This is a genomic window from Coprococcus sp. RTP21204st1_G4_RTP21204_210225 (assembly GCF_040915385.1).
GTDB classification, from domain to species: domain Bacteria; phylum Bacillota; class Clostridia; order Lachnospirales; family Lachnospiraceae; genus Allocoprococcus; species Allocoprococcus comes.
The window spans coordinates 57672-160952 of the sequence record NZ_JBCPDP010000007.1 but is presented as its reverse complement, the minus strand read 5'-3'; the positions used below and the strand labels follow the sequence as shown (position 1 = coordinate 160952).

Sequence of the window (103281 nt, the reverse complement as noted above, 5' to 3'; positions counted from 1 at the left end):
CTGTACTTTGCTTACACGGATTTATCGCCAGAGGTTCAGCAGGCTTATAAAGAGTTGATTCCCTACTGTGGCGGTGTAGAGGATTTATTGCAGAAATCAGAAGAATTTCTGTTTTATCCAGAGTGCCACAACATCATGGACGTTGCCCGTTACCGCTTGGAGCATAACATTGAATTTTCTGCTCTTTCCGAAAAAGGAAAGAAATACTTTAATCTGGAAGCCTACGCCCATGAGCTGGAAGAAAAAGGACGTTATGCTCTCTGCAACAATGGTATGTTCAAACTTTGACAGGTGGTATTGCTTATGGCAGAAATGAAAGTATTTGTTATCAATCTTGATGAACAGGAAAAAGATACAGGCTGTGCATGGTTTACACTTCCCTGCAACATAGAAGCATTAAAACAATCCATTGGCTTACCGCCGGACAGTGACCGTTATCTTATCAGTGATTATGATTTCCCTTTTGAAATCCTGCAAGATACAGACCTTGACCTGTTAAACAATATCTGCCTTGCGATTTCGGAGAGTGAAATCCCACCCGAAGATATACCTGCAATTCAAAGAGAATGGTTTTCAAACCTGCAAGAGCTGGAAGCCGGACTTTGCAATATTACATACCATCGGAACTGTTCGGCTATGGAAGAAACATCAGAACATTTCCTGTGTGTGCATGGCAGATTTTATGAATACAATGAGTGAAAGGAAGTGACTGCTTATGATTGATGATATGCAAGTCTATATAGCCAATCTTGGCAAGTACAATGAGGGAGAGCTGGTCGGGGACTGGTTCTCTTTTCCATTGGACGAAGAAGTGATTGCAGAACGTATCGGCTTAAATGCAGAATATGAAGAATACGCAATCCACGATACGGACAACTTCCCGATGGAGATTAGCGAATACACTTCCATCGAAGAACTGAACCGTATCTATGAGCAGTTGGAAGAATTACCGGATTACCTGCTGGATGACTTGGACAGTTTTATATCCTGCTATGGAAGTCTGGAAGAACTGGTGGAACATAAGGACGACATCATTCTGTATTCCGGCTGTGAAACGATGACCGATTTAGCCTACTATCTGATTGATGAAGAACAGATACTCGGAGAAATCCCGTCCTCTTTACAGAACTATATCGACTATGAAGCCTACGGGCGTGACCTCGATATAGAGGGGACATTTATTGCAACAAACGCTGGTATCTGTGAGGTACTGCGTTAAGGGCTGGCAGATCAGCACCGCCACTGGTGCTACTGTCAGCTTTTCTCTTGGGGCAGTCTGGGAAATCCGGCTGTCCCTGTTGTTATGAAAATGAAGAAAGGAGCATTTACAAGTGAAAAAAATCCGAAGTTATACAAGTATCTGGAACGTGGAAAAGGTACTGTACGCCATCAATGATGTCAACCTGCCATTCCCTGTGACCTTTACCCAGATTACATGGTTCGTGCTGACGGAATTTATCATCATTCTGTTTGCAGATGTACCGCCACTTTCTATGATTGAGGGTGCATTTTTAAAATATTTCGGGATTCCCGTTGCTCTTACATGGTTTATGTCACAGAAAACCTTTGACGGGAAAAAGCCATACAGTTACATCAAGACGATGGTGCTGTATGCCCTGCGTCCCAAAGTGACTTATGCCGGAAAAGCCGTGAACCTGCATAAGCAGAAATTTGAGGAAACTATCACGGCAGTAAGGAGTGTGACCTATGTTCCCGATTAAATATATCGACAATAACCTTGTCTGGAATAAGGACAATGAGGTGTTCGCCTACTATGAGCTGATACCGTACAATTATTCATTCTTATCCCCAGAACAGAAATACCTTGTGCATGACAGCTTCCGTCAGCTTATCGCACAGTCCCGTGAGGGAAAGATTCATGCGTTGCAGATTGCAACCGAAAGTTCAATCCGAAGCATACAGGAACAGTCAAAGAAGCTGGTAACTGGAAAGCTCCGTGAGGTAGCAATCCAAAAGATAGACGACCAGACCGAAGCCCTTGTATCCATGATAGGCGACAATCAAGTTGATTACCGTTTCTTTCTGGGATTCAAGCTCATGGTCACAGAGGACGAAGTCAATCTGAAGAACATCAAAAAATCGGTATTTCTGACATTCCGTGAGTTTTTGAATGAGGTAAGGCACACGCTGACGAATGACTTTGTTTCCATGAACAATGATGAAATCAACCGTTATGTGAAGATGGAGAAGTTATTGGAAAATAAAATCTCCCGTAGGTTCAAAATCCGCCGACTGGAAGCCAAAGACTTTGCGTATCTGATGGAACACCTCTACGGCAGGGACGGAATAGCCTATGAAGATTATGTGTATCCTCTGCCAAAAAGAAAATTAAAAAGAGAAACACTGATTAAGTATTATGACCTTATCCGTCCTACCCGTTGTGTGGTGGAAGAAAGCCAGCGATATTTGCGTCTGGAACATGAGGACAGCGAAAGCTATATATCCTACTTTACGGTCAATGCCATTGTCGGGGAGCTGGACTTCCCATCATCGGAAATCTTTTATTTCCAGCAACAGCAGTTCACATTCCCTGTGGATACGTCTATGAATGTTGAAATTGTCGGGAATAAGAAAGCCTTAACCACTGTCCGTAACAAGAAAAAGGAATTAAAGGACTTGGATAATCACGCCTATCAAGCCGGAAATGAAACAAGTTCAAATGTGGTGGAAGCCTTAGACAGTGTCGATGAACTGGAAACAGATTTAGACCAGAGCAAGGAAAGTATGTACAAGTTAAGTTACGTCATACGGGTGTCTGCACCCGATCTTGACGAACTGAAACGCCGTTGTGATGAAGTCAAGGACTTTTACGATGATTTGAACGTGAAGCTGGTACGTCCTGCCGGAGATATGATGGGACTGCATGGAGAGTTTCTTCCAGCCAGCAAGCGTTATATCAATGATTATATCCAGTATGTGAAATCCGATTTTTTAGCCGGACTTGGCTTCGGTGCTACCCAGATGTTGGGAGAAAACACAGGAATCTATATCGGCTATTCCGTGGATACGGGAAGAAATGTATATCTGCAACCGTCCCTTGCCAGTCAAGGGGTAAAAGGTACGGTCACAAATGCGTTGGCTTCTGCTTTTGTGGGTTCGCTTGGCGGTGGAAAGTCATTCTGTAATAACCTGCTGGTGTATTATTCCGTCCTGTTCGGTGGACAGGCAGTTATCCTAGACCCGAAAAGTGAGCGTGGAAACTGGAAAGAAACACTGCCGGAGATTGCAGAGGAAATCAATATTGTAAACATTACCAGTGATTCCAGCAATCAAGGGCTGTTAGACCCGTATGTGATTATGAAAGATGTCAAGGACGCTGAAAGTCTTGCCATCGACATTCTGACTTTCCTTACAGGAATTTCTTCAAGGGACGGCGAAAAGTTCCCTGTCCTTAGAAAAGCTGTCCGTACCGTATCCCAGAACCAGAACCACGGGCTGTTACAGGTCATTGAGGAACTACGAAAAGAGGATACCGCCGTATCCCGTAACATTGCAGACCATATCGAAAGTTTTACAGACTATGATTTTGCACAGCTTTTGTTCTCGAACGGTTCGGTGGAAAATGCAATCAGTCTGGATAACCAGCTCAATATCATACAGGTTGCAGATTTGGTTCTGCCGGATAAGGATACCACCTTTGAGGAATACACCACCATTGAACTGTTGTCAGTATCCATCTTAATTGTTATCAGTACCTTTGCCCTTGATTTCATTCACAGTGACCGAAGCATTTTTAAAATCGTGGACTTGGACGAAGCATGGGCGTTCTTAAATGTGGCACAGGGCGAAACTCTTTCAAACAAGCTGGTGCGTGCTGGTAGAGCCATGAACGCCGGAGTATATTTCGTGACACAATCCTCTGGGGACGTATCGAAAGAAAGTCTGAAAAATAACATCGGCTTAAAGTTTTCGTTCCGCTCCACAGATACCAATGAAATCAAGCAGACCTTAGAATTTTTCGGACTGGACAGTGAGGACGAAAACAACCAGAAACGGTTGAGGGATTTGGAGAACGGACAATGCTTAATGCAGGATTTATACGGGCGTGTCGGTGTGGTACAGATACACCCTGTCTTTGTAGAACTGCTCCATGCCTTTGATACCAGACCGCCGATAAAAAGTGAGGTGGATTTGGAATGATGAAATCTGTCACAAAAGAAAAGGTATTCCATGTACTGAAACTGGTTCTGCTTGCCGTGACCATCACGCTGGTACTGCTGTCCCTGCTTGGGACGGTGGCTCATGCGTCTGGACTGGTCGATGATACGGTCAATGCAGACAACCTGTATTCAAAGTATCCGCTTTCCAACTATCAGCTTGATTTCTATGTGGACAATAGCTGGTCATGGCTTCCGTGGAACTGGCTGGACGGCATTGGAAAATCGGTACAGTACGGACTTTACTGTATCACAAATTTTGTCTGGACAATCAGCCTGTATCTTAGCAATGCCACAGGATATGTGGTGCAACAGGCGTATAAGCTGGACTTCATCAATGACATGGCAGACAGTATCGGGAAAAGTATCCAGACACTTGCCGGAGTGACCGAAAACGGATTTTCCAGCAGTGGATTCTATGTGGGATTCCTGCTCATTATCATTCTGATTGTAGGTGTTTATACCGCCTATACAGGGCTTCTCAAAAGGGAAACCAGCAAGGCACTTCACGCTGTTATCAACTTTGTGGTGGTGTTCATTGTGTCTGCGTCCTTTATTGCTTATGCTCCCAATTATATCCAGAAAATCAATGATTTCAGTTCGGACATCAGCACCGCTTCTCTGGACTTGGGGACAAAAATCATGCTCCCCGATTCACAAAGCAAAGGCAAGGACAGCGTAGACCTTATCCGTGACAGCCTGTTTGTGATACAGGTAGAAAAACCGTGGCTGTTATTGCAGTTCGGGAACAGCGATACCGAAGAAATCGGGACTGACCGTGTGGAAGCTCTGGTATCTGCCAGCCCGTCAGACGAAGATGGGGAAACAAGGGAAAATGTTGTGAAAGCAGAGATTGAAGATAACGACAATGACAACCTTACCATTCCACAGGTCGTCAACCGTCTTGGCATGGTGTTCTTCCTGCTTATTTTCAATCTCGGTATCACAATCTTTATCTTCCTGCTTACCGGCATGATGTTATTTTCCCAGATACTTTTTATCATATATGCCATGTTTTTACCTGTCAGCTTTTTGCTGTCCATGATACCGACCTATGAGAACATGACGAAACAGGCAGTTGTCCGTGTGTTCAACGCCATTATGACAAGAGCCGGAATCACACTGATTGTGACCGTGGCATTTTCGATTTCCAGTATGTTCTACAACATTTCCACGGATTACCCGTTCTTCATGGTGGCGTTTTTGCAGATAATCTGTTTTGCCGGAATCTACATGAAACTCGGAGAACTAATGAGTATGTTCAGCCTGAATGCCAATGACAGCCAGCAGATAGGTCGCCGGATTTTCCGTAGACCGATGGTGTTCATGCGACATCGAGCAAGACGTATGGAACACAGGATTGCAAGGGCTGTCGGTGCTGGAAGTGTTGCAGGTGCGGTGGCAGGTGCAAGTGTTGCCAGAGCCGGAAAATCAGCAACGAACCAACCGCCAAAGAAACGGGAAAATACTTCTGCCAGCATGGGAAGCCGTGTTGGTTCTGCTGTGGGTGCTGTGATGGATACGAAAAATAAAATCCGTGACAGTGCTTCTTCTCTGAAAGAAAATGTGAAAGACCTGCCGACACAGGCTGGTTATACCGTCCATTCTGCCAAACAGAAGGCAAAGGATAATGTATCGGACTTTAAGCGTGGCGTTGTGGAAGAACGGGAAAACCGACAGGAACAGCGTACACAGAAACGCAACCTACACAGGGAAAATATCTCACAGAAAAAGCAGGAATTACAGAAAGCACAGGAAGCAAGACAGACAGTTCATGCGAATGGATCAGCGACAGCCGGAGCTACCAGAAGCCATGAACGCCCTGTTGCCACACCTGTTCCAAAACCAGCACAGACCGATATAGTTACGAAGCCGGATATGAAACGTCCTGCTACTTCTCCTGTGATAAAAAATGCAGAAATCAAGGCTGGAAAAGAAACCGTCCGAACCAATATCAGACAGGAACAGCAGGTTAAATCTGTTGCCAGAGCGAACCAGCCAAACGTGGCAGAATCCATCAGCAATCATAAGAAATCTACGGTACAGAAAACACAGGTCAACCAAAAACAAAATCGTAAGACTGTTACGAAGCAACCAGAGAAAGGACGGAAGAAATGAGATTAAAGCGTATCCTTATCATAGGTACGATATTTCCTGTCCTTTTCTCCATCGTCCTCTTTTTCGGGATACTGATTTCCGGCGAAGATGACGACAGTTCCAACAGTTATTCAACTGTCTACTCTGGCATGAACCTGTCAGCCGATGTCCTCAAACATCAGCCGATGGTAGAAAAATATGCCAGAGAAAACGGTATCACGGAGTATGTGAACGTCCTGCTTGCCATCATACAGGTGGAAAGTGGCGGTACGGCTACCGATGTCATGCAGTCCAGTGAAAGTCTGGGACTACCGCCAAACTCATTAAGTACAGAAGAATCCATTAAGCAGGGGTGTAAATATTTTGCGTCCCTGCTTTCTTCCTGTAAAGCAAAAGGCATGACGGACATTAACGTGGTCATTCAATCTTATAACTATGGTGGTGGCTATGCAGACTATGTGGCGAAGAACGGAAAAAAGCACAGCTTCAACCTTGCAGAGAATTTCGCAAAGAATAAATCCGGCGGTACAAAAGTGACCTATACGAACCCGATAGCGGTCAGTAAAAATGGTGGCTGGCGGTATAACTACGGAAATATGTTCTATGTGGAGCTGGTCAACCAATATCTGACCGTGAAGCAGTTCAGCAACGAAACGATACAGGCTGTTATGAATGAAGCGTTGAAGTATCAAGGCTGGAAGTATGTCTACGGTGGCAGTAACCCGAACACCTCTTTTGACTGTTCTGGTCTTACCCAGTGGTGCTACGGAAAAGCCGGAATCAGCCTGCCACGAACCGCACAGGCACAGTATGACGCAACCCAGCATATCCCATTGTCACAGGCACAGGCTGGCGATTTGGTCTTTTTCCATTCCACCTATAACACCAGCGACTATGTTACCCATGTAGGAATCTATGTGGGAAACAATCAGATGTATCATGCCGGAAATCCAATCGGCTATACTGATTTGACCTCTGCCTACTGGCAACAGCACATCATTTGTGCCGGAAGAATCAAACAATAGAAAGGACTTGAAATATGTTTAAGAAGAAAGAAAAAACAGAGAAAGCACCTAAGAATAAGAAAGTGCGTACCATGAAAGTCGGGACACATAAGAAATCTGTCCTGCTGTTGTGGGCGGTGCTTCTGGCAAGCACCAGTTTTGGTGTGTATAAGAACTTTACCGCCATTGACACCCACACGGTACATGAAAAAGAAATCATTCAGTTAAGATTGAACGATACCAACGGTATTGAAAATTTCGTCAAGAACTTTGCGAAAGCCTACTACTCATGGGATACCAGCAAGGAAGCCATTGAAGCAAGGACAACAGAAATCAGTAAATACATTACCAAAGAATTACAGGACTTGAACGCCGATACCATCAGAACAGATATACCAACCAGTGCTACCGTTACAAATGTGCTGGTCTGGAATGTAGAACAGCCTGGAACGAACGATTTTACCGTTGCCTACGAAGTAGATCAGCAGGTAAAAGAGGGAGAACAGACACAGACAGTCACAGAAAACTACACAGTGACCGTTCATGTGGATAAGGACGGTGCAATGGTCATTACCCAGAATCCTACCCTTGCTCCGGCAGTGCAGAAATCAAAGTATGAACCGAAAGCACAGGAAACAGATGTCAGTGTCAGCTCCGATACTGTCAAGGACGCTACCGCTTTCTTGGAAACATTCTTTAAGCTCTATCCGACAGCTACGGAAAAAGAACTTGCCTATTATGTCAAAGCCAGCGTGCTTGCTCCTGTATCCGGCGACTATGTATTTTCGGAACTGGTAAACCCTGTCTTTACCAAAGACGGCGATAACCTCAAGGTCAGTGTGTCTGTGAAGTATCTGGATAACAAGTCGAAAATGACACAAATCTCACAGTATGAGCTTTTACTTCATAAGGACGATAACTGGAAGATCGTAGAATAAATAATCAAGGCTTGCGTCATACTCTGTATAGTATGCTCCGCAAGCCTTATTTCCATTCCAGATTAGTATTTACAAAATTTGCAAAATAAGATGCGAATAGGAGTTAAAAGATATGATAGGGCTAAAAAAGAGAAATATTAAAAAAATGTTGAAACTTGGTGCTAAGGCTGGTGGAGTATCGTTTGTTGATGTTCAGGCTGATATAGAAGCTACTATTGATGAAGCAATGACCAGTACAGACCCACAAGTACAGGAAAATTTCAAAAAGTTGTTTGGAAATAAGCGTCCCACGTCAGAAGAATATATCTATAAAATTACGAAGAAAATAAAGCTTTAATTGGGTAAAGTGGAATGTGGGTATTTTACATACTGTTAAGGGTATTTGAACTTAAAGTGCTTGCGATTGTTTTGGAGAAATATTAAACTTCTATTAAAGTACATGGAGGAAAGCATATTGAAACTGCAACTATTGGAAAAAAAAGATTTGGTTGAACCTGAAATAGATATACGATATTCAAGTATGACACAACCTTTAAATCGGATTGTTCAATATATCCGTCAACAGGAATATCTTATACAAGGAATTTTTGAAAAAAAGCTGTATCAGATACCATTAAATGAAGTCTTGTATTTTGAAACCGTTGATAAAAAAACATTTATGTACACTCAACAAAAAATATTTGAATGCAAAAAGACACTTTCTGCTATTGAACAAGATTTAATAAGGTCAAATGTTGTAAGGATAAGCAAAACAGCCTTATTGAATATTTCTTGTCTGGTCTGTGTTAAACCTTACCCTAACCACAGATTATTGGCAGAACTTAACAATGAAGAAAATCTAATTGTTTCAAGAAAATATATTCCTATTCTAAGAGATAAGATAAGGAGTGGCTATTATGAATAAATTTTTAAGGACATATCTTCCTGCATTTTCTATGGCGTTTACATTTATTATTTTGTATGCAACGATAAGCAATATTATAGCAGGATATTCTAAAGACAGATTTTGTTTTTTTATTTTGCAGGTGTCTGTTTATCTTATGGTGTCAGTGATTGTCGATTGGCTTCTATCATTTATAGATTTTAGCAAATATATATATCACTTTATTGCTGAAATGATTATATTATATCCAATAACTATTGGTGTGGCTTTTATAGGCAAATGGTTTGCGTTTAGTGCAATTAACATTACATGGTATTCATGTGTCTATATTTTAATTATGATAGCTATTCATTGCTATTTTTATCATATTTCCAAAAGACAAGCTGATGAAATAAACAATTTTTTAAAATTAAGGAATAAGAGGTAATAGTAATGGGCGATATGACAAAATTTAATAGTGCTATTGAATATTATACATTTAATGTGTTGCTAATTTGTTTACTTATTTCCGAAATATTTATTTTCTTTTATACACGTTCAAAACAAAATAGAACTAAAAAAATTGACACTAGAGATTTAGGAACGAAATGGTTGTTATATTTAAACTTTGTATTTTGCTTGATAATTAGTTTTCTATGTGTCAGTCAAAAAGCTCCATTTTACATAAGAGAATTGACGTTGCCTGCTTACTTTGCAAAAATTGGTATGTTAATTATAGCAGTCGGGATTTGTATTCGTATAAAAGCTGTTTTAACTTTAAAAAAGGCATTTACATTAAATGTTCAGATTAGTAAAGAACAACAGCTAATAACAAATGGTATGTATAAATTTGTCCGCCACCCTGCCTACACTGGAAGTATTCTGTCATTATTAGGCGTGAGTATTGCGTTAAAGAATATCCCTGCTATAGTGATAGTTGCTATTTGTAGCTTTGTTTGTTATCAAATAAGAATAAATGTTGAAGAAGCAGTTTTACAAAAATATTTCAAAGAATATAAGTTATATAAAGAAAAAACATACAAACTTTTTCCGTATATATATTAAAATTGCTGATGCTTTGGAGATAACTTTAGTAATGGTATTGACTAGTTATTTTTTATGAAGAAATAAAATTTGTAAGATTAAGCGAATATGAGAGGAGCTTTTATGAGTAATCAATCGTGGGTGTTTTGCCCTATTTGTAACAATAAGACACGAACCAAAATACGGAACGATACAGAATTGATAAATTTTCCGTTATTCTGTCCGAAGTGCAAACAAGAAACTATAATCAATATGAAACGTGGAAATATAATTATCAGAGAGCCAGACGCTAAGACGCAGAGCCGATAATTTGTAAGTTATTGTAACTTATAGATTGTCGGCTCATTTTTTGAAACAAAAAAGTGGAGATTTTATTTTTTCTCCACTTCCTTTGACTTAATAATTCCATCAGCAACACTTTCAATAATAATTAAGTCTTTTTCGGACATAGTATCGAGTTGCTCTTCTAACTGCCGTCTTCTGGTGCTTTTTACCAGATCAGAGGCAGGTAAAAAAAATTCATCAGCAGATATATTAAGTAAATGAACAAGGTCATAAAGCACCTGTAAACTTGGGTGCTGTCCTTTGTTCTCGATGTTTGTTAAATAGCGTGGGTCAATTTCAATCATAGCTCCCACCTGCTCACGGGTCAGACCCTGCTTTATCCGAGCTTGTTTGATTGCCAGACCAAACGCTCTAAAATCGTACTTATCTTCTTTTTTACGCATATGTAATCACCTCACTACATTTTACAGTTCCTGTTTGCAAATCAACAGGTATTGAAAAACGTATATGTAGGTTTGTGAGTTCATATTTTGCGTTTTGAAACAAAATACTACTTGTGAGGTTAATAAAAAAACCGCTATAAGTAGTGTTCTTTTTTGAATGTCTCAATATTTATTCATTTCTTAGCGGTCAAAACCGCTTTTTTATTTCCAACAAAAGGTTTTGTTTTGCGGTTCTCGGAGGTAACTGCATTGCAACAAAACTGTAAATATCTATTTGTCTTACAGCTAAAAAAATTCCAGCTTATGCAGTAACGAATTACACCCTTGAATGTGGTTTTTTACATCACACAGTAGGAAATATTCAGAAAGCACAAAGTCAGTACATCTGTATTGCCTTAGTGCTTTTTTGTTATTTAAAAGAAGTTTGTAAATTCTTTGCTTTTCGTACAACAAATCGCACTCGCCAGACGAGTGTTAGTGCGAAAAGGGACAAGGAGTTCTTATCCCCTTTCAATTTAGCCAGAAAGGGGGTGAGAACATGAAACCCTCTTCTTTCCAGACAGCTATTCGACTTCAATTTGATTGTCTTGTAAAACGTGTTATTGACACGACAGTAAAAGATTATCAAAGAGAGCTGTCCAGACGTGCAACACACGAGATAGCTTTCTCTGAATTGCCGGAGCAGGAATTAAATCATGTAGGTATTACAGACGATTACGACAGTGATTATTCTTGTTTTGAGGTATTGGGGACAAAGGTAAAGGTTAATAATGAACAGTTAGCAGACGCATTGAAGATTTTACCAGAAAAGAAACTGGATATTTTACTGATGTTTTATTTTCTGGAAATGTCGGACGCTGAAATTGCTGATTTGTTACAGATTGATCGTAGCACTTCTTTCCGCAACCGTAGAAGTTCATTGGAAGAAATCAAAAAGTATTTACAGGAGGACGAATAATGAAATCCGCAGACAAATGCCCGTCTTTTACTGTTATATCTCTTTCGGCAGATGGTGACGTACAGGCAATAGAAAAAGTGCTGAAACATTATGATGCATACATTTCAAAAGCCAGCTTACGTCCATTATATGACGAATACGGGAATATTTACATAGCAGTAGACACAGAACTTAAAGGCAGAATCAGAACCGCTCTTATGGAAATGATTTTGAAATTTGAAGTTGAGGTAGTTTAAGGCACAAATCGCACCTTGAAAACTGAATATAACAGTCAGATACGTTTGATATACAACGAGCCAGTGGATTGAACCGCCATGACAGTGAAAGGGGTGATTTGATGAGCGATTATTTCAATGTCCCACGGATAGCTTGTGGAAAAGCTATTGCCATGACCTGTATATCTAAATAATGATACACCCGTAGAAGTACGGTTCGCCCATCAGAATGGGAATGGTTGAAACACCAGTGGAGCTTGCCAGAGCCATCTGATTGTTACCTTATTATATATAAACAATCTTTCATAACGTACAAGCATTTTTGCATAGTCTTAAATATACGCAAGTGAGGTGATTCAATGGCGAATGACACAAATATAGTTTGCAAAAATGTTTTTAAAAATTGTGATAAGACGGCATTAGCAACAGCATTTACTTTGAAATGGGTTGAACTTATCAACCAATATGAAAAAAGCAACAGAAAGGCAACACCTGCCAGATAATAGACAAACTATCCTGCTAGATGTTATAATGACATCATGTAGAGATAGTTTGTTTTGTCTTCTCTGGAAAAAGGAGAAAGACTTATGACAACATCAAAATTAAGAGTTGCTATTTATTGCCGATTATCAGAAGAAGATAGAAACAAACAATCAGAAACAGACGACAGTAACAGTATTCAGAATCAAAAATCAATGTTACTCCAATACTCATTAGAGCAAGGCTGGGAAGTCTACAATATATATAGTGATGATGATTACACCGGCTCTGATAGACGGCGTCCGGAATTTAATCGACTGTTAAATGACGCTGAAAATCATAAATTTGATATAGTCCTTTGTAAGACACAATCAAGATTTACCAGAGAGCTTGAATTGGTGGAAAAATATATCCACGGTCTTTTCCCTGTGTGGGGGATTCGGTTTATCAGTATTGTAGATAATGCGGACACTGCTAATAAGGGAAATAAAAAATCAAGACAGATTAACGGTCTGGTGAATGAATGGTATTTAGAGGATATGTCAGAGAATATAAAAAGTGTTCTGACTGACAGGAGAAAAAATGGATATCATATCGGGGCATTTGCTTTATATGGATACAAGAAAGACCCCGATCAAAAGGGACATTTGATTATTGATGAAGAAGCCGCCAAAGTCGTCAGAGAAGTTTTTACATTATTTTCACAGGGATATGGAAAGACAGCGATTGCACGTATATTGAATGACAGAGGAATTCCCAATCCAACAGAATATAAACGACTTCATGATTTACGATATAAGCAACCTAGGACTCAAAACAGTACCTTATGGAAGTATTTTGCTATATCAGATATGCTCATCAACGAAATATATATTGGTAATATGGTTCAAGGAAAATATGGAAGTGTTTCATACAAAACTAAACAAAATAAGCCAAGACCTAAAGACCAATGGTATAGAGTAGAGGGAACACATGAACCTATTATAGATAGAGAATTATGGGATAATGTGCAGGCATTGATAGCTCAAAAAGCCAAACCGTTTACAGTTGGACAAATAGGTTTATTCGCCAGAAAAGCTCGGTGCATGAATTGTGGTTATACGTTACGCACAAATAAGCAACGAGATGGACGACGTTATTTACAGTGTCCAACCAGACACGTTGCAAAAGATTCCTGTATTGGTTCATTTATTTCTGTTCCCAAATTGGAAAAAGCAGTAATTGATGAAATCAATAAATTATCTGCTGAGTACCTTAATAAAGACGAACTTATAGAAAATGTTCAGTTTAATAATAATTTACGGGAACAGCAAGAAGAAGTAAATATGGAAATAGTTGCCTATCAAAAAAAGATTTCTGAATATACAAAAGGAATCCGTGAGTTGTATTTAGACAAAGTAAAGGGAATATTATCTGAAACCGACTTCTTAGAATTATCCAAAGACTTCTCGACAGAAAAAGAAAGGCTTGAAAAACTGGTAATTGATTCGCAGAAAAAGCTTGATGTTATTGAAAGAAAAATTCAAGCTGGTGATAATCGACGCCAGTTAATTGAGCAATATACAAATCTTGAACATTTAGACAGGGAAATTGTTGATAAACTGATTGATTACATATTGGTTGGAAAAAAAGACCCTGTAACAAAAAATGTACCTATTGAAATACATTGGAATTTCTAAGGTTCTCACATCTGGCAACTAGTATGCCAGATGTTCGGGAACTATCTTTAAAACATTAAATGTTGTCTTTACACAATCGCACCATCCGCAGCCATATCTTCATGTAAATCTGTAATTGGGTCACCCTTGGACTGAAAATAAGTTGCTGTCCACGGTGTTCCACTGGCTGCCTGCGGCCAAAGTGCAAGTGTGTGGTCCACATAATATTTATCAAAACCAGAAGCCTTAATTTCCTCCGGAGATAAATCCTTGGTAAGCTGGTAAACAATGGCACATATCATTTCCATGTGGGCAAGTTCCTCTGTGCCAATATCGGTTAAAATTCCTGTCACTTCTTTGTACGGCATGGTGTACCTCTGTGATAAATAACGCATGGACGCAGCTAATTCTCCATCCGGTCCACCGAACTGCGTAATAATAATCTGTGCAATTTTCGGATTGGTCTGTGTGATTTTCACCGGATACTGCAGTCTTTTTTCATAATTCCACATACTAGCATCCTCCTTCCTGCCACGGCCATGGCTCATTGATCCAGTTCCATCTGTCTGAGCAGGAAGGAACAGCGGTATCTACTGTGAGCGGTCCATAATATTTTGCATATTCTTTCAACAACTGGTTCCTTTTTTTATTATATTCATAAAAAAAGTCCAGCGCTTCCTGATCACGAGGATGAGTGTCCAGATAAAGCTTCACATCATCTACCGCAAAGCTCGCATGACCAATCTGCATCAGGAGATCTTTTCTACAAGGTTTGGAATTTGGCATTTCATTCATGCGTTACATCCTCCTTTCCCCTTAAACGGAAGATCAAGCTCTTCGAATATGGTTCCTCTGTGGAATCCTTTTCCGGCTTCGTAAATGTGTCTCCAACTCTGCCATGGCACATAAGCCATTGCAATCGGCATTCCATCCAACGCATCGTCCCGATCGCTACATCCAGATCGTTCTCGGTAAACAGGTGCTGACATCGATAGATTTCTTCCATCATTGTTCGCCATACATGAATTACTATTACAGCTATTGTTATTATTGCCACATCCACAATTTGCACGTCTCATATATGGATTATTATTTCTGCAATTTTGCATTGTTTTGGCTCCCCTTTCTTATATCTGCAATATTATTGTATGGTAATTTTTTAAAAAGGGTTCTGACTTTTGCATCCGGTATAATCTGATGCCCATTTCCGTTTCAAACAGGTCGTAACATCAATAATGCCGCCAGACCATTTCTGATCTGACGGCATCTTTCTTTAGTATTTTATAATGTAACCGGATTGCTCCATTGCTATGCAATTCCCGCAATCCTCGAACACCTCATACTCCCATAAAACGGCGTGTTCACATCATTTTATGAATTTTTACCAAGTGTAACCTTGATATCTTTCTCTGTATATTCACCATTCTTATCCGGGATCTGTACGGTAAGCGTTACCTCTTCTCCGGCTTTATAATACTGAAGCTGTTCCTGAAGAGAGCTCATACCACTGATGGAACTTCCCTCAAAACCAGTAATGATCGATCCTTTTGTAAGACCGGCTTTCTCAGCTCCGCCACCACTCATAACTTCTTTGACATAAACACCGGTCGGCATATTGTACATCTGTGCACCTTCTTCAGATACATCGTATCCCTTGATTCCAAGATATCCTCTTTCTTCATCTGAAACCTTGCTTCTTGTCTCTTTATTCATCAGATTCTGGATAACATCACTTGCATCTGAGATCGGAATCGCAAATCCCATACCCTCTACTGCCGAGCTGTTGATCTTTGCAGAGTTGATACCGATTACCTCACCATTTGCATTCAGAAGAGCTCCACCACTGTTACCAGGGTTGATTGCTGCATCTGTCTGGATGTATTCTCCGTCAAATCCATCAATTGTTCGTCCGGTTGCACTGACGATACCAGTTGTAACAGACTGTCCATAGCCAAGTGCATTACCAATTGCAATTGCAGGTTCTCCGACTTTCAGTGAATCTGAATCTCCAAGTGTTGCAACCTTGATCGCATTCATTGTATCATCTGAAATCTTATCAAGCGGAACGGCTACGACTGCAAGATCCCTTGCGGAGTCTGTTCCTTTAATCTGCGCTTCCACGCTGTTACCATCATTAAATGTAACAGTAAGTGTATCGCTTCCTTCTACAACATGGTTATTGGTAACAACCAGGAGTTCTGAATCATTCTGGCTGATGATGATACCCGATCCGGCGCTTTCACTCTCCTGCTGGCTGATTCCTCCGAAGAAATTCTGTACTTCCTGTACGCTCATATTGGTAATAGAAACGATTGACGGAAGTGTATTCTCAACAATATCTGATACATCAGAAGTTACTGTACTGGTAGATGTCGTAAGCTTTGCGTTCGATACAGTCTTTGTTGTGCCTACGGTACTCTTTGTATTCTTTCCAAGCAGCTTACCAGTCAGATAACTGGTTCCCTGCATCGTCACACCGCCGACTGCCCCAAATAATACGGCGGCTCCTACAACAAGTGCTACTTTTTTCATGTAACCTTTTTTCGGTTTTGGAGCTTTCGGATTCTGCTGCGGTCCTGCTCCGAATCCCTGCTGATTGTCTGCTCCTCTATTTTCATCTGAATCTGGTCTGTAATAATTGTACTGATTGTCCATCATTCAAGACTCCTTTCTTTTCCTTTTCTATAGTTAAGAGTTTAGTCCATAATTGTGATGAAAGTGTGATAAAATATGAAAAAAAAGATGAACGGCACATTTTTATGTCGTTCATCTCGTTTATTCAACAGAAAATTCCGCTGGAACTTCCTGCATCACTTTATTCAACCGTTACAGATTTCGCCAGATTACGCGGCTTATCTACATCCAGTCCCTTTGCAACGGATACATAATATCCCATCAGCTGCAGCGGAATCACTGCAAGCGATGCCTCAAAATGCTCATCTGTCTTCGGAATGTAAACCACAAAATCAGCAGTATCCTCAATGCTGTAATTGCCATAAGTTGTAAGTCCCATCAGATATGCACCACGGCTCTTGCACTCTACCATGTTGCTGATCGTCTTTTCATATAATTCCGGCTGTGTCAGCACACCGATCACAAGCGTTCCATCCTCTATCAGAGAAATGGTTCCGTGCTTGAGTTCTCCCGCTGCATATGCCTCTGAATGAACATAACTGATCTCTTTCATCTTCAGGCTGCCTTCCATACAGATTGCATAATCAATTCCACGTCCGACAAAGAATGCGTCCTTTGCGTTTGCCTGCTTTGCTGCAAACCACTGGATTCTTTCTTTATCTTCAATAATCTTTTCGATCTTCTCCGGGATTGCCTGTAATTCGGCAATATAATTTTCATACTGCTCTTCAGTGATTGTATTTTTTACTTTGGCAAACTGAATTGCAAGGATGTAAGAAGCCATCAGCTGTGTACTGTACGCTTTCGTTGTTGCCACAGAGATCTCCGGTCCTGCAAGAGTATAGAATACCTTATCAGCTTCTCTTGCAATAGAAGATCCGACTACATTGACAATTCCAAGTGTACGGATTCCCTGCGCTTTTGTCTCACGGAGCGCTGCAAGACTGTCTGCAGTCTCTCCTGACTGGCTGATAATGATCACCAGACCATTTGGATCCAGAATTGGCTTACGGTAACGGAATTCAGAAGCCAGCTCCACACGAACAGGAATCTTCACCAGATCCTCGATCACATACTGTGCCACCATACCTACATGGTAAGCAGAACCACATGCTACAATGTAAATCTGGCTTGTTCTCCGGATATCCTCTTCCGCTAATCCGATATCAGTCAGATCAATCTTTCCGTCTTTTAATACAGAATTCAGAGTATCCTTAACCGCTCTTGGCTGCTCATGGATCTCTTTCATCATAAAATGCTCATAACCGGCTTTTTCAGCTGCTTCCGCATCCCAGTCAACAGTTTTCATTTTTTTCTGGATCTCTTCTCCGTCCAGATTGTAGAAGGTAATTTCCTCTTTGCTGACCTTTGCCATCTCCAGGTTGCCAATATAGTATACATTTCTTGTATATTTCAAAATAGCCGGCACATCTGATGCAATAAAACTCTCTCCATCTCCTACGCCAAGAATCATCGGACTGTCTTTTCTTGCCACATAAATTTCTTCCGGATAATCCTTGAACATCACAGCAAGCGCATAAGATCCACGAATGCGGACCAGGGAATGGTTGATCGCATCTACCGGTGTTCCTTCATACTTTTTATAATAATAATCGATCAGCTTAACAGCAACCTCTGTATCCGTCTCAGAGTAGAATGTATATCCTTTGCGGAGCAGCTTGTTCTTTAACTCCTGATAGTTTTCAATAATACCGTTGTGTACAGCAACTACATTGCCATCGTCACTCATATGCGGATGCGCATTGTTCTCTGACGGTTCCCCGTGTGTTGCCCATCTGGTGTGACCGATTCCACAGGTTCCCGGAACGGCTGCACCACCATTGGTCTTCTCAAACAGTACTTTCAAACGGCCTTTCGCCTTGATAACTTCTGTCTCTTCTGTTCCATTACGAACAGCAAGTCCTGCTGAATCATATCCACGATACTCCAGCTTTGACAGTCCATCCAGTAAGATCGGAGCCGCCTGCTGCGATCCAACATATCCTACGATTCCACACATTTATCTATATCCTCCAGTCTTTTTTACGAAAATAAATTTTACTCTTTTCGTTACATTGTAGCAAACATGGGACTTTTTGTAAAGAATAAGCGGGAATAACAATCGTCATCCCCGCCTTTCTCTTTAATCCAGATCAATAAAATCCATTTCGAAAGTATCACCTTTTTTACGCTTTTCTTTCTTGATATTATAATCATCGAACGAATCAAAGTCGTCATCATCAAAATAGTCATCAAACTCATCAACGTTGCGAGTATCATCACTTATTCCTTCGTCATCATAATCATCGTCGAAGTCATCATCATAATAATCATCATCGTCGAAATCATCATCGAAGTCGTCATAATCATCTTCGAAATCATCATCCTGTCTCTTTTTGAACTGTGATTTCTTTTCTGCCTTAACAGGCTGGATCGGTTTTACCGGATTACGTTGCGGCTCATCGTCCAGTTCATATTCATCATACAGATCATCCAACTCTCTGTTGCGGTTATGTAACTTCACAACGGAAACAAGAAGGAAGATTACCAGAAGAATAACGATAACTGCTGCCGCTGCTACAAACCAGATCAGATGATCGGAAATCTTTTCTAAAATTGCGTCAAACTTGCTTGCACTCTTCTTATCCGGTGTAGTCGCAGACTTCGGAGTCTCCATTCTCTGATAAGTATGCTCTACAGAGTCATATAAATAGAGGGATTCTTCACCGTCATTATTTACTGCATATAATACATAGAAACCATCGCGGTCCGGTTCATCCCAGATTTCAAAAGTCTTGCCGTTGATCTCCAGATTTCCTTTTGAATACTTTGATGGCATAGACACTTTACTGCCTGCATCAAAAATTACGATAGAATAAGTATCTGAAATCACAACCTGTTCTGCCGGTGAGAAGCTGCTGTCAGATAAATCATACATCCAGAAATCGCCTTTTCCATCACCGTCTACCAGGTAAGCCATCTGAAGTCCTGTCTTTTCCTGCACAGCACCTTTATACGTCGAATCATTATAAGTAATCTCTCCTGCTGTAAATCCAGCTGGAATCATGCTGTCTGAGAAATCACCGGATAAGGTATACTCCTGACCATCAATCGTAACACTTGTTCCACTCGCAACATCCTTGATCTTGCTCGGATCTCCTGCTCCGATCGTAACATCCGCATATCCTTCTTCACATGCCACACTTGATCCAGCGCTGTCTGTAACCGTCGCATCTCCCTGTTCAAGTCTTGTACTTCCTTCCTGGAGAGCCTGGAATTTCATTGTAAACTCAATCCGGTCACTACTTCCGTCACCTGAACCTTTAAATGTCAGATTACCATCCGTGTCTGCATTCACTCCGTCTCCCTCTTCAAATCGCATATAAGAAGGATCGTAAGTCATATGAATCGTCGCGTCTCCGATTACATCTCCACTGACAACTGCTGTACCTGTGATCGTAAATTCATCCCCGACACTTGTCTCAAGATCAGAAAAGAATATCACACCATTTGCAGCTAGCGCCATCACAGAAAAACATGGTACGATCAGACATACAGACAAAAGAATTGTCGCTATTTTTTTCGTAAACTTCATCTTCATGTACTTTCCTCTTTCTAACCATATTAATTGTAAGTATAAATACTCTTAGACTCTATCTTACACTTTTTATGGGGAAATGTCTACTTGTTTGTAGAAATTCTCATTGTATCAATTTACTGACAACTCCGTTCTGCTTTATTTATCCGAAGAAAAACCCCGGCATAAACCGGAGTTCTTCTCTAATTTACATTTTCTGTTGTTCCGCCTGCATTGCTTTCTGCGCCTCCACCGGGATCCGGGGTTGGTGTTGAATCCGGTGCCGGATCTGGTGTTGGTGTCGGATCTGGCGCTGGATCCGGTTCCGGCGTTGGAACTGGAGTCGGTTCCGGCGTTGGAGCTGGAGTCGGTTCCGGCGTTGGAGTTGGTTCTACATAAGTATTATCATCGTACCCTCCATTCCATGAATTGTCCCAGGAATTTCCTCCGTCATACCAGTAATCATTCGATCCGTCATTATAATTATACTGATAATTATCCTGCGTATACCCCTGCCATGCATCCGGCGTTTCAATACCACTTGTATCTACACCTGCATCTGGCTGATTCATTGGCTGGTCCTGATTATCGGTATTTTCCTCCTGCTGGTTTTCAGCCTCTTCAGCTCTTTTCTTTTTCAAAATGTTAATATCTACATCGTTAATCAGCATATCGTAGAATGTAGATTTCTTTTTCAGTTCCTTATCTAATTTTTCTCTTCCGCATTGTTCTGTAAGAGTCTCCACACCTGAAAATAAATTCACACCAAGACCAAGTTTCTCTCCTGTAATCTCTGCTCCCAATGCTGCAAGTGTCGTTGGAAACATATCCATTGTAGAAAATTCTCGATTATGTGTTTTTTCAAAAGAAGTATCAAGATTCTCTGGTAAATTTATAAATGCATTATATACACTTCTCTCATAATCGTCACTCACATCATTACAAAAATCAGAATCCATTGTTAAATGATCCCCGCTTATTATAATTGTTGTATTCTCATAAAATGGCTGCTCCTGAATCCACTTAACAAATGCATCAACCTGTCTACTTGAACATGCCATTACATTTGCATATTGATTATCTCCAAATTCATTTTGACACTGCTCACATACATATCCATCTTCAAAATGAGTATCTACTGTCAACATTGTAAAATTAAATGGCTCGTCCTTTGTTCCTATTTCGCTTAACTTTTCTTTTGCATTTTCAAATAACTTTTGATCTTCATACCCCCACCATACCCAATAACCTTCTGGGATTTTTCCTTCTTCTACAGCCGTAGTATAATCAAATATTTCTGTTTTACCATGACTCTCAAAGTATGTTCTCCTTCCTCCAAAAGTAGCATCTGATCCAATCATAAAATATTGATTATATCCTTCTTCTGATAAAATATCTTCTAAATTTTTTGCTCTTGAAGAAAAGGATGTCTGCTCCGCTAATGTATCATTAATATCCTCATTCACATTTCTAATATCTTCTGTATTTTTTATTGGAATTCCAGATGTCTGAGCGAAAATTCCTCCCATCGTCCATGTGCATCCATACGCAGGATATCCTCCTCCCAACTTATCGCTTTGAGAAAAATTAGTATTTTCTTCTGCAAGAGTCGTCAATTCCGGAATACAGTTGAAATCCATTCCACCGCCATCTTCTTTTGACGCATAAGTGGATTCCATTGACTCCAGATAAATATAAATCAGATTTCTTTTTTGTTCCGGAAATGTAATCTTCGTTGTACGTGGATCCACATAATTCTGTTCAATAAAATGCGATTCTTTCTTCTGACTTACCAGATATTCTTTTACATCCAATTCATCATATACTTCATAAGCCGCCCTTCCTGCACTTCCACATGCAATCACAGCTACAAGAAATAACGCAATCATACATTTTCTATGCTTATTCCTTAATCCTATAATCAGGAAAATAGATAAAAATAATACTAATACTGCCAACGGTACGCATGCATTGATCCCATCCAGTACTACATCTGAGTTTGTCCCATCAAGCGGTACTTTCAGATGAAAAATAATTTCATCGATAGACAACAGCCCCCACGTGTCTAATACCCAGTTTCCCAGATTATAGAGAATAAATCCAAGAACAGATATTATGATCATTAGAATACAATAAAATCCATAGCCGATTTTTTTAATTATCTTTGGTTTTTTCATTTTCCTTTCATTTCCTTTACTTAGTATTTACAAACATACATAATGTAGTAAAGCATAAATATAAAAAAATTGCAATATTCACAAGCAATACAAATTCTAAAAAATGTTTCATTCTGTCATTGCTTAATAACTTACACTTAGTTTTTAAAGCCAAAAATTTTTCTAACCAAAGTAATCTTTGATAAAACAAATGCACCCCCTAAATCTAAAAGCACTTTACCAGCAATAATCAAAATCAACTGAATATTTGCTGACATTCCATTCACAACATATTTTTCTGTTATCTGCCACCACGGAAGAAGATCAAGTTCTACAATATGCACACACAATATCAACAAACTATATCTTCCAAGATATGCCAAACTTCCACCAATATATTTCGTCCTACACTCAATAATTTTGGAGATTAAAATAACAATCACACATGCACATATACAGCCAAAAATATCTATTATCCCTCGTCCAATATCACAATGCACTAACCAGAACGATTGGAAATTTTTTATAAATGAAATCCAAGTAAGTAGTGCAAAAAGAACTGAAAAGATTTTCACTTCCTTTGGCAACTCACTAATTTTAGTCTTTGCGCCCCTCCAGAGATATCCCATATAAATGAACATTGTAGCACATGCTCCTGCCTGTATGCTAAAAGGAAACCAAAATATTCTTCTTGAAAAATATCCTACTGCAAACAAACCCACTATAAATAACAATCTAATATATTTATCAAACTTGAACGATATTCTCAAGAAAATACTTCCCCAGAAAGTTGCCCACAAAAACCATATTGCACCAATTCCCGGTATCCAGAATGGCTCTGTATATGTATCACCTGCTCCATATAAAGCTGCATAACACCAGTTTTGAAATTCATCAAAAGCATTATTCCACCATACGCCCTTTAACGTTCCAATAATGATTATGACTATGCTGCTTATTATATATGGAACAAGCAATGTTCTTGCCTTATTTTTTATAAAACCATTCAAATCGCGCTTCTTATTCGTAAAATATCCTGTAATAAAGAAAAAAATAGGAACATGAAATGTAAACACAATTCGATTAATACTGGCATTTCCTAAATGGCCTAATATAATACAGATCATTGCTATCCCTTTAGCTATATCTATATATTGCAGTCTGGTACTTTTTGTTTTCATAACATTTATCCCCACTCAATTTCCACATTTTCTCTGTCTTTTTCCGATATCCTTCACATCAAAATTCGCAAACGGAAGCATCAAAAACACATCATAATACGCTTCAAACATATGATGCTCCATTACTGAATGAATGCAGACAATTGCCATAGCCATTAACATATATGGAAGATTTAAGTTTTTGATCATTATAATTGAAATAATCAGCATAACCAGTATAAATACCACCAGTCCTAACCTCATCAAAATATTCACATAAGAACTATCAATAAAGAAATAGTCTGCTACCACTTCTGTTGATCCTCCATTTCCACGCATTGGAATGTCCTGTCCCCATATCTGAACATCATACCTGTCAAAAACTTCTTTTCCTAAAGAAAGTCTCGTTGAAAAAAGAGTATTTAATTTTGCCATCCATTCTATATCTGGTCGATAAAATCTTGATACTAAGATCATAAATCCAGCTAAACCATATGGTGCCACCAGACATAAAATTTTTAGTAATAGTGATGGTATATATCCCTTTCCTTTCTTTGCACCTAATTTGTTTCTAATTTTCAAATAAACAACACATATAATCAAAATCATCATTACAATTTCACTATTCCGTACATCACAATATTTTTCAAACAGAACCACACTGATTATCATCATTCCAATTTCTATCCATGTGCATCTTGCCTGTCGGAGTACAATCCATACTGTTATCATAAAAACAATACCCGCCGCAAAATCTGTAGGATAAATAAACCCAAATGACATCCGCACCTGATCTCCCCTATGGTAAACCAAATTCGTGATAACTCCTGTATATCCTACAATCATCGTACAGATTATCATCGGAATTTCTACAATCAAATATACCTTTAAAATTTTTCTATAATCAATATCATTTGCACCAGCAATCAATAATCTCGTTTCAAGCAATGCATCAGCTCCAGAATATCTCCTTGCAATTACAAATGATCCAATAATCAGAAATACAAATAATATTTTCTTCATATCCACTGGTCTCATCACCATATACCGGAACAATACTACCAGTCCAATCCCTATCTGAACACAGAAATAAAAAAAGGTGGCCACGGAATATGTGCCATCGTTGTCCAGCTGTAAGTCAAAACCAGCCATACGGCAAAAATTCCAAGAAAAAATATTTCTGATAAATTACATTTGAATTCATAAGATGAATTTATCCATTTTCCCTCTACCTTATTGTTAATTTACTTTATCCAATTCATTTTATTTCCTCTCTTTACAGACAGTTTAAATCAGGATATGCTTTGCAACATATCCTGATTTATCCAAACCTTTTATAATTCCTCAGCCACCATCTCCAGTGCCGCCTCAATTACCTTATCCATATCATAATACTTATAATTTCCAAGACGTCCACCAAAGATCACATTCTTTTCCTGCTCTGCAAGCTTTCTGTATTCTTCAAACAGCTTATTGTTCTGTTCGTTATTTACCGGATAATATGGTTCCATTCCTACTTTCCATTCGGAAGAATACTCTTTGGAGATAACAGTTTTTTCCTGCTTTCCAAATTCAAAATGCTTGTGTTCGATGATACGTGTATAAGGAACTTCTCTTTCGGTATAGTTTACGACTGCATTTCCCTGATAGTTGTCTGTTTCAAGCACTTCTGTTTCAAATCTTACCGAACGATATTCCAGTGCTCCGAGCTTGTATCCGAAGTATTCGTCGATCATTCCGGTAAACAGTGTCTTCTCTGCGATATCCGGATTTTCTTTGATGAACTCAAAGTAGTCGGTATCTGTCTTTACTTCGATTCCGTCCAGCATCTTTTCAATGATCTTTGTATATCCGCCGATCGGGATTCCCTGATATCTGTCATTGAAGTAGTTATTGTCAAATGTAAATCTTACCGGTAAACGTTTGATGATGAATGCCGGAAGGTCTTTGCAGGCACGTCCCCACTGTTTTTCGGTATAACCTTTTACCAATTTCTCAAATACATCTTTTCCTACAAGAGATAATCCCTGTTCTTCCAGGTTCTTCGGCTCTGTGATTCCAGTCTCTGCAACCTGTTTTGCGATCATATCTTTTGCTTCCTGTGGTGTCTTGATATTCCACATTTTGCTGAATGTATTCATGTTGAATGGCAGATTGTAAAGCTCATCCTTGTAAATTGCTACCGGTGAGTTAATGTAATTATTGAACTCTGCGAACTGATTGATGTAATCCCAAACCTGTTTGTTGGATGTGTGGAAAATATGTGCACCATATTTGTGAACATTGATTCCTTCAATATTTTCACAATAAATATTTCCACCGATATGCGGACGCTTGTCAATTACCAGACAGGTTTTTCCTTTTTTCTTTGCTTCGTGAGCAAATACTGCCCCATATAATCCTGATCCTACTACTAAATAATCATACTTCATAATACTAAATCCTCTCTTTTATTTCTTTGTAATTTTATCTTTTATCATCTTTCCCATTCCGACGACACTTCCCACTCCATAACTTAAATGAAGTAAAAAGAAGATTCCCGGAAGCAAAAGCTGACATATATGCTTCGCCTCATTTTTTACAGACAGAATTGCCATTCCGATTGCACCACACCAATAAGTGATCCACATGGCAATCGCCAGAAATGGCTTCTTTAGTGCTACCAAAATGGATGTCACAAGAATCGCAATCACAAAAGCAAACGGCACAAAATGATAAATGCTGAGACATCCAGGACATACGCCAAGAGTTCTTGCTACCCAGTCTCCATTGCCGTATTTCTGCTTCATCATTCCCGGAATCGAACTTCTCACATATTGCCAGGAATGAATCTGCGGATCGTAGCATAAGCGGTATCCTGCCTGCCGGATCCGGTAATGCATCTCATTATCTTCCGTTCTTCCCAGATTTTCATTGAAAAGTCCAACCTTTTCAAATACTTCTCTCCGATACGCTGCATGGAACATGGACTTTACATATTTCTTTTCATTCTCTCTCCGGAAACCTGCGATTCCACTTCCAAACATCGAACTTTCCGCGCTCAGTAGAAGTCTCTGCCAAGGTGTGTCCTTCTCCGGAAGATTCGGTCTTGGCCCCCCGGTGACATATTCTCCGCTTTCCATGCATTCCACATTCTTGGAAACAAAATCCTCTGGAATGCGTCCATGTGCGTCCAGACGGATAATAATATCTCCGGTTGAACTACGGATTGCCTGATTCCATCCGGATGCCTGATTGTTCCCCGGATTTTCCGTAACAAAGCAGTTATGATACTGCGGATTTTCTTCGGCAAAACGTTCCATAATCCGTCTGGTTCCATCTGTTGAACTGCTGTCCACCATCACAACTTCGATCTGCTCTGCCGGGTAATCCTGTTTTGTGATATCCTCCAGCAAGTGCGGAAGATACTCTTCTTCATTGCGCGCAATCGTGCAAACTGATACTAACATACATTTCTCCTATACTGTAGTTCTTATCGTAATACTGCAAATACTGTCATAAACATGGTCATAAAATCTCTCCACAGACTGTATTTGCGCAGATCTTCCAGATTATAACTCATCTTCTCCGGAAGCACTTCATGAATATAAGCATAATCCACATCTTCTACATGCTCCAGCATTTCACCCTCATCTTTGTAGCATACGCTGGCTCTGGAAGTGATTCCTGCCGGTAACAAAAGAGTCGCATACATTTCTTTAGTATAGCCTTTTACATACTTCACAACTTCCGGTCTGGTTCCAACAAAACTCATCTCTCCACGAAGAACATTGATAAGCTGCGGAAATTCATCAATCCTGCAGCCACGGATCACTTTTCCAACCCGTGTCAGTCTGGAATCCTGACTGATCGTAACCTGTGTTCCCATCTTGTCCGCATTCTGCACCATAGTACGGAACTTTAGAATGTGAAATTTCTTTCCATACTGTGTCACACGCACCTGCTTGTAAATCACCGGTCCCGGTGAATCCAGCTTGATTGCAATACTGATGACTAACATGATCGGTGATAAAATGACAAGTAAAATCATCGAAAGCAGAATGTCAAAATATCTCTTTAATCTTAATTCTTTTTCGTGTCTGATCAGAATATCATAGTATTGTTTTACTTCGTCTGTTCTCATAAACTTCGGAAGTTCGTCCCATTTTCTCATACAGCATTCCTATCCGATGCATTCCTTCAATACATCCGTCACGTATTTTACCTCTTCATCGGTAAGTTTCGTATGAAGCGGTAATGTAATTGCATTTTCAAATAAAGCATAAGCATTTGGATAATTTTTGATATCAAATCCCATATTTTTGTATGCAGATAACAACGGTAACGGTTTGTAATGCACATTCGTTGCTACGCCATGCTCTGCCATCTTCGTAATGATCTCATTACATTCTTCCCGTGTTTTTTCCTGAACACGGATCAGATACAAATGTCCGCTGGACTTATGATCTGTATCAAAATGATTCAGTACATTCACAGGAAGACTTTCCAGTGCTTTATCATACATTCCTATGATTTCCCGACGCCGTGCTAATAATGCATCATAGCGCTTTAACTGTACCAATCCAATAGAAGCCATGATATCGGTCATATTGCATTTGAAATAAGGTGCCACAACATCATACTCCCATGCGCCAAGCTGCGTCTTTGCTAGCGCATCTTTGGATTGACCATGCAGTGAAAAAAGCATATATTTTTTATAAATCTCATCATCATCCACACCTTCGATCGGACGCCATGTGACTGCTCCTCCTTCCGCTGTGGTAAGATTCTTTACTGCATGGAAGGAAAAACTTGTGAAATCTGCAGCCTGTCCACATTTCTTTCCTTTTCGCTCTGCGCCAAATGCATGTGCAGCATCTGCCACCACAATCACTCTGCCAAACTTCTCCTGAAGTTCATTTGCCGGATGGAAAAGTGATTTCTTTGCTTCTACAATTTCAAATATCTTATCATAGTCACACATAATTCCGGCAAGATCTACCGGGATAACCACTTTCGTCTTCTCTGTGATTGCATCTGCCAGCTTCTCATAATCCATCTCGTAAGAATCTTTTGCCACATCCACCAGAATCAGTTTTGCACCTACATGCTCTACTACACTGGCTGATGCAGTATAAGTATAGGCAGTTGTAATTACTTCATCTCCCGGTCCAATTCCCAGAAGACGCAGTGTCATCTCCAGGCAGGCTGTTGCTGAATTCAGACAGACCACCCTGTTTGTTTCCATATATTCTGACAGTTTCTTTTCAAAAAGCTTCGTCTTTGGTCCTGTTGTGATCCAGCCACTTCTTAACGTATCTACAACCTCTGCTATTTCCTCTTCCGTGATATCCGGAGGAGAGAAAGCGATATGCATGTTTTTCATAAAAAAACTTCTTTCTTCATAAATTTTAGATCTTTATTGATACTTTTCTAATTCTAAATACTCTTTCCAGAACTTATAAGATGTCAAATATTTTCTTCTGTTATAATAAGCTTTATCTACTTCTTTGTGAATTTTTTTATAACGCTTCACTGTTTCAAGATAGTATTTCATGACCTGTCTGAATTTCTTCTTATCCAGATATCTGATTTCTGCAGTATATGCATTTGGATTAATTGCAATGACACTATCTACAAGGCATTGTCTCTGTGGATTATAGAACCAGTCATGAGCAACCGCCGCCGGCCCTTTCCGTAACCATTTTTTTGGCCAGAAAAGCTGTCCATTAAAAGTCAGACGATAAAGAATGGTATCCTTCAGACTTCTGTGATCTGTTTGATAAATAGAATCAATATCCACCCCATATTCATCAAATTCTGCAAGATCTGCCATATTTGCATTTTTTGCGGACATTGTTTTTAATCGTTCCTGACATTTTTCCGTTTCAATAAAAGCAGGTCCTTTTAAATAATCTCTGATTGCATCAACAATGATTTCTGCAGCATCATAATTAAAGCGCAGTATTTCCGTTAAAAACATACCATTAAAACGTTTCCAGATACGTTCTCTTCTGTTTCTGGACGGATTACATGCCTCTTCAATCAAAAAGTTACGGAATACTTGATAATATTCCATGAAATAATTGAACTTTAAAGTAAAGCCCATATGCCATACGCAAATACCGTTCATGGTAATAAATTTAGCATTATTACGGAAACTGAATTCCGTATCATCAACACGGATAAACAATGGTAATGCAAATCCGTTTTTCTCGATCATTGTTACCGGTACACAACAATACCACCAGCCAGCATAGGAATCAGCCTTTTTCGTTTTTGCTTCCTCTTTTTGAAGCATTTCAGCCATCTCTACAATTTTTCCATGACCTTTTGAAGAATTCTGTCCTCCATCTGCTCCTAAAAATCCCACATCTTCATGGAAAACATCCATCTCTTCATAACAAAGCATGGCACCACTGATAATATAATCTTTATATTTTTCTTTTGCCAGTAACAATAATAAATATGTTCTTTTTATACTTTCTGATAAAACAACAACATCATCATCCATCAATAATACATGAGTCGCCTTTGGTTTCTGGCGAATAGATTCGATCATTCCTCGTGTAAATCCACCTGAACCGCCTACATTTTTATTTCTGTGATAATAAATATGCGGACCTTCAAATTCTTCCGCCGACAATACTCGACCCTCATCATTATCAACGATGTGAAGATAAACATTTTTTCCAATGATATCATCCTGAGTTAAAATTTCATCCTTGATCATTTTAACATTTTTACGAATAAAGTCTTCTTTTTTAAATGTTGTCGTTGCGATTGAAAGTCTCACTTCATTGAAATCACTTTCATTTACCTCAGCATAATAACCACCACCATATACACAGCACTCTGAATACATGCGGAGTTCAAATGCAATCAATGTGTCCTTATTTGATGGAATCTCAACAATAATTTCTGCTTTTTGATCGCAATGGTATTCTTTCTTTAACAAAACATTTCTTTTTGCTGAATTCTCAATTCTATGATATCCGGACAGAACCAGCTCAAAGTCACCTTTAATTTCAAGCTTCAACATCGTTTTGCCGATTTTTGTGTGTTTTTTCCATTTTTTCATAGAAAAGGCATTTAAATATGCCCCAAAATCACATGTACTATATTTTGAAAATACAAAACATTTTTCTTCAGCATCACGGATTCCTAATCCACCCTTATAAAAAAGATCGGCATTATCTGTATATTCTTCTTTATCTGGAAATAGAATACTTTGCAATTTTAACTCCATTGTTTACATCTCCTTATTTTGTACTTCTTTTAACTCTAAATAACTGCTCCAAAAATCCTTGCTTTCAAGTTTCGAATGATTTTTTCTATATTCTTCACAAACCTTGTCATAATGCAAATCTATTAATCGAAATACTTTCAACATTTTTATATATGCTTTTAGTAGTTCTATCCTGCTCCGCTTCACACAAATTGCATTTCCTGCTGCATCAGCATACACAACCTCATTGCAGCGGAACAAGTCATAAATATTCGGATTTGGTCTGGCTACTTTTGTCGCTCTGTTTTTATATGCAGGCAGAAAATGACCATTCATTGACAACATGATCAATATTCGCTTTAATTTACACGGTGGTTCAGCCTCCGGTCTACCACATGGATCCAGATCTTCCGGCTTGATTCCATTATGTCCTATAAATTCTTCTGCCGGCATAGACTGATAATTATATTTTTTTAATCCATCATGCACACCTAAGGTATCCGCATTATAAAACCACTTAAAACCTCTTAAAAAATCAACCGCACCTTTCAAATTCAGATCCACATATTTATATCTGTATTTTCCGATATTACTGCTGACCTGCACAAAAAGCATCTTTTTGAAATCCTTTGCAGCAAACTGCGGATTATGGATTGCATTCGTAATTGCCAGATTTCTGACATCATAATACTCCAGGAAACCAGGTAATTTATTTTCAAAAGCTTCATGCCAGATCGTTATTCCATTTAAGAAAATAAACTGCCCATTTGCCCTCAATCCATATTCTATATCATCTCTATGGATAAAAAACGGCAAAGGATAATGCATTTCCTTAATAAACGGAACCGGAATACACGAATACCACCAGCCTGTATACTCTGCTTTTTGAATCTGTTCATTTATCACGACATTTTTTAATTGTGTCATGTCAAAATTATGGTTATTCGCAACAATATCACCATCATTCCAGCAGGCACCACATTCATACTGCAGAGTTGGCAAATCTTCTCTTAATAATGAGCCTCCGATTACTGCCATTCTGTATTTCTCTTTAAGCAGGGTCAATAATGTATAAGTTCGTTCTATCGCTTCAGGAGAAATCACAGCATCGTCATCCATCAATAAAACATGTGTAATACTATCATCTCGCATATGTTCGAACATCGTTCTGGTAAATCCACCCACTCCACCAAGGTTTTTATTCTTAACAATGCGAATATGTTCATCCTCGATTTTTTCTCTTACTAATGTACCGCCATTATCGGATATGCATACCGACAAATGTCCATAAGATAAGGCATTCTCATTGTTAAGCAGATTTTCTTTTAATACTTTCATATTTCGCTCAACATACTTCTCACGTTTGAAAGTACAAATGCCTATTCCTATCTTAACTTCCTTCTTTTCCCTCTCTTCATCAGTCATATAACTTGCTGCATAGAGGGCTGTATCCTCCTCAGCGATTATGGATACACCTACTACTCCACTCTCCGGTAAAGCAAATATTGGAGTATTCACGGAATCTTCGCCTTTGCTTTCCATTGGAAATTGCATAATTATCTTCGAACATACTTTTTTATTCTTGCAGGATAAGGCATATATGACAACCTTTATTTTTCCTTTAAAATTAACAGACACACAAACCGATTGAATACCTGTATACTTTCTCCATTTTTCAGCAGAAAAAATATTCATATATGTCAAGAAATCTGCTTCACCACCTGCATTAAGCAATATTCCACTCTCTGACTTAATTCCGTTTTTTAATTTATAGTATAATTCTGGTTCCTCAACAGACTGTTGATTCCATACAATTTTTTGTAATATCATGCTTTTCACCACTTACTGATTCATATGCATATATTCAGTTGTTACTTCTTCTACCAGACCACTCATTCGAACATTTCCTTTGTCAATCCAAATAGCATGATCACATAACTGTCTGACAGAATTTATATCATGAGAAACATATAACAGAGTTGTTCCTCCACTCAACATCTGCCCCATTCTCTCATAACATTTCTGCTGGAACTGGTAATCACCAACGGATAATATTTCATCAACCACGAGAATATCCGGTCTCACCATGGTAGCTATTGCAAATCCAAGTCTTGCCTGCATACCAGAGGAAAAATTCTTAATCGGAACATCCAAGAAATCCTGCAATTCTGCGAATTCAATAATTTCATCAAAATGCTCTTCCATAAATTTTCTTGAATGTCCAAGTACAGTTCCATTCAAAAACACATTTTCTCTAGCCGTCATATTCATATCAAACCCGGCACCCAATTCAATCAACGGTGCAATGGTCCCTTTTGTAGTAACTGAACCTTTGTATGGTTTTAAAATTCCACAGCAGGCTTTTAAAAGCGTTGACTTTCCGGATCCGTTTGTTCCGATCAGTCCCCACGCCTCTCCTCTTTTTACTTTTAAATTGACATCTTTTAACGCAAGAAATTCCTGGAACATCAATTCGTGTTTGATCAGTTTGATCACATATTCTTTCAGGTTATCTACCTTTTCAGATGCCATGTTGAACCGAATCGTCAGGTTATCAACATCAACAATATATTCTTCGTTCATTCGCCCTTCTCCTAGATATATAAAATGAAGTTATCCTGTGTTTTCTTAAATACACCAAGTCCAATTGACAGCATGATAAAAGCCATTACCCAGCAACCAATAAAGATTCTTGGAGTTGTAAAATGTCTGTATAAAACAAGATCTCTGAAGAACTGGATATAATAAAACATTGGATTACAGTATTCTACCAGCTTTCTGAGCCAGTCCGGAAGCAGCTCGATCGGGTAAAACATTGGAGTTACATACATCCATGCTACTGTGATGGCATTGTAGATATACTGAATATCTCGAAAGAAAACATTCGCAGCAGAAAGGAAAAAGCCCAATCCGCATACAAAGATATACAGCGGAATCACTACCAATGGAAAAAGCAGGATATATGGTGAAAACGGTGCTCTGGTGATCAGCATGACCAGAATCAATGCTCCCATTGAAAAAATAAGGTCGATCAGGGAACTTGTTACTTTTGATAAGGTAAAAATATATTTAGGTACATATATTTTCTTGATCAAAGCTCCATTATCCAACACAGAATACATAGACATATGGGTTGCATTATTCATAAAATCAAATAATGCCTGACCTGTCAGCAGGTAAACCGGAAAGTTTTCGATTCCGCGCTGGAACATTTGGGAAAATACCAGTGTCATTACAAGCATGATCAGCAGCGGATTCAAAATACTCCACACATATCCCAGAAAACTTCTTCTGTATTTTAATTTCACGTCTCTGACTACCAGTTCTCTTAATAAATCTTTATATCTAAAAAATGTATTTATCCTATCTCTTGTTACGCTCATTATTCTTCTCCAATTTAATATGAATCTCTTCGGCCTTTAAATGCAAGTACAGCTAACGGGAATGCAGCATATCTTGTTTTCCGTAAAAACAACACTGCCGGATTCTTTACTCTGTCATACACTTCTCTGTTCTTATGATAAAAATATGCATCTAATTTCATTGCTTCTTTTCGCATACCATTCTTCAGAGGAAAGCTGATATAAATTTTCATCTGACTGGTAAGGATTGTTGCTGTCAATTCCCTGATATACTCCAGATTTGCCTTTGGAGCCGTCTTCTCGACTTTTTTGCAGTACTGATTGAGCCGCATAAGAACCCGCAGATGATTCTTCAGATTCTTCTGCATCTTTTCAATGGACATACTTTGTCCCGGAAGTCCCAGACGATATTGGTAAACAGGGTCTTCCATAAAATATACTGTCTTCACGTAAGGAATCGGAAATGCAATAAACTCTACATCTACATAAAAAGTGTGTTCATCAATCTGTTCATTTGCTTTCCTGAAAAGCTCCGTCTTCACAGTCGTGGCATGCATATCTATGATGGTCTTACCAACAATCTCCTCAAACTGGTAGAGCTTGTTATACTCGATTTTTTCAAACGGATATTCCTGCCTCTTTTCCGGCAGCCGTGTCGTATGGTTGATCCAGGTATAATTCGATGCAACGATATCAGCATCAATTTCTTTTAAAAGTTTCACCAGTCGGATGAAGCTTCTGGTGTCTACCCAGTCATCTCCATCAACAACTTTAAAATATTTTCCTCTTGCCTCACGAGCTCCCGTGTTGATGGTGGAACCATGTCCGCCGTTTTCTTTATTGATCAACCGGAACGTATTTTCATACTTTGAAACATATCTTTCCGCAATTGTTGCAGTATCATCGCTGGAACCATCATTCACGATCAAAACTTCAATATCATCCATGACTTCAGAATTCACAAAGGATTCCAGACAGTCTTCCAGATATGCCTGCACATTGTAACTTGGGACAGTTACTGTTAATATTTTCTCGTCCATTGTTCTCCTAACCTGATTTAATACTATTTTTCTCAAAAAAAGTTGGTTTTACAGATATTTAGTTCTATCTGAATCACCAACTTTTATTCTGATTACTAGAATATTATACTACACTTTTCTTTAGATGGAAAGATTATATCAAATACTCGCATCTTTGTCAAATCTGCCCACTTTATATACCACTGTGTTTTTCATCTACAATGGGTCCTTCATGACTGATCCTCCCTAAACTGACCAGTTTCTGAAAAGCCTCACTGTCTCTTTTTTTATCTTCCGGTCTGATATGATAAGTAGAAATCATATCTGCAACTTTTTCTTTAATATCCGGACTTTCTTCCATTGCTGCCTTTTCCAGCTCTCGCAGCTGGCTGAGGAAATGTACTTCATCGAACTCAAGAGGTTTGCCGATAAAAATCAGGTTGTTCGCTGTTTTCTGTAGTCCCTCTTCTTTTGTCAGCAATTCCTCATACAGCTTTTCCCCCGGTCTAAGACCGGTATACTTGATCTCCATATTCACACCAAGTGTATATCCGGAAAGTCGGATCAGATTCTTTGCCAGATCAGCAATCTTCACAGGCTCTCCCATATCCAGCACAAAGATTTCTCCGCCATGGGCATAAGCTCCCGCCTGAAGTACCAGTGAAACTGCTTCCGGTATCGTCATAAAATAACGGATAATATCCGGATGCGTAACTGTCACAGGACCTCCTGCCTCCATCTGTTTTTTAAACAGCGGAATAACGCTTCCATTACTTCCTAACACATTCCCGAATCGTACGATCACGTATTCTGTTCTGGAATATTTGCTGAAGGTCTGTACGATCATTTCACACATACGTTTCGATGCACCCATGATATTGGTAGGGTTTACTGCTTTATCCGTAGAGATCAGTACAAATTTCTTTACCCCGTACTTGTCCGCAGCTCTTGCTGTCTTATAAGTACCAAACACATTGTTTTTAATGGCTTCATTCGGGCTGTCTTCCATAAGTGGCACGTGTTTATGGGCTGCCGCATGAAAAACAACATCCGGTCGATAATGCTCCATGACGCTTTCAATTCGACTTGTATTTCGAACAGAACCTATCAGTACTTCCAACTTCAGATTTGGATACTTACGAACCAGCTCCTGCTGAATGTCATAGGCATTGTTCTCATAGATATCAAAAATGATAAGAAGCTTTGGATTGTGGGAAGCGATCTGACGGCATAATTCACTTCCGATGGAGCCGCCGCCTCCCGTAACCAATACTCTTTTATTTCTCACATACTGCCCAACGCTTTCCATATCAATTTCAATAGTATCTCTTCCGAGAAGATCTTCGATGGATACTTCCCGCAGGTTTGACACTCCTACATCGTCATTGATCAGCTGATACATTCCCGGTAATATCTTAAGTTTACAATCTGTAAGATTACAGATTCTTAAGATATCTCTGGTATTTTTTGTTCCTGCCGAAGGAATTGCAAGGATAATTTCTTCTGCATCATACTTCTTTGCTGCTTCCTGAATCTTATCTCTTCCTCCGACAATGCGGATTCCATGAATGTATTTTCCTTTTTTGGAAGGATTATCATCAATCACGCAGACAACCTTCTGATTCAGGTATTTACTGCTTTTTAATTCTTTGATGATCATATTTCCGGCTTCGCCGGCACCGATCACAATGGTGTTACGGCTATGCCTGGTTGATTTCTTCAATCCATTTTCCATGGTATGCAAAATGCGATAAGAAAATCGAGTGATGATCGTTGTGATACTTAACAAAATAAAATAGAAGAAATAATAACTTCTCGGAACCTGCAGATACAACAAACTGAAACCGAAAGCCTGAAAGACCGTTGACAGCATTGTTGCACCAAGAATGGCAAGCATCTCATTTATGCTGGCATAAGACCATACCCTGTTATACAGATTAAGTACTAAAAAAATGACTACTGTTGTGATAACATTGATGACCATATAGCTCTCGACACTGTACATATACTCTGCCGGTACCCAGATATTATCCAATTTAAAACGCAAAATAATTGCCAGATAAGAATCCAGGATCACACTTAAGATATCTACAATAAACAGTGCGATCATCCGACTTCTGGAATTTTGCAATCCCCATGTTTTTTTCATAAGCGACCTCCATTTGTACAACATAATACTGTCACAAAATATTACCGTTCTCTAACCAATCTCCGCTTAGTTATATAACTCATATACATATGCCTTTTCATCCTGATACAATTCCTTTGAATTTTTAAGTCCGGTTAATTTCTGTATCTTTTCTAAGCATTTTTCAGGATCCATGGTTACCTTTTCACCGAGATCATCATATTTTTTATCAAGTATTCGATCCAAATATACAACTAATTTGGAATTTTCTATTGAAACGTCCGGTACTTTTATATCCAGATCTTTGTAATACATTTGATATAAACGTTGGTAATTCTGTAATTCTAACCCTTCGTTAATCATTATATAAGACGTTGTATAAACATACAAGCATGTTGTATCTGCATATTCTTTACTGATTGCAATATTATTTTCTCCTTCCGGATATAAATAACAAGGATCATTTACATAATACGTCAAGCCTCCTATCAGCATCATTGAAATAACCATTGCAATCTGAATCTTTGCTTTATTTTTTATCCATAACTTATAGATAAAATAAAGCAGGTAGCAAAACAGCAGAGACAGAAAAGGAAACAAATTCATGATATACCTGTTCACCTGCCATGGCGAGATTTTTGCTGAAATAACAAATACAAAAGCACAAGTAAGTATTATATCACAGATCAAATATGTTTCTCTTTTTACTTTTACATAAACAGTTTTTGTGTGTTCTTTATTATTCACTGCAATTTCATAGTGATCTGCATGATATTGCAGCTTCATTTCCCACAAAACCTGTGTGATAAGATATGCAAGAATTCCAAGGCAGCAGACAATCAGGAGCAGCATGAAGACACCGCCGAACATCTCTTCACTGACTATAACCCAGAATTTTCTGATTCGTGACGTCCAATCTGAAAAATTATGCATATTCTGAAGTGTTTTCTGGCTATGGCTCACTCCTGTACCTGTCAGATTCTTAAGAATTGCAGGGTATAACGCAACAGCACAAACTCCGCCAACGCCTCCGCTCACTACATATTTTCCGGTCATTTTAAAGTCTTTTCGCATGATCATCCAGATCATCTGAAAGATCACCATAGGAAATGCAAAAATCACAAAATAGTAATGTGTAAATACACCGCCAAAAGTAGCAAGCAAAATACTGATCAAATTTTTCATTTTGATTTTTCTTGATGCCATCATTTCCAAATGTTCATATGCGAAAATGGTACACCACATGGTTAATAACATATACATTCGAATATATGTCACCATATTTACCGCTGCAATACTAAATCCAAAAAACAAAACCGGAAAGAAAGCAAAATATTTATCTTTTTTGATTAATTTTCCTATTTTATACAAAAATATAATTGTTACTGCATAATACAACAAGTTAGGAATGAGACCAAACCATTTACTGAATTGTCCCGGAAAGCATGAACTGATTGCATGCAAAACCATATAAAAAAGAGGTGGATGGGAATCATGGGTCTGATTATAGATAACAGATCCAAATTTGAAGGCTTCTCCCTCATTGACTGTCATATATTCCTTAAACATATCCGGACTGATTTCCGGATTATCTAATGCTCCATCTTCCCAGATCTGTGCGTGGTAATAACTGTTAGAAAGTCCATAGGACCATAACTCATCCACAAAATATCCTTTTTTCATATCACAATAAAAAATCATAAAAATGATCTGTATAAGCAGAACACATATGAATATAATATGACTGCTCTTATCTCTCAAAAACTTTTTCATATTCCTACCTTTCCATTGATGCCTGTATTTTTATTTTTTGACAAATGCTTCTTTGCCCATTTCCGGAGCAGTATCTCCCTTTGTAACAACTTTGATCTCGATTGCTTCTATTCTTTTTGAAAGTCCTTCTGTACCTGCAGGATTACCATTTTTTGTCCATCCGAGCCAGCCATAATCCTGTGCGTGGACACGGTAATACACATCACATGATTCAGAAAGCGTTCCGGTAAGATTAATCTTGATCGCTTCTACTCGTTTTCCTTTTCCGGTGGTTCCGGCAAGGGCTCCGTCTTTTACAGACTTTTGCCAGCCGATATCCTGTACATGGGCACTATATTCCACACTTCCCTCTGCTTTTTGACCTGACAGGGATATTTTGATTGCTTCTACTCGTTTACTTTCCCCGGTAGTTCCGGCAAGAGCCCCGTCTTTTACATTATTCTGCCAGCCAATATCCTGTACATGAGCAGAATAGACGATGGAGGTCCATTTTTTACTGAAGCACTGTTCCGTTGTTCCCGGAGCCTGTGCACCTTTTTTTACAATTTTAATCTGAATGGCTTCTACACGGTAACCATAGCCTTCGGTTCCGGCAGCCTCTCCATTCTTGGCCCATCCCATCCAGCCGAAATTCTGCGCATGGACACGGTAATAGATATCATATCTTTCTTCCATTTCTTCTGTCAGTCTGATTTTTACAGCTTCTAGCCTCTTCTGGCCATTTGCAGTGCCGCTTACTTCACCTTCCTCTTTCCAGCTGTCCCAACCAATATCCTGTATATGTGACATATATTGAATGGTTCCTGCGTAACCTTTATCAGGCAAATTAACTTTGATTCCACCTAAAGCCAAGGACTTTCCTGTTGTACCACTGGTTTCTCCATTTTCAACCGGACTCATCCATCCTTCACCATTGACATACGCAGCATAAGAAACGGTCGGATCCTTCTCCACAAATGCGTTTTCCGTACTTCCGGGAGCATCCATTCCTTTTTTGCCTGCAACGATCTGAATGGCTTCTGCCTGGCAGTCATAACCTTTAGTTCCTGACTCCTCATCATTCTTTGCCCAGCCAAGCCAGCCATAATTGCTTGTATAAACACGATAGTAAATATCGTAATTCTCTGCCTGCGTTCCTTTTAATCTGATTTTTATAGCTTCGGTTCTTTTTGGATCGTCATTTGCTGTCGATTCCTTTCCATCTGCAGCATATTCCTGCCATCCTGCATTTGGCACATAAGTTGAATATTCCACATTTAGGTCTGCAAGATTTGCATTAATCTTTATACTTTGGATTGCTTTCGACAAACCTACTGTACCACTTTGTTCTCCATTTTTCACCTGACCGGTCCAGCCAAGATCCTGCACAAAAGTACTGTAAGAAAGGAGGTCTTTATTCTCAACATCTACATCCTTTTCTTTTTTCAGCAATACGATCTGGATTGCCTGTAAATCCTTCGATTCTCCGGTTGTTCCTGCAATCTCATCTGTTGTGACATAATTCTGCCATCCATCATTTGCCACATGGGCACGATATAGAATCTGATATTCGTCTTTCTTTTCGCCTGTCAAACGAATCTGAACTGCCTGTATTGCTTTGCTCTGCCCGGTTGTTCCTGCCTGTTCACCGTCTGCAACATAATCCTGCCAGCCATCATCCGCCACATGGGCACGATATTCGATACCCAGACCATCAATTCCTGATATCTGCATTTTCATGGCCTGCATTGCGTATCCAAGGCCTACAGTACCTGCCTTTTCACCATTTCCGGTTTCATCTAACCATCCAAGATTTGTTACGTGTGCCGAAACAGATAAGGCATCCTTCACTTCATCCGGTACTGCTACCGGCTCTACCTCTTCCCCTGTATCCGGCTTGTTATTTTCAGGCGGCTTCACATTTGAAGAAGATCCATTTCCTTTCTGAATAAGTGAAATGTAATCTGTACTGGCATATCCATACATATCCTGAAAATTATAGTTACCGGTACTGCTGTCTACTCCGTTTCTTCCCTCTGTAAGGACACCATCGCTCTGAACCCGGTAAAATCCATTCGCTGCTTCACCATTATCCAAAAGTAAAAATGCATACTGTGACTGAGCAGCTGTCTTATACAGCACATCAGAAGAAGTATTGCTTTCTTTTCTGACATTCAGCGTGGTATGTTCACTGTTTATCAAATCCTTTATTCCAATGGAATATTTTCCATAATCCTTTGATCCATTTGTCCTGTCGAGGCTCCACATCAAATTGGCGATCTTCTCACCCCAAAACGGATCGGATGCATAGTGGACGTTAATTCCACTTCCTTTATTACCCAGATAGGCTCCTTTATAGGTTCCACATCCCGGTCTTAAATATTGCTTCGACATATAAGTTTCCGCAAAATCCTTGAGACAGGTAGAGACATCCTTGTAACTATTGGCACTCTCTCCAGGAGAGGTATCTACAGCATTTAAACCGAAAAGATTATTCTTTTCCTTTGCAATACTACTCTTTCCCCATCCGCTCTCAAGGGCTGCTGTTCCTGCCATCATCAGGGCATTTACACCGTATGTATCCTGATTTTTCACAAACTGTGCACCGCTATCCCACATTTTAGAGTCCGAATCAGTCTTTGCATTGATGATAGAATTCAATTCATCTGCACTATAATTGCTCTGACTGCGAAGCGGCAGATACTGAAAATAATTATAATATGGAGCAGACGGATTCACAGAATGTGAACGGTCACCGTTTTGATAATCTTCCAGCATATTTTCAAAATTATCGTAGGTGTAAAAATAATGTCCGTCATAACTATAATAATCAGTGCCCTCTGCAAGATACTCCGGTGCCGGTCCATTGTCCAGGCAGGCATTGTAATCATTATTCGTTACGTTTCCAACGATATTATGATAGAGTCTTCCGGATGAGACCTGATAACAACTAAGGGATTCAACCTGGGAAATATCTACGACCTGTACTTCATCCGGATCGATTTCTCCGATCACGCCTGAAAGCATAAACCGCACTTTTCCATCGCTGGTTCCAAGATAAGCAGCGTCCGCACCGTACGCACCGCAGGTATATCCCTGGGCGCCGGTTTCTGCTTCTGTGTATTCTGTAACCACAGCACCTTTTGTATTAAAATTGACGATTTGGGCAGAAGAAGATCTTGCCATTCGAATACTTTTGTCTTCTTCAACTAATCCTATTTCCGGTTCTATTTCATACACGTTTCCATATTCGTCTGTTTCTATCAGCTTTTCTTCGACTTTCTGAGGTTCTTCTTCGGCATATACACGAAGCGGCATTTCTGTCATTCCTGTTATCACAGCACCTGCCATAAAAAGTGCAGCCATTTGCTTTGCTTTCTTTCCCATAGTATTCTCCTTACTTATTCATCAGATCCCCCACTGTTTCAGTCTTAGTATAGCACCCACATTCTTAGAGTAGCAACATTTTTATAACTTTCAAGGCAGAGAAACGCTGAAGTTCATGGCAAATCACTTCAGCGTCTCTTCTATTCCTTATGCTTCTTTTTATCCTTCTGTCTTCGGCACAAGTTTAATCTCCAAGGATTCCAGTCTGTATCCCTTGCCTGTAGTCCCGGCTTCTTTTCCATCTTTTACCCAATCCAGCCAGCCAAGTTCTTCAACCTGTGCACGATAATAAATATCGTAATGATCCGCCATCTCACCGGTCAGTTTTATCTTAACCGCTTCCATTTGGAGTTTTTCTCCGACTGTACCGGATATCTCGCCATCTTTTTTCCAGTCCTGCCAGCCAATATTCTGAACATGGGCGCTATAGGTAACCTCTCCCGAATACAATGGCTTATATAAATCCAGTTTCAAAGCCTCCATGCGGAGTCCCTGACCAACGGTTCCGATCGTCTCTCCATTATAGACCTCATCCTGCCAGCCAATATTTTGAACATGGGCACTGTAAACAGCCTGGGTATCAAAGGTTTTTGAGGAAGTTCCTACCGGTGTCAGCCCTTCTCCGTCTTTACGAACCAGAGCAATCTTTATTGCTTCCATCCGATAACCATAGTTAACCGTTCCTGCAATTTCTCCATTCTTCGCCCAGTCAAGCCAGCCAAAGTTCTGGACATGGACGCGGTAATACACATCATATTCCTTTTCTATCTCACCGGTCAGCCAGATTTTTATTGCTTCAATCCTCTTATTCTGTCCGATTGTCCCTGCCATTTCTCCATTTGAAACTTCTAATTGCCATCCAATATCTTCCACATGGGTACTATAATGAATGTCTCCTGAAAATCCACGACCAGACAAACTTATTTGCAAAGCTTCCAGACGCTGGTTTTTCCCGATCGTTCCTGCTGTTTCCTGATTGCAGCAAGTCGGCTGCCAACCGACATTTTGCACATGGGCGGTATATTTAACTGACGGTTTATTCCACTCTTCGTTAAAATGATACGCATCTGCCGTTTCTCCAGGAGCAGCGCTTCCCTTTGGCAAAACAGCAATCTGTACTGCCTCTATCGCATAGCCATACTCTTCTGTTCCGGCTTTCTCTCCATTTTTCGCCCAGCCAAGCCAGCCAAAATTACTGCTATGTACCCGGTAATAAATATCGTAATTCTCTGCATCATCTCCGGTCAGATTAAGTTTAATAGCCTCCAGAGCTCTGCTCTGGCCTTCTGTGCCAAGCATTGCGCCGGTTTGAACTTCATCAGTCCATCCATACCCAGCCACAAGTCCGGTATAACTTACTCCTAGATTTTCGCTGTTTGTCTGGATTTTCAGTGCCTCCAGACGCAGGCTCTTTCCGATTGTTCCAAGGGTATGCCCGTTTTTCTTCCAGTCTGTCCAGCCATCATTTTGAATATTTGCACAATAGCTGATAAGGTCGGTATCACCTACTTCTACAACCGGTGTATTCACATCTGCATCACTTAACAGATTGCCATAGTAAAAGCTGACATCCACATCTGTACTGATTCCATCCACCTGTGCCTTGCTGGTGCACTGCCACATATCATAATTCCCGTTATAATCACATTGATAATTATACTGTGCCACCCAGCGATGCCAGTTGTTATAGACACTGCCTGTCAGATAATTGTTCCACCAATTCAGATTCGCATACACACCCACCTGATATCCTGCATTGCTGATCTTATTGCAAAAGGTTTCAGCAAACTTCTGGATCGTGGCATTTCCAAGGCTGACCTGGCTGTTATCCTCCAGATCATAATACACCGGATATGCCAGATTGTATCCCTTGATCAGTCGCAGTACGTGATCCGCTTCACTTTCGGCTTCCGTTGTATTCTCAGCGTAAGAATAGATATAAACTCCGAAAGGAATTCCTAATCTTGTACACTCAGATACGTTATACTGCCATTTTTTATCATCTTGATAAGAAACATCATTTCCATATCCAACACGGAGAATTGCAAAATCGATATCTGAGTTCTTTACTTTTTCCCAGTCAATATCCTGGTTGTGTTCACTCACGTCGATGACCTTTCCGATTGCCCCCTCAACCGGTTCTCCCTGTGAATTATAGCAAACGCCGTTGATTTTTTTATAGGCATTCGATGTATCACTGATGGCATATGCACTGGCTGACCTCTTTTGGATCGGCTGTCCGTTGGAATATCGGAAACTGTTCTCCACAAATCCGCTCTGATCCCTCAGTCCTGCACTCTCTGCTGTTTCGTCTGAAACAGTTTCTGCTTCATCTGATACATTCTCTGTTTCATTTGCTACATCTTCCGTTTCATTTAGCAGCTCTTCTGTTTCGTTTGATACATCTTCTATTTCATTTGACACATCTTCTGCCAGAACTGCCATTGGCTGACTTCCTATAAAAATTACTGCCATCAGCACTACAAATATTCTATTTATTTTCATTTACTTACTCCGTCATTCTAAACTGTCTGTTCCTAATTGTAAGTATCATAAGCCCTTTTGTAAAAAACCATAATGATCTTTGTTAAAAAAGAAGGCCAGAATTTATTAAACATATCGGTATCTTCTTTGATTCTTCTGTGATCGACGATAAATTCCTTGCTTGTTGCCCCATCATGAATTCGATAATAAATGATAGGTGTATCGCAATAAGCAAAATGTGAATTTTTAATCTCTGCACATTTCAAAAAAGTATCCCAGTCAATACAGAACTTCATCTTGGAAGTAAAGATTGGAAGTCCTACCACACTTTTATTATAGGTAACTCCCGGACAGCAGATGCTGTTTCCCAGAGATAGAATCCTTCTTCTCCACCATTTTGAGGCAGCAAGTTTTTTACATCTCATAGGCTGTCTCAAAAACTTCCGAAGCTTACTGTTTATATCTCGTTTTCCGGCTTTTCCGCCTTTCAGAGGCAGATAATCTGCGATAAAGATCGACATCTTTTCATCCGGAATATGTTTCAAAAGTTCTTCCACATAATGTTCATTATACACATCATCCTGATGCGCAACTGTCACATAATTCGTTTTTGTACATGCAACAGAAAAATTCCAGTCATCACAAATATCGCTCTTTCCTTCCCTTACATAATAGGGAATGTCATATTTTTTTGCCATATTCTCGATAAACTCACAAGGTGTCGACGTACAAACGATAATATTACTTTTTACCTTCTGGTTTACAAGCGATTTGATGCAGCTTTCCAGGTACGGCGATTCCTTGTATGCACACACTGCAAATGTGTGATCTGTATTTTGATATTCCATTCCATTTATCCCTTCTTAGCAAATGTCCAAAATTTATTCATCAAAAAATTAATCGGCGTTGTGATCATAATATTGATAATCGGTGCCACAGCCTGTGATATTCCCAGGATGTTTACCTGTAAATAAAGTAAAAGAGTACTGAGGATGAAGCTGAATCCATAAGAAATATAGGTTTTTACCAGGGATTCTTTTTTATTGCCACTCTCTTTTGCTTCTTCTTTAAATACGAATTTGCTGTTCCAATAATATGCATTCAGCGTTCCTGTCACAAATCCAAGTGCATTCGCGATGAGATAATGCACACCAAAAAATGTAAACAAATAATAAGTTGCCAGTGAAACAACCGTATTACTTACTCCTACCATGCCAAATTTAATAAACTGGACTCCGATTTTATCCCATAATTCTTTTAATTTCCGCATTCTACTTCTACCCTAAGAATTTTTCTACTCTGAAGCGTGGTCTTCCTTTTGCTTCCATATAAATCTTTCCAATATACTCTCCGACAACGCCCAGACCTAATAAGATGAGTCCTCCAAAAAGCCAGATGGAAATAACGATGGTTGCCCAGCCCGAAACTGTGTTTCCTCTGACTGCTCCGATAATAAACCAGATGATCATCAGCGCACTGGCGCATAAGGCTCCTACACCGAGAGTTGTGATCAGACGGATTGGTTTAATACTGAATGAAGTAATTCCATCAATAGCAAAGGCAAGCATTTTTTTCAGCGGATATTTGGATTCTCCGGCAAAACGTTCTTTTCTTGCATATTCTACGGTATCGCTTTTGTATCCGATCAGTGGAACGATTCCACGCAGAAACAGATTTACTTCTTTATATTCAGATAAGGCATCTAATACGGTTTTACTCATCAGTCGATAGTCTGCATGGTTAAATACGATGTCTACTCCCATCGCCTGCATGATCTTGTAAAATCCTTCTGCAGTCGTTTTTTTGAAGAACGTATCCGTTGCACGGGAATTTCTGACTCCATATACAACTTCACAACCTTCTTTGTATTTTTCAACAAATTTGTCTACTACATCGATGTCATCCTGTAGATCCGCATCCATGGTAATCGCCATATCACACAGATCTTTTACTGTCATAAGACCGGCCAGAACTGCGAACTGATGACCTCTGTTGTGTGCCAGCTTGACACCGCCAATTCTCGGATTCTCACTGTGATATTTTTCGATGAGTTCCCATGTTTTGTCTTTTGATCCGTCGTCTACAAAAATAATTCTGCTCTTTTCGGAAACAGCACCAGCTGTAATCATTGTTTCCAGCTTATTGCCCAGTTCTTTTTGCGTTTCCGGAAGAACCGCTTCTTCGTTGTAGCAAGGAACTACTATATATAATACATCACCCATTTATTCTTTTCCTCTTCCTTAATTCTCTGGATATAGCCCTTTTTCTATCAGAGCTTTTACTTCTCTTACGACAAGGTCTTTGTCTTCTTTATAGGTAACCCCAAACCACTTGTCATGGGATTTTAACACTTTTACCGAAACCTGATCTTTTTCCAGAAGATCTCCGATAATGGTCGGAAGCAGATATTCTCCTTTCAGATTGCCTGCTTCTTGTTTGTCAAGGAATTCAGCAAAACCACTCTCTAAAATACCAAAAAATTCTGGTGTAAGTCCCCACATATTCATAGAAACCGGAGTATCCGCATTAATGATTTCTTCCTTTCCATCAGCTAAAACTGCGGCACCTGTTTCTGTTTTCACGATATTGGAGGTTTCCACGATCTTGGTCAGCATCTGGTTCTCATCCACCTTGCAGACTCCTCGTGTCACACCGCCATTCTCACTCAATGTATTCTTAAGAACAAAGCCTACCATGCTGATCTGCATCTTGTCTGACTTTTCTTCTTCCTTCGTCAGTTCACGAAAAGCTTCTACATAAGCTTCTTTTCCATAATAATCATCCGCATTTATTACAAGGAATGGTTCTTTTACTACATCCTTACAGCATAAAATGGCCTGACCGGTTCCCCAAGGTTTCGTTCTTCCGGCAAACTTTTCTTTATATTCTGCCGGTATATCATCCACCTCCTGGAAAGCATACTCGACTTTGATTTTTTTCTCGATACGGTCTCCGATAATTCTACGGAAATCTTCCTCCAAGTCTTTTCTGATAACGAAAACAACTTTATCAAAACCTGCCTGTATTGCATCATAAATAGAATAGTCCATAATGATCTCGCCCTTTGGTCCTACCGGCTCTAACTGCTTAATGCCACCGCCAAATCTGCTTCCAATCCCAGCTGCCATAACAACTAATGTAGCTTTATTCATAATAATTCCTCCATTTGTATATAGCAAAATTTTAACATTTACCTCTGATTATAACACATACAAGGTTCAATTAAAACATTTTTCCTTTTTTTTAAGATTTTTCTCATAAAATGAAAATCCCCGGCACAACTCGTGCCGAGGATAAGTATTCCTGTTATTCAAATCGGAAGGTATCTTTCAAACCTTTCCATAATACATCTTTTTCACTTAAATTCAGTTTGGTTCCATCTGTCAATGCATAACCTTCGCCGCTTGCTGTACCATGATATTCTCCCGTCAGCTCCGGCCATTCGATGCCGATTTCCGGATCATTCCATGCAAGTCCGCCTTCATCTCCCGGATGATAAAAATCTGTACACTTGTAGCAGAATTCTGCCAGGTCAGATAACACCAGGAATCCGTGAGCGAATCCTTCCGGAATATAGAACTGTTTTTTATTTTCTTCTGTCAGTTCTACTCCAAACCATTTCCCATAGGTTTCGGATCCGCTTCTCAAGTCCACAGCGACATCAAAAACGCTTCCTTTTACAACACGGACCAGTTTTCCCTGAGGAAACTGTTTCTGAAAATGCAGACCTCTGAGTACTCCTTTGGTAGAAGAAGACTGATTATCCTGTACAAAGGTCATTGTAAGTCCTGCTTCTTCCATATCTTTCTGATTGTATGTCTCCATAAAATATCCGCGCGCATCACCGTGTACGGTTGGTTCGATCACGCAAAGTCCTTCGATTCCACCCGCATTTTTTTCTACTTTAATCTGTCCCATTTTTTCCGCTCCTTACCTAGAACTCAATTTCTTTCAAATATCTCTTCAAAGCATCCTGCCATGTCGGGAGAGGTACAAAACCATTTTCCACCAGCTTCTTCTTATCTAATCTGCTGTTGAACGGTCGTTTTGCCTTGGAAACTCCGTATTCTTCCGTTGTAACCGGAAGCACTTTCACAGCATCCTCGGCATATTCTGTTCTTCCCATCTCTACGGCCTGTCGGAATATTTCCTTAGTAAAATCATACCAGCTGATATAGCCGCCTTCGTTTGTCACATGATAATAACCATATTTGTCGGTTTCGATCATATCCACCAGCAAACGTGCCAGATCATAGGTATATGTCGGGGTACCGATCTGGTCATTTACAACCTTCAGCGTATCATGAGTCTTCGCTACATTCAGCATCGTTTTAATAAAGTTCTTTCCATTTACTCCAAATACCCATGCAATACGAACGATAAAGTAGCGTTCAAGATTGCTGCTGACCGCCTGCTCACCTTCCAGCTTTGTCTGTCCGTAAACATTCAGGGGCTTATAAGCAGTGCAATCCGGCTGCCATGGTTCTGTTCCCTGTCCGTCAAATACATAGTCTGTGGAAATGTAAACCATCTTGCAGTCAAGCTTTTTGCAAACCTTTGCAATATTTTCTGTCCCTCCGGCATTGATAGCACGAACCTTTCCCATCTTATCCTCATCTTCTGCAAGATCTACCGCAGTCCATGCAGCACAGTGGATCACAACATCCGGTCTGCATTCTGTGAGAACTTTTTCTACTGCTTCTTTATCTGTAATATCTAAAGGAACATATGGCATTGTGGTAACAGCACTTCCGTCCTGCACTCCCGCATATTCCGGTGCAAGATCAGAACCGATGCCCTCATAGCCTCTTTTTTTCAATTCATTCATGACATCATGGCCAAGCTGACCTGCCACACCTGTTACAAATACTTTCATTCGACTATCGCTCCTACTATTCTTATCTGTTGCCATACATTTTTTCATAGTAATTCTGATATTCGCCGGAAATGATTGTCTCCCACCATTCCTTGTTATCTAAGTACCACTGAATGGTCTTTTTGATTCCATCTTCAAATTTGGTTTCCGGAAGCCATCCAAGTTCATTGTGGATCTTAGTCGGATCGATGGCGTAACGCATATCATGTCCTTTACGGTCGGTTACATGTGTGATCAGACTTTCCGGTTTTCCAAGTTCTTTACAGATGATCTTTACGATATCGATATTCTTCATTTCATTATGTCCGCCGACATTGTACACTTCTCCGACACGTCCTTTATGAATAATAAGGTCGATGGCACGGCAATGATCCTCAACATATAACCAGTCACGTACATTTAAGCCTTCTCCATAAACCGGAAGCGGCTTATCAGCTAATGCATTGGCGATCATCAACGGAATCAGTTTTTCCGGGAAATGATATGGGCCATAGTTGTTGGAGCAACGGCTGATGGTTACAGGAAGTCCATAGGTTCTGTGATAAGCAAGAACCAGAAGGTCTGCTCCTGCCTTGGAACTGCTGTACGGAGAGCTTGTGTGGATCGGTGTTTCTTCTGTAAAGAAAAGGTCCGGTCTGTCCAGCGGAAGATCACCATATACTTCATCTGTACTTACCTGATGATATCTCTGGATTCCATATTTACGGCAGGCGTCCATCATAACAGCAGTTCCTTTGATATTAGTATCAAGGAATACTTCCGGGTTCTCAATAGAACGGTCTACATGGGATTCTGCTGCGAAGTTTACAACCATATCCGGATGTTCTTCTTCAAACAATTGATAGATTGCCTCTCTGTCGCAGATATCAATCTTACAGAAACGGAAGTTCGGATTATCCATGACCGGTGCCAAAGTAGATAAGTTTCCTGCATATGTCAGCTTATCTACGCATACAATTCGATAGTCAGGATATTTTTCCAGCATATGAAATACAAAGTTACTTCCTATAAATCCGGCTCCTCCGGTTACAATTATCGTCATTCTTATTTCCTCATCTTTCTTAATACAAATGTTCCTGATATTTTCCATCTAATACATCTTTCAGGTACTGTCCATACTGATTTTTCTTTAAAACTTCATAAACTTCAAGAACTTCTTCCTTTGAAATCCATCCGTTCAGATATGCGATTTCCTCGAGACACGCAATTTTTCTATGCTGATGCTGCTCTACTGTCTTTACAAAATTCGTTGCATCTACCAGTGATTCATGGGTTCCTGTGTCAAGCCAGGTAAATCCCTGTCCAAGAAGTTCCACATTCAAGCTGTTATCTTCCAGATAAATGCGGTTCAGATCTGTGATTTCCAGTTCTCCTCTTGCACTTGGTTTTAAGTTCTTTGCGTATTCAACAACACGGTTATCGTAAAAATAAAGACCTGTTACACAATAATTACTCTTTGGATGTTCCGGCTTCTCTTCAATAGAGACAGCTTTTCCATTCTTATCAAACTCTACAATTCCAAAACGTTCCGGATCATCTACATAATATCCGAAAACGGTTGCCCCTTTTCCTGTTTCTGCATTTTCTACTGCGGCTTTTAATCTCTTCTTCAAGCCATGTCCGGCAAAAATATTATCTCCTAAAACCATTGCCACCGGCTCATCACCAATAAAGTCTGCTCCTATGATAAATGCCTGTGCCAGTCCATCCGGACTTGGCTGTACAGCATACTGAAGATTTACGCCAAACTGGTGTCCATCTCCTAACAGATCCTGAAATCTCGGTGTATCTGCAGGTGTCGAAATAATCAGAATATCTCTGATCCCCGCATTCATAAGCACTGACATTGGATAATAAATCATTGGTTTGTCATAAATCGGAAGTAGCTGTTTCGATGTTACCATAGTTAATGGATAAAGTCTTGTTCCTGATCCACCTGCAAGAATGATTCCTTTCATCTAAAATTCTCCTCTCTGTACACGATCTTGTCTGTATGCAGCAATTTAGTTCTATTATTTACAATTACTATTATAAAAGATGACGTTACGTTACCTTCAAGTATTTTTTTATGATATCCTTAAAGACTCTAGATTAAAGCATATACTTTTTTGGAGATCCTGATTTCAGAAGTCTAGCCTCTTGACCGGATTTATCCTAATATTATTTATCCTGTTCTCAAGATAGAGGCAGACATTTTTGCACTGTTTATTTCCTGCAGACAAAAATGCCTGCTTCTTTTGTCACATCGTATCCTTTGCCAGCTTTTTGTTTTACATAATCTCTGAACTCCTGGTATCTGCTCAAGATGTATTGATTCTGATTGCCATGGCAGGAAAGGATATATGCGATCAACGGTTCTGCATCCTGAATTTCCAGCTTATCTTTATATTCCTGCCACGAAATTTCATGAAAATATGGTCTCAAGATTTCTTTTCCGTTTTCTTTCCCAAATTTCTCATACAGATTGTCAGCTGACAGTACAATCCGATTGTCAAATCCTTTTGCCAGCTCACTTACTTCTTTCATATGTTTTTTTCCATAGGTACTGCATATGAATCTTCCGAATTTCTTTAATACTCTTGCCACTTCCCTGCAGGTCTGACTCAGATCTTCACAATAAAACAGCATATGATTGGCAATCACCAGATCAAAGGTTTCTGCCATAAAGGGAATCTTTTCTGCATCTAGGATTTCAAATTCAAATCTCTTATCCTTTTGACCGATGTTTCTTCTGGCATCTCTTAACATACCCTCGGACAGGTCAGAAAGTGTTATGCTGATGCTGTCTGGTATTTTCTGTATATTCTCTTTCCAGAGCATTCCGTTTCCACAACCGATTTCTAAAACCTTCAGTCCATTTTTCAATTCAAGATTTCGATAGATCCAGGGGAACCATCCCTCTTTATTTACCGAATATAATCGGTGCAGGCGGATTCGGGAAGCAATATTGGTGGCATTTTGATACTGCTTCTTTACCGCATTTTCCATTCCTGTAAGATGAATCAGTTCCAGCATTTTGTTCCAGTTTACCGTATGATACTCTCTGATCTCACCGGAAGTATCTTCAATTGCCTTTTCAACCAGCTGCAATTGTTCGATCTTATCACGAACCAGTTTTAATTGTACTTCCAGCGAATCTGACAAAAAATGATAATCCATATCTCCGATAGTCATATTTTTGATATCATTCAACGAAAAACCCAAAAACTTCAGCAGAAGTATCTGCTGAAGTCTTGTGAAATCCTCATCTGTATAAAAACGAGCTCCTGATTCATTTACAAAAGACGGTTTTAATATATCATGGCTGTCATAATATCTGATGGTACGCACGGTGACATGTGCCATACGGGCAAATTCTCCCGATGAATAAAATCCCTCTTTTTTCATTTATCTCTTACTCTCCAATCCCACTTTCCACTAATTCTACCATAGCGTCAAGTGCCTTGCTCTCATCTTTCCCCTCGCACACGATCTCAATGGTATCACCGGACTTGATGCATGCCCCCAACACGCTTAGCACACTTTTCGCATTACCTTCCGATTCGCGATATCGGAAAGTGATCTTACTTTCATATTCCAGTGCCATCTTGCAGAAAAGTCCTGCCGGTCTCAAATGCAATCCCGTCGGATTTTTGATCGTTACCTTTTTACTGATCATTTTCTCCTCCACTGCTCTTTGTCAATGTGATCTGTACATTGATCGTATCTTCAAGTTCAATTCCGTCAGGAAGTGTAACCTGGATCGGAACATTATAGGTTCCCGCTGTCTTGCAATCGTTCAGATTGATTGACACACTTCCTTTTTCAAGAGTAAAATCATCCAGATCCTCTTTAGAACCACGCACAACAATTTCCAGATCGCCCTGTTCTGCATATGACACCTTGTAATCCTTTGGTGCATTCAGCAGCGCAATGGAATTGTATGGGAATTCAACTGTCTTAGTTCCGAATTTCTCTACCTGGATCTTTATAACGATCGGTACGCCTCCTGCGCTGTCCTGGTCTGTCTTTGCCCAGTACGGAAGATAATTGGCGATATCTACTGTCTTCTCTATTGTCTGGTCCAGACCATCTTCTGCCAGCTCTTCTGCCGGAATTTCAATAGAATCTACCGTTTCCAGCTGCTCCTCTGTGCCTACGATCTGAATGCTTTCCGGCTGGATACTGATTCCGCTGAAATGATATCCGCTCGCAGTACCGATCAGTGAAGTATCAAATTCTACCGGAATACTCTTTGTCTGAAGCATGGTGATTTTTACCTTCAGTCCTTCGTCTCCCAGGTTATTCTCAATCTGTGTCGAATCTACGATCTTTCCATTGTTATCATAAAGAATCAGCTCTGCTTCTTTTTCCTCATCTTTAGACTGTCCTGAAACATCGACAAGTGCTACCACCTTGTCGATTGAATCGATTACTGATTCTGGTCCGCTGATCTTAATCTTCTCCGGATTTGCTTTCAGCTCACCCACCTGATATCCGTCTCTCGGTGTTCCCGAACTGGTTGCAGTGATCGGGAAAGTCTCTGATTTTCCAAGTTCAATGCTTACTCGCAGATTGATCGGATTGGCAGTCGCCTCAAACCTTCCTGCATAAGAAGGGATCGATATATCGATCGGGATCAGGGATCTGGTTCTGACATCCAGATTCTTCATATCCGCTGTTGCTCTGATATCATCAGTTTTAATTTTATTTAAAATAGAACGTTTTGCCTTTACTGTTACGGATATCGTCCTGCTGTCATCCAGAATCTGATATGTATTGCCCGGATTTGTTACGATTTCCGGATGTGTCACTGTCACCTGGATTCCGGAAAATGTCCGTTCGTCCACCGGATCTTCAATATTCATAACAATTATCCATAAAAGGACAGAGAATACAAATGCCAACAACTTAAGACCCCAGTTTTTAGTCAACGCCCTTTTCATGCGATCTCCATCCTTTCCATATTTTTTTCAAACGTCCGATCTCCACACTCTTCTTACTGATAGATTCCAGACGTTTTTTCAGATATTCCGGTGTAACATTGTGCACAAGCTGTCCTCCCATCGCTACAGATACATACCCGGTCTCTTCTGATACGGTGACGATCAGAGCATCACTCACCTCACTCATTCCGACTGCTGCACGATGTCTGGTCCCCAGCTCCTTACTGATTCCCATATTGTCTGACAATGGAAGATAGCAGGTCGCTGATACGATCCTGTCTCCACGGACAATGATTGCACCATCATGAAGTGGTGTGTTGTGTTCAAAAATATTGATCAATACCTGCGGTGATACAATACAGTCCAGCGCAATTCCGGTGCTCTCGTATTCTGTCAGCATGATTGCCTGCTCTACGACGATAAGTGCTCCTGTCTTCACTGCTCCCATCGCAAAGGATGCTTCTACGATTCCATCGATCGTTTTCTGGCTGAAACGTACATTATCTTTTCCTCTTTTATCCAGTGCCACCATATTGGGAACAAATTGTTTTTCCCCCAGTTTTTCCAATGCTCTTCTGAGCTCAGGCTGGAAAATGATCACGACTGCGGTTGCCATGACCGGAAGTGAATTCTGTGCAATCCACAAAATCGTATACATTTTAAAAACTGCAGCCACCAGAATAAACAATGCAACAACCAGAATCCCCCTCAGCAGCATCCAGGCTTTTGTATTCTTTATCCAGAGAATAATCTGATAGAATAAAAATGTAATAATCAGTATCTCAACAGCATCTACTACCCGGATCTGCGGGAAGTACCACGATTCTGATACAAATTCTTTTAAAACCTGTGTTAATACTGTGTTCAACAGTGTACCCCCTTTTTCTATCCGTTATTTATACCCCTGTTTTTATAATATTTCCCTATTTGTTATCGCTATTCAGTTCATTTTCCACAATGCTCTGAATATCCAGTTCTTCCTTCAGGCTCTGTGCAAGAAGGATTTCATCTGTATTGCCCCCAACTCTTGTCGGTCGCTGAACTGCCGGACTCTTTGGCCGTTTTACCTTAGAAACCGTTTTTGTTTTGCGTACTGCCGGTTTTTCCGTCTGCCCACTCTTCGACCTCTGTCTTCTCTCCGGCTCTGTTCCCGCAATCTCACCTGTTTCTTTCCGCTCATTGATATGTTTGACCGTCTTCTCCGGAGCTGTCACCGAAATCTTAGGGATGGCTTTTACATAATAGTAATATTCATCATCCTCAAACTGAAGACGTTCTGTTCTGGAATAATCCACCGAGAACAGGAAAAATTCCATGATAAAACCAATCACGACTGCTGCAATATTTCCAATGATCAGCATATTATAAGAGGTATGTATATCGAATACAATATCTCCGATCACAATTACAACAATATTCACAACCGCACCGGATGCTGCTGCGATTTTCCACGCATGATCTACCGAAAGCCGGCGCACTGTATACACCACAAAAATAGAGATAATAAATGCGATCACAGTGATCCACAGAGTCTTATCCTGGAATACCGTCTTCACAAACAGCGAAATCTGCCTGGTAATTCCATCCGCACTGGTGATCGCTGTTGCCGAAGTTCTCACACATTCGATCATATAGTAAATGATCGTTCCAAATACAACCGGTACTGCTGAAATCGGTCCAAGTACAAGCGCACAGGCAACCGGCACCACATACGGAACATGAAGCATAAATGCTACCGGTGTGACCAGCAGAAGAAGTGCCTTTTTCGGAGTAAATCTGCAGTAAAAGATAAACATTACCACAAAGATCAGTGCCGCTGCCGCTGCCACTCCTATAGACAGTTTGAACAGATGCACAATTACAAGTCCTGCCGCCACATACGCCGTTACAACCGGTGGAAGAAAGGTGCAGATCACTGCCAGTGCCACCGCTACAACCGGTGTCGCCACCGCTTTCATCAGTCCAATATTCTGGTTGATCATAAGAAATGTAACCAGTGCCAGAACAAACTGCACAGCTTTATCAATATAGATTGATTTCATCGCGTATAATTCCTGTAATTTATCTCTCCATACTATCAGATCATTCATTATCGTTTCTCCCTTTCATACATTCTGTTCAGTCTTGTAAGATCGTGATTGAATTGTTTCACACGCTTTCTTGCTTTTTCATGTTTGGTTCCGTAAAAATGGGAAGCAACGATTCCATAAAAAATAACAAGTACCAGATATCCAATTATCACAGCTGCCGCAAGCATCACAAGAAACTGCATATTCAGATTTTTCATCAGTTCATCCAGAAAAGCAATAACTCCGATTCCCACTGCAACAGCATAGCCGACCGTGACCCATATGATCGTAGCAATGGTGTGAAAGCTCCGGTAATCTTTCTTATAATAAGAACTGATCTTAAAATCTTCCTCTCCCTGTTTGCTTTCGTACATCGCCATCCTTGTCATCAGCTTAACTTTGCTTTCATTTAACATTTTGTCACCTCATACGTTTTATTCGTATATGCATTACTTTCAGTATAACAAATATCAGATTCCTTGTCCAATACTTACCGTCAAAAAGTATACATTTTCGGCTCCTGCCTTTTTAAGCACTCTCGCCGCCTCGTCTAAGGTACTTCCTGTCGTATAAATGTCGTCGATCAAAACGATATTTTCTCCTTTTACATTTTTCTGCACTGCAAATGCTCCCCTGATATTTCGTTTTCTCCCTTTATCGCCCAGCTCTTTCTGAGGACTAGTCGCCTTAATTCTCTTAACAGCACCTGCATCCATAGCAATTCCGGTATTTTCTGATAATACCTTTGCTACAATTTCTGCCTGATTAAATCCCCGCTTTCTTTTTCGCCGGGAATGCAGCGGAACCGGCACGATCAAGGTGATCTTTCTTTCCCATAGATAAGGAAGAAAATGCTCTGCCATTTCTTTTCCGAACGTTTGTCCGTAAATCCTCCGGTTCTGATATTTCATTGCATAAACTGCATTTTCCACTGCATCTTTATGCACCCAGAGACTTCTGCCATCAACAAAAAGATGCTTCTGCCTGGTACAGTCATAGCAATATTCTTCAGCCGGATCTGTCAAAGGCTTTCCACAGCACATGCATCTTACTTCACCAATATAAGGAAGTTTTTCACGGCACGCCTTGCAGATTCCATTGTGTTCCGTAGAATGTTTCTTTCCTGCACTTACAATTTCTCCACAAAACGGACATTTTGAGGGATAAATTAGTTCCAGAATTGTTTCTTTGACCTTTTTTAAGTTTTCCATCCACTTTTCGGATTTGATTTTCTACATTTTCTGTGTAACTATCCGTAGAACTCCCGGATCCGTTCTGCCAGACTGGTATTCCGGTTGTGTTCATTGGTATTCCGGATCATCTCCTGGAAGGTCTGGTCATTTCCGACAATTGTCACACATTTTCTGGCTCTTGTGATTGCCGTGTAAAGAAGATTCCTGTGAAACAGCTGTCTCGGTCCGCTCAGAAGAGGGATGACAACCGCCGGATATTCGCTTCCCTGCGACTTGTGAATGGTGATCGCATAGGCAAGCTCCAGTTCTTCCAGCAATTCAAACGGATACTTTACTTTTCTCTTTTCATCGTATTCAACTTCCAGTGTTTCAGTATATGTATTGATCTCGGTGACAATTCCCATATCGCCATTAAAAATCCCCATCCCTTTATCCACCGTCAGTCCATACTTGGTTGTGATCTCCCATTCAAGCTGATAGTTATTCTTGATCTGCATCACCTTGTCGCCCACGCGGAATTTGTGATCGCCATATTCTTTTTCCGCTTTTCCCGGCTCCGGTGGATTCAAATACTCCTGCAAAATACTGTTCAGCCTTTCCACTCCCAGCAGTCCTTTCCGCATCGGTGTGAGTACCTGGATATCATATGGTTTTGCATTGACATATTTGGGAAGCTTCTTCTGGATCAGTGTCAGCAGAACACTGATGATCACATTCGGATCCTGTCTTTTCAAGAAGAAGAAATCCCGGCTTTTATTATCCAAAAGAACCGGTTCTCCCCGGTTGATCTTATGTGCATTTACCACAATATCACTCTCCTGTGCCTGTCGGAAAATCCGGGTCAGCATGACAACCGGAAAACATTCCGATGCGATGAGATCCTTCAAAATACTTCCCGGGCCTACTGATGGAAGCTGGTTACAGTCCCCTACCAGGATCAGCCTTGTCCCCGGTACAATTGCGGTAAGAAGTGCATTCATCAGAGGCAGGTCTACCATAGACATCTCATCGATGATGATCACGTCGGTTTCCAGTGGATTATCTGCATTTCTTGCAAATCCGTTCCGGTTCGGGTTCTCATCCTCCTCCGGATTACCGTTCACCTCCAGAAGCCGGTGGATCGTCTGCGCTTCCCATCCGGTTGCCTCTGTCATTCTTTTTGCGGCACGCCCGGTTGGTGCTGCCAGCATAATTTCCATATTCTCACTGTGAAAATATTCGATCATAGCATTGATCGTCGTCGTTTTTCCGGTTCCAGGACCTCCTGTGAGAATCATAATTCCATTCCGCACAGCCGCCATGACCGCATTTTCCTGCTTCTCGTCAAGCTGCATTTCGGCTTCTTTTTCAATCTGATGGATCTTTTTTTCGATCACTACATTGGCTTCTTCATATTCAAGATTCAGATCATGCAGCATTTTCGCGGTATTGAGTTCCAGATAATAGAAGTGGGACACGTATACCCGCAGACCTTCTTCAGATTCTTTGAGTACGATTTTCTTTTCCATCGACAGATCCATCAGGTATTTCTCAATATCCTTAATCTCCACTTCCAGAAGTGCAGATGCCCGACGAAGCAACACGTCCTTTGTCAGATAGACATGCCCTTCGGCAACACTCTGCTGTAAGGTATAAAAAATACCACTCCGGATACGGAAATCCGAGTCTGAATGAATGCCGATCTTCGTTGCGATTTCATCAGCGATCTTAAATCCGATCCCCTGAATCTGATCTGCAAGCTGGTATGGATTTCCTTCCAGTACCTGATAGGTCTTCGGACCGTAAAACTGATAAATCTTTGCTGCAAGTGTCGTCGAAATCCCAAATTTCTGAAGATAGATCATTGCCTTCCGCATATCTTTTTTCTCTTCTACCTGTACAGCGATCTCTCTTGCCATACGTTCGCTGATCCCACGCACCTCCGCAAGTCTTTCTGGTTCTTCTTCGATGATCCGGAAGGTGTCTTCCCTGAATTTTTTCACAATCCTGCCGGCAAGAGATGCACCAACCCCTTTGATCGCCCCTGATCCCAGATAGCGTTCAATCGAAAGCAGATCTTCCGGTGCTTTGATCTCATAATTCAGCACTCGGAGCTGTGTTCCATATACACTGTGAACCACATATTCTCCGTTCACCTCAACCAGCTCTCCCTCTGATAAATAGTTAAAGTTTCCGACACAGGTCAGATCGCCATCATCATTATTCAAATTAAATACGGTATATCCATTGTCTTCATTGCGAAATACAATGTGTTCTACGTAACCTTTTACTGTTTCCATACTTTTTTCCTTTTTAAAAAGGCTGTCTCTCTACAGAAACAGCCTTCTCATGTGCTTATCACTAGAAATCTTTTTTTCCGTTCATAAACTCCACATACTGACCGGTACCGATTGCAACAACCTTCATCGGGTCTTCCGCTGTCATCGTATTGATGCCTGTCCTTTCTTCGATCAGTTCTTCCAGCCCGCGAAGCAGCGCACCTCCACCTGTCAGTACAATTCCACGATCCAGAATATCCGCGGAAAGTTCCGGCGGTGTTCTCTCCAGAACCCCAATGACCGCTTCGACGATCTGACTTGTAGTCTCATGCAGTGCTTCTTCGGTCTCAGAAGCCGTTACCGTAACCGTCTTTGGCAATCCTGTTACCAGATTTCGTCCCCTTACTTCCATTGATTCATCTTCTACAAGAGGATATGTCGTTCCGATCTTGATCTTGATGTCTTCTGCTGTCCTGTCTCCGATCAGCAGATTGTGCTTTTTCCGGACATAACGGACGATTGCTTCATCAAAATCATCACCTGCAACTTTTAATGATGTATTCACAACAGTTCCTCCAAGGGAAATCACCGCAATGTCGGATGTACCACCACCGATATCCACGATCATGTTGCCGCATGGTTTTGAAATATCTATTCCGGCTCCGATTGCCGCCGCAACCGGTTCCTCAATCAAATGTACTTCCCGCGCACCGGCTGCAAAAGCAGCCTCTTCTACTGCCTTTTTTTCAACCTCTGTAACACCGCTTGGCACACAGATACTGATATTCGGCTTCTTAAATGTACGCTTTCCCAGTGCTTTCTGAACAAAATATTTGATCATTTTTTCTGTGACAATGTAATCGGAAATAACGCCCTGTCTGAGAGGTCTTACCGCAACAATGTTCCCCGGTGTCCTTCCAAGCATCAGCCTTGCTTCTTCACCGATTGCTTTTATCATATTGGTATCTCTGTCAAAGGCAACGACTGAAGGTTCTTTCAGTACAACTCCCTTTCCTTTCACATAAACGAGGATACTTGCTGTTCCTAAATCAATTCCTAAATCTATTGACATCACGATTCCCCTTTCACATACTCACCTTATTATAATCAAATCTTTAATAAATAGGAAGTCTTTTTTTTCAAGTTCAGGATTTTTTAAGATTTCTGTATCATTTTCTGTCCAGCATCATTTTGATGTATTTTCCTGTATATGAATTCGGGTTTTCTGCCACTTCTTCCGGTGTACCGCACGCAACAACTGTGCCCCCCTTGTCACCGCCTTCCGGTCCGATATCGATAATATAATCTGCTGTCTTGATCACATCCAGATTATGTTCGATCACGATAACCGTATTGCCATCTGCCGCGAGTCTGCGCAGGATTTCCGTCAACTTGTGCACATCTGCAAAATGAAGTCCGGTTGTCGGTTCATCCAGAATGTACACTGTCTTCCCAGTGCTTCTCCGGCTCAGTTCAGTTGCAAGCTTGATCCGCTGTGCTTCACCGCCGGAAAGGGTTGTAGACGGCTGGCCAAGACGAATATAAGAAAGTCCTACATCGTAAAGTGTCTCCATTTTTCTACGGATACTCGGTACATTTTCAAAGAAATGAAGCGCCTCTTCTACCGTCATATTCAGAACATCATAAATGCTTTTTCCTTTATATTTTACCTCCAGTGTCTCACGGTTGTAGCGCTTTCCGCCGCATACCTCACACGGCACATATACATCCGGAAGGAAATGCATCTCAATCTTGATGATTCCATCTCCGCTACACGCTTCACAGCGTCCGCCCTTGACGTTAAAGCTGAATCTTCCTTTTTTATAGCCTTTCGCCTTCGCATCCGCGGTTGCCGCAAACAGATCCCGAATCAGGTCGAATACTCCGGTATATGTCGCCGGATTGGATCTTGGCGTCCTTCCGATTGGAGACTGGTCAATGTCGATCACTTTGTCCAGCATTTCCAGTCCTTCAATCCGCTTATACTTTCCAGGAATCACACGGGCACGGTTTAGCTTTTTCGCCATACTCTTGTAAAGGATTTCATTCACCAATGAACTCTTACCGGAACCTGATACGCCGGTTACACAGGTCATCACGCCAAGTGGGAACTTCACGTCAATATTTTTCAGGTTATTCTCTGCTGCACCTACAACTTTGATCCAGCCGGTCGGAACTGCGCGGGTTTCCGGAACCGGGATCTTGATCTTTCCGCTTAAATATGCACCTGTGATCGACCGTTCTACTTTCATGATCTCCTGTGCCGTTCCCTGGGCAACCAGTTCTCCACCGTGTTCTCCGGCTCCCGGTCCGATATCGATTACCTGGTCTGCCGCAAACATGGTATCTTCATCATGCTCAACCACGATCAGTGTATTTCCAAGATCACGGAGATGCTTGAGTGTTGCGAGAAGTTTGTCATTATCTCTCTGGTGCAGACCGATACTTGGCTCATCCAGAATATAAGCCACACCCACAAGACCGGAACCGATCTGCGTCGCAAGCCGGATTCTCTGTGCTTCTCCACCGGAAAGAGTTCCTGTTGCACGGGCAAGTGTCAGATATTCCAGACCCACATCCAAAAGAAACTGCAGGCGCGCTTTGATCTCTTTTAATATCTGTCCGCCGATCATCTGCTGCGTCTTTGACAGTTCCAGACTGCTGATAAACCGCTGAAGCCGTTCAATCGACATTGCTGTTACTTCTGAAATATTTTTATCTCCGACCGTTACCGCAAGTGCGCCCTTTTTCAGTCGCTGTCCGCCACATTCTCGGCAAGGTGTGATCTGCATAAAACTCTCATATTCTGCTTTCATAGTCTCCGATCCCGTTTCACGGTATCTTCGCTCCACATTCCGGATCAGTCCGTCAAATGCAACGTCATAGATTCCTTCCCCGCGTTGTCCTTTATAATAGACCTTGACTTCTTTTCCATTAGTCCCACGAAGTAAAACATCCTGGATTTCTTTCGGATACTGTTCAAACGGCGTATCCAGGTCAAAATGATATTCCTTGCAGAGTGCTTCCAGAATCGCATGAGTAAAACTGCTCTTATCGGTACAAGACTGCCATCCTGTCACCACGATTGCTCCTTCATTGATGCTGAGTGATTTGTCCGGAATCATCAGGTCTTCATCAAACTCCATTTTATATCCGAGTCCGAAACATACCGGGCAGGCACCAAATGGATTGTTAAATGAAAAGCTTCTCGGCTCGATCTCATCAATACTGATTCCGCAGTCTGGGCAGGCAAAATTCTGGCTGAAATTCAGCGGTTCCCCTCCGATCACATCCACAACCAGAAGCCCCTCCGCAAGACTTAATACACTTTCTATGGAATCTGCAAGTCTTTTTTCAATCCCCGGTCTGACAACCAGACGGTCTACAACAATCTCAATATTATGTTTTATATTCTTGTCCAATGAGATTTCTTCGGAAAGCTCATACATATTTCCGTCAATCCTTACACGGACATAACCGCTTTTCTTTGCTCTGTCCAGAAGCTTGACATGGGTTCCTTTTCTCCCCCGCACAACCGGTGCCATCAGCTGGATCTTTGTTCCTTCCGGAAGTGCCATGATCTGATCGGTCATCTCATCTGCCGTCTGCTTCTTGATCTCTCTTCCACACTTCGGACAATGCGGAATCCCGATTCTTGCATACAGCAGTCGAAAATAATCGTAAATCTCCGTCACGGTTCCGACTGTGGATCTCGGATTGCGGTTCGTAGACTTCTGGTCGATGGAAATCGCCGGTGAAAGCCCTTCAATACTTTCTACATTCGGCTTCTCCATCTGCCCAAGGAACTGTCTTGCGTAAGAAGACAGAGATTCCATATATCGTCTTTGTCCCTCTGCATAAATTGTATCAAATGCAAGGGATGATTTGCCGGAACCACTGAGACCGGTCAGTACTACCAGTTTGTTCCTCGGAATATCTACATCAAGATTCTTCAGATTGTGCTCGTTCGCACCTCTGATCTTTATCAGTTCTTTCTTTTCTTCAGCCATCTGTTCTTCCTCTTCTATCTCTTCGCTTTACTCCGTCTCATTCAAATGCTTTTTCAGCTCGATCAGCTTATCACGCAGCTCTGCTGCCGCCTCGAAATTCAGCTCTGCTGCCGCTTTCTTCATCTGCTTTTCCAGCTTCTTGATCAGCTTCTCCAGCTCTGCCGCACTCATGGATTCCGGATCTTTTTCCAGCTTCATCTCTTCTGCTGCAACCTTCTTTGAAATACTGATCAGATCACGCACCGACTTCTTGATCGTCTGTGGCGTGATTCCATGTTCTTCATTGTATTTCATCTGAATCTCACGACGGCGCATCGTCTCATCAATCGCCATCCGCATCGAATCCGTCATGTTATCCGCATACATGATAACATGCCCTTCTGCATTTCTCGCCGCACGGCCAATGGTCTGGATCAATGAAGTTTCCGAACGCAGAAAACCTTCTTTGTCCGCATCCAGAATCGCTACCAGTGTGATCTCCGGAATATCCAGACCTTCTCGAAGCAGGTTAATTCCAACCAGTACATCAAATACATCCAAACGCATATCCCGGATGATCTCTGTCCTTTCCAGAGTATCAATATCCGAATGTAAATATTTCACACGAATGCCAAGCTCCCGCATATAATCGGTCAGATCTTCCGCCATACGCTTTGTCAGCGTTGTGATCAGTACCTTATTCTTCTTCGCTGTTTCTTTATTTACCTCACTGATCAGATCATCAATCTGTCCTTCGATCGGACGCACTTCTACTTCCGGATCCAGAAGACCTGTCGGTCGGATTACCTGCTCTGCCCGCAGCAGTTCATGAGACTCCTCGTACTCTCCCGGTGTCGCTGATACAAACAGTACCTGGTCAATCTTACTTTCAAATTCCCCAAAGCTGAGCGGTCTGTTATCCTTTGCCGATGGCAGACGGAATCCATAATCTACCAGTGTTGTCTTTCTCGACTGATCGCCGTGATACATGGCTCCAATCTGTGGAATCGTCTTATGCGACTCGTCGATCATGATCAGAAAATCATCCGGAAAATAGTCAATCAATGTACATGGCGGCTCTCCTGCTTTCTGCCCGGTCAGATGCCTCGAATAGTTTTCAATTCCGGAACAAAATCCTGTCTCTCGCATCATTTCTATATCAAAATTCGTTCTCTCAGAAATACGCTGTGCTTCCAGAAGCTTATCTTCCCCTTTAAAATAACGAATCTGCTGCTCCAGTTCTTCTTCAATCTCCCCGATGGCACGCTCCATATTCTCCTTGGACACTACATAATGAGATGCCGGGAAAATTGCCACATGCCCGATCACATTCAACACTTCACCGGTCAATGTATCAATCTCTGTTATTCTGTCTATCTCATCACCGAAAAATTCAACTCTGTATGCAATTTTTTCCGAATACGCCGGGAAAATCTCAACCACATCTCCTCGCACCCGGAACGTTCCACGCTTGAAATCCATATCATTGCGGTCATACTGGATCTCAACCAACTTCTTCAGAACTTCATCCCTGTCTTTGATCATGCCCGGTCTAAGTGAAATCACCATCTCCTTGTAATCAATCGGCGAACCCAGTCCGTAAATGCAGGACACACTTGCCACAATAATGACATCATTCCGCTCAGAAAGCGCTGCTGTCGCAGAGTGGCGGAGCTTGTCGATCTCATCGTTGATGGCAGAGTCCTTGGCAATGTAAGTGTCGGATGACGGAACATAAGCTTCCGGCTGGTAGTAGTCGTAGTAGGAGACAAAATATTCCACTGCGTTATTCGGAAAGAACTCTTTGAATTCCCCATACAGCTGCGCTGCCAGTGTTTTATTGTGTGCAATAATTAATGTCGGTTTGTTCATCTGTTGAATAACATTCGCCATGGTAAATGTCTTACCAGATCCAGTAACGCCAAGCAACGTCTGACACTGGTTTCCTTCTTTGAAACCTTCGACCAGCTCTTTAATTGCCTGCGGCTGGTCTCCGGTTGGTTTATATTCTGATACTAATTCAAAATGATCCATATGATTTCTCCTGATTGAATCTAATTTATTTTGGAATGTAGTAATATTATTTCTAGTATTGTTACTTGTCTAGTATATCATTCAATATAAAAAAAGTACAGAGCAAAACCGAATGTTTGTTCTGTACTTTTTTATTTTCTAAATTCCATTATTCTTCCAAATTTCTTCAATAATCCAACCAATATTACATGTGATCTGCCTATGAATTTAATCCGTTTCTTATTTAATTAATTTAAAATTATAATCCGGAATCAATAATACACATGTACTCAATACCCATATAAATCCTTTTTCAAAATTTCTGCTGACTTCATTTTGAACATTCAGTATCTCAAATAAATTTATCTGTTCAAATTGCTTTCTAAGCTCATTTTCATTTGCATCTTCCTTTTGAATTCTAGCTGCCTTGCGAATATTATGACATACAATCTCTTGTAAAACTTTTCTCATATACTCCCAATATGTCCGATTCTCACATGTATATCCGATTTTTGTAATCCAATCTTTTAATTGATATTTTAATGTCTTTTTCTTCTTCTCATCTCCTACAATACACAATATTTCTTCCAATTCTTTTTCTAACTCATTCGCAGAAAGCTTCAATATTGCATCACAACATCCATTTCTTTTTTCAACATCACTTACCCGATATCTATCTCCTGCAAGTAAATCATCAATTCTATGTGGCAACTCAACCGCCTTTTCAATAACACTTTCTGCCCTTACTAGGATTTTATACTTGTCTCCCGGCTGCAATGATACCAAAATTTTTCGATTTATATACTCTTCATCTGGTATAGATTTTAAATGCAAATATGATTCAATCATTGGATAATTCAGATACAATTTCCCCATATCAGTCGAATCCGCAAAGCAATGCTGCATTTCTAAAATCTTTTCTTCAGAAAATGCCGGATCATGCCGTTCATAATCAAATACAAGAATAATATTGGTAAAATCATTTCTATAATAGATTGTCTCCGGATGTTCCTTTTTACTGATTACAAACGGTAAATCAACATCCATTTCATCTTTTGCCCAATCATTTCCGTATTCTTTTACAATATCCTCATATAACTTATAAATGTTCGTACCGTAAATCCATACATCATTTATATCAATGTTCATTTCTGGAAAACATTTAAAAATAAGCCAAAATAATTCGTCCTTTTCATGTTTTCCTTCTACAACCAGTAAGCTCCGGCTACGCCGTCTTGTCTCTACTGCGTAATTATTCATATTTTTCAAACTCCCCACTGATATACATCTTTTCAAGATTGTGACCTTCTCTCAGCTCCCGTTCAGTCGCATTACAAAGAGCTGTTAATGTTCCCTTTCTTGATAAAATAAACAGGCAATCCGGTCTCATAATTCTATTTGTCATCAAGTTCGTATTATGCGATGTCATAATCATTTGGCATTTAGGATACTTCTGTTTAAAGAAACGAATCACATTTTCTGCCATTTCATAATGATAAAACGCATCAAATTCATCTAAATAAATCAAAGATGCATCCCATACTTTCGGAACCAGTCTCCGATATAACTCGGCTAATGCCAATGTACCACTTGATGCATTTTCATAAAATGGAACTAATTGTTCATGTGCAAAATACAGTTCTCGCTGTCCATCTGGTAATTTTTTTAATACCAATTTACATTCAATACCCATTGCGTTTAAAAAATCTTCAAAATCCTTCAGACGATCCGGATTTTCCAAACTCTCATAAAAACCTTGATTCATTCTTCCAAACCGATATTGCATCCCATTTCCCACTGTAATCATCATCATTCTTCTAACATAATTCGATAACCGGATAAGAGCTGAATCATTTTTCAAAGCCACATTACTAATCAGCCATCTCAAAAATGGAAGTTTTGGTTCACTGATTTCATCATCTTCTCCAACTTCCAGAGATTGTAAATAGCGCTCTATATTGGCAGTTTCTGCATCAATATAATCTAAATTATCAAAATTGTATTCTCGCAAACCAAAATTACATTTAAAAATGCTTTTTCCATTTACAGATAATTCTTCTTCACGTAATTCCTGATTTGATAATCTCGAATATTTGTAACTTAATTCTGTATCTTCAAATCTGAATTCATATTGAAACATTGCTGCATCTTCTTTGGAATCCGCGTTGAGTAAAATTCCATTACTCGCATATCTTGTTCCGCCAAACATTGTTGAACCAATATCAAGAATTGCTCTTCCAAGGTTCGTCTTGCCAGTCGCATTACGTCCATAAATCAACATTTTGCCGATGATAGCATCTGAAAGACAATCTGTATTAAACTGATAACCTGCAATATTTTCAAAATCTATCGTAATTTCATCTTTAAAATTTTTGTAATTCTTTAACGTGAATTTTTTAAGCATATCTTATACCATCCTCTCAAAAAATTATTAACGTATAATTCTATGCTTACAGTATAACCAATTTTCACTCTGTTCGCAACAACATGCCGTAAAAAAATTACGGCATGTTGTGACATGGTTTCAATTTTTATTTTTCATTTTACTTCTGGTTCTTGTTTTTGTATGAATTCTTGCACACTTGTAAGCAATATCGGAATCAACACCACCATAATCATATGTGATATTATCATTTCTTGCACTGCCCAGTTTCTCGTAATAGATGAAATGCCCTTTAGTGGAAGATAATGAGCCTGCACCGGAACAATTACACTGTCTGCGACAGCCAATGCATTGATGGTCAGCATACCCAGACTAGGCATACAATCAATCAGGATATAATCATAATCCTTTTTCAAATTTGACAGATACAGCTTTAATGTCTGCTCTCTGCTCATGGCATTTACCAGTGAAATTTCCATGCCCGATAACTCGATATTAGTCGGAATGATATCTACACCCTCTTTGTGATGTAAAATTCCCTCGTTATACACAAATGGTTCGTCTTGTAATATTTTCTTCATTTGTGTATCCAACGTAATTGGAAGATTATCTGCATCAGTCCAACCTAAAGCGGTTGTTAAGTCTCCCTGTGGATCAGCATCGACCAATAATACTTTTCGCCTCTGATGTGCAAGACCAATTCCAAGATTTAATGTCGTTGTGGTCTTAGCGGTTCCTCCCTTCTGATTTACAAGAGCGATAACTTTACACTTGGTCATATTGTTACCTCCTTCCTCGAAAAATTTAATAGCCAATCCGTTTTACGGGACTGGCTATGTATAAAAATAAGCATGAAAAAACCGATTGGCTCTTGATGAACCAATCGGCTATGTACTATTAGCAGACAATTTTTTGATTTTTAGGAATAACGGCCTCTGATAATGTTGCACTATTATTTTTAACATCTGTTACAGCCTCATCTGCAGATTCATGAGTTTCTAACCATAGTTTTTCCTCTAATTTTAAATGTTCCATCAAAAAGTCATGTCGCTTAGAATAATCATCAAAAATTTCGCTCCATTTCAGTACATATATTTTAGTCAAACCGTCATCCTGACAATGAACTAAATGTTGCTCTCCTAAATGCTTATGACTTTCTAATTCTCCCGAAATATAATGACTTTTATCAAATTCATTTCCAACCAAATAAAACGTCCATTTAACATTACCTGCATTAAATCTTGGAGTGTCTTTTATTACTCGCATATATTTTTTTACTTGTGATAATTCTTTTTCTCCTAATTTTATTTTAGGTCTTTTTAATTCAACAACAACATTTTCTGTTACTTTACCCTGACGATCTTGACGTAACATATATATATCCATTTCTTTATTTTTATCAGGATGCTCTATATGTATCTCTTCTTCCATTCCAGTTTCCGCTTTTATCATTCCCTTTAATGCTAATTCAAAATCAGGTTCAGCTGATGTAATTAAATTGTATTGTTCTCCAAAAATCCAATAATGATTTTCTACTAATTCTTGTACATGTGTTACTTCATATGAATTAAACTCTTTATTAAACACAATTTCTTTTAATGCCTGAATAACTTTCTGCCTATCACATAATAATTTTATTGTTTTTGTTATATTACTTAATGAACTGTATTCAAGTATACCAGATAATTCCTTCCGTTCCTCTTCATCCAGTTCAATTACACCTTGTAATATTTTAAACAACTCTGGTTTGTTTCCATTATCCATAATAAGCCTTAATAATTGTAATGTGATTTTTTTATTATCATTACTTAAGCCTGTGAAAATTTTAGGCTGTGCAGCATATAAAGCACCTACAAGACTATCTAGTTCTTTCTTTTGATACGCCTGTATAAAATTCGTCGTATCAAATTCCGGATACAATTTATCATCTATCAGTTTTGAAATATAAGCATCTGAAGCTTCTTTCAAATACCTACTTCTATATTTAATAAGAAATGTATTAATTCCATTTATTAAAATTTTGTATTCATCATCACACTTATTAGGAAATAAGTCCCCTTGACCTTCTATCTCCTCATTTGTAAAATGAAAATCATCAAAATAACTACTTTTTATATACACGCTATGAAAAAAATGGTCTGCCCTTTTGTTCAATTTTGTAGTTTCTTTATATCTTTCTTTATTATCTGAACCAAGATAATATATTCGCGAATATTCATTCCCCAATTTTTGCTTCCATTGAACAAAACGAACATCATACGTCTCCTTACACCCATATTTAGAAACATCCATATTTTCAGTATGCTCAACAAAATCTGAATAATCTATGCATTCTTTATCAACGATAATTTTATAGTCATTTTCTTTATTCAATTCCAAAAACCAAAAAAATTCTTCTTTGATTTTATTGATAATATCTTCTTTTTCCATAGATTCTAATTGTGTAAAACTTACCTTTGTTCCCGTCAATTTTTCTACTTTACACGGAAGTTTTTCACCATTATCATCATATTGATTTAGAGAATCTTTATTCATAGAGATGTAATACTCATATGTATCCCCATCTTTTCGATATACAGTATCCCACCTTGCCGTCTGAGAAAATGCAAAAAATGTCAGACGACCAATCCCTTTTCTCCCATGAGGTAACGTATGATTTGTTTTCTGAGACACATTTGCTTTTTTAGAATCATTAAATGGTTGAAATTTATATTTCAATTCATCATAATTAATTCCACATCCATTATCACGTATTGTAATCATATTGATGAGTCCCATTTTATTTCGATGTAACTCAACTTCTACTTGTGTTGCAAATGCATCAAATCCATTCCAAATATATTCACAAATAGCATCTAACGGCTTTATATTTTTCAAATTTTTTTGTATGCCTTCTGGGGTAATAAGAACACTTTTCATCTTTTCACTCTTTTCTATTGTAATTTATAAAACTATATAATACTTTTCAATATCTATAAATAGAATGTACTACCTTTGGATTTTTCAATCATACATTAACTCCTTTTTCTCTCACATAATCAGTAATATCTTCTACCAAATATTCCTTTCCCTGTGTATGAAGAACATCGTAACATTTAATAATATAGTTATCCAAAATTCCGGTTGAATTTAATATTTTATACACTTTGGCTGGAGACATCTTCCATTTATCCGCAAGACCATACAGCATGAATATTGAAAAGCTCAATTCTTTTTTCTCACACATAATCACTACCAACCTTTCTGTCTTATTTATATTTAAATTATAACAAGTATTTTATGTTCATACACTATATTTTTCAATTATTATCAAAAAAAGCAGGCAATGAAAAGTCACAAAACCTCTTCATCCGCCCACTTTTTACCTATACTCTCACCACTACCACTTCCACAACATCTGGATGTTCAACCACCGACATACTACAAAATACCACCTGCTTTTCGACCTCCGTCTACTAGGAGACAAAATATTCCACTGCGTTCTCAGGGAAGAATTCCTTAAACTCACCGTACAGCTGTGCTGCAAGTGTTTTATTGTGCGCAAGTACCAAAGTTGGCTTGTTTAACTGGGCGATGACGTTCGCCATGGTGAAGGTCTTACCGGAACCTGTGACACCCAGCAAAGTCTCGAACTGGTTGCCTTCTTGAAAGCCTTTGACCAGTTTTTCAATTGCCTGGGGCTGATCGCCTGTTGGTTTGTATTCGGAGTGTAATTTGAAATGATCCATACGTTTCTCCTTGTTATTCTGAAATTTGTGGATATGTAAATACTGCCTATTACTACACGTAAAAAAAGTGTTTTTATCTTTATTATTCTTGCTTTTACAGTATATCATTCAGAGTAAAAAAAGTACAGAACAAGCGAATGTTTGTTCTGTACTTTATACGTTTTCTATATTATTTATTCAAAAACTATTTCTGAATATTTTTCTTTTTTCCCTTTTCCAGCTCTGTATCTGGATTGAAGTCTTCTGATAGATATTTTGAATTTTCTTTAATTGATTTCACCAGTTCTCTGAATGCCGTTATCTTTTCATCCTCGTTCATTTCAGTATTCCTTTTGTTCTTCAAGCTGTTCCAGACAATATTTTTCTGCCAGAATTATAAATTCATCTGCAACTGAAATCTGCCGTTCTGATTCTTCTTTACTTGCAATATAAAAATCATCATAATCGCTGGCATGGCAAATCTCTTCTGCCTGACCGATTTTCCTTCCCATTTCCCTTGGAAACACAGACGTCTTCACATAATCCTTATTGAAGTTTGCCACAGCATCTTTATGTCTTTTATATGCTTTACCGCTGACAGCATGTACTGCATTAATTGCATGAAAGATGGAATAGTACGCTCCGTTATTAGCTCCTTTATAATCTTCAATAAAAAATAATGCTCTTGCTGATTTCAGATCATTTCGGGCTGTTTCCCGACGATATAACACCAGATCCCGCCTAGTACCGATTCCTGATTATGCTGCTCCATACAAAACTACCCCTTCTTTATGAATATTGGAATAAAATGGATAGTTCACAATCCACTTGTTAAAATGTGCTTCACTTTTTGCAATAGGCTTTATGTCCGTGTCATGATCCATATTAAAGTCATAGGTCATGTACGAGAGCTGTTGTGCATATGCCTTTAATTCCAGATCTGATATATCCACCAGGATCATAATGTCTACATCAGAATCCGGGCGGAAGTCCCCCTTGCATAAGAACCATAAAGGATTATCTGGCGTACATGGGAACCATAAATCTTCTTGACCGCTTCCACATACTGTTTAATTAAATCCTGCATAATCTTTGGCATACATCATCACCTCATTTTCTGCTGATAATACTATAAATTTCTTGATTTTATTATAACCAGTTTACCCTCGTTTCTCAATCAATATTTTCCATGTAACAATGTTACTGCTTTCTTCGACGAATTTTGTTCACCGTTATGGTATACATCTTGTTCTATATTTTTACTGAAATCAAAAAAAGCAGAGCCTGCTCCTCTCAGACTCTGCCTCTCACTTTTTTCTTTTTATACTGCCGCTATTCTTCTACTTCTCTCTCATAAACGATCTCACCGCCAAGAACTGTCATATCCACTTTCGTGGCCTTGATCTCATCCGGGTCGATCTCATAGATATTCTTCTCGAGAACTACGAAGTCCGCATTTTTTCCCACTTCGATGGTTCCGTTCTCGTCTTCTGTATAGGAAGCGTAAGCTGCGTTTTTTGTAAAAAGCTTCACCGCTTCGTCTACGGATATTTTTTCGGATGGGATCCAGCCTTCCTGTGGCTGACCGCTGATATTTTTACGGGTAACTGCAAAATAAATATTCTCCATTGCATCAAAGCTTACCACAGGAGCATCCGAGCCGCCGGACGTATGGATTCCCATATCCAGCATACTCTTCCATGCATACACCTTATCCATACGTTGTGCGCCGATGGCAGGTTCCACTGTGTTCATATCCAGATCGATAAATACCGGCTGGATATATGCCAGCAGATCCTGGTCTTTCATACCCTGCAAAATACGCGGATTGGTGATCTGGCAATGCACGATACCATGTCTGCCCTTTTTGTTATCCTTCCGGTAAGGAGATTTCGCAACTGCCTCAATGACCATATCCATGGCACGATCGCCTATACAGTGTACCGCCGCCTGCATCTGATGCCGGTCAAAAAAAGCAAATAGATCGTCAAGCTCATCCTGACTGAATGTGATGATCCCGGTATTTTCCGGCGAATCCTCGTAAGGCTCATTCATGGCCGCTGTTCTTGCACCAAGGGAACCATCCTGTATCAGCTTCATCGGTCCAACAGTAAAGTGATCTCCCCTCTGCCCGGTACGATATCCTTCCTCGATAAAAGCCTTCGCATCCTCCGCCCGCTCAAAAAGGCACTGCTCATAATGGCGGATACTCAGCTCTCCTCTGGCATCCAGTGCCTTGTAGGAGGCCATGATCCGACGCCAATTTTTTCCCGGAAGGGAGGCAAGATCATCGGACTGTACACCTGTAAATCCACATTCATTCAGTTTCTTCGCACTGTATCTGATGTAGCCTTCCACTTCTTCCTGGGATGGTGCTTCCAATACGGAAGAATAAAACTGTACTGCATTCTCCTTCAGAAGTCCGGTATCAAGATCAACCTCCTTCTCAATCTCCGGAAACTCCGGGATTTTTTTCAGAAGCTCCAGACCACAGCTGTTGCACACAGCCACGTGCCCGCAGACACGCACCATAATGATGGGAATTTCCGTTGAGAGTGCATCCAGCTCATCCTTATGCGGATAGCGCGGCTTATCAAAATGCTCCTCATTCCAGCCTCTGCAGTAGAGCCAGGTCAGCTTCTGACCTTTACTCTCCTCCAGTCTTTTTTTTGCTGCAGCAAGCATTTCCTCAACACTTGTGCAGTCAAACAGTTTCACAGATCTTTCCACAAATGCATAATGCAACATATGCATATGTGTATCCACAAAACCGGGCAGCATCAGCCTTCCCTTAAGGTCAATCCGTTTTTTGCAGGAAAAAGCTTCCGCTTCTTTATCAGTTCCCACAAAAACGATCCGGCCATTTTCGATTCCCACAGCCTCTGCCACTTTTTCACTGTTATCCAGTGTTCTTATACATCCGTTAAAAAAAATCGTATCCACTGTTTATTTTTCCTCTTTTTCTTTTTTATCCTCGTAGAAAAGTGCCATATCCTTGTCTACTTTTCCGATTCCCATGTAACGCGCCTTATAATCCTTCAGCAGCTTAAAGAAGGTACCACTTAAGATAAATAATGTGGCAACATTTACAAATGTAGGGAATACGGTTGTAAAGTCTGCAATTACCCACAGCTGTGCCGGTGTTCCGTTTCCGTAAAGAGTAAGCACTGTGACCAGAAGACCCCATAATGGCGTTCCAAGGATAAAAACCTTCTCTGCGATCTTCAGAACCTTCTGATTGTTTTTCAGCCAGTGCTTCAGGATCACGCTGTAATAGGTGAACCATCCGGTTGATGTTGTCAGTCCGAAAAGGAAAATACTGATCGCGATCAGCGCTCTCGCAACAGAGCCCATTCCGGACTCAAATGCTGTCAGTGTCAGCTCTGATCCCTGAAGTCCTGAATTCCAGTAGCCTGTGGTGATAACAACAAGACCTGTCATGGAGCAGACTACGATGGTGTCTGCAAATACCTCAAATGCTCCCATCAGTCCCTGTTTTACAGGATGGTCTGTTTTTGCGGAAGCATGGATCATAGGTGAGGTTCCCCAGCCTGCCTCGTTGCTGTATACAGAACGGGCAAATCCAAGACGCATAGCTGTTGCAACACCGGCTCCCATAAATCCGCCGACTGCTGCCTGTGTTGTAAATGCACCCTTGAAGATCAGTCCAAAGGTTTCTGGCAGCTTGTCAAAATTCATTACCAGTATTGCAAGAGATCCTACAATGTAAAGCATGCACATGATCGGTGTCATATAGGAAGAGATCACACCGACTTTCTTTACACCACCAATGATGATCAGGTAGATCGCTGCCACATACAGAAGTGACGGCACGATGTACGGCAGGTGGAAGGTACTTCCGACAGCCTCTGATACTGTATAATTCTGTAAGGTGATGAACCATGTCATAAAAATACAGCCGCCGAACAGTACTGCAAAAAGTTTCCAGAAGGGAAGCTTTTTCTCTCCGCCAAGACCCTTCTGCATGTAGTAGGTCGGGCCTCCCTGGTACTCACCGTTTGGCTGTTTTTCTCTGTAGTACACAGCAAGTGTTACCTCTGCCATCTTGATGACCATAGCAAGAAGCGCCGCGATCCAGAGCCAGAATAATGCACCAGGTCCTCCTGTTGCAATGGCTGTTGCAACACCGGACATGTTGGATACTCCAACGGTACCGCCGATCGCAATGGAAATAGCCTGGAACGGTGTCAGGCTCTTTCCGTCGTCTCCGCCTTCCTGACGGCGTTCTTTACTGAACATGTTTTTCACAATGTAACCAAAATGGCGGAACTGGAAGAAACCGGAACGTACTGTCAGATATACGCCTGTAGCGAGAATCGTGATCAGCAGCGGCAGTCCCCAGAGCCAATTGGTCAGATTTTCAAATAATTCAAACATCTTTTCCTCTCCTATCCTTTTTATTGTTTTTCTTTTGCATACATTCGGAAAATCCGCGTACAGAATATAAAAAATCCCCAGAACATGAAGTCAGATACGGATACCCGGTGTTCTCGACATACAGCTCTTCTGCCATATATCTGCGAGCCCCGTTTCTGCCCTCTTTATACTTCATGCTCTGGGGATCTTACATTTCAGTCCACTAATCTTCCAAACGATCACAGTATATCACAGTTCCGGAGGAATTGCTACTTTTTCCGTTTGAATTTTGTAATGCTCAATACCAGGTTATCTTTTCGATTCATGAAAATAACAGTCATCTTCACGTCCATATTCTTGTAAATACAATAGATTTGACTAATGGTATGCTCTATAACTGTGATATGCATAATTTCTATGCTATCAGAAACCATGTTAAATTTGTTCTACAATCATACCGTTTGTGGTATGGGGATCATCCGTTGCGCTTATTAGAATAATATCCGTTTATATAAAATTATCCCTCAGGACTTTTTTAACAGAAAAAATTACTACTTTTTGCAATATTCATAAATATTAAATGGTTCTTTTCTTTTTTCAAATAAGATATCAGCTTCTTTCCTTTGATGAAAATCTGATTTCTGACACTCTTGGTCTCCTTTTTCCTGCACTAAAAAAACGCCACAAATTGTGACGTTTTTTAGTACCCTTTATATTTCAATGAGATTTCTTGATTCTAAAACTCACTTTTTCCATATTTTCTTTCTGCCCCTCGATATGGCTGTTCTTCCAAACTTAAAATTGCTTTTTTAAGTTTTTCTGCCAGTGCAATTGCATTATCAGCATAATTACTAACAAGAAGTGCCTGCTCGTATATCTTATCAATATCTCTATATGCCTGTGGAAACATTTTTACGGTATATTTATCCCAAATGTTTCCTCCTGAGTTCTCTCAATGCCTCACGTGCATCTAATAATTCTGCACCTTCTGCGACTTCCCGTTCTGCTTCAAAAATTGCCTTATCAATCTGATTTGTGCTGAGTAATTCTTCATAAGTTTCCATACTCATAACTACTAAATCTCCATAACCATTTTTTGTAATAAATACTGGTTGCTGTTGTTTGTGACATATTTCAGATATTTCATTTGTATTTCTTAAATCTGTAATTGGTTTTATTATTGGCATTGTAACTCCTCCTTTCTTTGTACATTATTATAACAGAATATTGTACATTTATTATTTTGCAAACCTGATGGAGTAGATCACTAACTTCTTTCTTCATTTTCCAAAACCTTCTGCTGGTATCTCATGTCTGCCACCGTGTACACTGTGATGAAAGCCTTCGGATCAAGATTATTGATGTAATTCATGAGTTTCTGATACTCATTTTTATCTACGATCGTAATGATCTCGTGTCTTTTATCTAAATTGTACGCTCCGATGGCATCATAAATGGTCGCTCCACTATGAAGCTCATGCAGAATAAAATTCCGAAGTTCTTCTTCATACTTTGTAATAATACACACTCTTCGTTTCAGATTCTGCCCGAAGATAAAATGGTCTACCACCATCCCATTAAAATAAGTACCAAGAACGCTTAAAACCACCGTCTTCTTATCATATACAAGTGCTGCCGAAAGCGCCACACACATACCGGCTAAAGACATGGCTTTCCCCAATTCGATGTGCAGATATTTATTCATGATCTTAGCCACAATATCAAGTCCGCCGGAAGAAGCATTCATATTAAAGAGAATACTGAGTCCTACACTGACTACCAGAACATAACAGAGGACATCCAGTTCCTGGGTTTTTGTCAGGGAACCGATATTCGGGAAAATCCGTTCAAAAATACCGATAAATACCGGCAGTAAGATACTGGTATACACGGTTTTCGTACCAAATTCCCGTCCACATGTTATGAATCCGATGATCAAAAGAACAACATTCAGGACCATCGTGATCACTGAAAGCGGTAAAGGTATAAAATTCGTAAGAATAATTCCAAGACCGGAAATACTGCTGACCGATGCATGGCTCGGCACCAGAAAGAAATAAACCGCTGCAGCGATAATTGCCACTGCAGCGGTAAGTGTAAATAGTTCCCATACAACTTCTTTGCAATTGATTTGTTTTTTCATTCCCAAACCTACCCTATCATGACATTTTTATAGAACTGCTATTTTACTTCTCTGCTCGGAAGGACTTGCAGTGCTATATATACAAGTATAGCGTATGCACAAAAAAATTGATAGTATTTTTTAATTTATGTAAATTTTGTTGAATCCTGTTGTTACTGTTCACTCCCGTGTCAATCACTACGCTGATTGGCACGGAGGATGCACGTTTTATCTTGAACGGCATCTCGCCCATCGCCAAAGGCGATTTAAAATGGCGAGATGCGTTGCTGGTCACAGGTACTGTGAACAGTAACATCCTGTCTTTTGAATCTTATTCAGCAATTGCATTCCCGGTGTACAACTGATAATATTTTCCCTTTTCTGAAATCAGTTGGTCATGGGTACCTCTTTCGATAATGCGTCCCTGTTCCAGGACCATGATACAGTCGGAATTCCGAACCGTAGACAGACGGTGTGCGATCACAAACGTAGTACGTCCATGCATCAGTCTGTCCATGCTTTCCTGAATAATACGTTCAGTACGCGTATCAATAGAGCTTGTAGCCTCATCCAGGATCAGTACCGGCGGATCTGCAACTGCTGCTCTGGCAATTGCAAGAAGCTGTCTCTGTCCCTGGCTTAAGTTTGCCCCATCCCCGGTGATGACCGTATCATATCCTTCCGGAAGTCTGCGGATAAATCCATCTGCATTTGCCAATTCTGCTGCTGCAAAGATTTCTTCATCTGTTGCATCCAGTTTTCCAAAACGGATATTGTCTTTTACCGTTCCTGTGAACAGATGTGTATCCTGCAGTACAATTCCAAGGGAACGTCGCAGATCCGCTTTCCGAATCTTGTTTATATTAATTCCATCGTAGCGGATTTTTCCATCCTGAATATCATAAAACCGGTTAATCAGATTTGTAATGGTTGTTTTTCCTGCTCCTGTCGAACCTACAAAGGCAATTTTCTGTCCTGGCTCTGCATACAATTTCACATCATGAAGCACGATCTTATCATTATTGTACCCGAAATCCACACCATCAAATACTACATTTCCCTTAAGCTCAATATAATCTACCGAACCATCTGCCTGATGTGTATGCTTCCATGCCCAGCATCGGGTATGTTCCTTACATTCTATAAGTTTTCCATTTTCTTTTTTCACATTGACCAGAGTCACATACCCGTCATCTACTTCCACTTTCTCATCCAGAAGGGTAAAGATACGCTCTGCTCCTGCAAGTGCCATTACAATAGCATTCATCTGCTGGCTGACCTGGTTGATCGGCATACTAAAGCTTTTATTGAATGTCAGAAAGCTTGCCAGTGCACCCAGTGTAAATCCTCCCACACCATTCAGCGCAAGGGCACCTCCGACAATCGCACAGACTACATAACTGATATTTCCGATCTGCGCATTCAAAGGTCCGAGGTAGTTTGCATAGGTATTCGCACGGTCTGCGCTTACAAAAAGTGCCTCATTCAGCTCTTTAAATTCTGCCTTACTTTCTTCCTCATGGCAGAAGACCTTGACAACCTTCTGTCCATTCATCATTTCTTCAATATAACCATTGACTTTTCCAAGATTTTTCTGCTGTTCCAGGAAATATTTCCCACTCTGTCCGGCGGCTTTCTTGGTACCAAATATCATAATTGCAACCATGATCATCGTCACAACCGTAAGTGGAATATTTAAGATCAACATACTGACAAATACACTGATGATCGTAAATCCGCTGTTGATGATCTGCGGAATACTCTGGCTGACCATCTGCCGCAGGGTATCGATATCGTTCGTGTAAATTGACATGATATCACCATGTGCATGGGTATCAAAATATTTGATCGGCAGCTTTTCCATATGTTCAAACAGCTCATTACGCATATTCATCATCATTCCTTGTGTCACATTGATCATGATACGGTTATATGCGTAAGTCGCAACGATTCCGATTCCGTAAAATACCGCAACCCTTTCAATTGCATGTGCAAGCGGTGAAAAGTTCGGTGTACCGTCAGACAGCAGGAACGGTGTAATATATTTGTCGATCAGATCTCTTGTAAACATCGTTCCCTGCACATTTGCGATAACTCCTACAAATATAAGGATAAATACTGCAATACAATGAATTTTATAATCACGGAAAATGTAGTTTATCAGACGCATCAAAAGTTTCCCCGGATATTTCACTTTATTCTGTGGTCTTCCCATCGGTCTTGGCATTATGCTTCACCTCCGTTTTCATCAAAATCTCCTCCGCCCTGAGTCTGCGATTCGTATACTTCGCGGTAAATTTCATCGGTCTTCAGCAATTCTTCGTGTGTACCAAATCCATGAACCTGCCCTTCATCCATAACGATGATACGGTCTGCATCCTGCACACTGGATACACGCTGTGCAATGATCAGCTTTGTTGTATCCGGGATTTCTTCACGGAATGCACGGCGGATCTTTGCATCTGTAGCAGTATCTACCGCACTGGTACTGTCATCCAGGATCAGGATCTTCGGTTTCTTAAGCAGTGCTCTTGCAATACACAGTCTCTGCTTCTGACCACCGGATACGTTGTTTCCTCCCTGCTCAATGTGGGTATTATATTTATCCGGGAAACGCTCAATGAATTCATCTGCACATGCAAGCCGACATGCTTCCATACATTCTTCATCGGTCGCCTCTTTGTTTCCCCAGCGCAAGTTATCCAGAATACTTCCGGTAAACAGTACATTTTTCTGCAATACAACAGATACCTGGTTTCTCAGTACTTCCAGATCATAATCCTTGACATTCTTTCCGCCAACCAGGATTTCTCCGCCTGTCACGTCATACAGACGACTGATCAGATTCACCAGACTCGTCTTCGCACTTCCGGTTCCTCCAATGATGCCAATCGTCTCACCGGAATGGATGTCCAGATTGATATTCTTCAGGACTTTCTCTGCACTGTCTTTTTTGTAAGCAAAATCTACATTCTTAAATGAAATACTTCCATCTTCCACTTCATAAAGCGGATGTTCCGGATTATGGATATCGCTGGTTTCATCCAGTACTTCTGCTATACGCTGCATACTTGCCATACTCATGGAAATCATGACAAATACCATAGACAGCATCATCAGACTCATCAGAATGTTCATACAGTATGCAAGAAGACTCATCAACTCTCCTGTTGTCAACGATTTCACTACGATCATCTTTGCACCAAACCAGCTGATCAGGATGATGCAGGTATAAACAGTGAACATCATGATCGGTGAGTTCCATATAACATTTTTCTCTGCTCTTACAAAAATATCGTAAATATTCTTACTTGCATACTGAAATTTACTTGTTTCCTGTTCTTCTCTTACATATGCTTTTACTACACGGATCGCAGATACATTTTCCTGAACGGATGCATTTAAAGCATCATATTTTGGAAATGCCTGCTGGAAATAAGCCGTTGCATGACGAATGATAAAGAAGAGGATCACTCCCAGGATCACAACTGCCACAAGGTAAATACTTGCCAGTCTGGCATTGATCGTAAATGCCATCACCATTGCACAGATCATACTTGCCGGTGCTCTCATCATCATACGCAGCATCATCTGGTACGCATTCTGCACATTGGTCACATCTGTTGTCAGACGTGTAACCAGACCTGCTGTACTGAAATGATCAATATTTGCAAACGAATAGGTCTGGATCTGATCGAACATCTTATTTCTCAAATTCTTCGCAAACCCGGTCGAAGCCTTTGCTCCGTATCGTCCTCCTGCCATTCCGGCAAGCAGGCCACAAAATGCAGCCACAATCATAATTCCACCAACTTTGTAAATATGGTGAATATCTCCGGTATTGACACCCTTATCGATAATAGATGCCATCAGAAATGGAATCAATGTCTCAAACAATACTTCCAGAATCATAAAAAACGGTGTTGCGATCGATGCCGCTTTATATTCTTTTACTTCTTTTAATAAAGTCCGAATCATGAATTCTCTCCTTTCATTTTTCCCATATTGTAATAAACTTTATCGATCACATGCATAAATGCATGTAATTCTTCTTCTGTAATGCCTTCTTCCAACTGCGCATCCATTTTCTGAAAAATTTCTCCCAGTTTTTCATGGTTTTCCCGTCCTTTTTCTGTCAGCATTACTTTTTTCAGACGCGCATCATTTGCAACCGATGCACGGCAGATGTACCCTTTTTTCTCCAGAGTCTGGATAATATTTGTTACCGCTGAACGGCAGATACCAAAATACTTTTCTATATCTTTCTGATAAATTTCCTTATCCTGATGTTCATATAGATAACGTAAGATCCAGCCATGCATCAGGGCAATCTCATCCAGTCCTTCTTCTTTTACACGCATTTCCAGCAGTTTTGAAATCGAACGGTCTATCCGGTGCACCTGATGTCCTACGTGGATTCGCTCTTCACATCCTTCACACAAATGACTTTCCTCCTTCCACTTTTTGCTTCTTCAAAAAAAAGAAAACTGTTCACGAATAAATTGTTCATCCGTAAACAGTTTAATCCTAAACAAGTTTATCACAGATATTTCCCTGCTGTCAACCTGCTATTTACTATTTTCCATCCAATCAAAAAGCTCACAGTTTTTTGCGATCAAAACCGCTGAAACCGGCATTATCATTGTGCAGGAAATTGCTCCAAAAATCATGGAAATACAGTTCTGAAAAAGAATTTTGGAGTTAAGCAACAACTCAATGGAATAATTCTGCATTCTCAAATACGCAAATAACAACAGCGATTCTCCCAGATATGCAAACAATAACGTATTAACCGTTGTTCCGATCACATCTTTTCCAATCTTCATTCCACTTTGAACCAGTTTGTTCATTTTGATATCCGGCTTATGACATTTCACCTCATATACGGAAGTTGTTACTGTCAGTGCCATATCGATCACAGCTCCTAACGTGCTGAGTACAATTACGGCTGTTGCAACCTTGGGCATACTGATATCCAGGTTCATATTATAATAGAAAACATCTTCTCCGGCTGCCTGGATCTCATTCAAGCCTCCCGCCCCGCTTTTCCATACGACCAGATAAATAAATGCAAATAACACACACATTGTAATTGCAACCGCAAGAAATGCACTCCAGGTTTTAATATTCGTCCCATTTTGATAAAACAAAGTGATACAGGAAATTAAAATTCCTGCACCGGCAGTAACCAGAAACACGGGTGCTCCGACGGCATAAAGCCAGATTGCAAGACTCAGGCACAAAATATTTCCCGCCAGAGCGATCAGAGACATGGCGCCTCTGTCCCCTCCAACAAGCACTATTACTATCATTAGAATCAGTCCCAATATGATCAACATCTTTTTTCCCTCTTTTTCACAGATAGTTTCATCATAACTGCTGTTATGAAAATAGACACTGGGATCGCCAGTACAATTCCGATACTTTCTACAAAGAAACGGCATAATTCACATGGAATATGCAATTTTACAATGGTAACAAAACGCACCTCATTGTTCATCCGGATCAAACATGTAGGGATCAGACCGCAGCCAAACACAAACAACAGCACATTGATCATTGTTCCCATAATGTCATATCCGATCTCTCTGCCCGAACGGAAAAGTTCCACAAATTTTACTTCCGGTTTCTGCTCAACAATCTCGCTTAAAGCCACCGATATGGCAACCGCCACATCCATGATGGCACCGAGTCCTGACAACAGGATCTCTGCATGGAAAATTTCATCCGGATTATCAATACTGCCCAGATATTCCATCGTCGAATAATCCAGTTCTTCCATATGCTGCATAACAAGATCAAATATCCCCATGATCATAAGCAGGACACATAGTGTTGTCAATAATGCGGCAAAAGTTTTCCTGTGGATTCCATTTAATCCAACAAGCGTTACCACTGCAAAAAAAAGGATCAGTCTGCTACATACACTTAGAATTTCCGATGTGTCATCCGCCGTCCAGAAACCGATCACAAAAATCAGGATATTCATCATTGCTGTTATGATCGTCAAACCGCCCTGCCGTCCGGCAATCCCAAGGAGCAGAAGTGCAAGGAAGCCAAGCATAACAACCAGCATCGTATCCCGCTTTACTCCAATGATCGATGATCCCTTATAAAACACCCGGTCACCTTTATGGTATTTTTGGTCAGCCATTTCTGTTGTTGTGTATTCATTGGCAATCCGGACTTCTTTTCCTTTGTCTTCTCCGTTTATGATTTTGCCATAAAGACTCTGCTTATATTTCGTTTCTTCTGTTCCACGTGTACTTTTGCTTTTCCCTTCTACAATTGTCACCACTTTTGTCACTTTCACGATCGGTGTCTGATACAGCCAGGCATCATTCATGACAAACAAAATTGCCAGCAGATATAACACACCTGCCACACAATAAAATCTTCCTTTTTTGTTTTTCATCAAATATCTGCTAATCTTTTTCCCGTATTCCTTCATGATCCATCTTTTCTCTTCTTATTTTTTTATCTGCATATCCGCATCTGTGATCCTGCAATACAAAGTCTCATCATTTGGTTCTTTATATGTCTCGAACGTTCCTTGAACGATAATTTCTGTTTCCTGTTCCGGATAATCTTCATCCGACAAGTGCAGCATAATAGCTTAATCCGTAATCATCTACCAGATAACGGAATGGAAAACGATCGCCAAACAGCAGTGTTTTTTGTGACGCGCCATCAACAACTTCCTGGTACTTAGCATCCGGGTCTTTCAGCTTTTCACTGTATGCAGATGCATTCTCCTGATAAATATTCTTATGATCCGGGTCTGCTTTTTCCAGCGCGTCTGCAATTGCCTTACTCAGCACTTCTGCATTTTTTACAGACAGCCATACATGCTCATCATATCCAAAGGAAAGGTATGACTTTTCATACCCTTTCTGCTTTATAAAAAGTTTTATTCAATCATTTAATCTTACCTTTTGATGAACTAACGAAATCGACAAAATGATCCAGAACCCCGGCAAAATAACAGTTTCTGCGATAAAGATCACCGGACTGACAAAAAATCCTACTGCAGGTGTTGTTCCCAGATTCCGAAGGACCTGCTTTGCCTGATGAACGCAGGCACAGATCGGGCAGTCCTTTCCCGTACAGTTATGATCTTCCTCTCTGGCAACATAAAAAAGAGAAGCAAAGGTTACAAATATAAGAAAAATACATATAACCGCTGCTATACTTTTTTTCTTTCCTGTATCCATCTCCTTCTCCTTTCCCAGATTTCATCTGTTAATAAATTTTATTTATTCTTTCTTACTGCATTCACCGCAGATTCCGTAAAACACAGTACGATGCGGATCCATCTGAAAATCATGATGCTGCTGCATATGCTGTTTTAAGCTTTCTATCTCATTGCACTGTAAATGGATCAGCTTTCCACATTTCTCACATTTACAATGATAGCAGTTTTCATATTCTTCCCCATGATCTCCGATATATTCAAAACAGGCACTGCTCGAACCGTCTATTACATACTTCGCGGCCAGACCTTCTTTCACCATCTTCTCCAGATGACGGTAAATGGTCGTGGTTCCGACGGAAATCCCTTTTTCCCTGAAAAAATCGCAGATTTCATTCACGGTAACATGTCTTCCCTGTACCGATTTCAGGAAGGTAAGTATTTCGGTCATTTGTTTTGTTTTATATGGTGCTTTTGCCATACTGACCTCCTCCCTTCAATTTGGAAATCGTTTTCATTTTATCACATTATTTTTATATGTCAATGAAATTTGAAAATGTTTTTCATTGTTCAAAAAAAACAGAAGCACCACACACAGATTACTCTCTGCATTGCGGTGCTCCTGCCTCTTCCTTTATTTAACCTTTTTCAATTTCTCTGGTTATTTTCTATTCGAATGACTGCTCTGTACGGTTGATGATCTCATCCTGAAGCGGTTTGCTTAAGTTACGGAAGAAATCACTGTATCCTGCAACACGCACGATCAGATCTCTGTAATCTTCTGGATGCTTCTGCGCTTCCTGCAGAGTCTTTCTGTCGATAACGTTGAACTGTACATGATGTCCATCCATTGCAAAGTAGCTGCGGATCAGACTTGCCATATTGTCAAGACCTTTCTCTCCTGCTACAACGTCCGGTGTGAACTTCTGATTCAGAAGTGTTCCTGCTGTAGCAAGATGATCCATCTTAGCGCAGGATTTGATAACTGCTGTCGGTCCGTTCACATCTGCGGATTTCTCCGGTGAAATACCTTCTGAAACCGGGATGTGTGCTTTACGTCCGTTAGCTGTTGCTCCGATCACATCTCCGAAGTAAACATGGCAGGTTGTAGGAAGCATATCAACTCCGTACTTTCCACCTCTCATAGTCGGACGTCCTGTGATCAGGTCATGATACAGATAGAATACATCCTGCATCAGATCATCTGCGTAGTCATCATCATTACCATATTTTGGTGTCTTATCGTGTACCATACGATAGATTGCATCGTATCCTTCAAAGTTATGATCCATTGCTTCGACCAGTTCTTCCATTGTGAAGTTCTTCTTATCATATACATTGTATTTAACAGCTGCGATACAGTCTGTAACAGTTCCGATACCAACACCCTGAATGTAGTTGGTGTTGTATCTTGCTCCACCTGCATTGTAGTCTTTTGCATTACTGATGCAGTCGTTTGTTACAACGGAAAGACACGGTGCCGGCATATTTTCTGCATATAATCTCTCGATTACGTTGTTTCCACGGATCTTGATATCGATGAAATGCTTCATCTGTTTCTTGAATGCATTCCACAGTTCATCAAATGTCTTAAAATCTTTTGCATAACCAAGCTTCAGTCCGAGCTGTTTGCCTGACATTGCATCATAACCGTTGTAAAGAGTCAGCTGGAAAATCTTCGGAATATTCATATAACCGGTCAGGATATATGCTTCACTTCCCCATGCTCCTGTCTCTACACAACCTGAAGATCCACCACGACGGGCATCTTCCAGAGATTTACCTGCATTGACAAGTTCCATGATCTGGGCTTCTGTATTATAAAATGCTGGCTGTCCCCATCCTTTTCTTGAGATTTCGCATGCTCTCTTAAGGAAACGTGCCGGTGTTTTCTTGCTGATGGTTACATTAGAGTTCGGCTGTACAAGCTTCATCTCATCCATACAGTCAAGGATCAGGTAGCTGACTGCATTTACACCGTCTTTACCATCTGGTGTAACTCCACCTGTATTGATATTCGCAAAGTCTACATAAGTAGCACTTTCTTTTAAGGTAATACCAACCTTAACCGGTGCCGGCTGGTTGTAGAATTTGATCCATAAGCATTCAAGCAGTTCTTTTGCTTTCTCGTCATCAAGGATTCCTGCTTCTGTATCTGCTTCATAATAAGAAATCAGATGCTGATCCAGACGTCCCGGACTGAATGCATCCCATGGGTTCAGTTCTGTTGTAACCGCAAGATGTGTAAACCAGTATAACTGGATTGCCTGCCAGAAGGTCTGCGGTTTGTGAGCCGGTACAACTTCCAGGTTGGCTGCGATCTGCTCTAATTCTTTCTTACGAGTAGGATCTGCTTCTTTTTCTGCCATTTCAAGAGCCAGTTTGTGATATCTCTCACCAAGGATGATTACTGCATCACATGCAATATCCATCGCTTTGAGTTCTTCCATTTTATCGGTAGCTTCCGGATCATTCATGAAATCCAGCGCATCCATAGTCTTTTTGATCTTTTCTTTGTATTCCAGATATCCAACTTTAAAGTTCTGTTCACCACCGCATGTATGTCCAGGTCCTCTCTGTTCCATGAACTCTGTGAACATACCTGCTGAATAGCAGTCATTCCATTCCGGAGTCATAGCTGCAAGGATCTTCTCTCTCATGCTTCGTCCTGACCAGTAAGGAATGATTTCCTTCTCCTGGATCTCACGATCTTCTTCTGTTGTATGGAAAGATACGAGATCACGTTCACTCATAACTACCATATCTTCTTTGCTGTGGCAGCAAAGTTCCGGGAATGTAGGAGACGCCTGTGGATCTTTTCCTTTTTCACCAACGATCAGCTCACCGTCTCCCAGATAAAGTGTCTTCTTTGAAAAATATTCTTTTAATACCATGGCTCTCATAACCGGAATCGAATATTTTCCATCATTTTTTCTGTAAAAATCTGTCTCGATTCTTGCTCTTTCGAGATCAATGTGAACCGGTGTTGTAACACTCAGTTCTCTCAGCTTCTGAATTCTTTCATTCATGCCTCTTGCCATTTTTTTATCCTCCTATTTTTGTGTTGGTATACCCCGCATCCTGAAAAAGCTTTACAAAACTTTCCATCTCTTCTTTTTCCGGTGCATGTAAATCAGTTCCCTTGTATTCCATACCCAGCTTCGGATATTTACTGCTTCCTGTGTTATGGTAAGGCAGCAGATTGACCTGTGCCGGATGAATGCCGTGTTTCTTCAGAAAATGAATGGTATCTTCCATGTTCTGCACATTGCCGTTCACTTCTTTGATCGTCGGGATTCGGACGTAAATCCTTGCCCCTGCATCCGAAAGCTTCACCAGGTTATCCAGAATCAGCTTATTGTCAACTCCGATATACTTTTTATGTAATTCCGGATCCATCACTTTGACGTCATATAAAAACGTATCTACATACGGTAAAATTGCTTCAAATTTATCATACGAAACATATCCGCAGGTGTCAATGGTAAGCGAAATTTCTTCTTTTTTAAGTGCTTTCGCGATCTGTAAAATATAATCCGTTGACATCGCCATCACTTCCCCGCCGGAAAGTGTGACTCCACCGCCGGACTGTTCATAAAACATCCGGTCTTTCATCAATTCTTTTACCAGTTCCTTTACCGGATACTCCTGCCCGACAATCTCCCGAATGCCTTGCGGACAGAAATTATCACATTTTCCGCAAAGCTGACATTTCTCTTTGTCAAGCTCCGGCTTTCCATCTACCATAGTGATGGCATTGTTCGGACAGACCTTCGCACAGGTTCCACATCCGACGCACTTTTCTTTATCACACTGAAGTTCTCTCTCAAAACGCTGTGTCTCAGGGTTGTGACACCACTCGCACTTTAATGGACATCCTTTAAAAAATACAGTAGTACGGATTCCATCTCCGTCATGGATCGAATACTTCTGAATATTCGTTACTAAATTCATGGTAGCTCTCCTTCTTGTCATTTCGCTTTTTTAGACTAACGTTTGTACCATAGTCTAAAGATACCAAAAAAACAAATAATTGTCAATCCTTTGGCAAACTTCTTCTCAAATATTTTTACAATCCTGATCTTCTTTCCTTAAGCAGACGAAACTCTGCACTCAACTCATCACATATATAAAGAAGAGATACTTCACAGACTGTCTTTATCTGCAAAGTACCTCCCACTTCTCTATTGTACATTCTTCAAAATCACACACTGATTACCTCTGGAACGAAAAGCCGATTCAAACTGTGCTCTGTCATAGCTCACAATCCCTTCGATCGGGTCTGCAACAGTCACACTGTCTGCACTGTATCCGATCAGTACAACACAATGATCGTTCATCGCCCAGCTGGCTTCTCTTCCATCTTCCGTATTCCAGCTTTCCATTATCTGACGTTCTTCCATACCAATTGTTCCCCATACAACCACGGGGGTTCCTTCACTTACAAAACGATACAGCTGTTCCGGCTCTGATCCTGTCTCGTCCTCTGCTTTCATTGCATTTCCATTATCTGCAAGATAGCCATCTGCTGCCGTCACGATTGCTCCTGCTCCGCAGCTTAATCCATCCGTCTCTGACTGTGGATTTCCTATAAAATAATTGTAAATATCATTTCCATATAAAGTTTCATTGTCTCCGTAATAAGTGTTGGTCCATCCAACTGTCGGTAAATATTCGAGTGCCATTGCCATCTTATCTGCAGAATATCCATAATAATTCAAAGTCATTGTAAGAGATGTGATCTCACATCCGGTAGGAAGCTCCGGCATCTGTCCTGTAAATGCAAAATCAGAAATACAGCTACTCTCCGGAAGGGGTGTCTCTTTCACTATTTCCGCATTTTTTATCTTCTGCGTCTTTGCTGTCGTTTTCTCCACTGCTGTAACAGACTGTCTTGCTCCTTTGATCTGTTCTAATTTTGCTTCTATATATGTAGTATCTTTTAATGTAAATCCTACGATAACGGCGCCAACCAGTATCCCTGCTGCCACTGCGATCCATTTTGCTGCACTGCGAATCTGCATCCGTACCTCCGTTTCTTAACACTTCTGTAACAATTCCGTCATATATACTACAACTTTTTTCGTGTTTCGTCAAATCTGCGGGGGAGTTTTCACAAATATTTCATAAATGAGAGTTGGCAGCACAAGTGATTCCAGATAGAAGGATTGCCTGCGCAATGGGTGCAGATCCGATAAAAATTAATCTGTCCTGCTGTTTTTTATCAATCGAATGAAATCCTGGCAAATACTATGCCATATATTTCTTCTTCAGTGCTTCCACCTTCGCGGTATAAGCCTCCTGCTGCTTTTTCTGCATGATCTCACTCTTAATCTGCTCTTTTACATCATCAAGCTTCGCATCTTCGGCTTCTTTCTTATCTTCCACTTTGATCAGATGGTATCCAAACTGTGTCTTGACCGGTCCAACCACATGTCCGATTTCTGCTGCAAATGCGGCATCTTCGAATTCTTTGACCATCTGTCCTTTTCCGAATTCGCCAAGGTCTCCACCGTTTGCTCCTGACGGGCAGGTAGAAGATTCTTTTGCAACATCCTCAAATGCTTTCCCACCACTTACGATGGATTCAAGTAGTTTGTTACATTTGTCTTCGGAATCAACCAGAATATGTTTTGCATGAACAGATGCTCCTTTTGCAAATCTTGCTTTGTTTGCTTCAAAATATTCTCTGATCTCTTCATCTGAAATTATGATTCCCTCAAAAATCTTGCCGATCGCCATCTGTGCAAGGATATCTTTTCTTGCATTTTCCAGAATTGCTTTAAACTTTTCTGTCTCGTCTAACTTTTCTTCTTCACCATATTTTGCAAGTGCATAAACTGCGATCAGCTGATCAACACACTGTTTGCGGAAATCCGGATGGGATGCGTATACCTGCTGTTCTCTCGGAAGGCTTGCGATAAATGCATCTACCTCTGCTGATGTAATTTCATGTCCGCAGATTACTGCTTCAACTGTTTTTTCCATAATTTCTTTGTACTCCTTTTTTCTCGTAGTGTTTCAATTGTACCATTTCATACGGTGTTAGTCAAAGTTGGTTTTATTTCTATGAAACTTCTCTTCATCTGATATCTTTTCTTCCGACTTCATGTTATACTTCGTTTAGGTATGTTTTTTTAGTTTTTTCATTGGAGGTTATTAACATGTCAAACGAAAGTACAAAAACCAATCAGATTACCGAAGGAGTTATCTGGAAGCAATTATTGATTTTTTTCTTTCCTATTGTAGTTGGAACTTTGTTTCAACAGCTTTATAACACCGTAGATGCTGTCATCGTCGGTCGTTTTGTCGGAAAGGGCGCACTTGCCGCAGTCGGGGGATCTTCTGCCGTTCTTTCCAATCTGATCATCGGATGTTTTACGGGACTTGCAAGCGGTGCATCTGTAATTGTTTCCCAGTTTTATGGTGCAAAGGATGAGCGGAATCTGCAAAAGAGTCTGCATACCGCTTATGCTTTTTCCGTTATCCTCAGTATTGTATTTACAATACTCGGATGGGCCTTAACACCATTTCTTTTGAAGCTCATCGATACACCTGCAGATACACTTGCGGATTCTATTCTTTATCTGCGGATTTACTTTTTAGGTATTTTCGGTACCTTGATCTTTAATATAGGCTCAGCCATCATGCGCTCCATCGGTGATTCCCGCAGACCACTATATTACCTGATCGTCTGTTGTTTTCTAAACATCATCCTCGATCTGGTACTGGTAATCGTATTTGATATGGGAATTGTCGGAGCCGCTATCGCAACCATTATTTCACAGGCAGTAAGTGCAATCCTTGTCACCAATGCACTGATGAAAAAATATGATGACTGCAAGCTTTATCTGAGCAAACTACACATAGACCTTTTGAAGCTGCGTATGGAATTCCGCATCGGTATTCCAAGTGCACTGCAGGCATTTATGTACAGTATTACCAATATCATTATTCAGGCAGCAATCAATGGTTTCGGAACCGATACTGCCGCTGCATGGGCTTCTTTTGGTAAACTGGATGCGCTTTTCTGGACAGTCAACGGAGCATTCGGAATTGCGATCACAACCTTTGCCGGACAAAATTATGGAGCAGGTAAAAAAGAACGTATTTTCAAAAGTGTCCGTATCTGCCTTGCAATGGCTGTGGCTGTGTGCGGAGGGATCGTGCTGTTTTTAGCCATCTTCTGCCACCCACTGTTCTCAATTTTTACGACAGATCAAAATGTGATCAATATCGGTATTGATATGCTGCGTTTTATGGCACCGTGCTACACTATTTATGTATTTATTGAAGTTCTCTCCGGTGCACTTCGCGGAACCGGCGATGTCCTGCTGCCGACACTGATCACACTTGGCGGCGTATGTCTGATCCGTATTCCGTGGATTATGTTTGTCTTACCGGCACACCATACCACAACCTGTGTAATGCTTAGTTATCCGATTTCCTGGATCACTACCACAGCTTTGATCATACCGTACTACTTATATAGAAAAAAACATGCCTACGATTAAGGAGAATTGAACATGGCCAAATCCGAATCTACCAAATACCGGCTCGCCGAAGCAATGAAAACCTGCATGAAGACCACTTCTGTCGATGATATCACCATCCGCCAGATTGTGGAAGTCTGTGGCGTCACACGCCAGACCTTTTACCGCAATTTTCTTGATAAATACGATCTGATCAACTGGTATTTTGACAAACTTCTTCTAAAATCATTTGAACATATGGGAGAAGGTACCACTGTTTATGACGGACTGGTCAAAAAATTTGAATATTTAAAGGAAGAGCACCTGTTTTTCGCTGCAGCATTCCGCTCTGACGATCAGAACTCTTTAAAAGAACATGATTTTGAACTGATTCTGGAATTCTATTCAAACCTTATTTTCCAGAAAACCGGAAGACGCCCGGATGCAGAAACTTCATTTCTTTTAGAGATGTACTGCCGTGGCTCGATTTACATGACTGTCAAATGGCTGCTTGGCGGAATGAAATTTCCGCCTGCGCAGCTTGCAAAACAACTGGTACTTGGCATGCCGGAAAAACTTGTGCAACTCTTCACTAATTTGCATATTTTGTCTTAAGCTTTTGTATAAATGTTACACTTTTCATATTCTGTAACTTTTTTTACCGCCTTCTTATTGTTAAAATAGTATCAGAAACAAGTGGTTTTACCATAAACGAAAAGGAGATATGTATCATGGCAAACAGAATTATGTTAAATCAGACATCTTATCACGGAGCAGGTGCAATCGCAGAGATTGCAACAGAAGCAAAAGCTCACGGTTTCAAAAAAGCTCTTGTATGTTCTGACCCGGATCTGATCAAATTCAATGTTACTTCCAAAGTAACAGATATCTTAGACAAAGAAGGACTTGCTTACGAAATCTACTCTGATATCAAAGCAAACCCGACTATCGAGAACGTACAGCACGGTGTACAGGCTTTCAAAAATTCAGGTGCTGATTACATCATCGCAATCGGCGGCGGATCTTCTATGGATACTTCCAAAGCAATCGGTATCATCATCGCAAACCCGGAATTTGAAGATGTAAGAAGCCTGGAAGGTGTAGCTCCGACAAAGAAACCTTGCGTTCCGATCATTGCCGTTCCGACAACAGCCGGTACTGCAGCAGAAGTTACGATCAACTATGTAGTAACAGATGTAGAAAAGAAACGTAAATTCGTCTGTGTAGACCCACATGATATGCCAATCATCGCTGTTGTAGACCCGGAAATGATGTCTTCTATGCCAAAAGGACTGACCGCTTCAACCGGTATGGATGCATTAACTCATGCGATCGAAGGCTACACCACAAAAGCCGCATGGGAAATGACAGATATGTTCCACTTAAAAGCAATAGAGATTATCTCCAAATCTCTCCGCGGTGCTGTTGAAAACACTAAAGAAGGAAGAGAAGGAATGGCTCTTGGACAGTACATCGCCGGAATGGGCTTCTCAAACGTAGGTCTTGGAATCGCTCACTCAATGGCTCATACCCTTGGAGCAGTCTATGACACACCACACGGTGTTGCATGTGCAATGATGCTTCCAATCGTAATGGAATACAACGCAGACTGCACAGGCGAAAAATACCGTGAAATCGCCCGCGCAATGGGAGTGAAAGATGTTGATAACATGTCTCAGGAAGAATACAGAAAAGCAGCTGTAGACGCAGTCCGCAAACTCTCCGAAGACGTAGGAATCCCATCCAAACTCGAAGCCCTCAAAGAAGAAGATCTCCAGTTCCTCGCAGAATCCGCCCACGCCGACGCCTGCGCACCAGGAAACCCGAAAGACGCTTCCGTAGAAGACCTCAAAGATCTCTTCAGAAAACTGATGTAAAGAACAAAATATACATAGTGTGGTAATAAAGCAAAATAATATTCACATCCTATAAATTGATATTCCACTTGCTTTTCTTACCAACAAAGTAGAAAAAGCAACCCCCACAAATCCCGCCCAAAGTGGAATTTGTGGGGGTGAACTTTTTCTCCCCGTATCTTAGTTGATGCAACCCACTTGAGGTATCAGCGCCCGAATCGCCATACATCTTGTTTGGATGCATTGAGGAAGCTGCTCGCATTCTGCATGGACGTCAGTCCACAATCATAATCCGAAAACTGATAATGCAATGGATTTTTCAAGGTTATTCCTCTGTTCCTTTTCCCAGGAATTCTGTGTCTACAAGATTCCAGATCTCATCCCGTCCCTGCTTTGTCTCTGCTGAGAAAGGAATCACAACAGTTCCCGGAAGCAGCTTCAGTCCGGTCTTAATTGCCTTTACCTGCTTCTGTACCTGACTTCTCTTCAGCTTATCAAGCTTTGTCGCGATAATGATCGGATTGAATCCCTGATCCACGATCCAGTCATACATCATCTTATCGTTCGCAGATGGATCATGACGGATATCGATCAGAAGGAAGACGGCTCGCAGCTGTTTAGAGCCATGAAGATAACGCTCGATCAGCTTTCCCCACTGTGCCTTCTCCTGCTCGGAAACCTTTGCATAACCGTATCCCGGAAGGTCCACCAGATACATTTCTTCGTTGATATTGTAAAAGTTGATGGTCTGTGTTTTTCCAGGTTTTGCCGAAGTTCTGGCAAGCGCCTTCCGGTTCATCAGTGCATTGATCAGAGAGGATTTACCGACATTGGATTTTCCGGCAAATGCGATCTCTGGCAAGGTGTGATCCGGCAATTTACTTGTAATTCCACAGACTGTTTCCAGATTTACATTCTTAATTACCATCTTTTTTCCTCCGTGTGCGCATAAGTGCGATTTTCAGAACCTCTTCCATCTGCGATACCGGAATAATCTCCAGTCCCTTTGTGATCTCAGAAGAAAGTTCATCCACATCTTTTTTGTTCTCCCTCGGTACAAGTACCGTCCTGATTCCGGCATTCTTTGCCGCCAGGAGCTTCTCTTTCAGTCCTCCGATCGGAAGTACTCTTCCCCGCAGCGTAATCTCACCCGTCATGGCAAGATCGGCACGCACTTTCTTGTCTGTAATTGCAGAGAGCATCGCAGTCGCCATCGTAATGCCGGCTGAAGGTCCATCTTTCGGAACTGCCCCTTCCGGAATATGGATATGGATATCATGTTTTTCAAAGAAATCTTCAGCAACCTTATATTTACTGCTGATTGACCGGATATAACTGATTCCTGCCTGCGCAGATTCTTTCATCACATCGCCAAGCTGTCCCGTCAGAATGATCTCACCCTTTCCCGGCATTACATTCACTTCAATCTGCAGGGTATCTCCTCCTACACTGGTCCATGCCAGACCACGGACGATTCCCACCTCATCCTCGGCATTTGCCATCTGATAGGTGTACTTTTCTTTTCCAAGATACTTTTCAATATTCCGCTCTGTTACCTGAACTCTCTTTTTATCATGTTCATAGATCTCTCTGGCAGCTTTCCTGCAGATATTACCGATTTCACGCTCCATCTGACGCACACCGGCTTCCTTGGTGTAGTTCTGCGCAATTTTCCAGATCACGCCCTTGCTGATCGTAAGCTGTTCTTTTGTTAGTCCATGTCTTTCCAACTGCTTTGGAATCAGATGTTCTGTCGCAATATGCAGCTTTTCATTCTCCGTATAACTGCTGACCTCAATTACTTCCATACGGTCAAGAAGTGGCCGGGGGATTGTCTGCAGCGAGTTAGCCGTCGTTACAAATGTCACCTCAGACAGATCGACCGGGACTTCCAGATAATGATCACGGAAACGGTTGTTCTGTTCACTGTCTAACACCTCTAGAAGCGCAGAAAAAGTATCTCCCTTATAGTCTGTGCTGACTTTATCAATCTCATCCAGAAGGAGCAGTGGGTTCTTTACCCCGGCGCTCTTAATACCGTTTGCGATCCGTCCCGGCATTGCACCAACATAAGTTTTTCTGTGTCCACGGATTTCAGCCTCATCACGGACACCGCCAAGAGAAATTCTCACATACGGTTTTTTCAGTGCTTTTGCAAGTGATCTTGCAATGGATGTCTTTCCAGTTCCCGGAGGACCTACCAGACACAGGATCGGGCTGTCACCCTTTTTCGTAAGAGCACGTACTGCCAGAAACTCCAGCACACGTTCTTTAACCTCTTCCAGTCCGTAATGTTCTGCTTCCAGAAGCTCTTTCGCATATGCAATGTCTGTAAAATCCTCAGCCCGCTTATTCCATGGCATTTCCAGCATGGTTTCAATATATGTACGGATCACGCCCGCTTCTGCCGGACTCTGCATGGAATTTTTAAATCTGCTGATCTCTTTTTTCAGCTTTTCTTTTACCTCATCCGGTGCATCCAGCGCTTCTGTCTTCTGTGCAAATTCCTCCGCATCGGAAATTGTAGTATCCTCACCAAGCTCTTCTCGGATCAACTTCAACTGTTCGCGCAGGATATATTCTCTCTGATGCTTATCCACACGCTCTTTCACCTTCATCTGGATCTCATCGCGGATGTTCATGATCTGCATCTCATTGACCAACTTAAAGGAAATAAGCTCATAACGTCTGTCAAAATCAAGTTCTTCCAGGATTTCCTGCAATTCCCGGTAATCCAGAGGCATATTCGCTGCCACCTGATTCACCATCTTTTTCAATTCCGTGATCTCTTTGATCTGGTTTACCATATCTTTTGTGATCTTCGGCATTCTCGCCGCATAATCCAGATACAGATCCCGAAGTCCCCGCATCATCGCTTCCCGGTTGATCTCACCTGCAATATCCGGATCACTCTCTTCCGGGATCGTAATATTTGCCCGAAGATACGGATCTGCAAATTCTATTGTATTTAAAACCGCCCGTTCTTCTGCTGATACAAGCACCCGCAGAATCTGTTTTGGCAGTTTGATGATCTGTTTTACTGTCGCAACTGTTCCCACACGGTAGAGATCTGCTTCTCCCGGATTTTCCACTTCCACATCTTTCTGTGTCAGCAAAAAAATCTTCTGGTCGCTTGCCATCGCTTCCTGAACCGCTTCAATCGAGCGTTCCCGGCTGATGTCAAAATGTGCCACCATCTCCGGCAGAATTGTCATTCCCCGCAGGGCAACCATTGGCAGACTTTCTGTTCTGTTCATATAGTTTTTTCTCCTGTTAAATAAAAATGGATGCTTCTGGCCTTAACCGTCAGCACCCATTTCCATACGTCTGATTTTCTTATGCACTTTCCGGTCTTGCCTCGATCTTTTCTGTACTCGGTGCTTTCTCCCCAAGTACTGCCTCTTTTGTCACAAGACAGTATTTCAGATTCTCATCAGACGGTGCTTTATACATGATATCCATCATTACATTTTCCATGATCGCACGGAGTCCTCTGGCTCCTGTCTTACGCTTCAGGGAAGTCTCAGCAATCGCCTCCAGCGCCTCTTTGTCGAATTCCAGTTCCACATCATCCAGCTCCAGAAGCTTCTGGTACTGTTTTACAATCGCATTCTTTGGTTCCGTCAGAATGCGGATCAGATCTTCCTTATCCAGAAGTTCCAGGGATACAGTTACCGGCACACGTCCTACAAGTTCCGGGATCAGTCCGAACTTCACAAGATCCTGTGGAAGGATCTGCTGCAGAAGCCGGTCGATATCTTCCTCATGCCGCTGCGCGATCTGTGCCTCAAATCCAATGGATTTCTTATCTATTCTGTTCTCTATGATCTTATCTATTCCCTCAAACGCTCCACCACAGATAAATAAAATATTGGTGGTATCAATCTGGATCATCTCCTGCTGCGGATGCTTACGTCCACCCTGTGGCGGTACATTTGCGATTGTACCTTCCAGGATCTTCAGAAGTGCCTGCTGAACACCTTCTCCTGATACATCACGGGTAATCGACGGATTCTCAGATTTTCTTGTGATTTTGTCAATCTCATCGATATAAATGATTCCGTGCTCTGCACGTTCAATATCGCCATCTGCTGCCTGAATGATCTTAAGAAGAATATTCTCTACATCTTCTCCGACATATCCTGCTTCTGTAAGCGCAGTTGCATCTGCAATTGCAAACGGTACATTCAGAATTTTTGCGAGAGACTGTGCCAGAAAAGTCTTACCGCATCCTGTCGGTCCTACCATCAGAATGTTACTCTTCTGAAGCTCCACGCCCAGATCTTTTTCTGCCATAATACGCTTATAGTGATTATATACCGCAACAGAAAGTACTTTCTTTGCTTCGTCCTGTCCGATCACATAATCATCCAGAAATGCCTTGATTTCTTCCGGTTTCAGAAGATTGATATCATCATATGCATTTTCTTCTTCATAACCAAGTTCATCTTCAATGATCTCAGTACATACATCCACACACTGGTCACAGATAAACACCCCATTTGGTCCGGCGATCATCTTGCGTACCTGACTCTGTGGTTTATTGCAAAAAGAACATCTTACGATTTCTTCATATTTTCCTGCCATATTCTTACCTCGCACTTTTTTACACGTAAAGGGAATGTCCCAATAAGGACATTCCCTTTTCCCGTTAACGGCTTGTAATAACCTTATCAATCAATCCATATGCCAAAGCTTCTTCGGCAGTCTTCCAGTTATCTCTTTCCGTATCTGCACAAATTGTCTCATAACTCTGACCTGTATTTGCAGCCATCAATCTGTTCATTCTTTCTCTGATCTTCAGAATATGCTGTGCATTGATCTCAATCTCGGTTGCCTGACCCTGTGCACCGCCTGAAGGCTGGTGAATCATGATCTCTGCATTCGGAAGGGCATATCTCTTTCCCTTTGCTCCGCCTGCGAGAAGGAAGGCTCCCATACTTGCAGCCATTCCCATACACATCGTAGAGACGTCACATTTGATGTAATTCATAGTGTCGTAGATCGACATACCTGCTGAAATCGATCCGCCAGGACTGTTAATATAAAATTGGATATCCTTTTCCGGATCTTCTGCTTCCAGAAACAGCAGCTGCGCTACGATCAGGCTCGCTGATGCATCATTCACTTCGGTATCCAGGAAAATGATTCTATCTTTTAAAAGTCTTGAATAAATGTCGTAAGAGCGTTCTCCACGGCTTGTCTGTTCAACGACATAAGGTACTAAACTACTCATGTAACACTCCTCCTGCTATATTAAAGTACAAAACAGATACTTATTTTTCTACGGCATTGTCAACTACAAATGTAATTGCTTCCTGAACTGCCATATCCTGCTTCATCTGTTCTTTTTCTTTGTCACCCATAAAGCTCTTAAGCTTGTCAGCTTCCATCTGGTAAGCTTCTGCCATCTTAGCGATCTCTTCGTCTAATTTTTCATCTGTGATTTCGATGTTTTCTGCTTTTGCAATTGCTTCAAGAACAAGTCTTGTCTTGATTCTCTTCTCAGCCTGCGGACGAAGTTCATCCATCATCTTATCAGCTGTCATGCCTGTGAACTGCATATACTGGTCAAGAGTCAGTCCCTGCTGCTGCATTCTCTGAGCGAATTCATCAAGCATCTGTCTTGCCTGTGTATCAACCATAGCTTCCGGAAGATCCATCTTAGCTGATTCGATGATCGCATCTACAGCTGCATCTTCCTGTGCTCTCTTGCCATCGTTTACTTTCTGCTCTTTGATCTTAGCTTTGATATCAGCTTTTAATTCATCAAGAGTATCGAATTCTGATACTTCTGAAGCAAATTCATCATCAAGCTCCGGAAGTTCTTTTGCTTTGATCTCATGAACTGTGCATTTGAATACAGCTTCTTTTCCTTTGAGGTCTTCTGCATGGTAATCTTCCGGGAATGTAACCTTAACTTCAACTTCTTTTTCCGGTTCTGCACCGATCAGCTGTTCTTCAAATCCCGGAATGAAAGATCCTGAACCGATTGTCAGCGGATAGTTTTCTCCTTTTCCACCTTCAAAAGCTTCTCCGTCTACAAATCCTTCAAAATCAAGGACAACTTCGTCTTTATCCTGTACCGGACGTCCTTCTACTGTGATTGTTCTTGCGTTCTTAAGCTGTTCTTCCTCAAGCTTAGCGTCGATTTCTTTCTGTGTTACGCGGTTAGAATATTTCGGAACTTCGATTCCTTTGTATTCGCCAAGTTCTACTTCCGGCTTTGTAGCTACTTCAGCTGTGAAGATGAACGGTTTTCCTTTTTCGATCTGTGTTACATCGATCTTCGGCTGAGATACGATCTCAAGTCCGCTTTCATCGTATGCTTTTGAATATGCTTCCGGAATCAGAGCGTTTGCTGCATCATCATAGAAGATTTCCGGTCCGTACATCTTTTCGATGAGCTGGCGCGGAACTTTTCCTTTACGGAATCCAGGAACATTAATTCTGCTTTTCTGTTTCTGGTATGCTTTCTGAAGTGCTCCTTCTAATTCTTCTGCTGAAACTTCGATTGTGAGTTTCGCCATATTGTGTTCTAACTGTTCAACTTGTAAACTCATTACCATTTCCTCCTAAATTTACATATGCAAAAAGTCGACAGACTTATCTACATTACAATCATTTTACAAGTATAGCACAACTTCTACAGTTTATCAAGCTCTAAAATTCGTTCTATAAAGCCATTTAATTCCTCATCACCGATCGACCAGGTATTCCGCCCTTTTTGCGTCACGGTAAAGGTATATTCCTGCTTCTCTCCATACTGCATATCAAGATAAGAACTTCTTAAAAGACTGTATGCACCGGTCATGTAATCCAGCACCATTGCCTCTTTGATTTCTTCATCTGTTCCACTGTACTTTCCTGCATCTTTGTCTGCCTGGATCTTCTCGGACTCTTCCTTCAGCTTCGGCATGAAGCGGGTAAATACATCCACCGGCTGGTACTTTACCGTCACCTCACAGGTCTTACTCCCCGTCTTTTTTACACCACTTACCTGATAACGGGCGGAACTAAAGATCTCTTTAATCAATACACCATATGTCTCAGAAAAGTCATTTTCCGTCTCCACACCATTTAGCAGACAGTCCTGGACAAAAGCATTGATCCCGTTCTCATAGACCTTTTTCAGATCACTGTCTGATGCTCCGAGGATTTCTTTTGCTTCCTGGGTTTGTCCCTGAAAAGTCAGATCCAGGTTCGCCTGCACATATTTTTCCGCCTTTCCTTCATTGATCCCACATCCGGCAAGCAGTGTAGTCAAAAGCAGCACTGCCAGAAACACACTGCCTGCTTTTCTCTTTTTCCAGAAACTACCGTTCATAGACTACCTGCTTTGAAATGGTATCTGCGCTTTCTTTATCCCGCAGCTCGCTGATCAGCGCAAGTGCAAAATCGATCGCGGTTCCAAGTCCCCGGCTGGTTGTGATATGTCCATCTGTCACTGCCGGCTGACAGGTAACTTCCGCTCCGATAAGTCCTTCTTCCATTCCCGGATAGCAGATTGCCTTCTTTCCTTTCAGGATTCCCATTCCGCCAAATACGGTCGGTGCCGCACAGATTGCAGCCAGATATTTTTTTTCTTCATTATGTTTTAGGATCAGCTCTTCAAGACCTTTGTGTTCTTTTAAATGGATTGTTCCCGGCATCCCCCCCGGAAGCACCAGCATCTTCACCTCTGAAAAATCTGTATTTTCAAACAAGCTGTCTGCTTTTACTATAATTCCGTGTGCCCCCTTGATTTCTTCCTGTCCCATGATGGAAACGGTTCTGGTCTCGATCCCGGCTCTTCTTAAAAGATCAACGACCGTAAGACCT

92 protein-coding genes and 4 pseudogenes (1 of these 96 cut by a window edge) are annotated in these 103281 nt (G+C 40.6%); 21 read left to right on the top strand and 75 right to left on the bottom strand.

Translation table 11 applies throughout. From position 1 onward, the window contains the following. The 13 genes from AB5213_RS08965 to AB5213_RS08905 form a co-directional block, all read left to right on the top strand. The coding region (locus AB5213_RS08965) for an antirestriction protein ArdA (protein ID WP_368276610.1) at nucleotides 1-288 on the top strand (288 nt) is incomplete at its 5' end. 15 nt (nucleotides 289-303) lie between these two features. Further along, nucleotides 304-699: a hypothetical protein gene (locus AB5213_RS08960; RefSeq protein ID WP_195196762.1), complete on the top strand. Its 396-nt coding sequence runs from the start codon at nucleotides 304-306 to the stop codon at nucleotides 697-699. A 16-nt stretch (nucleotides 700-715) separates the two neighbouring features. Next, a complete protein-coding gene (locus AB5213_RS08955; protein ID WP_349063116.1) occupies nucleotides 716-1219 on the top strand; it encodes an antirestriction protein ArdA in 504 nt (167 codons plus the stop codon). A 112-nt stretch (nucleotides 1220-1331) separates the two neighbouring features. Further along, nucleotides 1332-1721 carry a conjugal transfer protein gene (locus AB5213_RS08950; protein WP_005611098.1) on the top strand — a complete coding sequence of 130 codons (390 nt, stop codon included), beginning with the start codon at nucleotides 1332-1334 and terminating at the stop codon, nucleotides 1719-1721. Then, complete coding sequence (locus tag AB5213_RS08945; protein WP_368276609.1) at nucleotides 1708-4161, top strand: ATP-binding protein; 2454 nt, start codon at nucleotides 1708-1710, stop codon at nucleotides 4159-4161. Before AB5213_RS08950 ends, AB5213_RS08945 begins: the two co-directional genes overlap by 14 nt. Beyond that, nucleotides 4158-6296: a CD3337/EF1877 family mobilome membrane protein gene (locus tag AB5213_RS08940; RefSeq protein ID WP_368276608.1), complete on the top strand. Its 2139-nt coding sequence runs from the start codon at nucleotides 4158-4160 to the stop codon at nucleotides 6294-6296. The genes AB5213_RS08945 and AB5213_RS08940 overlap by 4 nt, the downstream gene beginning before the upstream one ends. Then, the gene (locus AB5213_RS08935; RefSeq protein ID WP_368276607.1) at nucleotides 6293-7300 is read left to right on the top strand and encodes a lysozyme family protein; all 1008 of its coding nucleotides are present in this window, start codon (nucleotides 6293-6295) and stop codon (nucleotides 7298-7300) included. Before AB5213_RS08940 ends, AB5213_RS08935 begins: the two co-directional genes overlap by 4 nt. A gap of 14 nt (nucleotides 7301-7314) precedes the next feature. Continuing rightward, complete coding sequence (locus AB5213_RS08930; RefSeq protein WP_368276606.1) at nucleotides 7315-8217, top strand: conjugal transfer protein; 903 nt, start codon at nucleotides 7315-7317, stop codon at nucleotides 8215-8217. Nucleotides 8218-8329: 112 nt separating this feature from the next. Next, complete coding sequence (locus tag AB5213_RS08925) at nucleotides 8330-8554, top strand: hypothetical protein (protein WP_368276605.1); 225 nt, start codon at nucleotides 8330-8332, stop codon at nucleotides 8552-8554. A gap of 132 nt (nucleotides 8555-8686) precedes the next feature. Then, nucleotides 8687-9121, top strand: a complete 435-nt coding sequence (locus AB5213_RS08920) for a LytTR family DNA-binding domain-containing protein (protein ID WP_173018164.1) — start codon at nucleotides 8687-8689, stop codon at nucleotides 9119-9121. Next, nucleotides 9114-9527: a hypothetical protein gene (locus AB5213_RS08915; RefSeq protein WP_117458673.1), complete on the top strand. Its 414-nt coding sequence runs from the start codon at nucleotides 9114-9116 to the stop codon at nucleotides 9525-9527. The genes AB5213_RS08920 and AB5213_RS08915 overlap by 8 nt, the downstream gene beginning before the upstream one ends. Nucleotides 9528-9532: 5 nt before the next feature. Further along, nucleotides 9533-10144 carry an isoprenylcysteine carboxylmethyltransferase family protein gene (locus AB5213_RS08910; protein ID WP_187566414.1) on the top strand — a complete coding sequence of 204 codons (612 nt, stop codon included), beginning with the start codon at nucleotides 9533-9535 and terminating at the stop codon, nucleotides 10142-10144. A gap of 102 nt (nucleotides 10145-10246) precedes the next feature. Next, nucleotides 10247-10432 (top strand): cysteine-rich KTR domain-containing protein, encoded by a 186-nt coding sequence (locus AB5213_RS08905; RefSeq protein WP_081021270.1) that lies wholly within the window; start codon nucleotides 10247-10249, stop codon nucleotides 10430-10432. 62 nt (nucleotides 10433-10494) lie between these two features. Here AB5213_RS08905 and AB5213_RS08900 read toward each other — a convergent pair whose 3' ends face one another. Further along, on the bottom strand, nucleotides 10495-10851 hold the full coding sequence (locus AB5213_RS08900) for a helix-turn-helix domain-containing protein (protein ID WP_055158660.1): 357 nt from the start codon (nucleotides 10849-10851) through the stop codon (nucleotides 10495-10497). 538 nt (nucleotides 10852-11389) lie between these two features. Between AB5213_RS08900 and AB5213_RS08895 the strand changes: the two genes are divergently transcribed. The 4 genes from AB5213_RS08895 (at nucleotide 11390) to AB5213_RS08880 (ending at nucleotide 14183) form a co-directional block, all read left to right on the top strand. Beyond that, on the top strand, nucleotides 11390-11809 hold the full coding sequence (locus AB5213_RS08895) for a sigma factor-like helix-turn-helix DNA-binding protein (RefSeq protein WP_117889335.1): 420 nt from the start codon (nucleotides 11390-11392) through the stop codon (nucleotides 11807-11809). Further along, complete coding sequence (locus tag AB5213_RS08890; protein ID WP_181991585.1) at nucleotides 11809-12045, top strand: helix-turn-helix domain-containing protein; 237 nt, start codon at nucleotides 11809-11811, stop codon at nucleotides 12043-12045. The genes AB5213_RS08895 and AB5213_RS08890 overlap by 1 nt, the downstream gene beginning before the upstream one ends. Before the next feature lie 338 nt (nucleotides 12046-12383). Beyond that, nucleotides 12384-12527, top strand: a complete 144-nt coding sequence (locus tag AB5213_RS08885; RefSeq protein WP_181991584.1) for a hypothetical protein — start codon at nucleotides 12384-12386, stop codon at nucleotides 12525-12527. Between the two features lie 84 nt (nucleotides 12528-12611). Continuing rightward, complete coding sequence (locus AB5213_RS08880) at nucleotides 12612-14183, top strand: recombinase family protein (protein WP_195509844.1); 1572 nt, start codon at nucleotides 12612-12614, stop codon at nucleotides 14181-14183. A 33-nt stretch (nucleotides 14184-14216) separates the two neighbouring features. Here AB5213_RS08880 and AB5213_RS08875 read toward each other — a convergent pair. The 52 genes and pseudogenes from AB5213_RS08875 to AB5213_RS08620 all read right to left on the bottom strand — a co-directional run. Next, nucleotides 14217-14674: pseudogene (locus AB5213_RS08875) on the bottom strand (manganese catalase family protein); the annotation flags it as partial. A gap of 1 nt (nucleotide 14675) precedes the next feature. Next, a complete protein-coding gene (locus AB5213_RS08870; protein ID WP_055156563.1) occupies nucleotides 14676-14948 on the bottom strand; it encodes a spore coat protein CotJB in 273 nt (90 codons plus the stop codon). A gap of 5 nt (nucleotides 14949-14953) precedes the next feature. Further along, the gene (locus AB5213_RS08865) at nucleotides 14954-15241 is read right to left on the bottom strand and encodes a spore coat associated protein CotJA (RefSeq protein ID WP_172679841.1); all 288 of its coding nucleotides are present in this window, start codon (nucleotides 15239-15241) and stop codon (nucleotides 14954-14956) included. Nucleotides 15242-15533: 292 nt separating this feature from the next. Next, a complete protein-coding gene (locus tag AB5213_RS08860) occupies nucleotides 15534-16817 on the bottom strand; it encodes a trypsin-like peptidase domain-containing protein (RefSeq protein ID WP_055261039.1) in 1284 nt (427 codons plus the stop codon). A gap of 160 nt (nucleotides 16818-16977) precedes the next feature. Further along, complete coding sequence (glmS, locus tag AB5213_RS08855; RefSeq protein ID WP_022220068.1) at nucleotides 16978-18816, bottom strand: glutamine--fructose-6-phosphate transaminase (isomerizing); 1839 nt, start codon at nucleotides 18814-18816, stop codon at nucleotides 16978-16980. Between the two features lie 123 nt (nucleotides 18817-18939). Then, entirely contained in the window at nucleotides 18940-20397 is a 1458-nt protein-coding gene (locus AB5213_RS08850; protein WP_055261041.1) for a hypothetical protein, read from the bottom strand. Nucleotides 20398-20576: 179 nt separating this feature from the next. After that, nucleotides 20577-22496, bottom strand: a complete 1920-nt coding sequence (locus AB5213_RS08845) for an LTA synthase family protein (protein ID WP_368276604.1) — start codon at nucleotides 22494-22496, stop codon at nucleotides 20577-20579. 191 nt (nucleotides 22497-22687) lie between these two features. Continuing rightward, nucleotides 22688-23710, bottom strand: a complete 1023-nt coding sequence (locus tag AB5213_RS08840) for an acyltransferase family protein (RefSeq protein ID WP_022220071.1) — start codon at nucleotides 23708-23710, stop codon at nucleotides 22688-22690. Nucleotides 23711-23725: 15 nt separating this feature from the next. Next, nucleotides 23726-24712, bottom strand: coding sequence for a hypothetical protein (locus AB5213_RS08835; protein ID WP_156330630.1), 987 nt, complete (start codon nucleotides 24710-24712; stop codon nucleotides 23726-23728). 311 nt (nucleotides 24713-25023) lie between these two features. Continuing rightward, complete coding sequence (gene glf / locus AB5213_RS08830; protein WP_022220073.1) at nucleotides 25024-26121, bottom strand: UDP-galactopyranose mutase; 1098 nt, start codon at nucleotides 26119-26121, stop codon at nucleotides 25024-25026. A gap of 18 nt (nucleotides 26122-26139) precedes the next feature. Continuing rightward, entirely contained in the window at nucleotides 26140-27138 is a 999-nt protein-coding gene (locus tag AB5213_RS08825; RefSeq protein WP_022220074.1) for a glycosyltransferase family 2 protein, read from the bottom strand. 23 nt (nucleotides 27139-27161) lie between these two features. Continuing rightward, on the bottom strand, nucleotides 27162-27842 hold the full coding sequence (locus tag AB5213_RS08820; RefSeq protein WP_008374631.1) for a sugar transferase: 681 nt from the start codon (nucleotides 27840-27842) through the stop codon (nucleotides 27162-27164). A 9-nt stretch (nucleotides 27843-27851) separates the two neighbouring features. Further along, nucleotides 27852-29045: a DegT/DnrJ/EryC1/StrS family aminotransferase gene (locus AB5213_RS08815; protein WP_368276611.1), complete on the bottom strand. Its 1194-nt coding sequence runs from the start codon at nucleotides 29043-29045 to the stop codon at nucleotides 27852-27854. Nucleotides 29046-29087: 42 nt separating this feature from the next. Then, nucleotides 29088-30917, bottom strand: a complete 1830-nt coding sequence (locus AB5213_RS08810; protein ID WP_022220076.1) for a glycosyltransferase family 2 protein — start codon at nucleotides 30915-30917, stop codon at nucleotides 29088-29090. Between the two features lie 3 nt (nucleotides 30918-30920). Further along, entirely contained in the window at nucleotides 30921-32726 is a 1806-nt protein-coding gene (locus AB5213_RS08805) for a glycosyltransferase (RefSeq protein WP_022220077.1), read from the bottom strand. A gap of 12 nt (nucleotides 32727-32738) precedes the next feature. Continuing rightward, a complete protein-coding gene (locus tag AB5213_RS08800) occupies nucleotides 32739-33479 on the bottom strand; it encodes an ABC transporter ATP-binding protein (protein WP_022220078.1) in 741 nt (246 codons plus the stop codon). An 11-nt stretch (nucleotides 33480-33490) separates the two neighbouring features. Further along, nucleotides 33491-34279 carry an ABC transporter permease gene (locus tag AB5213_RS08795; RefSeq protein ID WP_022220079.1) on the bottom strand — a complete coding sequence of 263 codons (789 nt, stop codon included), beginning with the start codon at nucleotides 34277-34279 and terminating at the stop codon, nucleotides 33491-33493. A gap of 14 nt (nucleotides 34280-34293) precedes the next feature. Next, nucleotides 34294-35298 (bottom strand): glycosyltransferase family 2 protein, encoded by a 1005-nt coding sequence (locus AB5213_RS08790; RefSeq protein WP_022220080.1) that lies wholly within the window; start codon nucleotides 35296-35298, stop codon nucleotides 34294-34296. 172 nt (nucleotides 35299-35470) lie between these two features. Beyond that, on the bottom strand, nucleotides 35471-37426 hold the full coding sequence (locus AB5213_RS08785) for a nucleoside-diphosphate sugar epimerase/dehydratase (RefSeq protein ID WP_022220081.1): 1956 nt from the start codon (nucleotides 37424-37426) through the stop codon (nucleotides 35471-35473). 66 nt (nucleotides 37427-37492) lie between these two features. Continuing rightward, nucleotides 37493-39070 (bottom strand): hypothetical protein, encoded by a 1578-nt coding sequence (locus AB5213_RS08780; RefSeq protein ID WP_156339407.1) that lies wholly within the window; start codon nucleotides 39068-39070, stop codon nucleotides 37493-37495. Between the two features lie 138 nt (nucleotides 39071-39208). After that, nucleotides 39209-42544: a glucosaminidase domain-containing protein gene (locus tag AB5213_RS08775; RefSeq protein WP_055246621.1), complete on the bottom strand. Its 3336-nt coding sequence runs from the start codon at nucleotides 42542-42544 to the stop codon at nucleotides 39209-39211. 159 nt (nucleotides 42545-42703) lie between these two features. After that, on the bottom strand, nucleotides 42704-45049 hold the full coding sequence (locus AB5213_RS08770) for a GH25 family lysozyme (protein ID WP_082424172.1): 2346 nt from the start codon (nucleotides 45047-45049) through the stop codon (nucleotides 42704-42706). 32 nt (nucleotides 45050-45081) lie between these two features. Continuing rightward, complete coding sequence (locus AB5213_RS08765; protein ID WP_270223150.1) at nucleotides 45082-45876, bottom strand: glycosyltransferase family 2 protein; 795 nt, start codon at nucleotides 45874-45876, stop codon at nucleotides 45082-45084. A 5-nt stretch (nucleotides 45877-45881) separates the two neighbouring features. Then, the gene (locus AB5213_RS08760) at nucleotides 45882-46298 is read right to left on the bottom strand and encodes a GtrA family protein (RefSeq protein ID WP_055156544.1); all 417 of its coding nucleotides are present in this window, start codon (nucleotides 46296-46298) and stop codon (nucleotides 45882-45884) included. A 7-nt stretch (nucleotides 46299-46305) separates the two neighbouring features. Further along, nucleotides 46306-47250 (bottom strand): glycosyltransferase family 2 protein, encoded by a 945-nt coding sequence (locus AB5213_RS08755; RefSeq protein WP_055246627.1) that lies wholly within the window; start codon nucleotides 47248-47250, stop codon nucleotides 46306-46308. Between the two features lie 18 nt (nucleotides 47251-47268). Then, a complete protein-coding gene (locus tag AB5213_RS08750) occupies nucleotides 47269-48180 on the bottom strand; it encodes a sugar phosphate nucleotidyltransferase (RefSeq protein ID WP_055246628.1) in 912 nt (303 codons plus the stop codon). 154 nt (nucleotides 48181-48334) lie between these two features. Then, nucleotides 48335-48946 (bottom strand): dTDP-4-dehydrorhamnose 3,5-epimerase, encoded by a 612-nt coding sequence (gene rfbC, locus AB5213_RS08745; RefSeq protein ID WP_055156550.1) that lies wholly within the window; start codon nucleotides 48944-48946, stop codon nucleotides 48335-48337. Between the two features lie 16 nt (nucleotides 48947-48962). Then, nucleotides 48963-49904, bottom strand: a complete 942-nt coding sequence (gene rfbD / locus AB5213_RS08740; protein WP_055246630.1) for a dTDP-4-dehydrorhamnose reductase — start codon at nucleotides 49902-49904, stop codon at nucleotides 48963-48965. Between the two features lie 22 nt (nucleotides 49905-49926). Further along, nucleotides 49927-50946 (bottom strand): dTDP-glucose 4,6-dehydratase, encoded by a 1020-nt coding sequence (rfbB, locus tag AB5213_RS08735; RefSeq protein ID WP_055156571.1) that lies wholly within the window; start codon nucleotides 50944-50946, stop codon nucleotides 49927-49929. A gap of 19 nt (nucleotides 50947-50965) precedes the next feature. After that, nucleotides 50966-51862 (bottom strand): glucose-1-phosphate thymidylyltransferase RfbA, encoded by an 897-nt coding sequence (gene rfbA / locus AB5213_RS08730; protein ID WP_055156554.1) that lies wholly within the window; start codon nucleotides 51860-51862, stop codon nucleotides 50966-50968. Nucleotides 51863-52109: 247 nt separating this feature from the next. Next, nucleotides 52110-53291, bottom strand: a complete 1182-nt coding sequence (locus AB5213_RS08725; RefSeq protein ID WP_368276603.1) for a methyltransferase domain-containing protein — start codon at nucleotides 53289-53291, stop codon at nucleotides 52110-52112. A gap of 7 nt (nucleotides 53292-53298) precedes the next feature. Beyond that, the gene (locus AB5213_RS08720; protein WP_022220312.1) at nucleotides 53299-53562 is read right to left on the bottom strand and encodes an HPr family phosphocarrier protein; all 264 of its coding nucleotides are present in this window, start codon (nucleotides 53560-53562) and stop codon (nucleotides 53299-53301) included. Continuing rightward, complete coding sequence (locus AB5213_RS08715; protein ID WP_172676574.1) at nucleotides 53552-54751, bottom strand: YbbR-like domain-containing protein; 1200 nt, start codon at nucleotides 54749-54751, stop codon at nucleotides 53552-53554. The genes AB5213_RS08720 and AB5213_RS08715 overlap by 11 nt, the downstream gene beginning before the upstream one ends. A gap of 58 nt (nucleotides 54752-54809) precedes the next feature. Next, entirely contained in the window at nucleotides 54810-55697 is an 888-nt protein-coding gene (cdaA, locus tag AB5213_RS08710) for a diadenylate cyclase CdaA (protein WP_368276602.1), read from the bottom strand. Nucleotides 55698-55752: 55 nt separating this feature from the next. After that, nucleotides 55753-56919, bottom strand: a complete 1167-nt coding sequence (locus AB5213_RS08705) for a hypothetical protein (RefSeq protein WP_173685498.1) — start codon at nucleotides 56917-56919, stop codon at nucleotides 55753-55755. Beyond that, the gene (locus AB5213_RS08700; protein ID WP_117836238.1) at nucleotides 56919-57314 is read right to left on the bottom strand and encodes a hypothetical protein; all 396 of its coding nucleotides are present in this window, start codon (nucleotides 57312-57314) and stop codon (nucleotides 56919-56921) included. Before AB5213_RS08700 ends, AB5213_RS08705 begins: the two co-directional genes overlap by 1 nt. A 54-nt stretch (nucleotides 57315-57368) precedes the next feature. Then, entirely contained in the window at nucleotides 57369-58109 is a 741-nt protein-coding gene (locus tag AB5213_RS08695; RefSeq protein ID WP_022220307.1) for a ComF family protein, read from the bottom strand. Between the two features lie 38 nt (nucleotides 58110-58147). Further along, nucleotides 58148-60370, bottom strand: coding sequence for an ATP-dependent RecD-like DNA helicase (locus AB5213_RS08690; protein WP_368276601.1), 2223 nt, complete (start codon nucleotides 60368-60370; stop codon nucleotides 58148-58150). Nucleotides 60371-60431: 61 nt separating this feature from the next. Then, the gene (locus AB5213_RS08685; protein WP_055157310.1) at nucleotides 60432-61421 is read right to left on the bottom strand and encodes a rod shape-determining protein; all 990 of its coding nucleotides are present in this window, start codon (nucleotides 61419-61421) and stop codon (nucleotides 60432-60434) included. A 97-nt stretch (nucleotides 61422-61518) separates the two neighbouring features. Continuing rightward, the gene (gene uvrA, locus AB5213_RS08680; RefSeq protein WP_008374560.1) at nucleotides 61519-64359 is read right to left on the bottom strand and encodes an excinuclease ABC subunit UvrA; all 2841 of its coding nucleotides are present in this window, start codon (nucleotides 64357-64359) and stop codon (nucleotides 61519-61521) included. Nucleotides 64360-64386: 27 nt separating this feature from the next. Next, nucleotides 64387-66372 carry an excinuclease ABC subunit UvrB gene (gene uvrB / locus AB5213_RS08675; RefSeq protein WP_368276600.1) on the bottom strand — a complete coding sequence of 662 codons (1986 nt, stop codon included), beginning with the start codon at nucleotides 66370-66372 and terminating at the stop codon, nucleotides 64387-64389. Between the two features lie 219 nt (nucleotides 66373-66591). Beyond that, on the bottom strand, nucleotides 66592-67611 hold the full coding sequence (locus AB5213_RS08670) for a hypothetical protein (RefSeq protein ID WP_368276599.1): 1020 nt from the start codon (nucleotides 67609-67611) through the stop codon (nucleotides 66592-66594). Next, nucleotides 67604-68755 (bottom strand): ATP/GTP-binding protein, encoded by a 1152-nt coding sequence (locus AB5213_RS08665; protein ID WP_055246683.1) that lies wholly within the window; start codon nucleotides 68753-68755, stop codon nucleotides 67604-67606. The genes AB5213_RS08670 and AB5213_RS08665 overlap by 8 nt, the downstream gene beginning before the upstream one ends. A gap of 248 nt (nucleotides 68756-69003) precedes the next feature. Then, a pseudogene (locus AB5213_RS08660) lies at nucleotides 69004-69513 on the bottom strand (ParA family protein); the annotation flags it as partial. 118 nt (nucleotides 69514-69631) lie between these two features. Next, nucleotides 69632-71653 carry an ATP-binding protein gene (locus AB5213_RS08655; RefSeq protein ID WP_055246684.1) on the bottom strand — a complete coding sequence of 674 codons (2022 nt, stop codon included), beginning with the start codon at nucleotides 71651-71653 and terminating at the stop codon, nucleotides 69632-69634. 88 nt (nucleotides 71654-71741) lie between these two features. Beyond that, nucleotides 71742-71960 carry a DUF3791 domain-containing protein gene (locus AB5213_RS08650; RefSeq protein ID WP_082424258.1) on the bottom strand — a complete coding sequence of 73 codons (219 nt, stop codon included), beginning with the start codon at nucleotides 71958-71960 and terminating at the stop codon, nucleotides 71742-71744. 232 nt (nucleotides 71961-72192) lie between these two features. Further along, nucleotides 72193-72462 (bottom strand): annotated as a pseudogene (locus AB5213_RS08645) (DEAD/DEAH box helicase family protein); the annotation flags it as partial. 184 nt (nucleotides 72463-72646) lie between these two features. Then, nucleotides 72647-72781 carry a hypothetical protein gene (locus AB5213_RS08640; RefSeq protein ID WP_270223125.1) on the bottom strand — a complete coding sequence of 45 codons (135 nt, stop codon included), beginning with the start codon at nucleotides 72779-72781 and terminating at the stop codon, nucleotides 72647-72649. A 1-nt stretch (nucleotide 72782) separates the two neighbouring features. After that, nucleotides 72783-73172, bottom strand: coding sequence for a HEPN domain-containing protein (locus AB5213_RS08635; protein WP_242859500.1), 390 nt, complete (start codon nucleotides 73170-73172; stop codon nucleotides 72783-72785). A 27-nt stretch (nucleotides 73173-73199) separates the two neighbouring features. Further along, nucleotides 73200-73540: pseudogene (locus tag AB5213_RS08630) on the bottom strand (nucleotidyltransferase domain-containing protein). 233 nt (nucleotides 73541-73773) lie between these two features. Next, nucleotides 73774-75384, bottom strand: coding sequence for an amidohydrolase (locus AB5213_RS08625; RefSeq protein WP_055246688.1), 1611 nt, complete (start codon nucleotides 75382-75384; stop codon nucleotides 73774-73776). Between the two features lie 3 nt (nucleotides 75385-75387). Next, nucleotides 75388-76839: a sodium:alanine symporter family protein gene (locus AB5213_RS08620; RefSeq protein WP_055246689.1), complete on the bottom strand. Its 1452-nt coding sequence runs from the start codon at nucleotides 76837-76839 to the stop codon at nucleotides 75388-75390. 245 nt (nucleotides 76840-77084) lie between these two features. Here AB5213_RS08620 and AB5213_RS08615 point away from each other — a divergent pair, with 245 nt between their 5' ends. Continuing rightward, the gene (locus tag AB5213_RS08615) at nucleotides 77085-77318 is read left to right on the top strand and encodes a relaxase/mobilization nuclease domain-containing protein (protein ID WP_172676575.1); all 234 of its coding nucleotides are present in this window, start codon (nucleotides 77085-77087) and stop codon (nucleotides 77316-77318) included. Between the two features lie 236 nt (nucleotides 77319-77554). On the opposite strand, the gene AB5213_RS08610 is transcribed toward AB5213_RS08615, so the two are convergent. From AB5213_RS08610 to AB5213_RS08540, 15 genes are all read right to left on the bottom strand, one after another. Then, the gene (locus AB5213_RS08610) at nucleotides 77555-77728 is read right to left on the bottom strand and encodes a type II toxin-antitoxin system RelE/ParE family toxin (protein WP_156330660.1); all 174 of its coding nucleotides are present in this window, start codon (nucleotides 77726-77728) and stop codon (nucleotides 77555-77557) included. 13 nt (nucleotides 77729-77741) lie between these two features. Next, complete coding sequence (locus AB5213_RS08605; protein ID WP_055246691.1) at nucleotides 77742-78005, bottom strand: type II toxin-antitoxin system prevent-host-death family antitoxin; 264 nt, start codon at nucleotides 78003-78005, stop codon at nucleotides 77742-77744. Between the two features lie 80 nt (nucleotides 78006-78085). Continuing rightward, nucleotides 78086-78961: a YitT family protein gene (locus AB5213_RS08600; protein WP_055157237.1), complete on the bottom strand. Its 876-nt coding sequence runs from the start codon at nucleotides 78959-78961 to the stop codon at nucleotides 78086-78088. 310 nt (nucleotides 78962-79271) lie between these two features. Continuing rightward, nucleotides 79272-81167: an ABC transporter ATP-binding protein gene (locus AB5213_RS08595; RefSeq protein ID WP_008374550.1), complete on the bottom strand. Its 1896-nt coding sequence runs from the start codon at nucleotides 81165-81167 to the stop codon at nucleotides 79272-79274. Next, on the bottom strand, nucleotides 81167-82918 hold the full coding sequence (locus AB5213_RS08590) for an ABC transporter ATP-binding protein (RefSeq protein WP_055246693.1): 1752 nt from the start codon (nucleotides 82916-82918) through the stop codon (nucleotides 81167-81169). Before AB5213_RS08590 ends, AB5213_RS08595 begins: the two co-directional genes overlap by 1 nt. After that, nucleotides 82915-83382, bottom strand: coding sequence for a MarR family winged helix-turn-helix transcriptional regulator (locus AB5213_RS08585; RefSeq protein WP_055246695.1), 468 nt, complete (start codon nucleotides 83380-83382; stop codon nucleotides 82915-82917). The genes AB5213_RS08590 and AB5213_RS08585 overlap by 4 nt, the downstream gene beginning before the upstream one ends. A gap of 126 nt (nucleotides 83383-83508) precedes the next feature. Further along, complete coding sequence (locus tag AB5213_RS08580; RefSeq protein WP_055246697.1) at nucleotides 83509-84279, bottom strand: YibE/F family protein; 771 nt, start codon at nucleotides 84277-84279, stop codon at nucleotides 83509-83511. Next, on the bottom strand, nucleotides 84273-85391 hold the full coding sequence (locus tag AB5213_RS08575; RefSeq protein WP_022220302.1) for a YibE/F family protein: 1119 nt from the start codon (nucleotides 85389-85391) through the stop codon (nucleotides 84273-84275). The genes AB5213_RS08580 and AB5213_RS08575 overlap by 7 nt, the downstream gene beginning before the upstream one ends. A 139-nt stretch (nucleotides 85392-85530) precedes the next feature. After that, complete coding sequence (locus AB5213_RS08570) at nucleotides 85531-85761, bottom strand: metal ABC transporter substrate-binding protein (RefSeq protein WP_055246699.1); 231 nt, start codon at nucleotides 85759-85761, stop codon at nucleotides 85531-85533. A 93-nt stretch (nucleotides 85762-85854) separates the two neighbouring features. Beyond that, complete coding sequence (locus AB5213_RS08565; protein WP_055246701.1) at nucleotides 85855-86154, bottom strand: hypothetical protein; 300 nt, start codon at nucleotides 86152-86154, stop codon at nucleotides 85855-85857. 42 nt (nucleotides 86155-86196) lie between these two features. Beyond that, nucleotides 86197-86613, bottom strand: a complete 417-nt coding sequence (locus AB5213_RS08560; RefSeq protein ID WP_055246703.1) for a Fur family transcriptional regulator — start codon at nucleotides 86611-86613, stop codon at nucleotides 86197-86199. Nucleotides 86614-86800: 187 nt separating this feature from the next. After that, complete coding sequence (gene hypD / locus AB5213_RS08555; RefSeq protein ID WP_055246705.1) at nucleotides 86801-89173, bottom strand: trans-4-hydroxy-L-proline dehydratase; 2373 nt, start codon at nucleotides 89171-89173, stop codon at nucleotides 86801-86803. A gap of 4 nt (nucleotides 89174-89177) precedes the next feature. Beyond that, a complete protein-coding gene (locus AB5213_RS08550; protein ID WP_055246707.1) occupies nucleotides 89178-90086 on the bottom strand; it encodes a trans-4-hydroxy-L-proline dehydratase activase in 909 nt (302 codons plus the stop codon). 230 nt (nucleotides 90087-90316) lie between these two features. Continuing rightward, a complete protein-coding gene (locus AB5213_RS08545) occupies nucleotides 90317-91156 on the bottom strand; it encodes a C39 family peptidase (protein WP_055246709.1) in 840 nt (279 codons plus the stop codon). A gap of 226 nt (nucleotides 91157-91382) precedes the next feature. Then, the gene (locus tag AB5213_RS08540; RefSeq protein ID WP_008374535.1) at nucleotides 91383-92120 is read right to left on the bottom strand and encodes a peptidylprolyl isomerase; all 738 of its coding nucleotides are present in this window, start codon (nucleotides 92118-92120) and stop codon (nucleotides 91383-91385) included. A gap of 176 nt (nucleotides 92121-92296) precedes the next feature. Here AB5213_RS08540 and AB5213_RS08535 point away from each other — a divergent pair, with 176 nt between their 5' ends. The 3 genes from AB5213_RS08535 to fucO all read left to right on the top strand — a co-directional run bounded on the left by AB5213_RS08535 (nucleotide 92297) and on the right by fucO (nucleotide 95481). Next, nucleotides 92297-93646, top strand: coding sequence for an MATE family efflux transporter (locus AB5213_RS08535; protein ID WP_055246711.1), 1350 nt, complete (start codon nucleotides 92297-92299; stop codon nucleotides 93644-93646). Between the two features lie 12 nt (nucleotides 93647-93658). Beyond that, the gene (locus tag AB5213_RS08530; RefSeq protein ID WP_055246713.1) at nucleotides 93659-94219 is read left to right on the top strand and encodes a TetR/AcrR family transcriptional regulator C-terminal domain-containing protein; all 561 of its coding nucleotides are present in this window, start codon (nucleotides 93659-93661) and stop codon (nucleotides 94217-94219) included. Nucleotides 94220-94335: 116 nt separating this feature from the next. Further along, on the top strand, nucleotides 94336-95481 hold the full coding sequence (gene fucO / locus AB5213_RS08525; protein WP_055246715.1) for a lactaldehyde reductase: 1146 nt from the start codon (nucleotides 94336-94338) through the stop codon (nucleotides 95479-95481). A 304-nt stretch (nucleotides 95482-95785) separates the two neighbouring features. On the opposite strand, the gene yihA is transcribed toward fucO, so the two are convergent. The 7 genes from yihA to AB5213_RS08490 form a co-directional block, all read right to left on the bottom strand. Further along, nucleotides 95786-96388 (bottom strand): ribosome biogenesis GTP-binding protein YihA/YsxC, encoded by a 603-nt coding sequence (yihA, locus tag AB5213_RS08520; protein WP_008374529.1) that lies wholly within the window; start codon nucleotides 96386-96388, stop codon nucleotides 95786-95788. Continuing rightward, the gene (gene lon, locus AB5213_RS08515; protein WP_055246717.1) at nucleotides 96378-98717 is read right to left on the bottom strand and encodes an endopeptidase La; all 2340 of its coding nucleotides are present in this window, start codon (nucleotides 98715-98717) and stop codon (nucleotides 96378-96380) included. The genes yihA and lon overlap by 11 nt, the downstream gene beginning before the upstream one ends. Before the next feature lie 79 nt (nucleotides 98718-98796). Next, on the bottom strand, nucleotides 98797-100047 hold the full coding sequence (gene clpX, locus AB5213_RS08510) for an ATP-dependent Clp protease ATP-binding subunit ClpX (RefSeq protein ID WP_008374524.1): 1251 nt from the start codon (nucleotides 100045-100047) through the stop codon (nucleotides 98797-98799). Between the two features lie 64 nt (nucleotides 100048-100111). Continuing rightward, a complete protein-coding gene (clpP, locus tag AB5213_RS08505) occupies nucleotides 100112-100696 on the bottom strand; it encodes an ATP-dependent Clp endopeptidase proteolytic subunit ClpP (protein ID WP_008374523.1) in 585 nt (194 codons plus the stop codon). A gap of 40 nt (nucleotides 100697-100736) precedes the next feature. Beyond that, nucleotides 100737-102023 (bottom strand): trigger factor, encoded by a 1287-nt coding sequence (gene tig / locus AB5213_RS08500; RefSeq protein WP_055246719.1) that lies wholly within the window; start codon nucleotides 102021-102023, stop codon nucleotides 100737-100739. Between the two features lie 83 nt (nucleotides 102024-102106). Then, the gene (locus AB5213_RS08495; RefSeq protein ID WP_055246721.1) at nucleotides 102107-102787 is read right to left on the bottom strand and encodes a hypothetical protein; all 681 of its coding nucleotides are present in this window, start codon (nucleotides 102785-102787) and stop codon (nucleotides 102107-102109) included. Next, nucleotides 102777-103281, bottom strand: partial view of a DJ-1 family glyoxalase III gene (locus AB5213_RS08490; RefSeq protein WP_242856252.1) — the 3' portion only. It continues 59 nt past the right edge of the window; only the last 505 of its 564 coding nucleotides appear in the window; the start codon falls outside the window, past its right edge — the gene reads right to left on this strand; it ends in the stop codon at nucleotides 102777-102779. Before AB5213_RS08490 ends, AB5213_RS08495 begins: the two co-directional genes overlap by 11 nt.

What these genes read in the sequence shown, in the direction of transcription:
- AB5213_RS08540 (WP_008374535.1), bottom strand. Translation starts at nt 92,120, where the DNA reads ATGGAAAAAACAGTTGAAGCAGTAATCTGCGGACATGAAATTACATCA.
- AB5213_RS08575 (WP_022220302.1), bottom strand. Translation starts at nt 85,391, where the DNA reads ATGAAGGAATACGGGAAAAAGATTAGCAGATATTTGATGAAAAACAAA.
- AB5213_RS08655 (WP_055246684.1), bottom strand. Translation starts at nt 71,653, where the DNA reads ATGAAAAGTGTTCTTATTACCCCAGAAGGCATACAAAAAAATTTGAAA.
- AB5213_RS08960 (WP_195196762.1), top strand. Translation starts at nt 304, where the DNA reads ATGGCAGAAATGAAAGTATTTGTTATCAATCTTGATGAACAGGAAAAA.
- AB5213_RS08785 (WP_022220081.1), bottom strand. Translation starts at nt 37,426, where the DNA reads ATGAAAAAAACATGGGGATTGCAAAATTCCAGAAGTCGGATGATCGCA.
- AB5213_RS08955 (WP_349063116.1), top strand. Translation starts at nt 716, where the DNA reads ATGATTGATGATATGCAAGTCTATATAGCCAATCTTGGCAAGTACAAT.
- AB5213_RS08905 (WP_081021270.1), top strand. Translation starts at nt 10,247, where the DNA reads ATGAGTAATCAATCGTGGGTGTTTTGCCCTATTTGTAACAATAAGACA.
- AB5213_RS08835 (WP_156330630.1), bottom strand. Translation starts at nt 24,712, where the DNA reads ATGAAGAAAATATTATTTGTATTTCTGATTATTGGATCATTTGTAATT.
- rfbC (WP_055156550.1), bottom strand. Translation starts at nt 48,946, where the DNA reads ATGGGACAGATTAAAGTAGAAAAAAATGCGGGTGGAATCGAAGGACTT.
- AB5213_RS08915 (WP_117458673.1), top strand. Translation starts at nt 9,114, where the DNA reads ATGAATAAATTTTTAAGGACATATCTTCCTGCATTTTCTATGGCGTTT.
- AB5213_RS08890 (WP_181991585.1), top strand. Translation starts at nt 11,809, where the DNA reads ATGAAATCCGCAGACAAATGCCCGTCTTTTACTGTTATATCTCTTTCG.
- AB5213_RS08775 (WP_055246621.1), bottom strand. Translation starts at nt 42,544, where the DNA reads ATGGGAAAGAAAGCAAAGCAAATGGCTGCACTTTTTATGGCAGGTGCT.
- AB5213_RS08790 (WP_022220080.1), bottom strand. Translation starts at nt 35,298, where the DNA reads ATGGACGAGAAAATATTAACAGTAACTGTCCCAAGTTACAATGTGCAG.
- clpP (WP_008374523.1), bottom strand. Translation starts at nt 100,696, where the DNA reads ATGAGTAGTTTAGTACCTTATGTCGTTGAACAGACAAGCCGTGGAGAA.
- rfbA (WP_055156554.1), bottom strand. Translation starts at nt 51,862, where the DNA reads ATGAAAGGAATCATTCTTGCAGGTGGATCAGGAACAAGACTTTATCCA.
- AB5213_RS08545 (WP_055246709.1), bottom strand. Translation starts at nt 91,156, where the DNA reads ATGCAGATTCGCAGTGCAGCAAAATGGATCGCAGTGGCAGCAGGGATA.
- AB5213_RS08765 (WP_270223150.1), bottom strand. Translation starts at nt 45,876, where the DNA reads ATGGAATATCAAAATACAGATCACACATTTGCAGTGTGTGCATACAAG.
- AB5213_RS08940 (WP_368276608.1), top strand. Translation starts at nt 4,158, where the DNA reads ATGATGAAATCTGTCACAAAAGAAAAGGTATTCCATGTACTGAAACTG.
- AB5213_RS08840 (WP_022220071.1), bottom strand. Translation starts at nt 23,710, where the DNA reads ATGAAAACAAAAAGTACCAGACTGCAATATATAGATATAGCTAAAGGG.
- glmS (WP_022220068.1), bottom strand. Translation starts at nt 18,816, where the DNA reads ATGTGTGGAATCGTAGGATATGTTGGATCGCAGCAGGCGGCTCCGATC.
- AB5213_RS08895 (WP_117889335.1), top strand. Translation starts at nt 11,390, where the DNA reads ATGAAACCCTCTTCTTTCCAGACAGCTATTCGACTTCAATTTGATTGT.
- AB5213_RS08580 (WP_055246697.1), bottom strand. Translation starts at nt 84,279, where the DNA reads ATGTTGATCATATTGGGACTGATTCTAATGATAGTAATAGTGCTTGTT.
- AB5213_RS08605 (WP_055246691.1), bottom strand. Translation starts at nt 78,005, where the DNA reads ATGCCAATAATAAAACCAATTACAGATTTAAGAAATACAAATGAAATA.
- AB5213_RS08690 (WP_368276601.1), bottom strand. Translation starts at nt 60,370, where the DNA reads ATGGAAACAGTAAAAGGTTACGTAGAACACATTGTATTTCGCAATGAA.
- AB5213_RS08670 (WP_368276599.1), bottom strand. Translation starts at nt 67,611, where the DNA reads ATGAATAATTACGCAGTAGAGACAAGACGGCGTAGCCGGAGCTTACTG.
- AB5213_RS08860 (WP_055261039.1), bottom strand. Translation starts at nt 16,817, where the DNA reads ATGGACAATCAGTACAATTATTACAGACCAGATTCAGATGAAAATAGA.
- lon (WP_055246717.1), bottom strand. Translation starts at nt 98,717, where the DNA reads ATGAACAGAACAGAAAGTCTGCCAATGGTTGCCCTGCGGGGAATGACA.
- AB5213_RS08560 (WP_055246703.1), bottom strand. Translation starts at nt 86,613, where the DNA reads ATGGCAAAAGCACCATATAAAACAAAACAAATGACCGAAATACTTACC.
- AB5213_RS08800 (WP_022220078.1), bottom strand. Translation starts at nt 33,479, where the DNA reads ATGAACGAAGAATATATTGTTGATGTTGATAACCTGACGATTCGGTTC.
- AB5213_RS08770 (WP_082424172.1), bottom strand. Translation starts at nt 45,049, where the DNA reads ATGAAAATAAATAGAATATTTGTAGTGCTGATGGCAGTAATTTTTATA.
- AB5213_RS08720 (WP_022220312.1), bottom strand. Translation starts at nt 53,562, where the DNA reads ATGATCAGTAAAAAGGTAACGATCAAAAATCCGACGGGATTGCATTTG.
- AB5213_RS08900 (WP_055158660.1), bottom strand. Translation starts at nt 10,851, where the DNA reads ATGCGTAAAAAAGAAGATAAGTACGATTTTAGAGCGTTTGGTCTGGCA.
- AB5213_RS08530 (WP_055246713.1), top strand. Translation starts at nt 93,659, where the DNA reads ATGGCCAAATCCGAATCTACCAAATACCGGCTCGCCGAAGCAATGAAA.
- uvrA (WP_008374560.1), bottom strand. Translation starts at nt 64,359, where the DNA reads ATGGCTGAAGAAAAGAAAGAACTGATAAAGATCAGAGGTGCGAACGAG.
- AB5213_RS08750 (WP_055246628.1), bottom strand. Translation starts at nt 48,180, where the DNA reads ATGAATAAAGCTACATTAGTTGTTATGGCAGCTGGGATTGGAAGCAGA.
- uvrB (WP_368276600.1), bottom strand. Translation starts at nt 66,372, where the DNA reads ATGGATCATTTTGAATTAGTATCAGAATATAAACCAACCGGAGACCAG.
- AB5213_RS08885 (WP_181991584.1), top strand. Translation starts at nt 12,384, where the DNA reads ATGGCGAATGACACAAATATAGTTTGCAAAAATGTTTTTAAAAATTGT.
- glf (WP_022220073.1), bottom strand. Translation starts at nt 26,121, where the DNA reads ATGAAGTATGATTATTTAGTAGTAGGATCAGGATTATATGGGGCAGTA.
- AB5213_RS08810 (WP_022220076.1), bottom strand. Translation starts at nt 30,917, where the DNA reads ATGGAGTTAAAATTGCAAAGTATTCTATTTCCAGATAAAGAAGAATAT.
- AB5213_RS08825 (WP_022220074.1), bottom strand. Translation starts at nt 27,138, where the DNA reads ATGTTAGTATCAGTTTGCACGATTGCGCGCAATGAAGAAGAGTATCTT.
- AB5213_RS08550 (WP_055246707.1), bottom strand. Translation starts at nt 90,086, where the DNA reads ATGAATTTAGTAACGAATATTCAGAAGTATTCGATCCATGACGGAGAT.
- AB5213_RS08705 (WP_173685498.1), bottom strand. Translation starts at nt 56,919, where the DNA reads ATGAATGATCTGATAGTATGGAGAGATAAATTACAGGAATTATACGCG.
- AB5213_RS08755 (WP_055246627.1), bottom strand. Translation starts at nt 47,250, where the DNA reads ATGGGTGATGTATTATATATAGTAGTTCCTTGCTACAACGAAGAAGCG.
- AB5213_RS08640 (WP_270223125.1), bottom strand. Translation starts at nt 72,781, where the DNA reads ATGAACGAGGATGAAAAGATAACGGCATTCAGAGAACTGGTGAAATCA.
- AB5213_RS08910 (WP_187566414.1), top strand. Translation starts at nt 9,533, where the DNA reads ATGGGCGATATGACAAAATTTAATAGTGCTATTGAATATTATACATTT.
- AB5213_RS08700 (WP_117836238.1), bottom strand. Translation starts at nt 57,314, where the DNA reads ATGTTAAATGAAAGCAAAGTTAAGCTGATGACAAGGATGGCGATGTAC.
- AB5213_RS08595 (WP_008374550.1), bottom strand. Translation starts at nt 81,167, where the DNA reads ATGCCAAGACCGATGGGAAGACCACAGAATAAAGTGAAATATCCGGGG.
- hypD (WP_055246705.1), bottom strand. Translation starts at nt 89,173, where the DNA reads ATGGCAAGAGGCATGAATGAAAGAATTCAGAAGCTGAGAGAACTGAGT.
- AB5213_RS08930 (WP_368276606.1), top strand. Translation starts at nt 7,315, where the DNA reads ATGTTTAAGAAGAAAGAAAAAACAGAGAAAGCACCTAAGAATAAGAAA.
- rfbD (WP_055246630.1), bottom strand. Translation starts at nt 49,904, where the DNA reads ATGAAAGTATTTGTAACAGGTGTGGCAGGTCAGCTTGGCCATGATGTC.
- AB5213_RS08935 (WP_368276607.1), top strand. Translation starts at nt 6,293, where the DNA reads ATGAGATTAAAGCGTATCCTTATCATAGGTACGATATTTCCTGTCCTT.
- AB5213_RS08945 (WP_368276609.1), top strand. Translation starts at nt 1,708, where the DNA reads ATGTTCCCGATTAAATATATCGACAATAACCTTGTCTGGAATAAGGAC.
- AB5213_RS08685 (WP_055157310.1), bottom strand. Translation starts at nt 61,421, where the DNA reads ATGTCAATAGATTTAGGAATTGATTTAGGAACAGCAAGTATCCTCGTT.
- AB5213_RS08610 (WP_156330660.1), bottom strand. Translation starts at nt 77,728, where the DNA reads ATGTTTCCACAGGCATATAGAGATATTGATAAGATATACGAGCAGGCA.
- clpX (WP_008374524.1), bottom strand. Translation starts at nt 100,047, where the DNA reads ATGGCAGGAAAATATGAAGAAATCGTAAGATGTTCTTTTTGCAATAAA.
- AB5213_RS08665 (WP_055246683.1), bottom strand. Translation starts at nt 68,755, where the DNA reads ATGCTTAAAAAATTCACGTTAAAGAATTACAAAAATTTTAAAGATGAA.
- yihA (WP_008374529.1), bottom strand. Translation starts at nt 96,388, where the DNA reads ATGGTAATTAAGAATGTAAATCTGGAAACAGTCTGTGGAATTACAAGT.
- AB5213_RS08820 (WP_008374631.1), bottom strand. Translation starts at nt 27,842, where the DNA reads ATGAGAAAATGGGACGAACTTCCGAAGTTTATGAGAACAGACGAAGTA.
- AB5213_RS08725 (WP_368276603.1), bottom strand. Translation starts at nt 53,291, where the DNA reads ATGAAAAAAGAGGGATTTTATTCATCGGGAGAATTTGCCCGTATGGCA.
- AB5213_RS08600 (WP_055157237.1), bottom strand. Translation starts at nt 78,961, where the DNA reads ATGAAAAAACAAATCAATTGCAAAGAAGTTGTATGGGAACTATTTACA.
- AB5213_RS08495 (WP_055246721.1), bottom strand. Translation starts at nt 102,787, where the DNA reads ATGAACGGTAGTTTCTGGAAAAAGAGAAAAGCAGGCAGTGTGTTTCTG.
- AB5213_RS08650 (WP_082424258.1), bottom strand. Translation starts at nt 71,960, where the DNA reads ATGTGTGAGAAAAAAGAATTGAGCTTTTCAATATTCATGCTGTATGGT.
- tig (WP_055246719.1), bottom strand. Translation starts at nt 102,023, where the DNA reads ATGAGTTTACAAGTTGAACAGTTAGAACACAATATGGCGAAACTCACA.
- rfbB (WP_055156571.1), bottom strand. Translation starts at nt 50,946, where the DNA reads ATGACGATAATTGTAACCGGAGGAGCCGGATTTATAGGAAGTAACTTT.
- AB5213_RS08590 (WP_055246693.1), bottom strand. Translation starts at nt 82,918, where the DNA reads ATGATTCGGACTTTATTAAAAGAAGTAAAAGAATATAAAGCGGCATCG.
- AB5213_RS08565 (WP_055246701.1), bottom strand. Translation starts at nt 86,154, where the DNA reads ATGGATACAGGAAAGAAAAAAAGTATAGCAGCGGTTATATGTATTTTT.
- AB5213_RS08795 (WP_022220079.1), bottom strand. Translation starts at nt 34,279, where the DNA reads ATGAGCGTAACAAGAGATAGGATAAATACATTTTTTAGATATAAAGAT.
- AB5213_RS08620 (WP_055246689.1), bottom strand. Translation starts at nt 76,839, where the DNA reads ATGTTTGAATTATTTGAAAATCTGACCAATTGGCTCTGGGGACTGCCG.
- AB5213_RS08845 (WP_368276604.1), bottom strand. Translation starts at nt 22,496, where the DNA reads ATGATCATAATATCTGTTCTTGGATTTATTCTCTATAATCTGGGAAAC.
- AB5213_RS08880 (WP_195509844.1), top strand. Translation starts at nt 12,612, where the DNA reads ATGACAACATCAAAATTAAGAGTTGCTATTTATTGCCGATTATCAGAA.
- fucO (WP_055246715.1), top strand. Translation starts at nt 94,336, where the DNA reads ATGGCAAACAGAATTATGTTAAATCAGACATCTTATCACGGAGCAGGT.
- AB5213_RS08925 (WP_368276605.1), top strand. Translation starts at nt 8,330, where the DNA reads ATGATAGGGCTAAAAAAGAGAAATATTAAAAAAATGTTGAAACTTGGT.
- AB5213_RS08850 (WP_055261041.1), bottom strand. Translation starts at nt 20,397, where the DNA reads ATGAAGATGAAGTTTACGAAAAAAATAGCGACAATTCTTTTGTCTGTA.
- AB5213_RS08865 (WP_172679841.1), bottom strand. Translation starts at nt 15,241, where the DNA reads ATGAGACGTGCAAATTGTGGATGTGGCAATAATAACAATAGCTGTAAT.
- AB5213_RS08695 (WP_022220307.1), bottom strand. Translation starts at nt 58,109, where the DNA reads ATGGAAAACTTAAAAAAGGTCAAAGAAACAATTCTGGAACTAATTTAT.
- AB5213_RS08805 (WP_022220077.1), bottom strand. Translation starts at nt 32,726, where the DNA reads ATGATATTACAAAAAATTGTATGGAATCAACAGTCTGTTGAGGAACCA.
- AB5213_RS08715 (WP_172676574.1), bottom strand. Translation starts at nt 54,751, where the DNA reads ATGAATATTGAAGATCCGGTGGACGAACGGACATTTTCCGGAATCCAG.
- AB5213_RS08760 (WP_055156544.1), bottom strand. Translation starts at nt 46,298, where the DNA reads ATGCGGAAATTAAAAGAATTATGGGATAAAATCGGAGTCCAGTTTATT.
- AB5213_RS08535 (WP_055246711.1), top strand. Translation starts at nt 92,297, where the DNA reads ATGTCAAACGAAAGTACAAAAACCAATCAGATTACCGAAGGAGTTATC.
- AB5213_RS08870 (WP_055156563.1), bottom strand. Translation starts at nt 14,948, where the DNA reads ATGCCAAATTCCAAACCTTGTAGAAAAGATCTCCTGATGCAGATTGGT.
- AB5213_RS08815 (WP_368276611.1), bottom strand. Translation starts at nt 29,045, where the DNA reads ATGCATATCGCTTTCTCTCCTCCGGATATCACGGAAGAGGAAATAGCA.